The following is a 110,566-nucleotide window of genomic DNA, read 5'->3' on the forward strand; positions in this document are numbered from 1 at the left end:
GGCTACCTGTTCTACATCGGCGACCGCACGAAGACCGCGCTCGCCTACCGCGACGGCAGCGGCGCGACCGACGACTGGACGCGCGTGCGCGACGAAGCCGCGCTGACGCCCGAGGCCGTCGTGCGGCTGGCCGAGGCCGCGCATGCGCGCTACGGTTTCAACGACTTCAAGCTGAAGGGCGGCGTATTCGAAGGCGCGAGCGAGATCGAGGCCGTAACGGCGCTCGCCGAGCGCTTCCCCGACGCGCGCGTGACGCTCGACCCGAACGGCGCGTGGTCGCTCGACGAGGCCGTGCGGCTGTGCCGCGACCAGCATCACGTGCTCGCGTACGCGGAAGATCCGTGCGGCGCGGAGAACGGCTACTCGGGCCGCGAGGTGATGGCCGAATTCCGCCGCGCGACGGGGCTGCCGACCGCCACCAACATGATTGCGACCGACTGGCGGCAAATGGGTCACGCGGTGCAGTTGCAGGCCGTCGACATCCCGCTCGCCGACCCGCACTTCTGGACGATGCAGGGTTCGGTGCGCGTCGCGCAGATGTGCCGCGACTGGGGCCTCACGTGGGGTTCGCATTCGAACAACCACTTCGACGTGTCGCTCGCGATGTTCACGCACGTCGCGGCCGCGGCACCAGGCCAGGTCACCGCGATCGACACGCACTGGATCTGGCAGGACGGCGAGCGGCTGACGCGCGAACCGCTGAAGATCGAGAACGGACTGGTGGAAGTGCCGAAACGGCCGGGGCTCGGCATCGATATCGACATGGATGCCGTCGCGGTCGCACACGAGCTGTACAAGCAGCACGGGCTCGGCGCCCGCGATGACGCGGCGGCGATGCAGTATCTGATTCCGGGCTGGACCTTCAACAACAAGCGCCCCTGCCTCGTGCGCTGAGTGCGGGTGCGGCCGGGCGACAGGGTCGCCCGGTCGAGCCTGGGCCAGGCCTAGCCGGCCGCACCTACCCGGCCAGGCCTAGCCGGCCGCCCCAATCCCCCGCGCCATCCCCGACGCGGCGAACACGATGACGATCACCAGCACCGCCTGCCAATGGCCGATCCGCACATAGGTGCGCGCACGGCCGAGATCGGGCATCCGCTGCTGACGCGTTGCAATGCGCCACCGGATCAGCCCGAGCATCGGCACGACCTCGAGCAGCAGGATCACCACGAGCGCGGTCATCTTCAGGTGAAAGAGCGGTTCGTGCAGGTAGTACGCGGCGCCTTTCTCGAACCCGCCGAACGCGCGCATCAGGCCCGTCGCGATCAGCACGAGTGCCGATAGCCCCCACGCGGCATCCGCCTTGAATACGCCGGGCAAGTCGGCCGCCTGCGCCGACGCGATGAGCCGGCGCAACGCGCGGTTACGCCCCGCGATCGCGGCAAACGCGACGCCGAACGCACTCAGGTGAATGGCAGCCAGCAACCAGCGGACGATCATCACCCCTCCTTGTCGCCCGCATGCCGTGCGCGGGACTTGTCAGACGATCTGCTTGAGCGCCGCGTCGAGCGCGAGCACCGCGACGCGATCGCCTTCGGTCGCGAGCGGCGCACGCATGACGATCTGCCGGTTGTGGCCGACGGCCGCCGGCGAATCCCACAGCAGTTCGACCTTCGGCCGATTGAAGAAGCTGCCGCGGCGCGGCGGCACGACGGCCGGCTGCGCGTCCGCTGCACCCTCGGCTGCGGCGGGCGCCGCGCGGCCGGGCCAGCGCACCGACAGCTCGCGCGCATCGTACTGGCCGACCTTGCGGCTTTCCATCCACACGATCGCGGTGCGCGTCAGCACGTCGAGCGAAATCGCATAACGGCCGACCGCGAAGCGGCGGGCGGCCACGTTGGTCCGCCACAGCGGCCGCGGGCGGCAGATCCAGACGATCGCCGCATAAAGCGCCGGGGCGGCGACGAGCCAGCCGTTGGTCGCCGTCACCGCATGCAGCGCGAGGCGCCAGCCGTCCACCCAGACGAACATGCCGATCGACCAGACCGCGAACAGGAAACCGATCAGCGCGAAGACGCGTAGCGCCTGGCGCAGCCATTGCGGCAGCGGATGGAACGGCCGTTCGGCGCGCGCGACGGCGCCCGGCAATGCGAGCAGCAGGAAGATCAGCAGCAGGTAGATGAACGCCCAGGGCGACGACACCATCGCCGACAGCGACGAGCGATAGCCCATCTGGGACATCGAGAACAGCCAGCGCGCGAGCAGCACGAGACCGATCGCACGCAACGCGAAGATCACACCGGCGCCGGGGGCCGGCGCTGCGCGCGTGGATTTCGTTCTCGCCAAGACTGCTCTCCTCTGGATATTCGTGCGGGGCCGGATTTCACGGCACGGCCATTATAGGGACATTACCGTCTGGACAGACGGACGGATGCCCTGCCGGGCCGCTTCGGGGGCCGTTCGCGGCGTCGGGCGCGGCGAGAATACAACAGATCAGCGCCGTGGATGTGACAACGCCCCGCCGGGAACCCGGACGGGGCGTCGATGGCAAGCCGCGCGCCGCAGCGCGGCAGTGGCCCGCAATCAGCTTGCGTTGACTTCGCGAAGCACCGTGCGGCGCTTCTGGCGCAGCAACTCCTCGTAGCCCTTCACGTAGTTCTGCGCCATCACCTTCGACGAGAAGCGGGCTTCGAACGCAGCGCGGACCTTCTCGCGCGGCAGCGTATCGAGGCGCTTGAGCGCGGCAACGGCCGACAGCTCGTCTTCCACGACGAAGCCCGACACGCCGTTGTCGATCACTTCCGGCACCGAGCCGCGCTTGAACGCGATCACCGGCGTGCCGCAAGCCATCGCCTCGATCATCACCAGGCCGAAGGGCTCCGGCCAGTCGATCGGGAACAGCAGCGCGTGCGCGTTGCCGAGGAATTCGGTCTTTTCGGACTCGCTGATTTCGCCGATGTACTCGACGTGCGGCAGCGCGAACAGCGGCTTGATCTTCTCTTCGTAGTACGCGCGGTCAGCCTTGTCGAGCTTCGCGGCGATCTTGATCGGCAGGCCGGCCTGCTCGGCGATGCGGATCGCCGTGTCGACGCGCTTCTCCGGCGAGATGCGGCCCAGGAACGCGAGGTAGCTCGGCTTGACGTTCGGGATCGGCGTCAGCAGGTTTTCCGGCAGGCCGTGGTAGACGGTCGACAGCCAGTTCGCCTGCGGCAGCGGGATGCGCTGGTTGTCGGAGATCGACACGACCGGCACGTCGCTGAATGCGTTGAAGATCGGCTGCAGTTCCGGCAGGTCGAGACGGCCGTGCATCGTCGTCAGATGCGGGACCGGCTGGCGCGAGAACAGCGAGAACGGGTAGTAGTCGATGTGGCAGTGCAGGACATCGAACTCTTCCGCGCGGCGGCGCACCTGCTCGAGGAGCAGCATGTGCGGGGCCATCACGTCGCGGATCGTCGGGTCGAGGCGCAGCGCCTGCGGCCAGCAGGCTTCGAGCTTCGCGGAGGTTTGCGAATCGCCGCTCGCGAAGAGCGTGACGTCATGCCCCATCTCGACGAGTGCTTCGGTGAGGTAGGACACCACTCGCTCGGTACCACCGTACAGTTTCGGGGGCACCGCTTCGTGCAACGGAGCGATTTGGGCGATTCGCATGCGTAACTCCTAAAAAATCGGCTAAAAACCAGGTATGGGTCGGCAACCTGCCGGCGGTCCGGGCTGGATGCGTGTCGTCCGAAGATCGGACGAATCAGCCTGCCGGGGGCGTCAAACCCGCGCTGCTCAAGGAGCGTCGGCGACGCGACAGGCATAGAACGTTTGAAACGAAGACCCGTTGACAGGGGTTCGTAAAAACCTGGAATCGAACCCGGAGCCGATTATCTAGGGTTAATCCCGATACGGCGCACAACATTTCAAACACTTTACTTTGTTACAAAGGTGCAACACTTTGCAACCCGCGGACTCGGGTGTCCGTTCTAGAGTGGAAGGCCCTTTTGGCATTCCTTGACCCCGTGACCGCCGGCAGCGTGATTCCGGCACATGAGGCAGGACGGGATGCCGGATTTTATCTCAAAATCGACCGCGAGCCCCTGGCCAAGGCAAGATTCGCGCAGCGCGACACGCGGGCTTGTTTACAATGCCGGATTATTCAGTCCGGGCGAACGCCGGCCTGCGATCCAGCCGCCACGCTCACTCACCGAATCACCGCACGCATATTTTGGAATCTCTCACCCCTGCCCAGCGCAACGCCCACAACGCGAAGCTGTCGAGCTACGCGCATCGACCGATCGCGTTCCTGTTCCGTTACATCCGCCTGCATCCCGTCGCCCACCTGATCGTGCTCTTCAGCGTGCTGGCCGCCGTCGGCTGCGCGCTCGGCTCGCAATACGCGATCAAGCACCTGATCGACGTGCTGGCGACCGGGCGGCATCACCCCGGCCCGCTGTGGAGCGCGTTCGCGCTGCTCGTCGGGCTGATTGCGGCCGACAACCTGCTGTGGCGCGTCGGCGGCTGGTTCGCCGCGCACACGTTCGTCGCGGTCACCGGCGACCTGCGGCGCGACCTGTTCCAGTACCTGATCGGCCATTCGCCCACCTACTACGCCGAAAAGCAGCCCGGCACGCTGGCGAGCCGCATCACGGCCACGTCGAACGCCGTCTACACGTCGGAGAACACGATGGCGTGGAACGTGCTGCCGCCGTGCATCGCGGTGATGGGCGCGATCCTGATGATCATCGTCGTCAATCCGATGATGGCCGCCGGCCTGCTCGGCTGTTCGGCCGTGCTGTCCGTCATCCTGTTCAAGCTCGCCGGGCGCGGCTCGGCCCGCCACCACGCGTTCGCGGCGAAGGCTGCGGCGGTCGACGGCGAGCTCGTCGACGTGATCGGCAACATGGGCCTCGTGCGTGCGTTCGGGATGACGCTGCGCGAGCAGAAGCGCTTCGGCGCGACGGTCAAGGCCGAGATGGATGCGCGCCAGCAGAGCCTGCTCTATCTCGAGAAGCTGCGCCTGCTGCACGCGGTGATCACCGCGATGTTGTCCGCCGGCCTGCTCGGCTGGGCGCTGTGGCTGTGGGACCAGGGCCGCGCGACGTCGGGCGACATCGTGCTCGTCAGCTCGCTCGGCTTCACGATCCTGCACGGCACGCGCGATCTCGCGGTCGCGCTCGTCGACGTCACGCAGCACATCGCGCGCCTGTCCGAAGCCGTCAAGACACTGCTCGAGCCGCACGGGATGCCGGACCGCTCCGACGCGCAGCCGCTGTCGGCCAAGGGCGGCCGCGTCGATTTCGAGCGCGTGACGTTCGCGTATCCGCACCGCCGCGCGATCCTCGACCACTTCGATCTTCATATCGAGCCGGGCCAGCGCGTCGGCCTGATCGGCAAGTCGGGCGCCGGCAAGTCGACCGTGCTCGCGCTGCTGCAGCGCTTCTACGACACGCAGGACGGCGCCGTGCAGGTTGACGGCCAGGACGTGAAGACGATCACGCAGGACAGCCTGCGCCAGGCGATCGCGCTCGTGCCGCAGGACATCTCGCTGCTGCACCGGACGATCTACGACAACATCGCGTACGGCCGCCCCGACGCGACCCGCGACGAAGTGCTCGCCGCCGCGCGCGACGCGCGCTGCGCGGAATTCATCGAAGCGATGCCCGAAGGCTATGACACGATCGTCGGCGACCGCGGCGTCAAGCTGTCGGGCGGCCAGCGCCAGCGCATCGCGATCGCGCGCGCGATCCTGAAGGATGCGCCGATCCTGCTGCTCGACGAAGCGACGTCCGCGCTCGACAGCGCATCCGAGGAAGCGATCCAGAGCGCGCTCGACCGCCTGATGGTCGGCCGCACGGTGATCGCGATCGCTCACCGCCTGTCGACGCTGCGCAACTTCGACCGGATCATCGTGATGAACAACGGCAAGGTAATCGACGACGGCCCGCCCGACGTGCTGCGCAACCGCCCGGGCCTGTACCGCGACCTGCTCGCGAAACAGCACGGCCGCCATCACCCCGCACCGGACGGCAGCACGCCGACCGGCGAACGCGTGGCCTGACACCTCGGCTGCAGCCGACAAAAAAGCCGCAGTGCTTCACGCACTGCGGCTTTTTTATTGCTCGACGAACCGCCGTTTACGCGTGCTGCAGATCGCGCAGGAAGTTGTCGCGCCACACCGACACGTTGTTTTCGCGAAGCTGCGCGATCATGTCCGTATAACGCGCGCGCCGCTCGGCGAGCGGCATCGTCAGCGCCTGCGACAGCGCATCGGCCATCCCGTCGATATCGATCGGATTGACGATCAGCGCCCCCGTCAGCTCGCGTGCGGCGCCGGCGAAGCGCGACAGCACGAGCACGCCCGGGTCCTCCGGGTTCTGCGCGGATACGTATTCCTTCGCGACGAGGTTCATCCCGTCGCGCAGCGGCGTCACGTAGCCGACCCGCGCGAGCCGGTACAGCGCAGCGAGCAGCTGGCGGTCGTACTGGCGATGGATATAGAGGATCGGCGCCCAGTCGAGCTCGGCGAAGCGTCCGTTGATGCGCCCCGACTCCCCTTCGAGCTGCAGGCGGATGTCCTGGTACGCGCGCAGCTCCGCGCGCGTCGACGGCGCGATCTGCAGGAACGACACGCGATTGCGATGCGACGGCTCGTGCTCGAGCAGCTTCTCGAACGCGCGGAAGCGCTCGACGAGCCCCTTCGAGTAATCGAGCCGGTCGACGCTCATGATCAGCTTGCGGCCGCGCAGCGACGTCGCGAGCGTGCGCACCGCCTTGCCGTGCTCGCCGGCCTGCGCGAGCGACGCGATCTCGTCCGGATGCACGCCGATCGGATAGGCGGCCGCGCGCAGCGTCCGGCCGAATGCGCGCACCGTCGCCAGGTGGCCGTTGCGCTCGATCGCGCCGTCCGCTTCCGACTCGACGTAATCGCAGAACGCGCGCAGGTCGGGTTCGGTCTGGAAGCCGAGCAGGTCGAACGCGCACAGCGACTCGACGAGGTCGCGATGCGGCGGCACGCTGACGAGCACCTGCGCAGCCGGAAACGGGATGTGCAGGAAGAAGCCGATGCGGTTCTTCACGCCGGCCGCGCGCAGCGCGCGCGCGAACGGGATCAGGTGATAGTCGTGCACCCAGATCACGTCGTCGTCCTGCAGCAGCGGCACGAGCTGCTGGGCGAGCCATACGTTCACGCGGCCATAGCCTTCGAACTCGTGACGGTCGTACTGGATCAGGTCGGTGCGGTAGTGAAACGCGGGCCACAGCGTCGCGTTCGAGAAGCCGCGGTAATACTGGTCGTAGTCGCGCCGCGACAGGCCGATGGTCGCGAACGTCACCGGCCCGTGCTCCTCGACGCGGATCTGCGGTGCGCCGGACGCGACGACCTCGCCGCTCCAGCCGAACCACATGCCGCCCGTCTCCTTCAGCGCATCGTAGACACCGATCGCAAGACCGCCCGCCGCCGGTTCGCCTTCCGAAATCGGCGCGACGCGGTTTGAAACAATGATGAGGCGACTCATGCGTCCGGCTGCTCCGCACCGAGCCAGCGCGCGATCTGCTCATGCAGCGCGTCGACCGAATCGAGCCGCGTGCGGGCGGACGTCTCGCCCGCGCCGATCTTGATCGACAGCCCCCCGCGCGCGTTGACCACCGCGAAGCCCTTCTCGTCGGTCAGGTCGTCGCCCGCGAACACCGGCACACGGCCGGCAAACGGCGGCTCGTCGAGGAACGCAGCGAGCGCGCGCCCCTTGTCGACGCCTTTCGGCTTGATCTCGAACACCATCTTGCCCGGCTGCAGCACATACGCATCGGCATAGTCGGCGACGAGGCGCTCGGTGGCCGCGCGCGCCGTCGCCTCGCGCTCGGGCGCGTTGCGGTAGTGCAGCGCGACGGCCGCGCCCTTGATTTCGAGCAGCATGCCCGGATGACGGTCGACGACGGCCGCCAGCTCGCGCTCGATGCGCAGCAGGCGTTCGTCGTTGAAGCCGATGCGCTGCGTGTCGCCGTTCGCATCGCGGCGCTCCGCGCCGTGCAGGCCGGCGATCGGCATGCCGGGCATCTTCAGGAACGTGTCGATGTTGTCGATGCCGCGCCCGGACACGATCGCGACCGCGCCGTGCGAGCGGCGCTGCAACGCGTCGAGCAGCGTCAACAGCGACGGCGGAACATGAATGCTGTCGGGCGTCGGCGCCAGTTCGACGAGCGTGCCGTCGAAGTCGAAGAAGAACGCGGTGTCGGTCAGGGACAGGGAAGCCGGAACGGATTGCATCGATTCGATAGTATGAGGGCCGGCCGGCAAACGCCGGGCGGCCGCTGCGCGAATGGAATTGTGCGCATCTTACCGCGCCTGCGCATCGAGATGGGCGAAACGGGTGCGGCGCTGGCGTCACGCCGCCGCGCGCGTCAACTGCGACATATTGCCCCGCTCGTTCGCGGCGTACGGGTTTCGAAAGGACGCGGGCGCGCGAATTGCGCTACAGTCGCAACCGCCTGCCGCGCGACGCATGGCGCCGCGCCGGCCGGCCACCATTCCGTCCGATCGAGCCCCAGGATGTCGTCTGCCTGCACCACGCCGCACCGGCGCTTCTCCCGCCTCATCCGCACGGCCGCGGCCCTCGCCGCCGCCGTGGCGCTCGCCGCGTGCACGCACGACGAGCCGCGCTGGAACCTGACCAACGTTACCGGCCACCTGCCCGACCTGTCGTTCACGCTGACGGGCGGCGACGGCCACCCCGTCGACGCCGATGCGTTCCACGGCCAGGTCGCGCTCGTCTACTTCGGCTACACGCACTGCCCCGATGTCTGCCCCGAAACGATGGCGCGGCTGATGGAAGTGCTGGCGAAGCTCGGCCCGCAGGCCGACAACGTGCGCATCCTGTTCGTCTCGGTCGACCCTGCCCGCGACACGCCGCAGGCAATGCAATCGTATGTCGCCGCGTTCGACGCCGCGCATGCGCGCGGCCTGACCGGCACCGACCGCCAGATCGAATCGCTCGCGAAGCGCTATCGCGTCGCCTACCAGATGGAAAAACGCGATCCGTCCGGCGGCTACGAAGTCACGCACAGCTCGGCCGTCTACATCTTCGACGCGCGCGGCCGCGCCCGCCTGCTTGCGACCGACCGCGACTCGCCCGACGCCATCGCCGCCGATCTGCGCCGGATCATCGACACCGCCCCCACTACCTGAATGCATCCCGACATGAAAACGACAACGCCCCTCAAGACGCTCGCCCTCCTCGCCGCGCTGTGCGCAGGCGCCCATGCGTATGCCGCCGGCGCGATCACCGCGCAGAACGCCTGGGTGCGCTGGCTGCCGAACAAGCTGCCGGCCGGCGGCTACGTGACGCTCGTGAATACGAGCGACAAGCCGGTCGATCTCGTCGACGTCGACAGCCCCGACTACGGGATGGCGATGCTGCACCAGACCGTCTCGAACGGCTCGACGCAGAAAATGGAAATGGTCGACAAGCTGACGATCCCCGCGCGCGGCAAGGTCGACATCGCGCCGGGCGGCTACCACTTCATGCTCGAGGAGCCGAAGCACGCGATCAAGCCGGGCGACACCGTACACCTGCGCCTGAAGTTCTCCGACGGCGAAACGGTCGATGCGCCGTTCGCCGTGAAATCGCCGGCCCAGGCGAAGTGATGCGCGCGCGATGAACCTCCTGTACTGGCTCGATCCGTGGGAACCGTCGCCCACCGTGGTGATCGCGGTGCTGACCGCCGCCGTGCTGTTCGCACGCGGCGTGAAGAAGGCGAAGGTGTCGCCGCTGCGGCAGTTCTCGTTCTGGTTCGGGCTGACGGCGCTCTACATCGCGCTGCATACGCGGCTCGACTATTTCTTCGAGCACGAATTCTTCCTGCACCGCGCGCAGCATCTGGTGCTGCACCACCTCGGGCCGTTCTTCATCGCGCTGTCGTATCCGGGCGCCGCGATGCGCGCGGGCATTCCGTTCCGCTGGCGGCAGCGTTTCGTGCGCCCCGCGCTCGCGTGGGCGCCCGTGCGCGCGACGCTCGACGTGGTGTTCCATCCCGTCGTCGCGGTCGTGCTGTTCGTCGGGCTGATCTATTTCTGGCTGCTGTCGCCGATTCACTTCATCGCGATGCTCGACTGGCGTCTCTATCGCGTGATGAACTGGAGCATGGTGATCGACGGGCTGCTGTTCTGGTGGCTCGTCGTCGATCCGCGTCCGGCGCCGCCCGCGCGGTTGTCGCCGGGCCGCCGGATCCTGATCGTCGTCGCGGCGATTCCGCCGCAGATCGCGCTCGGCGCGCTGATCTTCTTCACGCCGCACGAGCTGTATCCGATCTATTCGATCTGCGGCCGCGCGTTCACGTGGCTGAGCCCGCTGCGTGACCAGCAGATCGGCGGCCTGCTGCTGTGGATTCCCGGCTCGATGATGAGCGTGATCGGCGCGCTGATCGCGCTGCGCCACTGGCTGCGGCTGTCCGCGCGCGGCCGACTGATCGATGAACGGGCCGCGGCACAGCGCGCAGCCCGGCCGCCGGTCGCGCACGCCGCGCACTGACTGCCGCGCGGCGCGGCGCATCGCGCATTACGCGCGTGCGCTGCTCATCCACACGTGCGGGATGCCGTCCTCGTCGTGCACGTCCGAACTCGGCGCGAAGCCGAATGCGCCATAAAAACGCTGCAAGTGGGCCTGCGCATGCAGGCTCACCGGCGTATCCGGCCACTGCGCACGGATATGCTCGAGCGCACGCGACAACAGCCCGTTGCCGAGGCCCGCGCCGCGAAACTCGGCGGTCGTCAACACGCGGCCGATGCGCACGTCGGTGTGCTGTGCATCGGGCAGCAGCACGCGCAGATAGCCGGCCAGGCGGCCTGCCGGATCGAAGGCGGCCAGGTGCCATGCGGCCTGATCCGCATCGTCGATGTCGCGATACACGCAGTTCTGCTCGACGACGAATACCGCGCTGCGCGCTTCGAGGATCGAATAGACTTCGCGCGCCGTCAGCGCGTCGAAGGACTTCCAGCGCCAGTCGAGATCGGCGGCGCTCGGGGATGCAGCGGATGCGTTCATGGTCGGTCCTGATTCGGGCGCGCCGGCCGGCGCGCGGCAATCGACGATTATGCCTCGAAGCGCACGCGCCGCGCGACCGACTGCCCGCGCACAAAAAAGGCCCCGCATTGCGCGGGGCCTGTCCGTCATGCCGGCATCTGGCCGAAGCGGCCGCTGTTGAAGTCGTCGATCGCGGTACGAATCTCCGCTTGCGAGTTCATCACGAACGGCCCGTAACCGACGACGGGTTCGTCGATCGGTTCGCCGCTCAGGATCAGCAGCTTCGCGTCGCCGTTCGCTTCGATCTCGACATCGCTGCCGTCGCGGCCGAGTTGCACGAACTGCGCTTCGCGGGCGACCGTCTCGCCGTTCACCTGCACGGTGCCGCTCAGCACGACCACCGCGAGCGTACGCCCGTCGGCGACCGGGAACCGCGCATGGCCGCCGGCCACGAGCCGCACGTCCCACACGTCGATCGGCGTATGCGTGCGGGCCGGCCCACGCCGCCCGTCGAGTTCACCCGCGATGATCCGCGCACGCCCCGCGCCGTCCGGCAGCTCGACCACGGGGATGTCGGCGTTCAGCAGCGTCTGGTAGCCGGGCGCGCCCATCTTGTCCGCGGCGGGCAGGTTCACCCACAGCTGCACCATCTCGAGCGGGCCGCCCCGCTGCGTGAACCCTTCCGAGTGGAATTCCTCATGCAGGATCCCGCTCGCGGCCGTCATCCACTGCACGTCGCCCGGGCCGATCACGCCGCCCGCGCCGGTCGAGTCGCGGTGCGCGACCTCGCCGTCATAGACGATCGTCACCGTCTCGAACCCGCGGTGCGGATGCTGGCCGACACCGCGCGGTGCCGAGGCCGAGCCCGGCTCGAACGTGGTCGGGCCGGCGTAATCGAGCAGCAGGAACGGGCTCAGGTGCGCACCGTGGGACTGGTAGCTGAACATCGAACGCACCGGGAAACCGTCGCCGACCCAATGGCCGCGCGGCGCACTGTACACACCCTGGATCTTCTTCATTGCCTTCTCCGAATTGCGGCGAAACACGTGTTTCGCATCCTGGGTAGAAATATAGTGATGGAACGATCGATCCGGTAGACTGCCAAAATCGCACGCAGCGTTCCATTTCATGAACGATAAAGCGCGGGATCTGAACGATCTCTATTACTTTGTACAGGTCGTCGAACACGGCGGCTTCGCACCGGCCGGGCGGGCGCTGGACATGCCGAAATCGAAGCTGAGCCGCCGCATCGCGCTGCTCGAGGCGCGGCTCGGGATGCGGCTGATCCAGCGCTCGACACGCCGCTTCACGGTCACCGACGTCGGCCAGACCTATTACGCGCATTGCCGCGCGATGCTCGTCGAGGCCGACGCCGCCGACGAGGCGATCGCGCTGCTGCACGAGGAGCCGCGCGGCATCGTGCGCGTCAGTTGCCCGATCGTGCTGCTCGATTCGCTGGTCGGCACGATGATCGCCGCGTTCATGGTCGCGTGCCCGCGCGTCGAGATTCATCTGGAAGCGACCAACCGGCGCGTCGATGTGGTCGGCGAAGGAATCGACGTCGCGATCCGCGTGCGCCCGCCCCCGCTCGAAGACAGCGATCTCGCGCTGCGCGTGCTGGCCGAGCGCGGCCAGTGCCTCGTCGCAAGCCCGGCGCTGCTGCGCGAGCATGGCGCCCCGGCCGTTCCCGCCGATCTCGCGCGCCTGCCGAGCCTCGATCACGGCGCCCCGCAGTCCGCGCACGTGTGGCGGCTGCGCGGGCCCGACGGCGCTCACGCGGAGATTCATCACCAGCCGCGCTTCGTGACGGGCGGCATGCTCGCGCTGCGCGCGGCGGCCGTCGCGGGCGTCGGCATCGTGCAGTTGCCGACGATGATGGTGCGCGATGAGCTCGCGCGCGGCGAGTTGGTAATCGTGCTGCCCGACTGGGCGCCACGCCGAGAAATCGTGCATGCGGTGTTCGCATCGCGCCGGGGATTGCTGCCCGCGGTGCGTGCCCTGCTGGACTTTCTCGCGGAGCGGTTTGCCGAACTCGAACCCGATTGAGCACGCCGCTTCACGCGCGACCGGGCGCTGCAAACCCTGCGCGCGTGCCGTAGACTGCGGTACGCGCATCGCGCATTCCACAACCCTGATTGCTTTCCCGCCATGTTCACGCTGTCCAACGACCCCAACGCCTCCAAGGCCGACCAATACGCGACGCTCGTCGAGCAGGCACGCGCGCTCGTCGAGTCCGAACGCGACCTGACCGCGAATGCGGCCAACTTCTCCGCGCTGGTCTACCACTCGCTCGACCGTCTCAACTGGGCCGGCTTCTACTTTTTCGACGGGACGGAACTCGTGGTCGGGCCGTTCCAGGGCAAGCCCGCCTGCGTGCGGATCGCGCTCGGCAAGGGCGTGTGCGGCACGGCGGCGCAGACGCGCGAGACGCAAGTCGTGCGCGACGTGCATGACTTCCCCGGCCATATCGCGTGCGACGCCGCCTCGGAATCGGAAATCGTCGTGCCGCTGGTGGCCGCCGACGGCACGCTGATCGGCGTGTGGGACGTCGACAGCCCGGTCGCCGCGCGCTTCGACGACGAGGACCGCAAGGGGATGGAAGCGCTGTGCCGCGTGTTCGTCGAATCCGCGTGGCAGAAGGCACGCGGTTGAGCCCAGGCCGGGCCGCGCTCCGCCACCGAGCAGCTGGTCCCCGCGTTCACGCGTAAATCGCGCCGCGCTTCGCGACCTCGAACGAAAACGAAACGGGCCCCGCAAAGGGGCCCGTTCCACTGTGCCACCGCACCACCGTTCGTGGCGCACTGCAGATATCAGGCGGCGTGCGTGCCCGACAACACCGGGAACGCCTGAGGCTTCGCGTCCTCGGTCAGCACGTCGAAGCCCGTTTCTGTCACCACGACCATGTGCTCCCATTGGGCCGACAGCGAATGGTCCTTCGTGACCACCGTCCAGCCGTCCGCCAGCATGCGCGTGTCGCGCTTGCCCGCGTTGAGCATCGGCTCGATCGTGAAGATCATCCCCGGCCGGAGCGGCACGCCGGTGCCCGGGCGACCGTAGTGCAGCACCTGCGGTTCGTCGTGATAGACATCGCCGATGCCGTGCCCGCAATATTCGCGAACCACGCTGAATCCTTCGCGATGCGCGACCTGCTGGATCGCATAGCCGACGTCGCCGAGCGTCGCACCCGGACGCACCGCGCGAATGCCCGCGTGCATCGCCTCATAGGTCGTCGCGACGAGGCGCCGCGCGAGTTCGTTCGGCTCGCCGACGAAATACATGCGGCTCGTATCGCCGAACCAGCCGTCCTTGATCACCGCGATGTCGAGGTTCACGATATCGCCGTCGCGCAGCGGCCGCGACGTCGGAATGCCGTGGCACACCACGTGATTGACCGATGCGCACACGGTTTTCGGATAGCCGTGATAGCCGATGTTCGCCGGGATCGCGCCGAGCACGTCGACGATGTAGTTGCGGCAGAGCACGTCCAGCTCGTCGGTGGTGACACCCGGCTTCACGTGCTCGGTGATCATCGTCAGCACCTGCGACGCAAGCTTCGCGGCTTCACGCGACTTGGCGATTTCCGCGGCGCCGCGGATCGGGATTTCTCGTTTCGCCATTACGCCACCTGCTCGATGCGGTGCTCGACCGGTTCCGCCGGCCCCGTCTCGCCGCCCCGTGCTTCGGCCTCGATCAGCATCCGGCAGATGTCGCCGTAGGACAGCGCCGGATTGAGTTCCGCCAGCATCCCGACGCGTAGCCAGTGTTCGGCCTGTGCATTGATCGAGCGGCTCAGCGCCGTGCTGGTCGAGCGCAGCCGCTCGTGCATGTGCTCGGAAATCTTGATGATGCCCATATATCCCCAATTAAGCGAAACGTAGTCGATTCGTATATTACGCCGCGCACGACCGCCGGGCAAGCCATTCGAATTCCGTCGAGCCGACTGAGGTCGATCCCGTTGACACCAAATTCCAGTTTGCTGGAAAATAAATCCATCATGAAAGAATCAGCGACCGCCGTTGCCGACGACACCGGCATCAACGAACGCATCGCCCGGCGTGTGCGCGACCTGCGCACCGTGCGAGGCTACACGCTCGATGTGCTGGCCGCGCGCTCCGGCGTCAGTCGTTCGATGATCTCGCTCATCGAACGCGCATCGGCCAGCCCGACGGCCGTCGTGCTCGACAAGCTCGCGGCCGGGCTCGGCGTGTCGCTGGCCGGCCTGTTCGGCGGCGACCCGGACGACACGCCCGCGCAGCCGCTGGCCCGCCGCGCGCAACAGGCCGAATGGCGAGATCCCGCGTCCGGCTATGTGCGACGCAACCTCTCCCCGGCCGGCTGGCCGTCGCCGATCCAGCTCGTCGAGGTGGATTTCCCGCCCGGTGCACGCGTCGCGTACGACAGCGGCGGACGTGAAAGCGCGCTGCATCAGCAGGTGTGGGTGATCAGTGGCCGCGTCGACGTCACGTTCGGCGACGCGCTTCACGAACTTCACGAAGGCGACTGCCTGGCCATGCGGCTCGACCAGCCGCTGATTTTCAGCAATCCGTCGTCGCATGCCGCGCGTTATGTCGTCGCGATCTGCGATGCGTCTGCCGCCGCCGGCGTGCGGAACCCCTGATGAGCGCGTCATCGCAGCAGCGATGCGCGCGCCCTATTTATTGCCTACAGGAGCCGGTATGAATTCCCCGAAACAGCGCGACGACGTGCGCCTGATCGATTGCAGCGAGGCCGAGCATGCGCCGGCCATCCTCGAGATCCTGAACGACGCGATCGCGAACTCGACCGCACTGTACGACTACAAGCCGCGTCCGCCGGAAGCGATGGTCGCGTGGTTCGCGGCGAAGCGCACGGGCGGCTTCCCGGTCATCGGCGCGGTCGACGCAGCGGGCACGCTGCTGGGCTTTGCGAGCTGGGGCACGTTCCGCGCGTTTCCCGCCTTCAAGTACACGGTCGAACACAGTGTGTACGTGCATCGCGACCAGCGCGGCCGCGGGCTGGGCGACGTGCTGCTGCGCGAAGTGGTCCGGCGCGCGCGTGAAGCGCAGGTACACGTGGTGGTCGGCTGTATCGATGCGACCAATGCGGGAAGCATCGCACTGCATACGAAGCTCGGATTCGTGCACTCGGGCACGATCACGCAGGCGGGATTCAAATTCGGCCGCTGGCTCGATGCGGCGTTCTATCAGCTGACGCTCGACACGCCGGCGCAGCCGGTGGATGGTTGAGCCGAATGAAGTCGCGCACAACCCGTGTGCGCGCCATGCCGCCGTTCGGCCGGACCGCCAGCGGCGTTCACTTCGTTCGCACGCTGCCGGATCGTGGCCCCGCTATTTCAGCAAGAGCGGCGCAACGACGCGCTCGAGACGATCGGCAGTCCACGACGGTTGCGGATCGTCCCAGCCATTGTCGACGAGGAGCCCGTTCCGGTCGATCGTGAAGTTCACCGGGATCCGCCACATGCGCCCGTAGCCTCCGGCATAGGCACTGCCCAACAACCCCACCGGAAAGCTCAGGCCGGCCGCCACCTGCCGCACCTCCGCGAGGTTGTCCGCCCCGTCCAGGCTGAAGCCGAGCACGCGCAGGCCGTCCGCCGCATGGCGCGCGGCATACGCGGACAACAGCGGCAGTTCGGTCCGGCAGGGCTCGCACCATGTGGCCCAGAAGGTCAGGATGACGACATAACCCCGCCAATCCTCGCTGGCGATGCTTTGTCCGTCGAGCGTATGCAGGACGAGGCCGGGCGCCGGACGGCCGACCGTCAGACTGGCGGCCTGCGCCGCCGGCAGCCATCCGCCGACGCCGGCACCCAGTGCAAGCCCTCCAGCCATGCGCAGCCAGTCGCGCCTCGCCCGCCGACGCCCGCTGCTTCCGCCAAAACCGTCAGAACGCATAGCTCGCCCCCACCGTGCCCGACCAGCGCGGAAACAGCTGGTAGCCGCTGAGCCTGCTGTACAGCGCCTTCTGGACGAACGCGTAGACGTTCAGGTTCTTCACGACGTTCACCGTCACGCCGGGCGACAGATAAACGACCGTGCCGGCCGTGTTGCCGGTGTCGGCGAGCGCCCCCTGGTCCGAACTCTTGCGCGTCACGTTGATCTGGAGCTGCGGCACGATCCTCGGGTTCTCCTCGTAACGCAGGCCGACGCTGACCGTCGCCTGGTTACCGGGTCGGAAGTCCTCGCCGAGGCCGCGAAGGTTCTCGACCACCGCAGCCTGGAATTGACCGTTGATGAACGCGTCGAAATTCTGGCTGATCGGCTGATAGTAGTACGCACCGACGATCAGATCGGTACTGCCCGTCCCGGGCTGCAGGCTCGTATCGAGGGCCTGGCCGTTCGCGCTGTTCGGGCCTGACGAGAAGAACACCGGGCTACGCCCGACGTTGGCGCCCGTCAGCACGTTCTGGCCGCCGTACTTTCCCGTCGGCAGCTTGACCCCCAGTTGCACGCCGAGATTGCGGGTCGGCAGGAAGCCCTGATAGCTGGCGATCAGCTTGATGTCGCCCAGCCCCTTGCTGGTGACGCCGCTCAGATTGTCGGATGTGAGCTGGTCCGGCGTGGCATTCCCGTACGTCGAGTGGCCCCGATCGACGAACGGCACGATCGCGCTGAAGTTCCACTTGGGGTTCGGGCTGTAGCTGATACCCAGGTTCCAGTAGCGGTTGATCGTCTGGTTCTCGACCTCCTGGCTGCCGCCTGCCGCATTGATCGCCGCCGGTACGACGTTCGAAACCGCATGCGTTCCGCTGCGCAACTGGTTCTGCGGGATGAAGGTGTAGTCCAGGCTGATACGCCAGCCCGGCATGGCCGAATACCCGGTCGCGGCATCCGTGCTTAGCGAGCAGCCACAGGTCGCGCAGGCGTGGGCGGCAACCGGCAGGGTCAAGCCCGTCAGACAGGCGAGCGCGGCCAGCGCCGCGTCGACGGTCTGCTTCGATTCGATTCGCATTTCGTTCCCCTCTCATGTCGTGTGCATGCACGCGCGTGATTCGCAACGTGACGGACGCGCGGTGCGAGATGACCCGATTGCCGGCTCGTGGCCGCGGGCGTTTCATGCGCCGCGGGAAAGCCTGCCCGGATCAACTGCTGGAGTGACTACGTCAGAGGTAGAACGGCGAATCGCGGGGCCGGCCCGCGCTGGGGATATCCCGAAGGACGAACGGGCGTGAAGCCGGTGGATGTGCGACGGCATAGCCGGGAACCGCCAGCCATTGCGGCAAGGACGGTGACGGTGCAGGCGCATGATGCACCAGCAGGTCGCAATAGCCGCAAGCCGCGAAATGGTCAGTTGCAAGGGCGTGATTGTCGGCGTCGGGCTGTCCGTCGGCCGAACAGATCGATGCGACTGGTGCATCCCGGTCATGGGAGACCAGGCCATGGCTCACGAGCGGCGCAATGACGACGAGCAGCATGGCAAACATGCCAAGCCACGCTGTCAGACGATTGCGGGAACGTGCGGTCATGATGAGCGGCATCGGAACGGTCGCTGGATCTTAGCCGAAGCCAGCCGTGGCAACCGGACAATCGTCGTCGGCACGATGCGGCCCTGCCCCGGACGGTTCTCGTGACGGCGCGCGTTCGAAACCGGCCGCCGGGATCCGGCAGCCGTTTGCGATGACGATCGTGCTGCGGATCGATACGCCCGCACTGTCCACTCGTCGATTTGACTTCATTGAACTGTCCCCCGCCCGGTCGATTGGCCAGGTGGCGCCGAAGTCGCATGGCGCGCATTGAGCCTTTCGATTTCTGAATTCGATAACGCAAACGGCGTGCCATGTGAAGCAGGCGCCCGCTGTCATTACACGTCAGGCGTATGCGAAAAAAACGCCTCCGTGTTGATCGCATGAAGTGTTTCAGACCTGCAACGCTACCGTCGACATCGTGACGAACGTGTCGGGCACGACGCGTCATGCGTACGTTCTTCCAAGCTGGCGTCGATCGGATACGGCCACTTGCCTGCTTCGCGCAAGGCACTCAATCGAGGTTGCGCAATACCATCGGTACGATGCGCACTGTCGCAGACAATCTCGCGTGCGACAGGGCATTCGTCACATCAACGAATGTTTCCGTTTCAGCCTCGTAACGCATACGTGAATTTCGTTCCAGACGACTCATGTTCAATCCGCGTGTCGAACGTCGGACGCTTGGCGATTGCAACGTCGGGGAAAGTGGCGCTGGGAGCAGAAAAAGAAAAGCCCCGCCGAAGCGGGGCTTTATCTGGAGGCGCGAGCCGGAGTCGAACCGGCCTAAACGGCTTTGCAGGCCGCTGCATAACCGCTTTGCTATCGCGCCAAAAGCGGACTGTGCGCATGCCGTGAGGCAAGCGACAGATTTTTTATTCGAGGACTGAAAGTCCATCAAATAAAAAGGGAAGCGTGGCTTCCCCATTACTTGGAGCGGGAGACGAGTCTCGAACTCGCGACCTCAACCTTGGCAAGGTTGCGCTCTACCAACTGAGCTACTCCCGCATTGTCCTGCATCTGCAGCGCTTCGCCGACCAACACGCTGCCAGAAAAATCTGGAGCGGGAGACGAGTCTCGAACTCGCGACCTCAACCTTGGCAAGGTTGCGCTCTACCAACTGAGCTACTCCCGCATGTGTCCTGCATCCGCAGCGCTTTGCCGACCAACACGCTGCCAGAAAAAATCTGGAGCGGGAGACGAGTCTCGAACTCGCGACCTCAACCTTGGCAAGGTTGCGCTCTACCAACTGAGCTACTCCCGCGTATTGCTACGCTACTGCTTCCCCGTCACACACTTACTTCGTCGTGCAGCGGAGAAGCGAGATTATGTCGAAGGCACATTCGTGTGTCAAGGGCTTTTCCAGCCCTTTTTACAAAAACCTGCTCGACCGGACGCATCATGCGCCGCCGCGCTCGCGAATCTGCGGCCAAGCGAGCTTCATGTAGTACAGCATCGACCAGATCGTCAGCACCGCGGCGAGATACATCAGCCATTCGCCCCACACGCGCGTGTCGATCGTCGCGACGCCGAGCGGCAGCGGTCCGTAGAACAGCAGCATCGGAATCGCGACCATCTGGCAGGCGGTCTTGAACTTGCCGAGCTGGTTCACCGCGACGCTCTTCGACGCGCCGATCTGCGCCATCCACTCGCGCAGCGCCGAAATCGCGATCTCACGGCCGACGATCACGAGTGCGATTGCCGCGTCGACCCGCGAAATCTGCACGAGGATCAGCAGCGCGGCCGTCACCATCAGCTTGTCCGCTACCGGATCGAGAAATGCACCGAACGACGACGTCTGGTTCCACTTGCGGGCCAGATAGCCGTCGAACCAGTCGGTCAGCGCCGCAAGAATGAAGATCGCCGCCGCCGCGAGATTGCGGTGCGCGCCGCCCATCACCGTGTCCGGCAGATAGAACACGCCGACGACGAGCGGAATCAGCACGATCCGTACCCACGTCAGGAAAATCGGGAAATTGAACGGCATGGCATGCGGGACAGTAAAGGATTCGCAATTGTGCCGTGTCGACCGGCCTGCCACAAGAACGCTGGCAAGGCGGCCGGCCGCACGGCCGCGTCAGTGAAGCTGCTTGTAGATCTGCTCGGCGAGCGCGTGCGAGATGCCCTCGACGCTCGCGAGTTCCTCGACGCTCGCGGCCACCACGCCGCGCAACCCGCCGAATCGCGCGAGCAGCCGCTGCCGGCGCTTCGCGCCGACGCCCTCGAGTTCCTCGAGCCGCGATGTCTGGCGCGCCTTCGCCCGCTTGGCACGCATGCCGGTGATCGCGAAGCGGTGCGCCTCGTCGCGGATCTGCGCGACGAGCATCAGCGCGGCGCTTTCCTTGCCGAGTTCGAGCGGCGTGCGGCCGTCCGCGAACACGAGCGTCTCGAGGCCGACCTTGCGCCCCTCGCCTTTCGCGACGCCGACCAGCATCGACGTGTCGAGACCGAGCTCGGTGAACACCTGGCGTGCGATTTCGACCTGACCCTTGCCGCCGTCGATCAGCACGATGTTCGGCAGCAGGCTCGACGCCTCGGCCTGGCGCGTGGACTCGCCGTCGATGCCGGCCGCATCGTCGGCGGCTGCCGCCTGTGCGGCCTGCTCGACCATCTTCTCGTAGCGGCGCGTGAGCACCTGCCGCATCGCCGCGTAGTCGTCGCCCGGCGTGATCCCGGTGATGTTGTAGCGACGGTATTCGCCCGACTGCATCTTGTGATGGTGGTAGACCACGCACGACGCCTGCGTTGCCTCGCCCATCGTGTGGCTGATGTCGAAGCATTCGATCCGCAGCGTCGCGAGATCGTCGCATTCGTAGCTGAGCGTCTCCGCGAGCGCACGCGTGCGCGCCTGCTGCGAGCCCTGCTCGGACAGCAGCCGCATGAGCGCGATCTGCGCATTCTGCTCGGCCATCGACAGCCACGCACGCCGCTGCCCCTGCGGCTGCCGCACCAGCGACACCTTGTGGCCGGCCTGCTCGGACAGCAACTCGAGCAAGCCGCGGCTCGCGGGCGCATGGCTCACGACCAGCACCGGCGGCACGCGGTTGCCGAGATAGTGCTGCGCGATGAACGCGTCGAGCACTTCGGCCTCGACCGACGCCACTGCGTCGCCGCGCGTGCGGCCGGGTTCTTCCGCGGGGAGGTCGGGCAATACATCGGCGGACACATCGGTCGCCTCCGCCAGCTCGGACTCGTCGCCGATCCCGCCCTCGGCGAGCGTCAGCGCGCTTTCGACGTGCGTCGGGAAATACGCCTTGTCGCCGAGATGCCGGCCGCCGCGCACCATCGCGAGGTTCACGCACACGCGGCCGCCTTGCGCGACGACGGCCAGGATGTCGACGTCGCTGTCGCTGCCGACCTCGATCGCCTGCTGGTGCAGCACCGTCGCGAGCGAGCTCATCTGGTTGCGCACGGCTGCTGCCTGCTCGAATTTCAGTTCGGCCGCGAACGCATGCATCTTCTGCTCGAGCTCCTTCATCACTTCGGACTGCCGGCCGAGCAGGAAACGCGCGGCGTTCGAGACGTCGATCGCGTAATCCTCGCCGGAGATCGCGCCGACGCACGGCGCCGTGCAGCGCCCGATCTGGTGCAGCAGGCACGGCCGCGTGCGGTTGTTGAAGACCGAATCCTCGCAGGTACGCAGCTGGAACACGCGCTGCAGGATCTGGATGCTCTCGCGCACGGCCCAGGCGCTCGGGAACGGCCCGAAATACTGGTTCTGCTTGTCGACCGAGCCGCGGTAGTAGGCCATCCGCGGAAAACGGTGCGCGGTGAGCTTCAGGTACGGATACGACTTGTCGTCGCGAAACAGGATGTTGTAGCGCGGCGCGAGCGCCTTGATCAGGTTGTTCTCGAGCAGCAGCGCCTCGGCCTCCGAGCGCGTGACGGTCGTCTCGATGCGCGCGATGCGCGTGACCATCATCGCGATGCGCGGCGACAGCTGCGTCTTCGTGAAATAGCTCGATACGCGCTTCTTCAGGTCGCGGGCCTTGCCGACATAGAGCACGGCGCCCGCCGTGTCGTAGTAGCGATAGACGCCCGGCATGTGCGGCAACTGCGCAAGGATCTTCTTCGGTTCGAACGGGGTATCGGAAGCTTCAGGGGATGTCATGCGTGATCCGGGCGCCTTGTAACGCGGAACGGGTCTATTAGAATCGCCAGTTTAGAGCATTCACCGGCCCGCTTCGATGCCCCGCACCACCGCTGCCCCCCTGCCCGCCGCGCCGCTCGCGCCGGGCGAACCGATCGCCTGCGACCTCTTCTGCACGGTGGTCGACAATTTCGGCGACATCGGCGTCTGCTGGCGCGTCGCGCGCCAGCTCGCGCACGAGCACGGCTGGCAGGTTCGCCTGTTCGTCGACGACCTGCGCACGTTCGCACGCCTGCTGCCCGGGGTCGATCCCGACGCGGGGCGGCAGACGGTCGACGCAATCGCGATCGAGCACTGGCATGCGGAAGCCGGCGACGCGCTGGAGATCGCCGATGTCGTGATCGAAGCGTTCGCGTGCGAGCTGCCCGGCGCGTATCTCGCGGCGATGGCGCGGCGCGAACGGCGCCCCGTGTGGATCAACCTCGAATACCTGAGCGCCGAGGACTGGGTCGCCGATTTCCATCTGCGGCCGTCGCCGCATCCGCGCTACCCGCTGCTGAAGACGTTTTTCTTCCCCGGCCTGTCGGCCGGCACCGGCGGCGTCCTGAAGGAACACGACCTCGATGCGCGCCGCACGGCCTTCGAAGCCGATGCGGCGGCGCGCGATGCCTGGTGGCAGCGCGCGACCGGCGGCGCGCCGCCGGCCCCCGGTACGACGGTCGTCAGCCTGTTCGCGTACGAGAATCCGGCCGTCGACACGCTGCTCGCGCAGTGGCGCGACGGCCCGACACCGGTCGTCGCACTCGTGCCGGCCGGCCGCGTGTCGCCTGCCGTTGCGCGTTTTTTCGGGGTCGAGTCGTTCGACGCGGGCACGCATGCGCGCAGCGGCAACCTGACTGCTCACGGGCTCGCGTTCGTCCCCCAGGCAGACTACGATCCGTTGCTGTGGGTAGCCGACCTCAATTTCGTGCGCGGCGAGGATTCGTTCGTCCGGGCGCAGTGGGCCCGCAAGCCGTTCGTGTGGCACATTTACCCACAGGCCGACGACGTCCACCTGCCGAAGCTCGACGCCGCGCTCGCGCACCTGTCGGCCGGCCTCGCCGCCGCGCCGCACGCGGCGCTCGAGCGGTTCTGGCACGCATGGAACGGCGTCGGCACACCCGACTGGGCCGATTTCTGGCAGCACCGCGCCGCACTGGACGCCAACGCGGCCCGCTGGGCCGATGCGCTCGCGGCCGTCGGCGATCTCGCCGGAAAGCTGGCGGAATACGCAAAATCTCAGTTAAAATAAGCGGTTATCCGACGGCTGACCAGGCAAGCGCTCGCTTTTGGCGTCCACCGGAACGCACCGCTTGCGCCGTCAGCCGTTGCGCAACGCTCAGGCACCTATTTATTTGATTTGATCAGGACAGTTTTTTATGAAAACCGCACAGGAACTCCGCGTAGGCAACGTCGTGCAGATCGGCAGCGACGCATGGGTCATCGCCAAGGCTGAATACAACAAGTCGGGCCGCAACTCCGCCGTCGTCAAGATGAAGATGAAGAACCTGCTGACGAACGCAGGCCAGGAAGCGGTCTACAAGGCGGACGACAAGTTCGACGTCGTCGTGCTCGACCGCAAGGAAGTGACGTACTCGTACTTCGCCGATCCGATGTACGTGTTCATGGACGCCGACTACAACCAGTTCGAAGTCGAAGCGGAAATGATGGGCGAAGCGCTGAACTACCTCGAAGACGGCATGGCTTGCGAAGTCGTGTTCTACAACGAGAAGGCGATCTCGGTCGAACTGCCGACGGTCCTGGTTCGCGAGATCACCTACACGGAACCGGCAGTCAAGGGTGACACGTCGTCGGGCAAGGTGCTGAAGAACGCGAAGCTCGCAACGGGCTTCGAACTGCAAGTGCCGCTGTTCTGCAACACCGGCGACAAGATCGAAATCGATACGCGTACGAACGAATACCGCAGCCGCGCGTAATCGCCAGCGATATCCGCATCGAACAAAGCGCCCTTCGGGGCGCTTTTTGTTTGTCCGGCGCCAACAACCGGCGAGAGTCAGGCTCATGTAAAGCACAAAAGCCACCGGTAAAGATATTCAATTTGTATCATCGGTAACTGTTTTATAGCGCCGGAGAAATATTGCTCGTTACGCGTTCAGCGGGGCATAAAATCAGTTTTTAATCTGACATGCGGCTGCGGCCACGATGACCGACAGCCCGCCTCTCTTGACTCGACTCGCGTCCACCATGCCACACGCCCTGATTGTCGAAGACGATCCCAACAGTCTGTCCGGCCTCACCGCGCTGCTCGCCGCGGACGGCTTCTCGGTCGACACGGCCACGTCGCTCGCGGAAGCGCGCACGGCGCTCGGCCGTTCGATTCCCGATGTCGTTCTGGTCGACCTGAACCTGCCGGACGGCAGCGGGTTTGACCTGCTCCAGCACCTGCCGCAGCAACAGCCGAACGGCTCGCTGCCTGTCATCGTGCTGACCGGCAATGCGACGGTCGAGAGCGCCATCGAGGGGCTGCGTCACGGCATCTGGGACTACCTGCTGAAGCCGATCAACATCCCGCGCCTGCGCAGCCTGCTCGCACGGATCCCGCGTCCGTACGAACTGATCGACGAAGTGCAGTCGTTGCGCGCCTCGCTGCGCCATCTCGGCCGCTTCGGCGCGCTGGTCGGCCGCAGCGACGCGATGCAGCACGTGTACGACATGATCGAGCACAACGCGCGCACCGAAACGGCGGTGCTGTTCTCGGGCGAAGCCGGTACCGGCAAGAAGCTGGCCGCGCGCACGCTGCACGACCTGAGCCGGCGCCGCAAGGGGCCGTTCGTGTCGTTCGACTGCCGGACGATCGCCCAGGCCGGCCGGCACGGTGCGTCGCTCGACAGCGTGCTGTTCGGCCATGAGCGCGGTGCGTTCGATGGCGCCGAGCGCCGCGAATCGGGCCTGTTCGAACAGGCCGGCGGCGGCACGCTGTTCCTCGACGAAATCACCGCACTGCCGCTCGTGCTGCAGGAGGCCCTGTTGCATGCGCTCGATTCGCAGAACTTCATGCGGATCGGCGGCACGAGCTCGATCACGAGCGATTTCCGGCTGATCGCGGCCACGCGCCGCCCGGCACGCGAAGCGGTCGCGAACGGCACACTGCGCGAGGATCTGTGGCTGCGGCTCGATGCGGCATCGATCACGATGCCGCCGCTGCGCGATCGCGACGGCGACGCGCTCGCGATCGCGGATGCGCTGATCGACGAACTGAACCGCGACGCACGCGCAACCGGCCGCAGCACGACCGACAAGCGCGCGGCGCCGGGCTTCGTCCGTGAATGCCTGTCCTACGAATGGCCGGGCAACGTGCGCGAGCTGCAGGAACGCGTGCGCTTCGCGTACGACGCATCGGGCGATTTCATCGAGACGCTGCGCGCGGGCGAGCCGAGCTTCTCGGCCGGCGCCGCACTGAACGGCAGCAGCGTGCAGATCAAGGTCGGCACCCCGCTGTCCGACGTCGAGGATCTGCTGATCCGCGCGACGCTCGACGCCGTCGGCGGCACGCGCCACCGTGCGGCAACGCTGCTCGGCATCAGTCCGAAGACGCTGTACAACAAGCTGCAGCGGATGAAGGTGAACTGAGCAGGCGGCGATGCCCGAAGGCACTGGCAGGGTTTGACCGTTAGTTGCACAAAAGCACACTGCGTCGACCTGCCTGACTCCCGGAGCTGCCAGGTTCGCACCGGCAGCAGCCCATAAAAAAGCCGCGCGATTGCGCGGCTTTCTGTTTCGGCAAACGGAACGGCGCGGGTCGCGCCATCCCCTCCCCGCTCAGGCCAGTGCGCTGCTCAACAGCGCCTGCGCCTGCAGATACTCGGGCTGCGCGATCAGCTTGTCCCACTTGAGCGCCTTGCCGCGCCCACGCATCCGCTTGATGCGTCGCACCGACTCGTCCGTGGCCCGCGCTTTCAGGCCGTTCAGCACGACCTCGGCCGCGTCCGGCTGGTTGCAGACGAGCACCATGTCGCAACCGGCCGCGAGCGCGGCGTCGGCCGCCTGCGTGAGCGTGCCACCCTCGCGCGCGGCTTCCATCGACAGGTCGTCGCTGAAGATCGCGCCCGTGAAGCCGAGCCGTCCGCGCAGGATGTCCTGCAGCCACACGCGCGAGAAACCGGCCGGCCGCTTGTCGACCTGCGTGTAGATCACGTGCGCGGGAATCACCGCGGACAGCGACAAACCGAGCCAGTCGTACGGTGCGACGTCCTGCTTGAGGATCGCGTCGAGCGTACGGTCGTCGGTCGGCAGCGCGACGTGTGAGTCGGCCTCCGCGAAGCCGTGCCCCGGGAAATGCTTGCCGCAGTTCGCCATCCCGGCGAGCGACAGCCCGTGGTTCAGGCTCTTCGCGAGCAGCGTCACGACGCGCGGATCACGATGGAACGCGCGATCGCCGATCACTTTCGAGTGCCCGTAGTCGAGGTCGAGCACGGGCGTGAAGCTCATGTCGATGCCGCATGCACGCAGCTCGGCGGCCAGGATGTAGCCGACGGCCGTGGCGACCTTCGTCGCGAGCAGCACGTCGCGATCCCACAGCTCGCCCAGGCGGCGCATCGCGGGCAGCACCGTGAAGCCGTCGGTGCGGAAACGCTGCACGCGCCCGCCTTCGTGATCGACGGCGATCAGGATGTCTTCACGCACCGCGCGGATCGAGTCGGTCAGCGCGGTCAGTTGCGCGCGGTTCTGGAAGTGCCGCGCGAACAGGATCACGCCGCCGGTATTCGGATGCGCGAGGCGCCGCGCATCGTCGCGCGACAGGGCCGTGCCGACGACGTCGAGCATGACCGGGCCGGGAGTCGTTTTCATCGAATCGGGAATTCCGTCAGGAGGAGGTTCGGGAAACAGGTGCAGGCGCGGCGTCGGTCTCGGCGACCACGAACGACACCGCATAGTCGCGTTCGTCGCTGACCGTCACGCGCGCCGTGATGCCGCGGGCCGCCAGCCAGTCAGCCAACTCGCCCGACGCGACCACGTACGGCTCGCCGCTCGGGTGGTTGAGGGTCTGCAGCGCACGCCACGTCATCGGCCAGTGCATGCCGAGCCCGATCGCCTTCGAGAACGCTTCCTTCGCGGAAAAGCGCGTCGCGAGGAACGCGATGCCGCGCGCCTCGGAGCGGGCACGGCGCGCATGGAACACGCGCAGCTCGTCGGGGCCCAGCACCTTCTCGGCAAACCGGCCGCCCGTGCGTTCGAGCACGGCCGCGATGCGGCTCACCTGGGCGATGTCGGTACCGATACCGTAGATCGCCATGTCAGTACGCGCCGGTACGACCCGGCCGGGCCGGGTCAGGCATGACGCGCGACGCGCGGCGGCATGCCATGTTCAGCGCGCGCCGCCATGCAGCGCGGCAACGCGTGCGGCGACCATGATCGCCTTCATTTCGCGCACCGCGTTGTCCCAGCCCGCGAAAATCGCATGCGCGACGATCGCGTGGCCGATGTTCAGTTCGACGATGCCGTCGATCGCGGCGATCTGCTGCACGTTGGTGTAGTGCAGGCCGTGGCCGGCATTGACCTTCAGGCCGAGCTGCGCGCCGGCCTGAACGCCCGCGACGATGCGCTCGTATTCGCGCTGCTGTTCGGCTTCGTCGTGCGCTTCGGCGTAACGGCCCGTATGCAGTTCGATCACCGGCGCGCCCGCTTCGTGCGCGGCACGGATCTGCGTCTCGTCCGGGTCGATGAACAGCGACACGCGCACACCCACGTCGGCAAGCTGCTTGCATGCCGCACGCACGGCCTCGAAGTGGCCGGCGACATCGAGACCGCCTTCGGTCGTCAGTTCCTCGCGCTTTTCGGGCACGAGGCACGCGTCGTGCGGACGCACTTCGCAGGCGATATCGAGCATCTCGGCCGTCACCGCGCATTCGAGGTTCATGCGCGTCTTCAGCAGCGGACGCAGCTTGCGCACATCCGCATCGACGATGTGGCGGCGATCCTCGCGCAGGTGCAGCGTGATCGCATCCGCACCGGCTTCTTCGGCGGCGAGCGCCGCGCGGATCGGATCGGGATAGGTCGTGCCGCGCACATTGCGCAGCGTCGCGACGTGGTCGATGTTGACGCCGAGGTCGATGGCGGTGGGCGTGGTCAGGAAGAAGCTCATAGGTTTTGCAGGTCGATCAGGATCTGACGCGTGGCAAGCGGCGTACCGCCGAGATAGGTGTTCAGCAGGAAGCGCATCAGCGTCTTGCTTTGCGCAACCGTCTGGGCTCGATGGTAATCGTCCTGCTCCATATCGAGCAACGTCTGTCCGGAAATGACCGGCCAGTGCGACGGGACTTCGTCGTCCGCATTGCGCACGCCACGCTCGGGATCGAACACGTAGCGACGATCAGGCTCGACCGCGCGGCGCGCGACCGTGCGGTTCAGCGCCATCGCGTAGCCGGTCTCGCGCAGCAGCACGCGCTCGAACGAGCGCAGCACCTGCACCGCGGGTTCGCCGTGCGCGAGGCGCGTGAGGGTCAGCACGTAATGATTGAAGAGCGGCGGCTGGGGATCCTCGCGTGCGCAGAATTTCACGAGCAGCTCGTTCGCGTAGAAGCCGCACAAGAGCCCGTCGCCGCCGAGCGGCAGCATCCCGCCTACCCACTCGGCGCCCGTCAGCGTGCGCACCTCGGATTTGCCGGACCAGGACAGCAGCAGCGGCTGGAAGGTCTGCAGTACGCCGCGCAGCGCGGAGTGCGGACGCTTCGCGCCCTTCGCGACCAGCGCGAGCCGGCCATGATCACGTGTCAGCACGTCGATGATCAGGCTCGTTTCCCGATACGGATAACTGTGCAGCACATACGCCGGTTGCTCGGCGACGCGGAAATCGGACGTGCGTGACGTCGCGCGCCGCGCCTTGCGCGGCGGTTCAGGCGGTGCCGGCAGCGGCGCGTCGTTCGCGCCGGCCGTCACCGCGTCTTCAGTCGACGTCAGCGCGTCATTCGTACCCATAGGCGCGCAGCCCTGCCTCGTTGTCGGCCCAGCCGCTCTTCACCTTCACGAAGGTCTCGAGGTACACGGGGCCGTCGAACAGCTTCTCCATGTCCATCCGCGCCTCGGTGCTGATCTGCTTGAGCTTCTCGCCCTTCTTGCCGATCACCATCGCCTTGTGCGAATCGCGCTCGACGAGGATCGTCGCGAAGATGCGCTTCAGGCGCCCTTCCTCCTCGAACTTGTCGATCAGCACGGTGCTCGTGTACGGCAGTTCGTCGCCGGTCCAGCGGAACACCTTCTCGCGCAGGATTTCGGCTGCGAGGAAACGCGAGCTGCGGTCGGTCAGCTCGTCCTCGCCGTAGATCGGCTCGCCTTCCGGCAGGTACGGCTTGATCGTGTCCAGCAGGCGTTTGATGTCTTCCGGTTTCTGCGCCGACAGCGGCACGAGCTCGGTGAATTCGCGCAGCTCGCTCACCTTCTGCATGAACGGGAACAGCGTCGCCTTGTCGTTCACGCGGTCGATCTTGTTCGCGATCAGCAGCGTCGGCATGCCGGGCGGAATCAGGTCGAGCACCTTCTGGTCGTCGGGGCCGAATCGGCCGGCCTCGATCACGAACAGGATCACGTCGACCGACGTGAGCGTCGACGTGACCGCGCGGTTCAGCGAACGGTTCAGCGCGGTGCTGTGGCGGGTCTGGAAACCTGGCGTGTCGACGAACACGAATTGCGCGTCGTCGAACGTATTGATGCCGGTGATGCGGTGGCGGGTCGTCTGCGCCTTGCGCGACGTGATGCTGATCTTCTGGCCGACGAGTGCGTTCATCAACGTCGACTTGCCGACGTTCGGGCGGCCCACGATCGCGATCATGCCGCAACGGAAACCGGTAGGAGCGGGAGTGTTCATATCGTTTGGGAGACAGGTTCGGAAACGGCCGCGCGGCGCGCGGCACGATCGATGGGCAATTCAGTGGTCGGCATCGGCCACGCGCGCCTGCGCGGCGGCGAGGCTCGCGCCGCCCGGCGGCGTCTCGGCATCCGGTGCCGCGGCGTCGCGTGTGCGCGCAGCCGCACGCGACGCGGGGTCGGTACCGGCGGAAGACTTGTCGGCGGACGACGATGCCGGATCGGCGGCCTGGCCAGCCGGCTTGTCGGCAGCGCGTGCGGCGGGCACGGCTTCCGCGGGCTTCTCCGTGGCCTTGTCGGCTCGCTCGGCCGGCTTGTCGACAGACTTGTCGGCCGCCGGCTTCGCCGCCCGTTCGCGTTCGCCCTTTTCCGCAGCCGCGTCGACATGCGCCGCGCGAATCGCGGCCATCGGCGCCGCGGCCGGCTCGGTACCGGAAGTAGCGGTTGCCGCAGGCGCCGCACCGGCCGCTCTCGCCTCGCGCGCCGCCGCGCGTTCCTTCCGCTCCGGCGAGCGCAGGTCGAGCGCTTCCTGCACGCCCTTCACGCCCGGCACGATTTCGGGTTCGACGTGTTTCGACCCGCGCGCGTTTTTCGAGCGCTTCGGCTTCGAGGCCAGCATCGGCGCGGCCGCCATCACTTCATCGAGCGCCTTCTTCGCGGCAGCCTGCTCGGCTGCGCGCCGGCTCGCACCGGAGCCCGACACCTTCACATCGAGCTTCGGTACCGTGCATTCGACTTCGAATTGCTGATTGTGCGCCGCACCATGCGTCGCGACCACCGTGTAGGTCGGCAGCGCGATCTTGTGCCCCTGCAGGTATTCCTGCAGCAGCGTCTTCGCGTCCTTGCCGAGCGTGCGCGGATCGATATGGTCGAGAATCGGGATATAGAGGCGCTTGATGACCCCTTGGGCGGCTTCGAAGCCGCCATCGAGGAACACGGCCCCGATGATGGCTTCGAACGCGTCCGCGAGGATCGACGGGCGGCGGAACCCGCCGCTGCGCAGCTCGCCCTCGCCGAGCCGCAGTCCGTCCGAGATATTCAGGGCCTGAGCAATTTCGTACAGCGACTGCTGTTTGACGAGGTTGGCGCGTACGCGCGACAGATCGCCTTCGTCCAGCTTGCCGAAACGCTGGAACAAAAGGGCGGCCACCGCGCAATTCAGAACGGAATCGCCGAGAAACTCGAGCCGTTCGTTGTGCGTGGCACTGTGACTGCGATGGGTCAAAGCCTGGCGCAACAATTCCGCATTGCGAAATTCGTAGCGCAGCCGGCTTTCCAACTGGGATGAGGGCATGTGCAGGAGTATAACGCGGGCGCCCGGTCGGGCCGAAACGGCACGGCCGGACGCGAAAAGGCGTGACGAGGCGGTGTTACCGCCGGTTCTTAAAGTAGTTCGGCAATACGCGACGCGGCCCGTGCGTCGCGTAGTGCGAGTGAGTCGATTGCGATCAGTTGAAGGAACCGATGCGCTTCAGGTCGCTGAAGTTCATCCAGATGAAGAACGCGCGGCCGACGATGTTCTGGTCCGGCACGAAACCCCAGTAGCGGCTGTCCGCACTGTTGTCGCGGTTGTCGCCCATCATGAAGTAGTGACCGGGCGGCACCTTGCAGATCACGCCGCGGCTGTTGTACGTGCAGTTGTCGCGAAACGGATAGTCGTATGCGCCCATCACGAACGGCGGCACGGCCGGGTTGTTGAGGATCGCGTTCTTCTTGTTGCCGATCGTTTCCTCGAACTGCTTCGCGTAATTCTGCCGCTCGTCGTCGAAGAAATCGGGCAGCGGCGTTTCGGGCACCGGCTGGCCGTTGATCGTGAGCTGCTTGTCCTGGTACGCGACGGTATCGCCCGGCAGGCCGATCACACGCTTGATGTAGTCGACCGACTCGTCCTTCGGATAACGGAACACGACGACGTCGCCGCGCGACAGCGGGCTGCCCTGCGTGATCTTCGTGTTCGTGACCGGCAGGCGCAACCCGTATTCGAACTTGTTGACGAGGATGAAATCGCCGACGAGCAGCGTCGGCACCATCGAGCCCGACGGAATCTTGAACGGCTCGACGACGAACGAACGCACGACGAACACCGCCAGGATCACCGGGAAGAAGCTCGCCGTGTACTCGAGCCACCACGGCTGGCGCAGCTTCTCGTCGCGCAGCTTCGAACGCGTCTGCGCCGCGTTTTCATCCGCGAAGCGCTTGTCGATGCGCGACTGCTGGCGATCGAACTCCTCGATCGCCGAGTCGGCCGCCTTGCGACGCTTCGGCAGGAACACCAGTTTGTCCAGCACCCACGCTACGCCCGTCAAGATGACGAGCACAAAAAGAATCAGCGCAAAATTCATAAAAGGATCAGTCCTGTTATTTGTCTTCGACGCGCAAGATCGCAAGGAACGCTTCCTGCGGGATCTCGACCGAGCCCACCTGCTTCATTCGTTTCTTGCCTTCCTTCTGCTTCTCGAGCAGCTTCTTCTTTCGCGTGATGTCGCCGCCGTAGCACTTCGCGAGCACGTTCTTGCGCAGCGCCTTGATGTTCTCGCGCGCGACGATGTGCGCGCCGATCGCCGCCTGGATCGCCACGTCGTACATCTGGCGCGGGATGATCTCGCGCATCTTCGCGGCCACTTCGCGGCCGCGATATTGCGACTGCGAACGGTGCACGATGATCGACAGCGCATCGACCTTATCGCCGTTGATCAGCATGTCGACCTTCACGACGTCCGACGAACGGTATTCCTTGAACTCGTAGTCCATCGACGCATAGCCACGCGACACCGACTTCAGGCGATCGAAGAAGTCGAGCACGATCTCGGCCATCGGGATCTCGTACGTGAGCTGCACCTGGCGGCCGTGATACTGCATGTTGATCTGCGAGCCGCGCTTCTGCTCGCACAGCGTGATCACCGAGCCCACGTAATCCTGCGGCATGTACAGGTTCACGGTGACGATCGGCTCGCGGACTTCGGCGATGCGGCCCGGCTCCGGCATCTTCGCCGGGTTCTCGACCATGATCGTCGAGCCGTCGCTCTGCACGACCTCGTAGACGACCGTCGGTGCGGTCGTGATGAGATCCATGTCGAACTCGCGCTCGAGCCGCTCCTGCACGATTTCCATGTGCAGCAGCCCGAGGAAGCCGCAACGGAAACCGAAACCGAGCGCCTGCGACACTTCCGGCTCGTACTGCAGCGATGCGTCGTTCAGCTTCAGCTTCTCGAGCGATTCGCGCAGCGCGTCGTACTGGTTCGCCTCGACCGGATACAGCCCCGCGAACACCTGCGGCTTCACTTCCTTGAAGCCCGGCAGCGGCTCGGCGGCGGCCTTGGTTGCGTGCGTGACGGTGTCGCCCACCTTCGCGGCCGTCAGCTCCTTGATGCCGGCGATGATGAAGCCCACCTGCCCTGCCGACAGCGATTCGAGATTGCGCGACTTCGGCGTGAACACGCCAACGTGCTCGACCGGGTACTGCGCGCCGGTCGCCATCATCTTGATTTTGTCCTTCGGGCGCAGCGTGCCGTTGACGATGCGCACCAGCATCACGACGCCGACGTAATTGTCGAACCACGAGTCGATGATGAGCGCCTGCAGCGGTGCGGCCGGGTCGCCCTTCGGCGGCGGCACCTTCGCGATCAGCGACTCGAGCACGTCCTCGACGCCGAGGCCCGTCTTCGCGCTGCAACGCGTCGCGTCGGTCGCGTCGATGCCGATCACGTCCTCGATCTCCTCGATCGCGTTCTCGGGGTTCGCGGCCGGCAGGTCGATCTTGTTCAGCACGGGAACGACCTCGACGCCGAGCTCGATCGCCGTATAGCAGTTCGCGACGGTTTGCGCCTCGACGCCCTGGCTCGCATCGACGACCAGCAGTGCGCCTTCGCACGCGGACAGCGAACGGCTGACTTCGTACGAGAAGTCGACGTGCCCCGGCGTGTCGATCAGGTTCAGGTTGTAGACCTTGCCGTCGCGCGCGCGATAGGACAGCGCGGCAGTCTGCGCCTTGATCGTGATGCCGCGCTCGCGCTCGATGTCCATCGAGTCGAGCACCTGCGCTTCCATTTCACGGTCGGCGAGGCCGCCGCATACCTGGATGATGCGATCCGCGAGCGTCGACTTGCCATGGTCGATGTGCGCGATGATCGAGAAATTGCGAATATGATCCATTCAGTGCCGATCAAGCGAAAAAGGCGCGCTCGACGACTGCAGAGCACGCCTTGTGTAAGTCGGTGAAAAAACAGCTTAGTTTAGCCGAAAAGGCCTTTGCCGGGCGGTATTTCCAACGCCGGGCCAAGCCCCGTGCGAAACGACGCCCGCCGGCGGCAGGTCAGGCTCGGCGCCGGGCCGCCAGCGCGTCGCGCACCCGCGCGTCGTCGAACCGGTGGCGGCATACCTCCGCCCCGTCCAGCAGCAGTACGGGCACATCCTCGTCGTAGCGGGCAACGAGTGTCGGATCCGTGTCGATGTCGACGTAATCGACCGCGATGCCGAATTCCGCCGCCACCGGCGCCAGTGCGTCGCGCAGGTCGTCGCACAGGTGGCACCAGCCGCGGCCGTAGAGCGTGAACATCGGCGCGTTACTTCTGGCGCGGCCGCACGGGCACGAACTGCGTGTTGTCGCCACGCCGCACCAGCACCGCGACCGCCTTTTGCGGATCGAGCTGAGCGGTCACGTCGGCGAACTGCTTCGCGTTCGCGATGTCGGTGTCGCCGACGCGCAGCACGATGTCGCCGCGCTGCAGCCCCGCCCGGGCGGCCGGGCCGTCGACGCCGTCGATCTGCACGCCGTTCTTCAGCTTCAGCGTCTTCATCTGCTCCGCCGTCAGGTCGCTGACCGTCAGACCGAGCGAATTGGTCTGGCGCGGCTTCTGCGGCGCATTCTTGCGCTGCTCGGCCTTTGCGGTCGTTTCGGCCGGCGTTTCCGCGATCGTGATCGGCAGATCGCGTGCCTGACCCTTGCGCCATACGCTGACCGTCGCCTTCGTGCCGGGCTTCGTGTCACCGACCATGCGCGGCAGATCCGACGCCGCATCGACCGAACGGCCATTGAACTTCAGGATGATGTCGCCCGGCTGGATGCCCGCCTTGTCGGCCGGGCCACCCGGCTCGACGCTGCTGACGAGCGCGCCCTCGGCCTTCGGCAACCCGATCGAATCGGCCACGTCCTTCGTCACCTCGCCGATCGCCACCGCGATCCGGCCGCGCGTGACCTTGCCCGTCGCCTTCAGCTGGTCGGCCACGCGCATCGCCTCGTCGATCGGAATCGCGAACGAGATGCCCATGAAGCCGCCGGTACGGCTGTAGATCTGCGAGTTGATGCCGATCACCTCGCCCTGCATGTTGATCAGCGGGCCGCCCGAGTTGCCGGGGTTCACGGCGACGTCGGTCTGGATGAACGGCAGGTAGTCACCCGTATTGCGGCTCTTCGAGCTGACGATGCCGGCCGTGACCGTGTTGTCGAGGCCGAACGGCGAACCGATCGCGACGACCCACTCGCCGACGCGCACCTTGTTCGAATCGCCGATCGCGACGACCGGCAGGTTCGACGCCTGGATCTTGACGACCGCGACGTCCGTGCGATCGTCGACGCCGATCAGCTTCGCCTTGAATTCGCGCTTGTCGGTCAGCGTCACGTAGATGGTGTCCGCATCGTCGACGACGTGCGCATTGGTCATCACGTAGCCGTCGGCCGACACGATGAAGCCCGAGCCGACGCCGCGATTCTGCTCGGTGTCGGGCGGATTGTCCGGCGTCGGCGCGTTCTTCGGATTGCCGCCGCCATTGCCGCTACCGTTGCCCGGCGCCTGCGGCAGCGGAATGCCGAAGAAGCGGCGGAAGAATTCCGACATGTCGCCGTTGTCGAAGCCCGGCGGGAGCATGCCGCGCGGGCCGCTGCTCGTCGGCACGTTGGCGGTGGTCCGGATGTTCACGACGGCCGGCCCGACCTTTTCGACCAGGTCGGCGAAGTCGGGCAGACTGGCAGCGGGAGCCGTCACCGCAAATGCGGTATGCGGCACGAGCGGCAGGCAGGCAGACAGCGCCGCCGCTGCGAGCCATTTGCGCAGCGTGAGTTTCATCATGTCGGAAGCCGTAGCGTTACTTGGAAGCCTTGTATTCTATGGCAGACGCGAACTGCTGCAACGTAGCCGGCGGCACTTCTCCGAGTACGGTGATCCAGTAGTCGCCACGGCGCTTCACGAGAACGTTCGTTGCACCGGTGCTGCCCGCGCCTTCCTTGCGCGTATTCTTTTCGGCCGGCTCGATGAAAACCGAGATCGTCGCGAGACCGTCGGTGAAGACGGCCTGATCGACCGGGATCGGCGGCTCGCCCGCGTCGCGCGCGGCCATCGGCCGGCGCACTTCGCGAATCTTCTGGAAACCCGCCACGCTCGGGGCGAGCTGCCAGCCCTGCGCTTCCATGTCGACCGTCGCGACCGGCGGCCGCACGACCGTCCAGCCGCTCAGGTTGCGCATGCCGGCCGCGATCGCGGCCTTGTCGCCGCTTGCACCGCCCGTCTGCAGTTGCGAGAACGCGATCTGCTCGAGCACATGATCGTTCGCATCGAGCGTCTGCGAGCGCAGCAGCAGCCCCGTGCGCGCGTCGGCCCACAGCTTGTACGTGAAGCGGTACGCATCCTTCGGCACGAGTTCGACGACCTGCGCATCGATCCCTGCCACGCGGTCCTTGCCGAGCAACTTCGCGTCGTAGACGGACATCACATGCTCGCCGCTCGCACCGAGCAGCGCGGGAAACGAGTCGCGCGTCTGACGGCGCTCGACCACGCACAGCTTGCGCTCGGGCACGAACGTGTACAGCTCGTCGTTATGTCGCAGCAGCTTGCGCGGCTTGCCGTCGAGCGTCTCGATGCGCTCGAACTCGCCGTCGCGGGACGCGACGTGCGCGATGCGCGACGACTGCACATACCCGCCGCGCTGGTAGACGAACGTGCCTTCGTAGCTCTGCTGCTGCGCCGCTTGCTGGACGCGGTCGAGCCAGTCGGCGGCACCCTTGCGGGTCGCGACGGGATCGTCCGGTTGCTGGGCGCTGGCAGGAAGGGATTGAACGGACAACAGGGCGGCTGCGCAAAGCAGGAGGGCCGGCAGCCGCTTCCATCCGGAGATGGCGTGATTCAACTGCAATGTCCGCATCGGGTTTATTGGCCTGGCGTGGTGGTCACGGCAGCGCGGATCAGCGGCATCGAACCCGTGACGACGGGCTGCTGCGCGAATTGCTGGTGCGCTTCAAGATATTGGTCGAGGCTGGCGTCGCGGATGATGTTGACGTCCTGCAGGCCCGGCTGGGCCGATGCCTGCGCAACCGTCACGCGCTGCAGGTTGCCGCCTTGCGGCGCACCGGCCGATGCGACCTGGACGGCGCCCGGGGCCCCGGCCGTCTGCATTTGCGGGACGACGATCCACGTCAGCGTGGCCGCCGCGGCAGCGACCGCGAACGCGGGCACGACGCGCCGGCGCAGCGACAGCAGCTTGCGCGCGACGGGTGCGGCCACCGGCGCGAGCAGGTGCGGCTCGCTTTCGAGCGCAGCCGACATGCGCGCAGTGAACGCAACGCTCAGCGCAGGCGACAGCGCAAGCTCGTCCGAGCGCAGCGCATCGCCGATCAGGTGGTAATGGGCCCACGCAGCGCGATCCGCGCGGTTGAGCTCAGCCAGAAACTGCCCGTTGTCCGGGCCCTCGAACATTTCGCCGTCGACCAGCGCGGAAAGGCGCTCGCCGCGCGAGCACGCCTGCGACTGCGTATTGACCGACCCCATGATGCTCCCCATCTTGCACACCCCGTCGTGACTTCACGACTCTAACCGTAACTAGACCCCGACCCGCGTCGCTCCGCCTGTCGCGCTTACCAGCGCTTGCCTTCGGGCGTATCGAGCAGCGGACGCAATTTGGCAGCGATTGCCTCGCGTGCGCGGAAGATCCGCGACCGGACCGTCCCGATCGGACAGCCCATCATTTCCGCGATCTCTTCGTAGCTCAGGCCCTCGATCTCGCGCAACGTAATTGCCTGGCGCAGTTCTTCGGGCAGCAGAGCCATGGCAGCGTTGACCGTCTCGGCAATCTGCTTGCTCATCAACATCGACTCAGGCGTGTTGATATCCCTTAGTTGGTCTGCGTCGGAGAAAGTTTCCGCTTCCTCCGCATCGGCCTCCGTCGAGGTCGGCGCCCGGCGGCCTTGCGTCGCAAGGTAGTTCTTCGCCGTGTTGACGGCAATTCGGTACAACCACGTATAGAACGCCGACTCGCCGCGGAATTGCGGCAGCGCACGGTACGCCTTGATGAACGCGTCCTGGGCCACATCCTCGACCTCGGCGGGATCCCGCACGAGGCGCGAAATCAGCCGAATGATCTTGCGGTGGTATTTGGAGACCAGGAGTTCGAACGCTGCCTTGTCGCCCTTCTGTACGCGCTCGACCAGAGCCTGATCGATTTCTTTTTCACTCACCTGACAAATCCGTTAACTAGGGATGCAACGCGGAGCGCTATTGTAGCGTTCCCGCGCCGGCCGCTGGTTACGGTAGGTAACCGTGCCGCCGTCAAACCCGCCCCGCCGCGCCCGCCGTTCTCGCCAGCACGGACAGCGCGCTGAACGATGCGGCGTCGAGCGCATCGGCCGGAATCAGCAGCGGTCGGGCCCGCCGGGCGCCCTGCCCGACCGACAGCACCAGCAGCAGGCTGCTCCAGTGCGCATGCCCCGTCACGCGGCCGCGAGCCAGCAGGCGCCCGGTGCGGCCAAACGCCGCGACTTCCCCGAATGCGTCGATCTGCAACTCGGCCGGCAGCCGGCGGCCACAGGCCCGCGCAGCGCACACGGCCAGCAGCGCGGCCGTCACGGCCGACACGCCTGCGCCGGCGGCCGCGCCCGCGCGCGGCGCCCAGAACAGGTAGGCCGACGCGGTAGCCGACGCGACGAACACGGCCAGCACGAAATACGACACGGCCGAGGCCCGCAACGCAAAGCGTTGCGGGCGCCCGGCCGGAGCGTCGAATGGACTCGTCAAGCGATTGCGGCGTCAGACGCGCTTGAACACCAGCGTGCCGTTGGTACCGCCGAAGCCGAAGTTGTTCTTCACGGCAACGTCGATCTTCATGTCACGCGCGGTGTTCGCGCAGTAGTCGAGATCGCACTCCGGGTCCTGGTTGAAGATGTTGATGGTCGGCGGCGACACGTTGTTGTGCAGCGCCAGCACCGTGAACACCGATTCGAGGCCGCCCGCGCCGCCCAGCAGGTGGCCCGTCATCGACTTCGTCGAGTTCACGACGATCTTGTACGCATGCTCGCCGAAGGCCGCCTTCACAGCGTCGGACTCGTTCTTGTCGCCCAGCGGCGTCGACGTGCCGTGCGCGTTCAGGTACTGGACCTCGTCCGCGTTCACGCCGGCGTCGCGCAGTGCCGCGACCATGCAGCGGCGCGGGCCGTCCATGTTCGGCGCGGTCATGTGATACGCGTCGCCCGTCATGCCGAAGCCCGAAACTTCCGCGTAGATCTTCGCGCCGCGCGCCTTCGCCGCTTCGTATTCCTCGAGCACCATCACGCCGGCACCCTCGCCCAGCACGAAGCCGTCGCGGTCCTTGTCCCACGGACGGGATGCGCTGGCCGGATCGTCGTTGCGGGTCGACAGCGCACGCGCTGCCGCGAAACCGCCGATGCCGAGCGGCGACACGGTCGATTCGGCGCCGCCCGCAACCATCACGTCGGCGTCGCCGGCCTGGATCAGGCGCGCTGCGAGGCCGATGCTGTGCAGGCCGGTCGTGCAGGCCGTCACGGCCGCGAGGTTCGGGCCCTTCAGGCCGAACATGATGCTCAGGTGGCCCGAGATCATGTTGATGATCGAACCCGGCACGAAGAACGGCGAAATCCGGCGCGCGCCGCGATCGACGTAGGTCTGGTGGGTATCTTCGATCATCGGCAGGCCGCCGATGCCGGAGCCGACCAGCACGCCGATGCGTTCCGCATTGGCTTCGTTCACTTCCAGCCCGCTGTCCTTGATGGCCTGGACGCCGGCGGCGATGCCGTAATGGATGAACGTATCCATGTTCCGGGCTTCCTTCGCCGGGATGTACTCCTCGGCGCTGAAACCCTTCACTTCGCCCGCGAAATGGCAGGCGAGGTTCGACGCATCGAACTTCGTGACGGTGGCGATACCGGACTTGCCGGCGACGAGATTGGCCCAGCCGTCGGCAACATTATTGCCAACAGGCGAAATCAGCCCCAGGCCTGTAACAACAACACGACGGCGGCTCACGGTAACCTCTTTTCCATTATTGGATGACAAAAACAAAAGCCACAGTGGCCACAGGAACCAGCCCTGCGAGCCCTGTGGCTGTTAGTCCGTCCGGCGCGAAGCCGGCAGGATGGCGCGTCAATCGCGAAGATCGCGGCGACGTGGCGGACAAGCGCGAAAGGCGCTTATGCCTTGACGTTTGCGCGAGCGTAGTCGATCGCTTGCTGAACGGTCGTGATCTTCTCTGCTTCTTCGTCCGGGATTTCCATGCCGAACTCGTCTTCCAGAGCCATCACCAGTTCGACCGTGTCGAGCGAGTCTGCGCCCAGGTCGTTCACGAACGAAGCTTCGTTCTTGATCTCGGCTTCCGCAACGCCCAGTTGTTCAGCGACGATCTTCTTGACACGTTGTTCGATGTTGTCCATTACCCCTCCGAGGGAAAGTTCAGATTTACAAGTGCGCGCATTTTATCAGGTTTGCTGACGCCAAAACGCGCGTTGGCTTGATGGTCGATCAAGCGCCGATCCGCCTGAAAAACGGGATACGGCGCGGATGGTAAACGAAAATCGTTACGACATGTACATGCCGCCGTTCACGTGCAGCGTCGTACCGGTGATGTAACCGGCTTGCGGCGATGCGAGGAACGCGACGGCATGGGCGATGTCTTCAGGGCTGCCGAGGCGGCCGAGCGGAATCTGGGTCTTGAGCGCGGCTTGCTGTTCTTCCGGCAGCGTCTTCGTCATGTCGGTGTCGATGAAGCCCGGCGCCACGCAGTTCACGGTGATGCCGCGGCTGCCGATTTCACGCGCAAGCGCACGCGTCATGCCCGCCACGCCGGCCTTCGCAGCCGCGTAGTTGACCTGACCCGGGTTGCCGGCCGAGCCGACCACCGACGTGATGTTGATGATGCGGCCGCCACGCGCCTTCATCATCGGGCGCAGCACGGCGCGCGACAGGCGGAACACCGACTTCAGGTTGGTGTCGATCACCGCGTCCCAGTCCTCGTCCTTCATGCGCATCGCGAGCTGGTCCTGCGTGATGCCCGCGTTGTTGACGAGCACGTTCAGCGCGCCGAATTCCTTCACGGTCGCGTCGATCAGCGCCTCGGCGGCTGCCGCGTCGTTGACGTTCAGCACCGCGCCGCGGCCCGTGACGCCCGCTTCCGCGAACGCCGCGGTAATCGCAGCGGCGCCCGATTCGCTCGTCGCCGTGCCGATCACCGTCGCACCCAGGCGCGCGAGCTCGAGCGCGATCGAACGGCCGATGCCGCGCGATGCGCCGGTGACGATCGCAACCTGTTTATCGAGAGTCTTGTCCATGAATCGAATATCCGTCTCTTGAGAAAAGGCGCCGCGTCAGGCGGTCACCAGCTTGAGCGCTTCGTCGAGCGAAGCCGGATCGAATACCGATGCGCCCGTCAGGTTGCCGTCGATGCGCTTCGTCAGGCCGGCGAGCACCTTGCCCGGACCGCATTCGATCACGTGCGTGACGCCCGTGCCGGCGACGTGCTGCACGCACTCGACCCAGCGCACCGGGCCCGCGGCCTGGCGCACCAGTGCATCCTTGATCGCAGCCGGATCGCTGACCACGGCGACGTCGATGTTGTTGACGACCGGAATCTGCGGCGCCTTGACGTCGACGTTCGCAAGATAGTCGCGCAGTTGATCCGATGCCGGCTTGAGCAGCGACGAATGGAACGGCGCCGACACCGGCAGCGGCAGTGCGCGCTTCGCGCCCTTCGCCTTCGCGATCTCGCAGGCCTTTTCGACCGCGGCCTTGTTGCCTGCGATAACGACCTGCGCGGGGGCATTGAAGTTCACCGCTTCGACGACGCCCGCTTCCGCGGCTTCGGCGCAGACTGCGCGCACCGTATCGTCATCGAGGCCGAGGATCGCGGCCATGCCGCCCTGGCCGACCGGCACGGCCGTCTGCATCGCCTGCGCACGGAAGCGCACGAGCGGCACCGCGTCCTTGAACGCGAGCGCGCCTGCAGCGACGAGCGCCGTGTATTCACCGAGGCTGTGGCCGGCGACGATCGACGGCGCCGGACCGCCTGCCTGCTGCCACGCGCGGTAGCACGCATAGGCTGCGGTCAGCATCACGGGCTGCGTGTTGGTGGTGAGGTTCAGCTCTTCGGCCGGGCCTTCGGCGATCAGCTTGCCGAGATCCTGATTGAGTGCATCGGACGCTTCCTGGAGCGTCTCGCGCACGACGGCCAGATCGGCGAATGCGTTGAGCATGCCGACCGCCTGCGAGCCCTGCCCCGGAAATACGAATGCAAATTTCATATCGTCCCCAATTGAATCGATTCGGACGACGCGCACGAATGGCGCGCCGATGGGATCCGCGCGCAGCCGTCGCGCGCCGCGGATCAGTAGCGGAAGACCGACGCGCCCCAGGTGAAGCCGCCGCCGACGCCTTCGATCAGCACGTGCTGGCCGCGCTGGATGCGACCGTCGCGCACCGCGGTATCGAGCGCCAGCGGGATCGACGCGGCCGACGTATTGCCGTGCTGGTCGACCGTCACGACCATGCGCTCCTGCGGCAGGCCGAGCTTGCGGCAGGTGCTGGTCATGATGCGGATGTTGGCCTGGTGCGGAATCAGCCAGTCGATCTGCTCGGGCGCGAGGTTCGCCTTCGCGAGCGCCTCGATCGCGACCTTCTCGAGCACGTTGACCGCGAGCTTGAACACGGCCTGCCCGTCCATGTACAGGAACGCGCTGCCTTCGATCACGCCGCGATTGACGTTGCCCGGCGTGCAGAGGATGTGCGAATAGCTGCCGTCCGCGTGCAGCGCGCTGCCGAGCACGCCCGGCTCTTCCGACGCGGACAGGATCACCGCGCCCGCGCCGTCGCCGAACAGCACGCAGGTCGTGCGGTCCTTGAAGTCGAGAATGCGCGAGAACGTCTCCGCGCCGACGACGAGCGCCGTGCGGTGCTGGCCGCTGCGGATGAAGCTGTCGGCCGTCGCCATCGCATACGCGAAGCCCGAACACACGGCCTGCACGTCGAATGCCGCGCCGCCGTTCTTGATGCCGAGCTTGTTCTGCAGCAGGCACGCGGTGCTCGGAAACACGAAATCGGGGGTCGAAGTCGCGACGATGATCAGGTCGATCGACTGCGGATCGATGCCGGCGGCTTCGATCGCGCGACGCGACGCCTCGAGCGCGAGATCGCTGGTCGTGACGTCGGGTGCGGCGAAATGGCGCGCATGGATACCCGTGCGCGCAACGATCCATTCATCGCTCGTCTCGATGCCTTCCTTCGCAAGGCGATCGGTCAACTGCTGGTTCGTGACGCGGTCAGGCGGCAGGTAGCTGCCCGTGCCGAGCACGCGGGAATAGAGAGTCGATTGGGCCATTTATGCTTTAGAGGATTGCGCAGCGGGAGGTTCGGCGTGATGGCCTGCGGCGGGGCTTGCATGGCCCGCACCGCCCGCGTCGTGCTCGCCTTCGCCGAGCGACACTGAATTATCCGCCATCGCGCGCGTGAGGCGCTCCAGCACGCCGTTTTTGACGGCATCATACCCGCGTTTGATCGCCCACTCAAACGCGTAGGCGTCGGCCGAACCGTGGCTCTTGATCACGAGGCTTTTCAGCCCCAGCAGCGCCGCGCCATTGTACTGGCGGTGGTCGACGCGCTTCTTGAAACGCATCAAGACAGGCAGTGCAAGCAGCGCCATCAGCTTCGACATCAGCGAACGACCGAACTCCTCGCGGATGATGTCCGACAGCATCTGCGCGAGCCCCTCGGACGTCTTCAGCGCGACGTTGCCGACGAAGCCGTCGCACACGATCACGTCGACCGTGCCCTTGTAGATGTCGTTGCCTTCGACGTTACCGCGGAAATTGAGCGTGCTGGCGCGCAGCAGTTCGCCTGCGCGCTTGATCGTCTCGTTGCCCTTGATCACCTCTTCGCCGATGTTCAGCAGGCCGATCGTCGGACGTTCCTTGCCTTCGAGCGCCGCCACGAGTGCGTGCCCCATTTCCGCGAACTGCAGCAGGTGCTGCGGCTCGCAGTCGACGTTCGCGCCGAGGTCCAGCATCATCGTGTAGCCGGTCGGGTTCGGCAGTGCGAACGCGATCGCGGGCCGCTCGATGCCGGGCAGCGTCTTGAGTACGTAACGGGAAACGGCCATCAGCGCGCCGGTATTGCCGGCGGAGATGCAGGCCTGCGCCGCGCCTTCCTTGACGTGGTTGAGTGCGACGCGCATCGAAGAATCCTTCTTCTTGCGCAGCGCCACTTCGACAGGGTCGTCCATCGCCACGACTTCGGTGGCGGGAACGATGGTCAGCGCGGGATCGTCGAGGGCTTTCAGCTTTTTCAGCTGAGCGCGGATCGCGCTTTCGATGCCGACGAGCATCAGGTGCGCATCGGGATGCGCGCGGACGAACTTGACTGCCGCGGGAACGGTCACGGACGGGCCGTGGTCGCCTCCCATGCAATCGATTGTGAGCTTTACGGTCATGGAATGCGACGAATTTCAGGCACAAAAAAGCGGCAGTTGAATGCCGCCTTTTTGTTGAGCCAGGAAAGTGTCAAGCGAACCAGTTGTCACGCGAACGGCAAGCGTAGCGCGCAACGCGTGACTTGACGCTTAGTCGTTCTTCGTCTTGACGACTTTCTTGCCGCGGTAGTAGCCGTTCGGGCTGACGTGGTGACGCAGATGCACTTCACCCGTGCTCGGCTCGACTGCCAGCGGCGCTGCCGTCAGGAAATCGTGCGAACGATGCATGCCGCGCTTCGACGGCGACTTCTTGTTTTGCTGGACTGCCATGACTAACTCCTAAATAATTTTCCGGATTCTAACACAGCCCGATCCGGCGCTTAACTACCCTGGCCCAAAGCCTTTACGCCTTCCCGCGCCACAACTGCTTAGTGTTTCTTGGTGCCGTCACCGTCCTTCTTCAGCACTTCCAGCGCTGCGAACGGATTCGGCCGTTTGCCTTCGTCCCCGGCTTCGTCGGACTCTTCGTCCGTCTCTTCCGCGGGACCGCTCGCACCCGACACGAGGCTTTCGTGAACTGCCGGGCAAACCTCGTGCTTGGGCACGAGCGGCAACGAAAGCAGCAATTCCTCTTCGATCAAGTCGACGAGATCGAACTGGCGTGAGCCCACGATCACATCGGCTTCATCGTCGTCGAGCGGAAATTCTTCAGCTTCTTCTTCGGTCGCGACGACCCGGTACGTCATGTCGACGTCGAACGCCTGGTCGTACGGGGTCATGCAGCGCTGGCACGTGAGCCACGCATCGCCGTGCACCGCAAGGCGCAGATACGGCTGCTGCCCATCGGCGCCGTCGTCCTGCAACTCCTTCTGGGTGAACCCTTCCGCCTGCCATGTGAAGACCGTGTCGCGATCTGGCGCGTCCGCGGGCACTTCGTTTAACATGCGCGGCAATTGCGAGAGGCGCACCGCACCCGCTGCCTGCCGCCCGCTGCGGGCGAACTCGAACAGGTCGATTGCATGCGGATCAAGCGCCGCAGCCGGTTTGCCAGAAGAAGTGTTCATATGCGCTCCTGCCTACAGGCTGACTTGCGAATCCGGCTTGGTACCGCTCGCGTACGGCTCATCCGCGGATGACGTACTTTACTTCCAAAGACCCGGCAGGCGCCACCACAACGGAAGCCTGCCGACGAAAAGCGGGAAAGCATACCTGTTTTACCTTTTGCGGTCAATCACTTAAGCTTGCGTCCGCGCAACGCCACACCACACCTGACGACTCACCGATCCAACCGACCATGCCGGATACCGTTTGCCGCCCGCCGCGGCTGATTCTTGCCTCCAGTTCACGCTACCGCCGCGCGCTCCTCGAGCGCCTCGGCCTCCCCTTCGACGTCGTGTCGCCCGACCTCGACGAAACCCCGCACGACGGCGAAACGCCGGCCGCGACCGCCCTGCGGCTCGCCGGCGCGAAAGCGCGCGCCGTCGCCGCGACGATCGACGCGCCCGACGGCGTGCTCGTGATCGGGTCGGATCAGGTCGCGACCTTCGACGGGCTCCAGATCGGCAAGCCCGGCACCCATGAGCGCGCGCTCGCGCAACTCGTGTCGATGCAGGGCCGCGAAGTCGAATTCCACAGCGCGCTGTGCCTGTACGACAGCCGGACCGGCGAAGCGCAGGTCGAGGACATCGTCACGCACGTGCGCTTCCGCTCGCTGCCCGAGGCCGAACTCGACGCGTACCTGCGCGCCGAAACGCCGTACGACGTCGCCGGCAGCGCGAAGTCCGAGGGGCTCGGCATCGCACTGCTCGACGCGATCGATTCGAATGACCCGACCGCGCTCGTCGGCCTGCCGCTGATCACGCTCACGCGCATGCTGCGCGCCGCCGACTATCCGTTGTTTGCAATCACCCGTGGAGACCGCGCATGACCGCCGGCACGCTTTACCTCGTCCCGAACACGCTCGGCGAAGGCGACGAATCGATGCTCGCGGCCGTCCTGCCCGCGGCCGTGCAGGCGCGCGCCGGCACGCTCGGCTATTACATCGGCGAGAACGCGAAGACGACGCGTGCATTTCTGAAGAAGATCGGCACGACGCGCCCGATCCAGGAAATCGAGATCAGCGAACTGAACGTCAACACGCCGGCCGGCGCCATCGATCGGCTGCTTGCGCCCATACTGGCCGGTGCGGACGCCGGCCTCGTGTCCGAAGCCGGCTGCCCGGCCGTCGCCGACCCCGGTGCGTTGCTGGTGCGCCGCGCGCACGAGCGCGGCGTGAAGGTGGTGCCGCTCGTCGGGCCGAGTTCGATCCTGCTTGCGCTGATGGCATCGGGCCTGAACGGCCAGAGCTTCGCGTTCAACGGCTACCTGCCGGTCGACGCGGCCGCGCGCGCCAAACGCCTGCGCGAACTCGAACAACTGTCACGCAAGGCGCGCCAGACGCAGATCTTCATCGAAACGCCGTACCGGAATCAGGCGATGCTCGACACGCTCGTCGCGACCTGCGCACCGTCGACGCAGATCTGCGTCGCGGCCGACCTGACCCTCCCGACCGAGACGATCGCGAGCCGTACCGTCGCGGACTGGAAAAAGGCGCCTGCGCCGAATCTGCACAAGCGCCCTGCGATCTTCCTGCTGCTGGCGAACTGAACGCGGCAGGCGATCCGCCAGAGCCAGATGAACGGCGGGCCATCGCGGCCCGCCCGCCTCCGGTCAGCGCAGGCTGACTGACGCGCCGCCGGCCGTCAGCGCCTTCATCGCGGCGCCGCCGACGGCCGCGCCGAACTTGCGCGCGACGCGGTTCGTCAGGCTTTCCTTCACCGTATAGTCGACGAGATCCGGCGCCTTCAGCACGTCGCGCGCGACCGTGTCGGTCGTGCCGTAACCATCCGCCAGCCCGAGCTCGACGCTCTTCTCTCCGGTCCAGAACAGCCCCGAGAACATGTCGGGCGTCTCGTGCAGCCGCTTGCCGCGGCCATCCTTCACGGCCTTGATGAACTGCGCGTGCACCTGGTCGAGCAACGCCTGCGCATGCGCGTCCATCTTCGGCGTTTCCGGCGAGAACGGGTCGTAGAAGCCCTTGTTTTCACCCGACGTATGCAGGCGCCGCTCGACGCCGAGCTTGCCCATCAGCCCGGTAAAGCCGAACCCGTCCATCAGCACGCCGATCGACCCGACGATGCTCGCCTTGTCGACGAAGATCTTGTCGGCCGCGGACGCGATGTAATAGCCGCCCGATGCGCACATGTCGGTCACGACGACATACAACGGTTTATCCGGATGCTTCGCGCGCAGCCGGCGGATCTCGTCGTAGACCATCCCGGCCTGCACCGGACTGCCGCCCGGGCTGTTGATCCGCAGCACGACACCGACCGTGCCGTCGTCGTCGAACGCGGCGTCGAGCGCCGTGTTGATGTCGTCGGCGTTTGCATTGACGCCGGCCGCGATCTCGCCGTCGATCGTCACGAGCGCCGTATGCCGCCCGCTCGACGAGAACTTCGAATCGCTCGAGAAATCGATCAGCGCGAACGCGAACAGCACGAATACGGCGAGGAACGCGAAGCGGAAGAAGATCTTCCAGCGCCGCGCCGCGCGCTGCTCCTTGACGGCCGCGAGCGCGATCCGCTCGAGCGCGGCACGCTCCCAGTTCGGTTCACGGCTATCGGGACGGGAGGAAGAATCCGGGGAATTCGGTTGGTCGGCCATGCAGGATTGTCGTTAGTCGGTCGTGGCGGGAACGGCGGGACGCAGGTCGGCGTCGGGCACCCAGAATACCGCACGCCCGTCGGACGTGTCGCGCTCGTCGACCTCGACCGGCCGCAGGCGGCCGCCGCGGCACGGGCCGCCGACGCACTTGCCGGTGTTCGGCTCGTAGATCGCGCCATGCGTCGCGCACATCAGGTAGAGGCCCGACGATTCGAAGAACTGCCCTTCGACCCAGTCGAGCTCCATCGGCACATGCGCGCAGCGATTCAGGTAGCCGTATGCCTGGCCCTCGTAGCGCACGAAGAACACGACGGCCTGCTCGCCGCGCAGCGTCGCATTGACGCGCACGCCGGCGCCGCCGTCTGCCAGCGCCTCCGATGCGCACACGCGCACGGCATCCGGCGCCGCGCTCATGCGTGCTCCCGCAGCCACGCGGCCAGCGCGCCGACGTCCGGCGCGACGAAGCGCGGCGCGAGCGCGGCCAGTGCGTCGGCCGTGTGCGCGCCATACGCGACGCCGACGCCGGCGGCCCCGGCACTCGCGGCCATCTGCAGGTCGTGGGTCGTGTCGCCGATCATCACGGTGCGCGCCAGGTCCTGCCCCAATTCCCGGGACAGTTCGTGCAGCATCGCCGGATGCGGTTTCGAGAAGGTTTCGTCGGCGCAGCGCGTCGCATCGAACAGGCTCGTCAGCTTCGACTGGTCGAGCACGCGGTTCAACCCGACCCGACCTTTGCCGGTTGCAACGGCGAGCAGATAGCCCGTGTCGCGCAGCTCGGCGAGCAACTCGCGCACCCCGGCGAACAATTCGATGCGCTGGTCGTCGAGCAGATAGTGATAACGGTAGCGCTCGGCGAGCCGCGAATAGTCGGACGGATCGAGGGTCGGAGCCGTAATCTGCAGCGCATCGCGCAAGCCGAGGCCGATCACGTAGCGTGACGCCTCGTCGGACGGCGTGGGCAAGCCGAGATCGCGGCATGCAGCCTGGATGCTGTGCGCGATGTGCGCAGTCGAATCCATCAGCGTGCCGTCCCAGTCGAAGACGATCAGGTCAAATTGCTGTCGAGCCATGCGGTTCAGGCGGTATCGCGCAGTGCGCTGAGTTGATCGAGGAAGCGCCGGCATTCGTCCGGCAGCGGCGCATCGAACTGCAGTGCCTCGCCGGTCAGCGGGTGGGCGAGCCGCAGCCGGTAAGCATGCAGGAACATCCGTTTCAACGACGGCTGCGCATTCGCGCGCGCCAGCGCCTTGTTCAGTGCGAAATCGCCATACTTGGCGTCGCCGGCGATCGGCAGGCCGAGATGCGCGAGGTGCACCCGGATCTGATGGGTCCGACCCGTTTTGAGTTCCGCTTCGAGAAGCGCGTACTCGGGCCACAGGTCGACGAGGTTGAACACCGTATGCGATGGCAGTCCGTCGTCCTGCACCCGCACGCGGCGTTCCCCTTCCGGGGTCGAATACTTGAACAGCGGCGCCTTCACCGCGCGGCGACGGCCCCAGTCCGACTGCCATTCACCATGGACGCACGCGAAATAGCGCTTGTCCATCTTGTTCTCGCGAATCTGTTCGTGCAGGCCCACCAGCGCCGTGCGCTTCTTCGCGAGCATCAGGATCCCGGACGTCTCGCGGTCGAGGCGGTGCACGAGTTCGAGGAATTTCGCGCGCGGGCGCGCCTGGCGCATCTGCTCGATCACGCCGAACGCGACGCCGCTGCCGCCGTGGACCGCCACCCCGGCCGGCTTGTTGATGACGAGCATCGCGTCGTCCTCGAACAGCACGTCGAAGTGCGCGGGCGGCACGATGGTGGCTTCGGCACGCGCGAGGTCGGCGGCGGCCACGCGCACGGGCGGCACGCGGACGATGTCGCCGAACGCGAGCCGGTACTGCGCATCGACCCGACCCTTGTTCACGCGCACTTCGCCGCTGCGCAGGATCCGGTAAATATGGCTTTTCGGCACGCCTTTACAGACGCGCAACAGGAAGTTGTCGATACGCTGACCGGCCGAGTTTTCGTCGATCTCGATCATCGATACCTGGCCGCTTGCGACCGAATTCTGGGATATTTTGCCTAACTCGTTCATACTGAATATAATTTTGCCCAGCCTGACGTTGCGGGCGGCCTCACCGGCCGGCCCGGACCAACCGGGCAAGGCGCAAGCGCAAACCGTTATTTTACTTGCGCCGGGGGTCTGCTGCTCGCCCCTAATCAAAGAGATGCAGCAAGTTGCACGCACGGCGCCGCCCGTCGGCAAGGATCGCGCCCACAGGCGGATTCGGTCGGCAAGGCGCCGCGGTAACGGAAAGTTGGTTGAAAAGAATTTGATCGGCAGCCCGACGGCGCGAAGTGCGTCCGCGCAGGCTGCCGGTTGCGAAAATTACGGCGTTGCGCCCGATTTGGCTCCGCGAAGCGTGCGGAGCCTGGCGACGTCAAACCAGGGAAGTACACCCCAGGCGGGAAAGTCGGGCTGGATTCGATACTCCCCGCTGCGGCCCGAGCCGCAGCATCTGCCGCCCGTTGGCACGCGCGTCGCACGACGACGCGCCCCGCGGCAGTGCCCGGCCTCAGGCTTAGCGCGCTTTGACAGCGTGCGGTGTGTGGACGCCGTGCTTTGAAGCCGTGTTCGCAGGTGCCCTATGGCCGCCGGCCCCGTCTTTCGGGCCCAAGCGCCTCTTCAGGCAATTCTCCCCGCCATCGTTCCCGCTCCAGCGTGCTCGTGACAACACAACAAGGCGCGGCCTGCCGTCGTTCCCGCCCTCGCGACTGACAACCGCGAGGCGCCGCCAGCAGAGCCGCCTGGAGTCGTTCATGAAACGCATGCTGTTCAATGCGACGCAGCAGGAGGAGCTGCGCGTCGCCATCGTCGATGGGCAGAAGCTCATCGACATCGACATCGAGACAGCCGGGCGCGAACAGCGCAAAGGCAATATCTACAAAGGTGTCATCACCCGTATCGAGCCGTCGCTCGAAGCGTGCTTCGTCAACTACGGCGAAGACCGCCACGGCTTCCTGCCGTTCAAGGAAGTCGCCCGCCAGTACTTCAAGGAAGGCATCGACATGCGCTCCGCGCGCATCCAGGATGCCCTGCGCGAAGGCCAGGAACTGATCGTCCAGGTCGAGAAGGAAGAGCGCGGCAACAAGGGCGCCGCCCTCACCACGTTCATCTCGCTCGCCGGCCGCTACCTGGTGCTGATGCCGAACAATCCGCGCGGCGGCGGCGTGTCGCGCCGGATCGAAGGCGACGAGCGTCAGGAACTGCGCGAGACGATGGCGCAACTGCAGATCCCGGACGGCATGAGCATGATCGCCCGTACCGCGGGCATCGGCCGCAGCGCCGAGGAACTGCAGTGGGACCTGAACTACCTGCTGCAACTGTGGCGCGCGATCGAAGCGGCGTCGCAAAGCGGCAACCCCGGCCAGCCGATGCTGATCTATCTGGAATCGAGCCTCGTGATCCGCGCGATCCGGGACTATTTCCAGCCCGACATCGGCGAAATCCTGATCGACACGAACGAAATCCACGATCAGGCCCGCGCATTCATGGACATCGTGATGCCGGACAACGTCGCGAAGGTGAAGCGCTACCACGACGACGTGCCGCTGTTCTCCCGCTTCCAGATCGAACACCAGATCGAAACCGCGTACTCGCGCACGGTGCCGCTGCCGTCGGGTGGCGCGATCGTGATCGACCACACCGAAGCGCTCGTCGCGATCGACGTGAACTCGGCGCGTGCGACCAAGGGCGCGGACATCGAGGAAACGGCGACCCGCACGAACCTCGAAGCGGCCGACGAAGTCGCCCGCCAGCTCCGCCTGCGCGACCTCGGCGGCCTGATCGTGATCGATTTCATCGACATGGAATCGGCGAAGAGCCAGCGCGAAGTCGAGCAGCGCCTGAAAGACGCGCTCAAGCATGACCGCGCGCGCGTCCAGATGGGCAAGATCTCCCGCTTCGGCCTGATGGAACTGTCGCGCCAGCGCCTGCGTCCGGCCCTGTCGGAAGGCAGCCACGTGACCTGCCCGCGTTGTAACGGCACCGGTCACATCCGCGATACCGAATCGTCCGCGCTGCAGGTCCTGCGGATCATTCAGGAAGAAGCGATGAAGGAAAACACCGCGGCGATCCACTGCCAGGTGCCGGTCGAGGTGACCGCCTTCCTGCTCAACGAAAAGCGTCAGGAAATCAACAAGATCGAGTCGCGCTTCAAGGTCGGCATCGTGCTGATCCCGAACAAGCACCTCGATACGCCGCACTACAAGCTCGAGCGCCTGCGCCACGACGATGCACGTCTCGACGACCCGCGCGCGTCCTGGAAGATGGCCGAGGAAGCCGCCCGCGAACTCGAGTCGGAAACCGGCTACAGCAAGCGCGCGGCGGAAGTGAAGCCGAAGCAGGAAGCCGCGGTCAAGGGCATCACGCCCGAGCGTCCGGCCCCGAGCCCGGCCCCGCAGCGCCCGGTCGAACCCGTTGCCGCGCCCGCGCCTGTCGCGCCGGCTACCGGCGGCTTCATCGGCTGGCTGAAGGGTCTGTTCGGCGTCTCGCCGGCGCCCGCACCCGCACCGGTTGCTCCGGCCCCGGCGAAGGAGCAGGCAGCCCGTCCGGCTCGCGGCGAACGCGCCGAGAAGTCCGAGCAACGCGGCGAACGCGGCGGCGATCGCAACCGCAACCGTCGCGGCGGCGCCCAGCAGGCACAAGGCGGCCGCGACCAGGTCGCGGCGGGCCGTGGCCAGTCGCAACGCCAGGAGCGCGAAGGCAAGGAAGTGCGCGAACCGCGTGAGGGTCGTGAGCCGCGTGAAGGCCGCGAACCGCGCGAGGGTCGTGAACCGCGTGAAGGTCGCGAGAACCGCGAAGGTCGCGAGGGCCGTAGCCCGCGCGAAGGCCGCGAGCCGCGTGAAAGCCGTGAGCCGCGTGAAAGCCGTGAGCCGCGTGAAAGCCGTGAGCCGCGTGAAAGCCGTGAGCCGCGCGAACCGCGTGAGAACCGCGAACCGCGCGAGCGTGTCGAGCAGCCGGAAGGCGTCGAAGCAGCCGGTCGTGGCGAACGCCAGGAACGTCGCGAGCGCGGCGAGCGCCGCAAGCCGACGCAGCATGCGGCCACGCTGGAAACCGTGACCCGTGGCGAAACCCATCCGGAACCGGAAGCCGACAAGGCCGTCGCGGAAGCCCTGCCCGGCGCCGAGCTGGCAGCCGATGCGGAAGCCGGCGCGCGTGATGGCGAGGAACGTCGCCGCCGCCGTCGCGGCCGCCGCGGCGGTCGTCGCGAGCGCGAGGAAGACGGTGCAGTCGTCGACCACGCCGAGCAAGGCGCAGAAGGCGAAGTGACGGTGCAAGCCGTGACGCCGGAAGCACCGGCTGCTGCCGAACCGGCCCACCCGGCCGCACCGGCAGTCGTCGTGGCAGCCGCCGCGGCAAGCGCAGTCGTCGCCGAAGCCGTGGTCGAGCACCATGCCGAACCGGCAGCACCGGCCGCTGTCGAGCCGCAGCCGGCACCGGTACACGTCGAAGCAGCGCCGGTCGAAGCAGCAGTGGCCGCCCAGGCAGCAGAACCGGCACCGGCCGTCGATACGGAAGCCGGTCCGGCTCCGGTCGCGGTCTCGCCGACCGACGCGTTCGAAGTGCCGGCAGCACCTGCCGCCGTCGAGGCGCCGCAGCCGGCCCCCGTCGAGCAAGCCGCACCGGCCGTGACGACCGAAGCCGCTCCGGTGGCTGCGGAGCCGGCCCATGTCGAAGCCGCGCCGGTCGAGGCCGTCGCCGCACCGGCACCGGCCCCGACTCCGGCCTCCGCCCAACCGGCAGCCGCGCCCGCTTCGGCGAGCCTGGATACCGTGCTGGAGCAGGCTGGTCTCGTCTGGGTGAACACGGACGCCGACAAGTTCGCCGCTGCGCAGGAAGCCGCGTCGCGCCTCCCGCGTCCGGCTCGCGTGCCGCGCGAACGCAAGGCGCTGCCGCCGGTCGATACGGCCCCGATGCAGCAGGTCGAAACGACGCAACACTGATCGACGCATCGTCCGACCAGGAAAAGCCCGCCTCCGGCGGGCTTTTTCATGTCCGCGCTGCGGGTTTCCGCCCACCGGACCCGTCCGCCGCTTACGGCTAAAATAGAGGTCTGGTTCGCACTTCTTTCAACATGTCCCGACGCATCATTCCTCTCGCCGACGTCAGCGGGATGCCGGACGTCTCCGGCGTCGCGCACGCCCCGGACGGCACGCTGGCCGACACGTTCGCCAGGCCGCTGCGCGACCTGCGCATTTCGGTGACGGATCGCTGCAACTTCCGCTGCGTGTACTGCATGCCGCGCGCCGTCTTCGACAAGGACTACCCGTTCCTGCCGCACAGCGCGCTGCTCACGCACGAGGAAATCGAACGCGTGGCGCGACTCTTTGTCGCACACGGTGTCGAGAAGATCCGCATCACGGGCGGCGAGCCGCTGCTGCGCAAGAATCTCGAATTCCTGATCGAGCGCCTCGCCCGCCTGACCACGCACGACGGCCGCCCGCTCGACCTGACGCTCACGACCAACGGTTCGCTGCTCGCCCGCAAGGCGCGCGCGCTGAAGGACGCCGGGCTCACGCGCGTGACGGTCAGCCTCGACGCGCTCGACGATACGTTGTTCAAGCGCATGAACGATGCCGAGTTCGCGAGCGCCGACGTGCTCGACGGCATCTTCGCAGCCCAGGCCGTGGGTCTCGCGCCGGTCAAGGTCAACATGGTCGTGAAGCGCGGCACCAACGACAGCGAGATCCTGCCGATGGCCGAGCGTTTCCGCGGCACCGGCGTCATCCTGCGCTTCATCGAATACATGGACGTCGGCACGTCGAACGGCTGGAACATGACCGAGGTGCTGCCATCGGCCGACGTCATCGCACGAATCGCCGAACACTTCCCGCTCGTGCCGCTCGATCCGCACACGGCGGCAGAAACCGCGCAGCGCTGGGGTTATGCGGACGGCGGCGGCGAGATCGGCGTGATTTCCAGCGTCACGCAGGCCTTCTGCGGCGACTGCACGCGCGCGCGGCTGTCGACCGAAGGCAAGCTGTACCTGTGCCTGTTCGCGTCGACCGGCCACGACCTGCGCGCGCTCGTGCGCGGCGGCGCGAACGATGCCGAGATCGCGACCGCGATCGCCCGCATCTGGCAGGCCCGCACCGACCGTTATTCGCAGCTGCGCGGCAGCGCGTCGGCCGACGCCGTGCCCGACGGCGCCGGCAAGCGGGTCGAGATGTCGTATATCGGCGGCTGACGCACGCTGCCCATCCCACCCGCTTACCATGCCCGCTTCCGCCTCTCCCTCGATCGCCGGCCTGCTGCTCGCAGGGGGACGTGCCATACGCATGGACGGCGTCGACAAGGGCCTGCAGTTGCTCGACGGTACGCCGCTCGCGCTGCACGTGCTGCGCCGGCTCTCGCCGCAGGTCGACGAGACGCTGATCAGCGCGAATCGCCATGCCGATCGCTACGCCGAACTCGGTGCGCCATTCGACGCGCTCATCGTCGCGGACGAAACACCCGACTTCCCCGGCCCGCTCGCGGGCCTGCTTGCCGGCATGCGGGCGGCACGCGCGCCGCTCGTCGCGTGCTCGCCATGCGATACACCCTATCTGCCGGCCGACCTCGTCGCACGGTTGCAGGCGGCGCTCGACGCGCGGCAGGCCGACATCGCCATGGCGGTGACCGTCGACGCACAACAAGTGCGCTCGCCGCAGCCGACGTTCGCGCTGCTGCGCACGTCGCTGGCCGACGATCTCGCCGCCCGGCTCGCCGCCGGCGACCGCAAGGTGCGTGCGTGGTACGCACGCCACACGACGGTCGAAGTCGAGTTTCACGACGAGCGTGCGTTTTACAATGCCAACTCCTGGCAGGAACTCGCCGCGCTGGCCCGCCGCTGACGGCACCCGCGCGGTTCCCGCCCGCCGCACGCGCAACCCGCGCCCAGGCACCCTCCTCGCGCCACCGGCCACGAACCCGATACGCCTTGCGGCGCAGTCCGACTGATGATCACGCAATCCTCGCCCGCCCCCCGAACCGCACCCGATTCCGATGCCCCGCTGTCGCTCGCCGACGCGCAGGCGCTCGCGTGCCGCTTCGCGGTGCCGGTCGACGCGTGTGACACGGTGACGCTGCGCGATGCACTCGACCGCGTGCTCGCGGCCGACGTGAACGCCCCGTTCGACATTCCCGCGTACGACAACTCGGCGATGGACGGCTATGCGTTCGACGGCAGTATGGGCACGCACGTATCGCCGCAAGCGGAGGTCACGCTGGCGGTCACCGGCACGGCGCTCGCCGGCCATCCGTTCGACGGCGCCGTGGCGGCCGGATCATGCGTGCGCATCATGACGGGCGCGCCGATGCCGGCCGGCTGCGACACGGTGATTCCGCAGGAACGCGTGCGCGTCGATGGCGACACGATCCACTTCGCCGCGCACGACATCGCGCGCGGCGCGAACTGCCGCAAGGCCGGCGAGGATCTCGCGCGCGGCGCGTGCGCGCTCGCCGCGGGCCGCATCCTGCGGCCGTCCGATCTCGGCCTGCTCGCGTCGTTTGGTGTCACCGAGGTTTCGGTGCGCCGGCGCGTGCGCGTCGCCGTGTTCTCCACCGGCGACGAACTGCGCGAGCCCGGCGAGCCGCTTAGCCCCGGCGCACTGTACGACAGCAACCGCGGGATGCTGATCGCGATGCTCGAAAGGCTGCATGTCGACGCGGTCGATCTCGGGATCGTCCGTGACGACCCGGCCGCGCTCGAAGCCGCCTTGCGCAGCGCGGTCGCCGCACAGGCCGACGCGGTGATCACGTCGGGTGGCGTATCGGTCGGCGAAGCCGACTTCACGCGCGACGTCATGGCACGGCTCGGCGACGTGACGTTCGCCAGCCTCGCGCTGCGCCCAGGCCGGCCGCTCGCATGCGGCACGCTCGCACGCGCCGCCGACGGCGCCGGTCACACGCTGTTCTTCGGGCTGCCCGGCAATCCGGTCGCGTCTGCCGTGACGTTCTACGCGATCGTGCGCCCCGCGCTGCTGACACTGGCCGGCGCGCAAGCGCAGCCGCCGGCGATGCATACCGCACTCAGCACGCAAGCGCTGAAGACCCGCCCGGGCCGCACCGACTACCTGCGCGGCATCGCGACGCGCGCCGCCGACGGCCGCTGGCACGTCACACCGGCCGGTTCGCAGAGTTCCGCGTCGCTGAGCGGTCTCTCGGCCGCCAACTGTTTCATCGTCCTGGGCCACGATACCGCGGCAGTCGACGCGGGCACCCCGGTCGACATCCTGCCGCTCGGCGGCCTGATCTGAATTCCACTATCGGTATATCTCTACGGGGGCAATCCGCACATGAAGAAACAAATTTCGTCGATCGCCGCGGGGCAGACCGCAAAAGCGCTGATCCTCGTCTACCTGACGTTCAGCGTCCCGATCGTGCTGCTTGGCATTCTCGTCGCCTACGTCCGCTACGGGATGGTCGAACTGAGCACGATCCTGAGCGCGCTGCTGCTGAACGCCATCCTCGGCTTCGTGCTGCTGTGGATCGCATGCCACGCGTACAACTGGGTCGCATCGCGCTTCGGCGGCATCGAGATCGTGCTGTCCGACCCGCCGGAAGAAGCGTGAGCGGCGCACCGCTGATCCGCGCGGCCCAGGCAGGCGACGTCGGCGCGATCCTCGCGCTGATGCGCGAACTGGCCGAGTTCGAGAAGCTCGCGCACCTGTTCGTCGCGACCGAGGCCGATCTCGCCGACGCGCTGTTCGGCGAGCACCCCGCCGCCGAGGCACGGGTGGCCGAGCACGACGGCGCGATCGTCGCGTATGCGCTGTTCTTCCACAATTACTCGACGTTCCTCGGCCGTCGCGGCCTCTATCTCGAGGACCTGTACGTGCAGCCGTCGCAGCGCGGCACGGGCCTCGGCACCGCGATGCTGCGCCACCTCGCCGCCCTGGCCGTCGAGCGCCGTTGCGGACGCTTCGAATGGTCGGTCCTCGACTGGAACCAGCCGGCGATCGATTTCTACGAAAAGATGGGCGCAACCGTGCTGCCCGACTGGCGCATCGTTCGCGTCACGGGCGACGCACTGGATACGCTTGCCGGGCATTGACCGCGAGCCGGCCACGCCGGCCATCGCGTCAAAAGAAAACGGGCGCCGCGGCGCCCGTTTTTGCTTTCCGGCCGATGTCGGCCATGTGCGTCATGCGTCGTCCGCATCGGCACCTTCGGCCCCTTCCGCACCCAGCAGCCCTGCCGCCGTATCGCCCGGCAGCGCTTCGACCTGCTTCAGCTTGCGGTTCATTACGCGCGTGCGCTGCTCGGCGGCCTCGATCGAGCGCGTGACCGTTTCGAGCTGCGACTTCGTGCGCGCGAGCACGTCGCCGAACTTGCCGAACTCCGTCTTCACCGCCCCGAGCACCTGCCACACCTCGCTCGACCGCTGCTCGATCGCGAGCGTACGGAAACCCATCTGCAGGCTGTTCAACAGTGCGGTGAGCGTCGTCGGGCCGGCAACCGTCACGCGATAGTCGCGCTGCAGCAGGTCGGTCAGCCCCGGGCGACGCAGGATCTCCGCATAGAGCCCCTCGGTCGGCAGGAACAGCAGCGCGAAATCGGTCGTGTGCGGCGGCGCCACATACTTCTCGGCGATCGTGCGCGCCTCCAGCCGCACGCGTGCCTCGAGCGCGCGGGCTGCTTCCTCGACCGCCACCGCATCCGCACGCTCCTGCGCGTCGATCAGCCGCTCGTAGTCCTCGCGCGGGAATTTCGCGTCGATCGGCAGCCACACGGGCGGCGCGTCACGCGTGCCGGCCTCGCGCCCCGGTAGCCGGATTGCGAACTCGACGCGTTCGCTGCTCTTCGGCACCGTCGCGACGTTCTTCGCGTACTGCTCGGGCGTCAGCATCTGTTCGAGCAGCGCCTCGAGCTGCACTTCGCCCCAGGTGCCGCGCGTCTTCACGTTGGTCAGCACCTTCTTCAGGTCGCCAACGCCTGCCGCGAGCGTCTGCATCTCGCCGAGCCCGCGATGCACCTGCTCGAGCCGGTCCGACACGAGCTTGAACGATTCGCCGAGCCGCTGCTCGAGCGTCGCGTGCAGTTTCTCGTCGACGGTGCGGCGCATCTCCTCGAGCTTCGCCGCGTTGTTCGTCTCGATTTCCTTCAGCCGCTGCTCGAGCGTCGCGCGCACCTCGCCGATCCGGCGGTCGTTCGCTTCGGTCAGTTGCGTGAGCTGCCGGTTCAACGTGTCGCCGAACAGCCTGAGCGCGCCCGTCTGCTCCTCGCGCGCCTGCTGCGCCTGGCGCTGCACGCTCTCGCGCATCGCGTCGAACTGCTGCGCATTGCCGGCGACGAGCTTGCCGAGCTGCTGGGCAAACCCCTCGATCTGGTTGTTCTGCACAGTGGCCACGCTCGTCAGTTGCGCGGCGAGCGTCTGCTGAAGCTGCGCGAAGCTGCCGGCCAGCTCGGTGCGCGAACCGCGCGCGTTCTCGACGATCTCGCCGCGCAATTCGCGTTCGAGCCGCTCGACTGCGCGCGCCTGCGCATGCGCGGCGTCCTCGATCTGGTCGCCGAGTATCGCCGCATCGTCGTGGCGGCCACCGTCACGCACGAGCGCGACGATCGCCACCGCAAGCGCGACGGCCAGCACGACGACCGCCGCAAGCAACAACGTCATCGTCATGCGCGCGGCTTCCCGATCACGTCAGGGTTGATCGGATTCGGCGGCTGCCCCGCGCGCGGCCCCTCGCCCAGCGCGGCGATCAGGTTGTCGGCGGCAAGGTTCGCCATCGCGCGGCGCGTCTTTTCGGTCGCGCTTGCGATATGCGGCGTCAGCACGACGTTCGGCACCTCGAGCAGTGCCGGATGGACCGTCGGCTCGCCCTCGTACACGTCGAGGCCGGCCGCGGCGATCGTCCCGTCGCGCAGCGCGACGGCCAGCGCCGCGTCGTCGACGATCCCGCCGCGCGCGATGTTGGTCAGCGTCGCGGTGGGCTTCATCTTCGCGAGCTCGGCCGCGCCGATCGTGTGATGGTTCTCCTTCGTGTACGGCAGCACGAGCACGACGTGATCGGCGCGGGCAAGCAGCGCGTCCTTCGACACGTATTCGGCATTGAGCTCGGCTTCGATCTCGGGTGCGACCCGCGACCGGTTGTGATAGATCACCTGCATCCCGAAGCCGCGCGCGCGGCGCGCGAGCGCCTGGCCGATGCGCCCCATCCCGATGACGCCGAGCGTCGAGCCGTAGATGTCGCTGCCGAGGAAACCGTCGTACGCCCACTTCTGCCAGTGGCCGGCGCGCAGCCAGTGCTCGGACTCGGCGATCCGGCGGGCCGCGGCCATCATCAGCGCCCAGCCGAAATCGGCGGTCGACTCGTTCAGCACATCGGGCGTGTTGGTGCCGAGCACGTTCGCCGCGTTGAACGCGGCCATGTCGAAATTGTTGTAGCCGACCGCCATGTTCGCCACGACGCGCAGGCGCGGCGCTGCCGCGAGCTCCGCCGCGCCGACCGGATCGCCGGCCGTCAGCGCGCCGTCCTTGTCGGCCAGACGCGCGGCAAGCGCGTCGGGCGCGAGTGCGTCGCCGTTGTTCCAGTCGACGTCGAAATACTGCTTGAGCCGCTCGATCACGTCCGGAAAGATCGGACGCGCGACCAGGATCTTCTGCATCGCCATCTCCGCATGCCACGGACGGATCGCCGCGCGCCATGCGCCGCCGGGACCGCCCGCTCTAGGTTGAAAATCGTCAGCTTACGCCGAGAAGAAGATCCACGACGTCAGCAGGAATACCGGTATCAGCACGACCAGCGCCCAGCCGAGATACGCGAAGAAGCTCGGCATCTTCACGCCGCGCGATTCGGCGATCGCCTTCACCATGAAGTTCGGCGCGTTGCCGATGTAGCTGTTCGCGCCCATGAATACCGCGCCCGCGGAAATCGCGGCCAGCGTCGACGCACCGGTCGTCATCAGCGACTGCGCATCGCCGCCCGCGAGGTTGAAGAACACGAGATAGGTCGGCGCATTGTCGAGGAACGACGACAGGATGCCGGTCGCCCAGAAGTACATCGCGTCGATCGGCTTGCCGTCCGGCCCCGTGACGAGATGGACGATCTGCGCGAATGCGCCGTCGGCACCGGCGCGCAGGATCACGATCACCGGCGCGATCGTCACGAAGATCCCGGCGAACAGCTTCGCGACTTCCTCGATCGGCGCCCAGTTGAACGCGTTGCCCTCGCGCGCGGAGCGCGGCGTCAGCGCGAGCGAGGCGAGCGTCACGCCTACGAGCGCGACGTCGCGCACGAGATTCTGCAGCGCGACGTGCGTGCCCCATACGTCGAACGTGACGCCGGGCTTCCACACGCCGCTCATCAGCACCAGGCCGATCACGGCCGCGAGCAGCACGAAATTGATCTTGCCGTCGATCGACAGCCGGTCGCTGTCGGGCGTCGGGTCGAGCGTGGCCGGCCGCTCCTCGCCGCCCTTCCGGTAGAAGTACGTATCGAGCACGAAGAACAGCGTCAGCAGCACCACGCAGATGAACAGCATCGGCAGTGCAAGGTGCGTGGTCGTCCAGAAGAAGCTCACGCCATTGAGGAAACCGAGGAACAGCGGCGGATCGCCGAGCGGCGACAGCGAGCCGCCCGCGTTCGCGACGAGGAAGATGAAGAAGATCACGACGTGCACGACATGCTTGCGGTTGTCGTTGGCGCGCAGCAGCGGCCGGATCAGCAGCATCGCGGCACCCGTCGTGCCCATCACGCTCGCGAGCAACGTGCCGAGCGCGAGGATCGCCGTGTTCAGCTTCGGCGTGCCGTGCAGGTTGCCGTTCACGCAGATGCCGCCCGCGACCGTATAGAGCGCGGTGAGCAGCACGATGAACGGGATGTATTCCTCGAGCAGCGCGTGCACGAGCGTGCCGAACGCGGTGCCCGCGCCGAACGCGAACGCGAACGGGACCAGGAACACGACCGCCCACCCGGCCGCGATCTTGCCGAAGTGGTGATGCCAGAACACGGGGGCGACGAGCGGGAACAGTGCGATGGACAGCAGGATCCCGGCGAACGGGATGCCCCAGAAAGCAGACAGCGTGGCACCGTCGAGCGTTGCGGCCGATGCAAGCGCAGGGACGGCGCCAAGCGCGATCCCCGACGCCATGCCCGCCCAGGCGGCATGTCGTTTCATGCAGAACTTCCTTGTTCGAGTGGTAGTGGATGCAGCGGGCGCGTCATGCGCCCCGTACGACGATCACATGAACGCGGTACGGGCCGTGCGCGCCGAGTACGATGGTTTGCTCGATATCGCCCGTGCGTGACGGGCCCGAGACGAAGTTGACCGCGCGCGGCAATTCGCCGCGCTCCGAGCGGATCAGCGCAAAGGCGTCTTCATGACCGGCGACGATCCGCGACGCGGGAACGATCGCGATGTGCGTTTCCGGCAACAGGCCGGCCGACGCGTAGGTGTCCGGGCCGGACAGCAGCACCAGCGAGCCCGTTTCCGCAGTCGCGCAAAAGCAGCCGGTAAGGCCGACCAGATCGCCGTCGCGCGGCTTGCGGCATTCGACCGACAGGCCTGCGCCCGCCCAGTCGAAATCGGCCAGCGTCCGCCACGCGACGGCCTGCGTCGGCAGGCCGTGAGCGCAAAGGTAGCGAGCCGCGGCGGCCGGTACGTCGGCAAGCGTCGCGACTTCGTCGACCGTCGTCGACAGGCGTGCCGCTTCGTCGACGAATGCCGCGACGAGATCGGCCGGCGCCGGCGGGCGCGGGCCCTCCGGATGACGGGCGAGATAATCGGCAATGCTGTCGCGCTCGGCCGCATCGGTTTCGGCCGCACGCCCCTGCGCCGCGCGAATGCGCGCGAGGATCTGGCGACGGGCAGCGGAAGTGTCCATGAACGGTCCTCGTGACGTTGGCGGGCGATACCGTCGGATTATACCGGCCGACCTCGCCGCCACGCAGTTTTGGCCGTTCGGCCGATGCTTACCTCGACGCGTCTTCGTCGACCGGCTGCGCGATGCCGAACACCTGGCGCAGGTAAGCCAGATACGCCTTGTCGTCGCACATGCTCTTGCCCGGCGAATCCGACAGCTTCGCGACCGGCTGGCCATTGCAGCGGACCATCTTGATCACGATCTGCAGCGGCACGTAGCCGAGATCGTTGGTAAGGTTCGTGCCGACGCCGAACGCGAGCTTGCAGCGGCCGCGGAAACGTTCGTACAACTGCATGACCTTCGGGATGTCGAGTGCGTCCGAGAACACGAGCACTTTGGTCCGCGGGTCGCAACGGTTCATCTCGTAATGACGCAGCATCCGCTCGCCCCATTCGAACGGATCGCCCGAATCGTGGCGCGCGCCGTCGAACAGCTTGCAGAAGTACATGTCGAAGTCGTTCAGGAATGCATCCATCCCGTAGACGTCCGACAGCGCGATCCCGAGGTCGCCGCGATATTCCTTCGCCCACATCTCGAAGCCGTAGATCTGCGAATCGCGCAGCCGCGGGCCGAGTGCCTGGCAGGCCTGAAGATACTCGTGCGCCATCGTGCCGAGCGGCGTGATGCCGTGCTTCATCGCATACAGCACGTTGCTGGTGCCCGCGAACTGCGGGCCGAGGCCGTCGCGCAGCGTAAGCGCGACCTCCTCGTGCCAGACCTTCGAGAAGCGCCGGCGCGTGCCGTAGTCGGCGATCTTGCAGTCGGCGAACTCGGGCTTCGCACCGAGCAGCTTGATCTTCTCGCGCAGCCGTTCGCGGCCTTCGCGATAGTCGGGCTCGCGCTGGGTATTGCGGAAATACACTTCGTTGACGATCGCGAGCACCGGGATCTCGAACAGGATCGTGTGCAGCCACGGCCCCGTGATCTCGATGTCGATTTCACCGTTGCCCTTCGGCGACGGCGTGATCGAAATGTACTTCTCGTTCAGGTGGAACAGCGCGAGGAAGTCGACGAAATCGCTCTTGATGAAGCGCATCCGCCGCAGGTAGTCGAGTTCGACGTCGGAAAAGCGCAGCGCGCACAGGCCGCGCACCTCGTCGCGAATCTCGTCGATGTACGGCACGAGATCGACGCCGGGCGTGCGGCACCGGAAACGGTATTCGACGCTTGCAGCGGGGAAGTGATGCAGGACGACCTGCATCATCGTGAACTTGTAGAGATCCGTGTCGAGCAGCGAAGTGATGATCATGATGACGGCAGCGCCAATATCGTGACCGGGCCCCGGCGCACCGCGCGCCGCCCGGTCTGCCGGCCATGTTACCCGAATGCGGGCCCGACCATCGTGAAACCGCCTGCCGCCCCGCTCCGGCCGCACTGCCCGTTCCGGCGTATCGGGCATGCACTGCCGCTGGGGCGTCCCTGCGGCGCCCGCTGGACGGTCCCATAAACTAATCACGAAACGATATAAGCCGGATAGCCGACCACGCCATGCGGGTTTTGCGCTTCAGTTACAATGCCGGTTTTGGCGCAAACGCCACCCCATATATACCGCCAAGCAGGAGCGTTTTAATGACTCACGTTGTGACCGAAGGCTGCATCAAGTGCAAATACACGGACTGCGTGGATGTGTGCCCGGTGGATTGCTTCCGTGAAGGTCCCAACTTTCTCGCCATCGATCCGGACGAGTGCATCGACTGCGCCGTGTGCGTCGCCGAGTGCCCGACCAATGCGATCTATGCCGAAGAAGACGTTCCGGGCGACCAGCAGCAGTTCACCGCGCTGAACGCCGAGCTGGCGAAGGACTGGCCGTCGATCACGAAGACCAAGCCGGCACCCGCCGACGCGGACGAGTGGAAGGACGTGCAGGACAAGCTGCACCTCCTCGAGCGCTGATCGCGCAGCGGCCGCAGAGATTTTTTTGTGCGCCGCGGCTCAAAAGTATTGACGACCTGATCAACGCTCCATATAATCTCATTTCTCTGCTGTTGTTGTTTGTTCCCCGATAGCTCAGTCGGTAGAGCGCCGGACTGTTAATCCGTAGGTCCCTGGTTCGAGCCCAGGTCGGGGAGCCAAAAACGCAAAGGCCCGTTGAAAGTGGACGGGCTTTTTGCTGGTAGACAAACACGCATGCAGATGTACCGATTTATTCCCCGATAGCTCAGTCGGTAGAGCGCCGGACTGTTAATCCGTAGGTCCCTGGTTCGAGCCCAGGTCGGGGAGCCAAATAGCGAAAGGCCCGTCATTCGACGGGCCTTTTGTTTTTCCGGCCCACCATTCGGCTTTCGTCGTCCGGTCGCGCGCGCATGCTAGAGTCTCTGTCCCGCATTCGCATCCGGTTCCGTCGATGAAGCACCGCCTCCTCCGCTCAGCCCCCTTCGCCCTCCTGCTTTCCGCGTTCGCCGCGGCGCCGCTCGCGCACGCGGAGGAAGTCGGCAGCGTCAACACCCATTTCCGCGTCACGGGCTCCGATCGCGTGGTCGTCGAGGCGTATGACGATCCGATCGTGAACGGCGTGACCTGCTACGTGTCGCGCGCCCGCACCGGCGGGATCAAGGGCACGCTCGGCGTCGCCGAGGATCCGAGCGAAGCGTCGATCGCATGCCGGCAGGTCGGCCTGATCAGCTTCAAGGAGCCGCTCAAGCAGCAGACCGACGTGTTCAGCGAGCGCATGTCGTTCATCTTCAAGACCCTGCACGTCGTGCGCGTGGTCGACACCAAGCGCAACACGATCGTCTACCTGACCTACAGCGACCGCATCGTCAGCGGCAGCCCGAAGAATGCCGTCACCGCGGTACCGATGCCGGCCGGCACGACGATTCCGGTCAAGTAAAGCCCGCGCCTGCCGGGCGCGCGAGCGATACACTGTCGATTCGACCGCTCCCGCGCCCGATCATGTCCGCCACCCGCCTTCCCGACTCCGCACGCTACTGGCGCACGCCGCTGCTGCCGGACGCGGACCTCCTCACGGCCACCTATCGCGATCATGCGTTCGCCCCCCACTGGCACGACGCGTACACGATCCCCGTGATTCTCGAAGGTGCGGAGCGCTACACGTATCGCGGCAGCGGCTATGTCGCCGAAACCGGCTCCGTGCCCGTCATCAATCCCGGCGAGGTGCATACGGGGTCGCGCGCGGCCGAGGAAGGCTGGTGCTATCGCGTCAGCTACATACCGGTCGAATTCATCCACGAACTCGCCAATGCGATCGCCGGCCGCCCGCAGGACCCGCCGTGGTTCGCGCCCGACGTGATTCGCGACGCCGATCTTGCGGCCAGGCTCACGCTGGCGCACCGGATGATGGAGGCCGGCAGCGAGCGCGCACTGACCTTGCAGACGCACGGGCAGCCGGCGCATGATCCGGCGAGCGGCGCACCGCGCGCCTACGATCCGCTCGCCGCCGAAACGGCGATGCTCGATGCGTTGTCGACGCTGATCGTGCGCCATGCCGACGCACAGCCGCGACCGGCGCCGCTCGCGGCGGACGAACCGCGCGTCGACGTCATGCGCGAGCGGCTCGCCGCCGACCTCGTGTGCACGGTGACGCTCGACGAAGTCGCGCAGGCGGTCGGCCTGTCCCCATTTCACGCGGCGCGCCTGTTCACCCGCACGACCGGCATGCCGCCGCATGCGTGGCGCAACCAGTTGCGCTTGCAGCGCGCGCTGGCGCCGCTGCGCGCGGGCGTGCCCGTCGCCGACGTCGCGGCGGCCAGCGGCTTCGTCGACCAAAGCCACTTCACCCGGCATTTCAAACGCATGTTCGGCGTGCCGCCCGGGCGCTGGCAGGCGAGCTGACGCGCAGCGTCCGGGACGCCATCGCGATACCGCCGTCCCGCAAGCGCAAGAACATACAAGCCGGCACACCCCTTGCCCGCTATCCTCCCGTTCATGGAGGAGCACCCTTTGAATCCGATACCCGCATCGCCTGCCCGCCGCCCATTGAACGAATGGCTCGACGGTGCGCGCGACACGATCCCGATGATGATCGGCGCCGCCCCGTTCGGCGTGATTTTCGGCACGCTCGTCGGCGGCGGCCCGCTCGCCGCATGGCATGGCGCACTGATGTCGCTCGCCGTGTTCGCGGGCTCCGCGCAGTTCATCGCGCTCGGCCTGATCGCGGGCAGCGCGAGCTTCGTCGTCGTGCTCGCGACCACACTGATCGTGAACCTGCGTCACCTGCTGTACAGCGCGACGCTTGCGCCCTATGTCGCCCACCTGCCGCTGCGCTGGCGTGCGACGCTCGGCGCACTGATGACCGACGAGGTGTTCGCGGTCGCCTACGCGCACTACCGGCATTTCCCGCCGGGCGCGATCGGCCCCCACTACTTCTTCGGCTCAGGGCTCGCGATGTACTTGAACTGGCAGGTCTGGACGCTCGCGGGCATCGGCTTCGGCGCGGCATTCCCGGGCCTGCAGTCGCTCGGCCTCGATTTCGCGATGGCGGCGACCTTCATCGCGATCGTCGTCCCGCAACTCGGCACGCCGCGCTATTTCGCGGCAGCCGTGACGGCCGGCACGCTCGCGTACTTCTGGCAGGGCTGGCCGTACAAGCTCGGGCTGCTCGGCGCGGTCGCCGCTGGCGTCGCGGTCGGCGTCGCGCTCACGTTGCGGCACGAACGCACGCGCGCCGGCTCGCGCACGGAGGCTGCATCGTGAGCTACGCGCTGCTGATCCTCGGGATGGCCGTCATCACGTACGCGATCCGCTCGACGCTGTTCCTGTTCGGCGAACGGCTGACCTTCCCGCCGCTCGTGCGGACCGCGCTCGGCTTCGTGCCCGTCACCGTGCTCACCGCGATCATCGTGCCGATGGTCGTCTCGCCGCACGGCGGCACCGCCGAGCTGACCTGGCGCAATCCACAGCTCGTCGGCGCGCTCGCCGCCGTGCTCGTGTCGGCCGCCACCCGCCGCCCGCTCGTGACGATCGCGGTGGGGCTCGCGGTATTCTTTTTCTGGCAAGGGGTCGTGCTGCCCCACTGGCTGCCCGCCTGAGCAAACGCTCGGTCGCGCGCGCTCAAGTTTCCGCCCGGCGCGCCGATATAGGGAATGAATACCCGCCACCGGCCTCGGCGCGCACCGGTCAGTCGACGCTGCGCCCGTCCCGGTGCGCCGTGCCGGCCGCCGGCTTGCACGGGCCGCCATCGAGACGATTCATGGGCCAGATCACCCTTTCCCTCAAGGACGACACACTCGAGTCGCTGCGCAAGGACTACGACGCGTTCGTCCGCGTATCGCTGAAACTCGATCCGCAGTTCGCGACGCCGTCGTTCGAGGATTTCCTGCGCGCCAAGCTGCTCGACAACATGGTGCCGCTGACCGAACACGCGGTGCAGCGGATGCTGCAGGGCGGCCAGTACGCGTGGGCAAAACGCACGCTCGACAAGGAATTTCCGGACGTCGTCGCGATCCTGATGCGACAGGCCGGCGAATTCGGCTTCGGCTTCGCATCGCGCTCCGAATGGACCCCCGACGAACTCGCGAAGGCATGCCGCGACTGGGCAAAAGCGATCGTCGCCGAAGCGCAGGCCGATCCGTCATTGGTCGATCCGCTCGCCTCGCAGATCAAGGGAGCGGCGCAAGACATCCAGACGCTCGAGGAATTGATGCAGACGCCTGCGTGGCGGCTCGCGGAATCGCTGCGACAACGGGTCTACGAGGCCAAGCTCGCATGCGAGATGAGCGTCGGCAGCACCGCGCGCGACAAGCTCGGCGAACTGCGCGGGCTGCTGCGGCTCGGGCTCGCGCACGGCTCGTTCCAGAAGCAGGAAGCGCAGCAGATCATGGAGTACCTGCGGCTGCTGAAGCCGGAGATCTTCGTCGAGGAACCGTACGACGTCTTCGCCCGGCTCGCCGCGTGGCTGCGCAGCGTATTCACCCCGGCTGCCGTGCGGCCGGCACCGGGTCAGCCGGGCCAAGGACAAAGCCAACGGCAGCGGTAACGGCGCGCCCGATCGCATCGACCCATGAAAGCAGCCCGGTCCGCGCAACGCGAACCGGGCCGCCGGACGGCCGCCGTCGCGACGCGCCGTCGAGGGCGAGCGTCGCGCGGCGCCTGCCACCGCTTACTGCGTGGCGCCCTGGGCCGATGCGCCGCCTTCCGCGCCGACCGACGCACCGCCTTCGGTTGCTTCGCCGGCCTTCGCCTTGGCCGAGCCGACATGGCTCTTGGCCGACTTCGCCGCGTGCTTCGTGTGCTTCTTGGCCGAGTGGACGGCCGACGACGTCGACTCCTTCGCGCCATCGGCTGCCGCGCCGACTGCATCGGTTGCACCGCCGGCGGCATTGCCCGACGCATTCGCGCCCGCACCGCCCTGCATGCCGGCACCGGCCGCCGGCGTCTGCGCCTGCACGCCGGCACCGGCTGCGCCCTGCACCGCCGTACCCGTCTGGGCAAATGCGGCCGAGGTGGCGAACGCCGTCAACGCGGCACCGATCAGCATCGTACGAATCTTGGACATGGCAATTCTCCTCAGGAAGTTGTTCGCCCGAACCGCAGCGATGCGGTCCGTTGCGTCCCCCGCCGCAACACGCAGCAGGTACGACAAAAGACCCGCAGCCCGCGCGGCCGGTTCTCGAATCTCTCAGACTGTTACCCACCGTTTCATTTGCTGACGAATGGCTCACACTCCCTAACAACTGCGGGCAGCAGCCGGCCGCGCTCGCGCGCCGGCCCGCGGTGCCGTATCATGCGAGGCGATTCCTCCCGCGCAATGCGCACCTCCCTCGTCATGCCCAATCTGGATTTCACGCTGACCGGCGAATACGTCGAGCTGCACAACCTCCTCAAGATCACCGGCCTCGCGGACAGCGGCGGCACCGCGAAGCTGATCGTCGCGTCCGGCGCGGTGAAAGTCGACGGCGCGGTCGAACTGCGCAAGACCTGCAAGATCCGCGCGGGCCAGGTCGTCCTGCTCGGCGACACGCGCATTGCCGTGCGCGAAGCCTAGGGCCGACGGTTCCCCCTGCCTGCGACATGGCCATCGGCGCGCGCGTTCGACACCGTTCGAATAAAGCCGTAAGCTAGCCGTCTCTCAAAATAAATACATATAGCGCGGGCCCGCACCCGCGCGAGCGCCCATTCCATGTCGCATTCCGGTCTTACGCGGACGGCCGCCGCGCCGCCGTCCCTGTCCAGTCATGCCGCCGATACCGCGCGCCTTGCTGCGCCGCTCGCGATCGCGCAGCTCTCGCAGATGGCGATGAGCGTCACCGACACGGTGCTGCTCGGCTCGCTCGGCCCCGATTCGCTCGCGGCGGGCGGGCTCGGCGCGAACTTCTTCTTCGTCATCGTGACCGTGCTGCAAGGCGTGCTGTCGTCGGTCAGCGTCAGCGTCGCGCATGCGCGCGGCGCCAAGGCCGACGAGCGCGTCCCGCACATCTACTGGACCGGCTTCGCGCTGTCCGTGCTGCTCGCGATTCCGGCCATCATCGCGCTGTCGCTGTCGGAACCGATCCTGCTGATGTTCCATGAGCCGCCGCTGCTCGCGCATCATGTCGGCGAATACACGGGCATCCTGCGCTTCGCCGCGCTCGGCAGCCTGATCGGCGTCGGGCTGATGCGCGCGTTCCTGCCCGCGATCGGCGCGGCGCGCCGGTTGCTGTGGGTGTCGATCGGCGGCGTCGGCGTGAACGGCGTGCTGAACTACGGGCTGATCCACGGCGCGTTCGGGCTGCCGCGCCTCGGCTTCCTCGGTTCGGCCGTCGCAACGACGATCACGATCTGGCTCACCGCATTCGCCCTGATCTGGCTGCTGCACGGCCGGCAGCGCTTCCGTCATTTCGTCACCGCCGCCCGCCCGAAGCTGCCGCTGATGGGCGAGTTGATCGGCATCGGCTGGCCCGTCGCGATCACGTACGGGGTCGAGTCGACACTGTTCCTCGCGACCGGCCTGACGGTCGGCGTGCTCGGCGCGACGTCGCTGGCCGCGCACCAGATCGCGCTGAACGTCGCGTCGGTGGCGTTCATGGTGCCGCTCGCGATCGGCCAGGCCGCCAACGTGCGGGTCGGTTACTGGGTCGGCGCAGGGGCGCCCCTCGCCGCGCGGCATGCCGGCTTCGTCGCACTCGGCCTCGGTGTCGCGTTCATGACGCTGTCGGGCATCGTGCTGATCGTCGCGCCGCATGCGATCGTCGGCCTGTACCTGGACCTCGACGATCCGGCCAACGCGGCCACCGTGTCGCTCGCCGCGTCGCTGCTCGGCATCGCCGCGGTGTTCCAGATCGTCGACGGCGCGCAGACCGTCGGGTCGGGTGCGCTGCGCGGCCTGAAGGACACGCGCATCCCGATGCTCGCGGCCACCCTCGGCTACTGGGGCATCGGCTTTCCGACCGGCTACTGGTTCGCGTTCCACGTGGGCCTCGGCGCCCGCGGCCTCTGGTGGGGCCTCGCGGCCGGACTCGCCAGCGTGGCCGTGCTGATGGCGTGGCGCTTCCATCTGAAGAGCGCGTCGCTCGTGACGTCGCCGCACTGAACGCGACAAGACGCGAAATCCGGGCCGGCGCTATGCTAGTCGGCTGAAGATCCCGAGACGCCGCGCAAGCGGCGCGACTGCCTCACGATACGTCTGATTACGTCTGATGCCGCGCGACCACGCGCGGCCTTTCCCCTTTTCTGGAGGAGTGGATCATGAACGAAGCAGTTCGGATGGAACGCGATACGTTCGGCGAGATCGCCGTGCCGGCCGACCGGCTCTGGGGCGCGCAGACCGAGCGCTCGCTGCAGAATTTCCGGATCTCGACCGAGAAGCAGTCGCCCGAGCTGATCCACGCGCTCGCGATCGTCAAGCGCGCCGCGGCGGCCGTGAACCAGTCGCTCGGCGTGCTGGCCGACGACAAGGCGCGCGCGATCATCGACGCGGCCGACGAGATCATCGCCGGCAAGCATCCGCGCGAATTCCCGCTCGCCGTATGGCAGACGGGCTCCGGCACGCAGACCAACATGAACCTCAACGAGGTGATCGCGAATCGGGCGAGCGAACTGATGGGCGGCGAGCGCGGCGAAGCGCGCAAGGTTCATCCGAACGACGACGTGAACCGCGGCCAGTCGTCGAACGACGTCTTCCCGACCGCGATGCACGTCGCGGCCGCGTACGCGATCGTCAACCACCTGCTGCCGGCGCTGCGCACGCTGCGCACGACGCTCGACGCGAAGTCGAAGGCGTTCGCCGACATCGTGAAGATCGGCCGCACGCACCTGCAGGACGCGACGCCGCTCACGCTCGGCCAGGAGTTTTCCGGTTACGTCGCGCAGCTCGACCAGGGCATCCGTCACGTCGAATCGGCATTGCCGCACCTGTACGAACTCGCGCTCGGCGGCACCGCGGTCGGCACGGGGCTGAACGCGCATCCGGAGTTCGCGGTGCGCGTCGCCGATGAAATCGGCCGGCTCGCGAAGCTGCCGTTCGTGACGGCGCCGAGCAAGTTCGAGGTGATGGCAGCGGCCGATGCGCTGGTGTTCGCACACGGCGCGCTGAAGACGGTCGCGGCCGGCCTGATGAAGATCGCGAACGATGTCCGCTGGCTCGCGAGCGGGCCGCGCTGCGGGCTCGGCGAACTGTCGATTCCTGAAAACGAGCCGGGCAGCTCGATCATGCCGGGCAAGGTGAACCCGACGCAGTCCGAAGCCGTAACGATGCTCTGCTGTCAGGTGTTCGGCAACGACGTCGCGGTCAACGTCGGTGGCGCAAGCGGCAATTTCGAGCTGAACGTGTTCCGGCCGATGATCGCGCACAACGTGCTGCAGTCGGTGCGGCTGCTCGCCGACGGCGCGCAAAGCTTCAACGACCATTGCGCGGTGGGCATCGAGCCGAACCGCTCGCGGATCGACCTGCTGCTGAACGAATCGCTGATGCTGGTGACGGCGCTCAATCCGCACATCGGCTACGACAAGTCGGCGCAGATCGCGAAGAAGGCGCACAAGGAAGGCACGACGCTGAAGGCGGCCGCGCTCGCGCTCGGCTACCTGACCGAGGCGGAATTCGATGCGTGGGTACGTCCCGAGCAGATGATCGGGTCGCAGTAACGGCAGTAACGGCAGGAAGAGGCAGGATGACGGGCGCGGCGCGATGCGCGGCGCCCGCTGCGGTCAGACCGCGCCCTTCGCGACCTCTTCCGGTTTCATCTCGACGATCTTGTCGAGCGCGGCCCGCACGTCGGCCGCATATTTCGCGAGCACTTTCTGCTCGTCGGTCTCGGGCACGAACGGCGGCACCGGCACCGGGTTGCCGTTCTCGTCGACCGCGACGAACACGACGAGGCAATCGGTCGTCTGGCGCAGCATGCCGCCCTTCGGATCGCCGGCATGCACGGACACATGGATGTGCATGCTGGTGCGGCCCGTCGCGACGACGCGCGCCTTCAGCTCGACCAGATTGCCGACCATGATCGGACGCTGGAAACGGATGTTGCCGACGCTGACCGTCACGCAATAGCGGCTCGACCAGACGGCCGCGCATGCATATGCGACCTCATCGATCCACTTCATCAGCGCGCCGCCGTGCACCTTGCCGCCGAAGTTCACGGACGACGGCTCGGCGAGGAAGCGGAATACGGTTTCGGTGCGGTCGAGGGCGGCCGGTACGGGGGACGGTTGGGACATCTTGTTGGCTCCAGGCGGCAGGGGCGCTGTAATCGGGCCATTATACGTTGCACTGCGGCAACGCGTCGCGGGGCGCCCCGTGTGGCGCGGCTTCCGGCGATATGCATATGCCCAGCGCGCGCACGGCCGCCTCGGTCAGCGGCGCACCGTGATGCCCTGATCGATCGTTCCGTACATCTCGATGCTGCCGCCGCGCTCGCCGGACGCGCCCGCACCGCCTTGCACACAGGCCGCGCAGACGAGCGCGGCCGCCAGCAAACAGAAAATCGTCTTCATCATTGCATCGTGTCACGTGCGGCCGCCCGCTGCGGCCGCTTTCGACCATTCTACGCGCGCGCCGCAAGCGGCCGCGGCCCGGTTCCGCCGCCTCGACGACGCCTGCGCCAGTGCATCCGACATTTCAGCCAAAAGCGAAACATCGAATGCGCACGCCCACTACACTGAAGATCATCCCGCCTGACGAGACACGACGATGACCGACCAAGACGACCACCACTTTCCGGGCCTGAGCCGCATCGGCTCGCTGATCGCCGACCCCGGGCGCGCCGCGATGCTGTGGGTGCTGATGGACGGCAGCGCGCGACCGGCAGGCGAGCTGACAATGATCGCGGGGCTGTCGCCGTCCGCTGCCAGCGCCCATCTCGCGCGCTTGACCGAGGGCGGCCTGCTCGCGCTCGACGTGCGTGGCCGGCACCGCTACTACCGGATCGCATCGGCCGACATCGCGGCATCGCTCGAGGCGCTTGCGAACGTCGCTCGCGCAGCCGCGCCGCATCGCCCGGTACCGGCGCCGTCCCGCACGGTCCCGGCCGAGTTGCGCTATGCGCGCACCTGCTACGACCACATGGCCGGCGAACTCGCGGTGCGCATCTTCGACGGGCTCACCGCGCGCGGCTGGCTGCTTGCCGACGGCGATGCGATCGAGACCACCGAACTCGGCACCCAGGCGCTCGCGCAATGGGGCATCGACGTCGCTCAACAGCGCACGCGCCGGCGGCGCTTCGCATGCGGCTGCCTCGACTGGAGCGAACGGCGCTCGCATCTCGGCGGCGCACTCGGTGCGGCGCTGCTCGAGCGCTTCTGCGCGCACGGCTGGATCGAGCGCGCCGCACGGCCGCGCGTGCTGCGCGTCACGGTGCCCGGACAGCAGGTTTTCGACGAGTGGCTTACGTCCGCTTGACGCCTGGATTGCGTCTGCACGACAACGGCGCGCGATGGACAGGTTTTGTTACACCGCGTGCCATTCGACTTACAAAACACCGAGCATTGAAACAGGCCGAACGGATATTGTGAACTCAGCGGCACGAATCGACGCGCCGCGACAATGACGAAGACGCTCACCATGGCCACCCTGTTCACGCTCAAGCGAACCGCCCGCTGCACGCTGGTCGCGTTCGTCGCGCTTGCGGCACTGCCCCCCGCATTCGCGCAATCGGCCAGCGCGCCGCCCTATGCGGCCGCGGCACGGCAACCGGGCGGCGATCCACCCAGCCGTGTCGCGCGGCTCAATTACCTGTCGGGCGCCGTGACGACCGAACCGGCCGGCACCGATACGTGGTCGTATGCTGCCGTGAACCGGCCGCTGACGACCGGCGACCAGCTCTGGAACGATGCCGGTGCGCGCTCGGAACTGCACATCGGCTCGACCGCGGTGCGGCTCGGCGAGTCGACGAGCCTGTCGGTGCTGAACCTCGACGACACGACGACCCAGCTGAAAGTGGGGCTCGGCACCGTATCGACGCACGTGCGCGATTTGCCGGCAGGCGGATCGTACGAAATCGACACGCCTAATCTCGCGCTCGGCATCACGGGCCCCGGCGACTATCGCGTCGACGTCGCGCCGAACGGTGCGAGCACGACGGTCACGGTGCGCAGCGGCAGCGCGACCGTCTACGGCAGCAACGGCCAGTACCCGCTGTCGCCCGGGCAGCAGGTCGTGTTCACGGGCACCGACCTCCAGGTCGCGCAGCAATCCGCGGCTCCGGGCCCCGATCCGCTCGACCAGTGGGCCGCCAGCCGCGACGCGGCCGAGGAGCGCTCGGTATCGGCCCGCTATGTGTCCCGCGACATCCCCGGCTACCAGGATCTCGACGCGAACGGCACGTGGCGCGAAACCCCGAACTACGGCCAGGTCTGGGTACCGAACGACACGCCTGCCGACTGGGCGCCGTATCACGACGGCCACTGGATCTGGCAAGCCCCATGGGGCTGGACATGGGTCGACGACGCGCCGTGGGGTTTCGCTCCGTATCACTACGGCCGCTGGGCATACGTGGACGATAGCTGGGCCTGGGTGCCGGGCCCGCTGGTCGTCAGCCAGCCGCCGGTCTATGCGCCGGCACTGGTCGCGTTCGTCGGCGGTGGCGGCGGGCCCGACTGGAGTGTCGCGCTCACGGTGGGCGGCGTCGCCGCGGCCGGCTGCGCGTGGTTCGCGCTCGGCCCGGGCGAACCGTGGCATCCCGGCTGGGGCGGCTGGAGCCCGCACTACTACGACCGCGTGAACCGCAACATCGTGGTGAACAACGTCAACGTGAACAAGACCGTGAACGTGACGAACATTACCAATGTCACCAATATCACCAACATCAACAAGACGTACGTGAACTTCCGCGCGCCGCACGCGATCACGGCCGTACCGGCCTCCGCGTTCGTGCACGGCCAGCCGGTCGCGCACTTCTCGCAGCACGTCGATCCGCAACAATGGCGCAACGCGCACGTCACGCCGGGGACACCGGGCATTGCACCGGTGCGCCAGAGCTTCACGGGCGGGCTGCGCAATGCGAGCTACCGCCCGCCTGCCGCGATTGCCCAGCACCCGTACGTCGCGACGCGCAATCCCGCCGTGCCGGCCGCGTATCGCGATCAGGCGGCGGCCCACCTCGCGCAGCACGGCGGGCGCGTACCGGGTGCCGGCGCACCTGTCGTGAAGACGAACGTGCCGGCCGACTATACGGCTCGCCCGGTCCGCATTCCGGGCAAGCCGGACGGCGGCGCATGGGCGATGCACAACGTACAGCTGGTGAATCCGCACGGCCCCGTCGTGCAACCGGCTCGCGCGCCTCGCGAAGGCCAGCCGGCCGCCGTGCAGGCCGGGCGTCCGGGCACACCGATGCCGGGCATGCCGAATGGCGCCCGGCCGGCGAACGGCGAAACCTCCAACGCAGCGCGTTTCGCCAACGGCGGCATGCCGCAGGCGCCCGGCAACCCGGTGCCACATCAGGCATTCGGGCCCGGTAGCGGCGTCCCGCATCCGCCGGTCGCGAACAACGCTCCGGCGGGCATCGGCAGTGCCCACGCGGCCGAAACGCCATCACCCGCATGGATGCAGCCGCACACCCCGATGGAGCGTCAACGCCCTGCGCCGCCGACCGCGCTTCACGCGGCGGGCCAGAATGCGCTGCCGCCCGTGCGAAGCGCGGCAGTGCCGCATCCGGAAGGCGTGCCGACGCCGCAGGGCGCGCAGCCCGGCAGCCGGAACGAAGCACCACGCGCCCTGCCGCAACCGCGGCTCGACAACACCGCGCAGATTCCGCAGCCGCGTCCACGCCCCGATTTCCAGTCGCCGGCCCAGCATGGGCAATCGCAACCGGAACGGGCCGCACCCGCGCCGCAACCGCACGCCGAATTCACACAAGCGGCGCCGCATCGCGAAGTCGCACCGCCCCGTGTGAACGAGTACCGTCCGCCGGCCCCCGCCGTGCACGACATGCCGCGCCCGCAACCGCAGGCGCCGCGCATGGAGCCTCGGCCTCAGCCTGCACCGCGCATGGAGCCGCGACCGCAGCCGGCGCCACGCATGGAACCGCGGCCGTCGATGCCCGCACCGCACATGGAACCGCGGCCGCAACCGGCGCCGCACGTCGAGGCGCCTCACCCGAGCAACCCGCCGCCACAAGGCGGTCACGAAGAGCGGCATCGCCAGTAAGCGCCGCAAACGTGAAACAAAAAGGCCCGACCGGGATCAACCGGTCGGGCCTTTCTTCTACGGGGCGCGGCTAGATGCAACCGCGCGGCCCAGGTTGCTCGATCAGACCGCCATCGGTGCGGTCAGCGGCTCATGGTGGCGGTAGCCGACGAGCGAGAAATCGGACGGCTCGATCTGTTCCAGCCACTCGGGCGCGTAGACGCCCGTCTTCGCGTATTCCGGCACGCGCTCGGCAATCTCGAGCCGCGGGCTCTCGTAAGGCTCGCGCGTGAGCTGGCGCTGCAGCATGTCGAGCTGGTTCTCGTAAATATGCGCGTCGCCGATGAAGTACGTGAACCAGCGCGGCGTGTAGCCCGTCAGCCGGCCGACGAGTTCCAGCAGCGCCGCCCCTTCCGTCAGGTTGAACGGCGTCCCGAGGCCGACGTCGTTGCTGCGGATGTACAGGCACAGCGAGATTTCGCGCTTCGTCGCATTCGGCAGGAACTGGTACAGCAGGTGGCACGCGGGTAGCGCGATCTGGTCGAGCACGGCCGGATTCCACGCGTGAAACAGGATGCGGCGGTCGGACGGATTCTCCATGATCGTGTCCAGGCACTGGCGCAACTGGTCGATCGCCTTGTACAGCAGCACCTTCGGCGCGCCGTCTTCGTCGAAACGCGTGACGATCCGGAAGCCGCGGCGCGTCGCATCGGCAATCTGCGCGTCGGCGCCCGCGTCGAGCACCTTGTAGCCCGGCCACTGGCGCCATTGCACGCCGTACACGTCACCGAGATCGTCGACGCCCTGGCGATACGGGTTCGCGAGCCATTGCGCGTTCTCGTTCGCGTTCGCATCCCACACCTTGCAGCCGAGCGCACGGAAATCGGCCGCGCTGCGCGTCGCGCGCAGGAAGCCGACCAGTTCGCCGATCGCGGACTTGAAGGCCAGCTTCTTGGTCGTCACGGCCGGGAAGCCTTGCTGCAGGTCGAAGCGCAGCATCGCGCCCGGCATGCTGATGGTGCGGATCCCCGTGCGGTTCTCCTGCCAGGTGCCGGTATCGAGAATGGTACGAACGAGATCGAGATACTGTTTCATGCGGGTTCCTTCGGCCGCGAGGGCGGCCGTACCCGCCAATTTTAGCAAGCGTGGTGAGGAAGCTCCGGCAACGGCGCCGAAAACCCTGCCAGCGTGTCGCCGCGATCGCGCATGCCGTGTGCGCACATCAGCCGGTAGAGCGTGACGCGCGACACGCCGAGTTCGCGTGCGGCATCCGCGAAGCGGCCGCGATGGCGCAACAGCGCCTGCTCGATCGCCTGCCGTTCGGCCGCCTCGCGCGCCTCCAGCAGCGACACGGGCGCGAGCGTCGCGAACTCGTTCAGCTCGAGATCGGCCGCGGTGATCATCCGGCCTTCCGACATGACGATCGCGCGGCGCACGCGATTGATCAGTTCGCGCACGTTACCCGGCCACGAATAGCCGTACAGCGACGCGACCGCATCAGGGGAAAAGCCGCGCAGGCGACGATGCGCGTCGCCCTTGAAACGCTCGAGCATGTGGCGCGCGAGCACCTCGATGTCCTTGCCGCGCGCGCGCAGCGGCGGCTCCTCGATCTTCAGCACGCACAGGCGATGGAACAGGTCCTCGCGGAACCGCCCTTCGCGCAGCGCCGCTTCCATGTCCACGTGCGTCGCGCAGATCACGCGCACGTCGACGGGCACCGACACATGGGCACCCAACCGCTCGATCTTGCCTTCCTGCAGGAAGCGCAGCAGGCTCGCCTGGCTTTCGAGCGGCAAGTCGCCGATTTCGTCGAGAAACAGCGTGCCGCCGTTGGCAGCCTCGACACGGCCGATCTTGCGCTGGTTCGCGCCGGTGAACGCGCCGCGCTCGTAGCCGAACAGTTCGGCCTGCAGCAGCGTCGACGGAATCGCACCGCAATTGATCGCGATGAAAGGCGCCTGCGCGCGCGACGAACGTTCATGAATCGCGACCGCCGTCAGTTCCTTGCCCGTACCCGATTCGCCGGAGATGAACACCGGCGCGTCGGTCGCCGCGACGCGGCGTATCGTCCTGAAGAGCCCGAGCATCGCATCGCAGGTCCCGACCATTTCGCCTTCGCTGCGTCCGGCGCCGACGGGCGGCGCAACGGTTTCGGTCAGCGCGATCATCCCGTGTGCATGGCCGACGGTCTCGACGATCCGCGCGGTCTCGTACGGCATCGTCACGTAGTCGAAACAGTAGTCGCGAATGAGATGGCGCAGCGTAGCGTCCTGCAACTGGCCGCGGCGCGTCGCCGCGATCCAGCCGATGTGCTGAATGCTCAGACAGGATTCGAGCTCGCGCAGGTCGGAAGGCTTGAAGCCCGGCGAAAAATCGAGCAGCCCGGCCGTTGCGACACCATGCTGCACGACGCGTCGAACGTCTCGCACGGTCTCCGCGAGATCGACACGCCAACCGCATTCGTCGAAATGGCCGCGCAACGCGTCGTTCGGTTCGCGCGAATAGTAGATCACGTGCCGCAGATCGGCGCCCATATGCTCACCCCGTTCATCAACCGTCTAACGATTGCCGTGCACGTCAGGTCACGTGCCAAAAGGATCGAATCGGGTCAGCCGAAGGCGGCTCGATTCGCCATGCCGATGCGTGGCGACGACAAAGCCTCGCATGATGGCGCTTATCTCGCGTCCAGTTATTTTGATCAAGACAGCTTAGTTATAGGCACTGAATACGACAATCCGATTTCAGCGCGGTGAGCGATGCGGCCGTATCGCTCAGGAAGTCGATGCATGTCAATCGTCTGCACATAGCCCCGGCGCAGCGATGCGCTCCGTCATCAACACTTGCGACGATTTTCATCCTTGAAGCGTATCGATTGAATCCGCAGTATTCCCGAGCCCCCTCGTTTCACGCCTGAAACATTTTCAGCGGTTTTTCGAGACAATTCGCAACGCTTGAGCACGAATCGCAGTCTCGACAACGGTCCCGGCGCGATGGCATGCATTTCGCTGAACATGAAAACCGTCGGAGACAGCGACCATGCGAAAACATCCTTTACTTTCTTTCGTGCCGATGGCCATTGCAGTCGCGGCCGCCGGCCCGCCCACCCCCGTACGCGCAGACGAAGGCACGAATCCGGCTCGCGTCATGCTGCTTGCGGAAAACGCACCGAGCATGCAGCACGGCAACGGGTTCGGCATCGTGACGGTGTCGTCACCGCAACCGCTGCCGGCCGGCCGGACGTCGGTGACCCTGTGGGACGAGATCCCGCCACCGCCTCAATTGCCGACGCCACGTCCGGCACCGCAGCCGGGCGATTTGCAGCACGCGATGGAAGGCACCACGCAAGGCAGTACCCATCAGTGATGCACGAGCCGATCCATTTAATCAGGATGACGTATTAATTTGAGCGCGACGACGCCGGCATCGTCACGCTTGCAACATGAAACGGTTCTTGTGCTCCGTCCCCCGGCGGGCACTCTTTTTATTCATTCCGTCGCCACGACGCCTTGCCTCGAGCGTCGCGGCGCGCAGTGCGGAAAGGCGGATGCGCGTACCCGGAACCGGCGCGTGCCGCCGTTCCGGTAGAATCGGCGCCATTCCGGTTTTCCTTTCCCCGACCTTCATGACGACGTTGACCCTGATCGTCGCGCGTGCCCGCAACGGCATCATCGGCCGCGACAACCAGTTGCCCTGGAAACTTCCCGAGGATCTCGCGTTCTTCAAGCGCACGACGATGGGTGCGCCGATCGTGATGGGCCGCAAGACCCACGAGTCGATCGGCCGGCCGCTGCCGGGCCGCCGCAATATCGTGGTCACGCGCGACGCGACGCGACGCTTCGACGGCTGCGACACGGTCACGTCGCTCGCCGATGCGCTGGCGCTCGCCGCACGCGACGGCGTGCCCGAGGCGTTCCTGATCGGCGGCGCGCAGCTCTACACCGAAGGGCTCGCACTCGCCGACAAGCTGGTCGTCACCGAGATCGATGCCGACTTCGACGGTGACGCCTCGTTCCCGGCGCCCGACGCCGCGCAGTGGCAGGAAGTGTCGCGCGATGCGCACCAGGCGGGCGCGCCGAATACGTTCGGCTATGCGTTCGTCGTCTACGAGCGCAAGCGCGGCTGACGCGTCACGCCCCATGAAAAAAGCCCGACCGGTTCACGCCGGTCGGGCTTTTTCGTTCGATGGCGGCCGCTGCCGCGCGCCGCTTACTGCCCGGCGATCGTCATCTGCTCGATCAGCACCGAGCCCGTTTCCTTCGTGCCGCGCACGATCGAATCGGCACCGATCGCGACGATATGCCGGAACATTTCCTGCAGCGTGCTCGCGACGGTGATTTCCTCGACCGGATACTGGATCACGCCGTTCTCGACCCAGAAGCCCGCCGCACCGCGCGAGTAGTCACCCGTCACGTAGTTCACGCCCTGCCCCATCAGCTCGGTCAGCAACAGGCCCGTGCCGAGCTTCTTCAGCATCGCATCGAAATCGTCGCCCGCCTGCGTGTTCGAGCTGCGCAGTGCGAGGTTGTGCGAGCCGCCCGCGTTGCCGGTGGTCTGCGTGCCGAGCTTGCGCGCCGAATAGGTCGACAGGAAGTAGCCTTCGACGACGCCGTCCTTCACGACGCTGCGTGCACGCGTGCGCACGCCTTCCTCGTCGAACGGCGCGCTGCCCATCGCGCGCGGCACGTGCGGATCCTCGACGACCTGGATGTGCGGCGCGAACACCGGCTTGCCGAGGCTGTCGACGAGGAACGACGTCTTGCGGTACAGCGCCCCGCCGCTCACCGCCTGCACGAATGCGCCGAGCAGGCCGGCCGCGAGCGGCGCCTCGAACAGTACGGGCACCTTGCGGGTATCGAGGCGGCGCGCGCCCATCCGGGCAAGCGCACGCTCGGCCGCGTAACGGCCCACCGCTTCGGGCGCCGCGAGGTCGATCGCGCTGCGCTTCGACGAATACCAGTCGTCGCGCTGCATGTGACGGCCGCTGCCCGCGATCGGCGCGCATGCGATGTAATGACGCGAGTACGGGTAGCCGGACAGGAAGCCGCGCGACGTGGCCAGCACGAACTGCGAATGCTGGGCCGACACGCTCGCGCCTTCCGAGTTGCGGATCTGCGGGCTGACCGCGAATGCGGCGTCTTCCGCGCGGCGGGCAAGCTCGACGGCCTCGTCGGCCGACAGCGCCCACGGATGGTAGAGGTCGAGGTCACGCGGGTCGGTTTCGAGCAGCTCGGCTTCGGCCAGGCCGGCCGCCTCGTCCTCGGCCGTGAAGCGCGCGATGTTGTACGCGGCGGCGACGGTATCCTTGATCGCGCCCGGCGAGAAATCCGACGTGCTCGCGTTGCCGCGCTTCTTGCCGATGAACACGGTCACGCCGACCATCTTGTCGCGGTTGTGCTCGATCGTTTCGACTTCGCCGCGGCGCACCGACACCGACAGGCCGTCGCCCTCGGAGATTTCGGTCGCGGCGTCGGTCGCGCCGAGCGCCTTCGCATGGCGAAGGATGTCCGAGGCGATTTCCTTGAGCTGGTCCTGCGTGTGCGGGAAATAGCGCGCTTGTACGTCGAGATTGGCTGCCATCGTCTTGATATCCGGTGGCGGGCGGGCGCCCGCATGTTCAAAATGTTGCGTATCCCGCGATCATAGCAAGGTCCGGGGCCGGACACCGACAAGCTTGGGGTGTCCGCGGCGCGATACAATGCCGTCCATGACACGCAAAACCCGAATCCAGCCGATCGAGCATGCCGCCGAAGACGACGACAATGGCTACGATCGCCCCAGCAAATCCCAGTTGAAGCGCGAGATGCACGAGCTGCAGGTGCTCGGCCAGGCACTCGTCGATCTGCCGAAAGACGCGCTGAAACGCATGCCGATGCCCGAAAGCCTCGGCGACGCCGTGCGCGAGGCGCGCCGGATCACCGATCACGAAGGCAAGCGCCGCCAGCTCCAGTACGTCGGCCGCGTGATGCGCTCGCTGACCGACGACGAGACGGCCGCGCTGCGCACCGCGCTCGACGCGCAGCGCGGCGTGAACAAGGCCGCGACGGCCCGCCTGCACTGGATCGAACGCACCCGCGAACAGTTGCTCGCGAGCGACGACGCGCTGACCGAATTCCTGCGCCAGCACCCGGAAGCCGACATCCAGGAAGGCCGCACGCTGATTCGCAACGCACGCAAGGAAGCGCAGCAAGGCAAGCCGCCGCGCTATTTCCGCGAGCTGTTCCAGTGGATCAAGACCGCCGGCGGCACGTCCCATGCGGACGACGAAGCGGCGGACGACGCCGGAGACGACCATGACGACGACGAAGCGTAACCACCCGGACGAGCTCGTCGTCGGCCTCGTGTCGATCAGCGACCGCGCAAGCACGGGGGTCTACGAAGACAAGGGCATTCCGGCGCTGCAGGAGTGGCTCGCCGGCGCGCTGGTGTCGCCGTGGCGCGCCGAAACGCGCCTGATCCAGGACGACGCGCCGACGATCTCCGCCACGCTCGCCGAACTCGTCGACGTCGCGGGGTGCGACCTCGTGCTGACGACGGGCGGTACGGGCCCGGCGCGCCGCGACGTGACGCCCGAGGCCACGCTGGCCGTGGCGACGAAGGAAATGCCGGGATTCGGCGAACAGATGCGGCAGATCAGCCTGAATTTCGTGCCGACCGCGATCCTGTCGCGGCAGGTCGCGGTGATCCGCGAGACGGCCGACCATGCGGCGCTGATCGTCAACCTGCCCGGCCAGCCGAAGTCGATCCGGGAAACGCTCGAAGGGCTCCGCGACGCCGACGGCAAGTCGACCGTGCCCGGCATCTTCGCCGCGGTGCCCTACTGCATCGACCTGATCGGCGGCCCGTACATCGAGACCGACGCCGCGGTGGTCGCGGCGTTCCGGCCGAAAAGCGCTCAGCGCGCACCGCGCTAGGCGCGTGCCGGCCCGCTCAGGCGGCCGGCGCGGACTCGCCTGCCGAAGCGGACGCGGCCGGAATCAGGAAATGCTCGCGGTAGTACTTCAGCTCGTCGATCGACTCGTGGATGTCCGCGAGCGCCGTGTGCATCGCCCGCTTCTGGAAGCCCTTGTAGATCGCGGGCTGCCAGCGGCGGCACAACTCCTTGAGCGTGCTGACGTCGAGGTTGCGGTAGTGGAAGAACCGCTCGAATTCGGGCATCCAGCGCGCCATGAAGCGGCGGTCCTGGCAGATCGAGTTGCCGCACATCGGCGACTTGCCGGGCGACACGTACTGCGCGAGGAAGGCCTGCAATTGCTCGGCGGCTTCCGCCTCGGTCACGGTCGACGCGCGCACGCGGTCGATCAGGCCCGAGCGGCCGTGCGTCGACTTGTTCCAGTCGTCCATCTTCGCGAGCGTTTCGTCGCTCTGGTGGATCGCGAACACGGGGCCTTCGACGGCGATGTCGAGCGTGGAATTGGTCACGACGACCGCGATCTCGATGATGCGGTCGTTATCCGGGTCGAGGCCCGTCATCTCCATGTCGAGCCAGACGAGGTTCAACTCGTTGCGCACGAGCGCGGGCTGGCTGGCGGAAGCGGCGGTATCGGTCATGAGTCATCCTGGAAAATGGCGGACGGCGCGCGGCGCCGCCCGGGCGGCCGGCATCGCATCAGCGGGGCCGGTCCGCAAGAACATATAATTCTCGCATAGAACCCTTTGGCGCCTTCGATGTCACCCTTTTCGTTCACCCTGCTGTTCGCGCTCGCCGTGCTCGCGATGGTCGTCACCAAGCTGTGGCTCGCGTCGCGGCAGATCCGCTTCGTTGCGGCGCACCGCAACAGCGTCCCCGCGCAGTTCAGCGCAACCATCCCGCTGACCGCCCACCAGCGCGCGGCCGACTATACGGTCGAGCGCACCCGGTTGACGATGCTCGAAATCGTCGTCAGCGCGGCCGTGCTGGTCGGCCTGACGCTGCTCGGCGGCGTTGGCGCACTCGACACGCTGCTCACCGGTTGGCTCGGCCGCGGCTACGGGCAGCAGGTCGCGCTCGTCGCGGCAGTACTCGTGATCACGAGCGTCATCGACGTCCCGTTCGAGTATTACCGCCAGTTCGGGATCGAACAGCGCTTCGGCTTCAACCGGATGACGAAGCGGCTGTTCTTCACCGACATGCTGAAAAACTCGCTGCTCGGCGCCGCGCTCGGCCTGCCGCTGCTGTTCGTCGTGCTGTGGCTGATGAACCAGGCCGGGAGCCTGTGGTGGCTGTGGACCTGGATCGTCTGGGTCGCGTTCCAGATGCTCGTGCTGCTGATCTACCCGACCTTCATCGCGCCGATCTTCAACAAGTTCGAACCGCTGAAGGACGACGCGCTGCGCGCGCGCATCGAGTCGCTGATGAAGCGCTGCGGCTTTGCGGCGAAGGGGCTGTTCGTGATGGACGGCAGCCGCCGCTCCGCGCACGGCAATGCGTACTTCACGGGCTTCGGCGCGTCGAAGCGGATCGTGTTCTTCGACACGCTGCTCGCGCGCCTGTCCGGCCAGGAAATCGAAGCCGTGCTCGCGCACGAACTCGGCCACTTCAAGCGCCGCCACGTGATGAAGCGGATGCTCGTGTCGTTCGTGCTGAGCCTCGTGCTGCTTGCGCTGCTCGGCTGGCTCGCGCAACGCACGTGGTTCTACACGGGGCTCGGCGTCACGCCGTCGCTCGACACGAGCAACGCGGGCGCCGCGCTCGTGCTGTTCTTCCTCGCGATTCCCGTGTTCCTGTTCTTCGCGACGCCGTTCGGCAGCCTCACGTCGCGCAAGCACGAATTCGAGGCCGACGCATTCGCGGCCAGCCAGACCGACGCGCAGGATCTCGTCAGCGCGCTCGTGAAGCTCTATGAGGACAACGCGTCGACGCTGACGCCCGACCCCGTCTACACGGCCTTCTACTACTCGCATCCGCCTGCATCGCAGCGGATCGACCGCCTGATGCAGCACGCATGAGCCGGCCGACCTCCCGCAAGCCGGCCCCGCGCGCGTCGGGCGCGCAACGTGCCGAAGGCCGCGTGATCGCGGCACACGGGCGCCACTACATCGTCGCGCCCGACGACGGCGGCCCGATGCTGCAGTGCTTCCCGCGCGGCAAGAAGAGCGAGATCGCGGTCGGCGACCGTGTCGCGTACGAACTCGCGTCGGCCGACCAGGGCGTCATCGTCGAGATCGGCGAACGGCGCAATCTGCTGTACCGCTCCGACCAGTTCAAGTCGAAGCTGTTCGCGGCCAACCTCGATCAATTGCTGATCGTGCTCGCGACCGAGCCCTACTTCAGCGAGGACCTGCTCGGCCGCGCGCTGATCGCCGCCGAGGCGAACGAGCTGAAGCCGCTCGTCGTGCTGAACAAGATCGACGTCGAAGCCGCGCTGCCGGTCGCGCGTGAACGTCTCGCGCCCTACCGCGCCCTGGGCTACGACGTGCTCGAGCTGTCGGTGAAGGGTTCGCCCGACGACGCGCGCGCGCAACTGATGCCGCACCTCACCGGGCATTCGACGATCCTGCTCGGCCAGTCCGGGATGGGCAAGTCGACGCTCGTGAACCTGCTCGTTCCGGATGCCGAAGCCGCCACGCGCGAGATTTCGGCCGCGCTCAACAGCGGGCGTCACACGACGACGTTCACGCGCCTGTACCCATTGGCAGGCGGCGGCGCGCTGATCGATTCGCCCGGCTTCCAGGAATTCGGCCTCTACCACCTGACGGAAGGCCGTCTTGAGCGCGCCTTTCCGGAGTTCCGGCCGCTGCTGGCCGACTGCCGTTTCTATAATTGCCATCATCTGCACGAACCCGGCTGCGCGATTCTCGACGCTGTCGCCGACGGCCGCATCGCCCCGTCGCGGCATGCGCTGTATGCGCAGCTCGTGCACGAGGCGAGCCAGATCGTCCGCTGACCGCGCGGCACGCGCGCGGCGGCCAGCCGGTGCCGTGCGGGCCGGCGTTCACCGACAGGAGCCGCGATGCGTTTCAAGGCACCCGATCTCGCGACGGCGCAGCATTGGGCCAACGTGCTTCAGGTAGCCGGCATCGGTTGCGAGCTGCATAACTGCTACGCGACCGGCGCGCTCGGCGGCCTGCCCGCCGACGCGTGCACGCCCGAACTGTGGCTCGACGACGAACGCGACGACGCGCTCGCGCGCAAGCTCCTCGATGCCGCGTCGCACGGCCCGGCGGCCGGCGCCGCGCCGTGGCGCTGCCGGCAGTGCGGTGAGGCGCTCGAAGCCCAGTTCACCGCGTGCTGGCAATGCGGCGCCGTGCGCGATCCGCTGGAAGACGACTGACCCACACAGCAAAAAGGCCGGCTTCAAGCCGGCCTTCTGTCTTTCATCGGGTACCGCACTGCCCCGTCACGACACCCAGACGGCGAGCGTCAGCATCAGCAGCAGAATCATCCACAGGATCACCGCACGCCAGACGAGGCCCACCGCGGATTGCAGCGTACGCGGCGTGCAATCGTCACCGACCGTCAACGGACCGCTGTCGCCGACGGCCAGCGCATCGAGGCTCGACGGTTCCGCGAGCGGCCCCGCGAGGCGTGCGCCGAGCGCGCCGCTGCCGGCTGCCAGCAGGACGCCATCGTTCGGATCGGGCCACTGGCGCGTGTGGTTGCGCCACGCATAGATCGCGTCCTCGAAATTACCGACGATCGCGAAGCCGAGCGCGGTCAATCGCGCGGGAATCCAGTCGATCACGAAGAACGCACGCTGCGCGAACGTCGAGAAGGCCGCCGTGCGGTCGTCGCCCGGCGTCGACCAGCTGCGTGCGAGGTATTCGGAAATCCGGTACAGCACGGCACCGGCCGGCCCGATCGGCAGCACGTACCAGAAGAACACGCCGAACACGTGGCGATGCGATGCGACCACGGCGTGAATCAGCGTATGGCGGACGATCTCGCCGACCGGCATATCGACCGTGTCGATGCCTGTCCACTCGTGCAGGATTTCGCGCGCGCGCGGCACGTCGTCGTTATTGAGCGCGAGGTGGATGTCGGTGAAGTAATGGCTGAACTGACGGAAGCCGAGCGTGAAATACACGACGACGACGTTCCAGATGAATGCGAGCACGAAGCTCACCTTGAACAGCAGGAAATAGATCAGCGCGACGATCAGCACCCACGGCAACACGACCGCGAGCCAGGCGAGGATGCCGTGCTTCTGCTTGCCCGCGTCGAGACCATGCGCGACGGTTTCCGCATGAAACTGGAACAGCGCGAACACCGGATTGTTCGGCGACAACGCGCGGACCTGTTCGATGATGAGAGCGAGGAGAACCGAAAAGAAAGTCATGCGTGGCGCCGTCTTCGGAGTTATGTCATTTTTTGCATAACGATAGCACAGCGTAAGCACCGGATGGCTGCCGGTGCAGTCGCCCGCCAGCCGGCCACGCACGCCGACAATCGTGCACGCCTAGCCGGCGGCCAAGAAGCGGTACAGATTGCGCAACATGCCGGCAGTTGCGCCCCAGATGAAGTAATGCCCGCCGGGTTCGCCATTCGGATAGGGCATCGCAAAAAAACGACGCTCGCCGCCTTCCCAGCGGAACACACGCACCTGATGGTTCGCGGGATTCATCAGGAACGCGAGCGGGACCTCGAAAATCTCGGCCACTTCGAACGTGTCGGCCTGCACGGTGAACGGCGGATGCACGAGGCCGACCACCGGTGTCACGCAAAAGCCCGTACCGGTCAGGTAGTCGGGCAGCGCGCCGAGGATCTCGACACGCTCGTCTGCCAGCCCGATCTCTTCCTTCGCCTCGCGCAACGCGGTGGCGGTTGCATCGCGATCGAACGGTTCGCGACGACCGCCGGGGAAGCTGATCTGCCCGGCATGGTCGTTCAGATGATCGGCGCGCTGGGTCAGCAGCATGGTGAGACCGGACTCACGGACGACGAGCGGCACCAGGACGGCCGCACTGCGTGGGTCGACGCCCTCCTGCAGCCTCGCCTCGCCGGGTTCGACGCTCCATTCGAGCGTGCGCGCGAAACGGTCGCGCAGGCCGGACGGCGTCATCAGGCGGGAATCGATGGCCGGCAGGCCGGCGCCGGTGCCTTCGACCGGCAGGACTTCGGGATCGATGATGGGGCGGCGATTCAATGGGGCTCTCGGGTTCGTGTCGTATCGAGCATATTCTCGCGCCAGTATGAAAAAAGCACCCGGTTGGGTGCTTTTTCCTTACAGCTCTTACTCTTGGGAAGCTGCTGCGGCGCGATCCTTCGACACCAGCTTTTCCTTGATACGAGCCGACTTGCCCGAACGCTCGCGCAGGTAGTACAGCTTCGCACGACGCACATCACCGCGGCGCTTCACGACGATGCTTGCCAGCAGCGGCGAGTACGTCTGGAACGTACGCTCGACGCCTTCGCCCGACGAGATCTTGCGGACGATGAAGTTCGAGTTCAGACCACGGTTGCGAATCGCGATCACGACGCCTTCGTAAGCCTGAACGCGCTTGCGGTTACCTTCAACCACGTTCACGTTCACGATCACCGTGTCGCCCGGGGCGAATTCGGGGATCGTCTTGCCGGCGAGCGCGCGCTCGATTTCTTCCTGCTCAAGTTTTGCGATCAGATTCATTACTGACTCCTTATGCCATCGTGTCGGCGTTCACACCCGCCTGCTTCCAGGCCTGGCCCCGATAGAGGATGGATTCACATCAGGCGCCGCACACGCATGTACGGCACCGCCAATTCCCGCTCGCGCAGCCGCCTCAGGAGGCGTCCTTCGCTTCGCGTGCGAGGTTCGCAAGCCACGCCTCGTCGGCGCGACTCAACAACTTCTCGCGGCGCGCCCGGACGATCAGATCCGGCCGCTTCCGCAACGTATTCCTCAATGCTTCCTGACGCCGCCACTTCTCGATCTCGGCATGATGCCCGCCGAGCAGCACGTCCGGCACGCGCACGCCGTCGTATTCCTCGGGGCGCGTGTAGTGCGGACAATCGAGCAGGCCATCAGCGAAGCTGTCCTGCACGGCCGACAGCGAATCGTTCAGCACGCCGGGCAGCAACCGCACGACCGCATCCATCATTGCCATCGCCGGCAATTCTCCGCCGGACAGGACGAAATCGCCGAGGCTGATTTCCTCGTCGACGCAACGATCGAGCAGGCGCTGGTCGATCGCTTCATAGCGGCCGCACAGCACGACGACACCAGGCTCCTGCGCCATCCGCACCGCACGATCGTGCGTGAGCGGTGCGCCCTGCGGCGACATCATCACGACACGCGTGCTCGCGATGCCCTGCTCCGCCTGCGCCGCTTTCGCGGCATCGATCGCGGCTTCGAGCGGCCTGGCCAGCATCACCATGCCCGGACCGCCACCGTACGGACGATCGTCGACCGTGCGGTAGTTGTCCGTCGTGAAATCACGCGGGTTCCAGGTGCGCAGCCCGAAGCGCCCTTGCTTGACGGCCCGGCTGGTGATCCCCCAGTCGGTCAGTGCACGGAACATCTCGGGAAAGAGCGTGACGACGTCGAACTGCACCGCGCTCTCGGTAACCTGGTTCATTTCAGTAATCGGCTTCCCAGTCGACGACGATACGACGCGCCGCCTGATCCACCGTTTTGACGTATGCGCCGACGAACGGAATCAACCGCTCGTCGGTGGTCGGCTGACCGTCTTTGCCGGTCGCCGGATACTCGACACGCATGATCGAATGCACGCCATTGTCGATCATCCCGCTCACCTTCCCGAGTGCCACCGATTGCTCGTTGACGACGTCGAGACCGATCAGGTCGACCCAATAGAATTCGTCCGCGGCCAATGCCGGGAAATCTTCCCGGCGCACGAACACGCGAAAGCCGCGCATCGCGTACGCGGCATCGCGGTCGCTGACGCCCGCGGGTTGCGCAACGACGGTGTCGCTGTGCGCCTTCGACTGCACGATGCGGACGGAAAGCCGCTCCGCTCCGCGTTCCAGCCACCAGTGGCGCGCCTTGAGCAGCGCATCGCCACCGCGGCCGGCGTCGGCATGCGTCGCCACCTTGACCCAACCCTTCAGGCCATAGGCGTCGACCACCGCCCCGACCTCGACGGCATCGTCGGGCCAGGCTTGCGCCACTTCGAGACTGCCTTGCTGCTCGGCAGCCTGACCGGCGTTCGCGACAGCGTCGCGCTCGACCGGCTTGCGGACGAATGCGCCAAACGACGCACGCCCGCGCCTTGCATTACCGGAATCGTGACCCGCCATCAATGCACCTCACAGCCGGCACGACCGGCACACCGTGCCATGTTAGGCAGCCGGTTGCGCCTTTTGCGCTTCCTTCACGAGACGCTGGACGGTCGGCGACAGTTGCGCGCCAACACCTTGCCAGTACGTCAGGCGATCCTGAGCGATACGCAGCGATTCGCCCTTCGTAGCGACCGGGTTGTAGAAGCCGACGCGCTCGATGAAGCGGCCGTCACGACGGTTGCGCGAATCGGTAGCAACGATGTTGTAGAACGGGCGCTTCTTCGAGCCGCCACGAGCCAGACGGATGATAACCATATGATGTCCTTCGGGAAAACCGGGTTCGAAACTACTGAAACACGCGATTATAGCCGGAAACCAGAGGTACAACAAACACTTACGCGTAAAAAATCGGGAGGCAGCCTGTCCGCCGGGCATACAATCGTCGTGTCCGCGACGTTCCACACCGTCATGCCGCCCCTTCGCGCCGCCTCGATGCGCCGCGCGCAGCACCGTTTCGCGGCGCTGCTTGCCGGCCTTGCCTGCCTCGCGTCCGCACTGGCGTTTGCCGCGCCGTTGCCGGTGGGCGAACTCGTCGTGCCACCCGGCTTCCACGTCGAAGTGCTGGTCGACGCGGTACCGACCGCGCGTGAAATGGCGTGGTCGCCGCGCGGCATCCTGTATGTCGGCACCCGGGAAGGCCGCGTTCACGCATTCGTCATGCACGAGGGCCGGATCAGTGCGCGCTACGTGGTAGCGTCCGGGCTCGACATGCCCGTCGGCGTCGCCTACCGTGGCGGCGCACTCTATATATCCGCCGTCTCACGCATTCTGCGTCTGGATCGTATCGACGACCGGCTGGCCACGCCGCCCGCACCTGCCGTCGTCACCGACGCGTTGCCGACCGAACACCATCACGGCTGGAAATTCATCGCGTTCGGCCCCGACGGCAAGCTGTATGTGCCGACCGGCGCACCGTGCAACGTCTGTCTCGCCGATCGCAACCGCTACGCGATCATCGCACGCATGAAGGCGGACGGCAGCGGGAACGAGGTCGTTGCCCGCGGCGTACGCAATACGGTCGGCTTCGCGTGGCACCCCGATTCTGGCGAGCTTTGGTTTACCGACAACGGGCGCGACATGATGGGCGACGACGTGCCCGACGACAAGCTGAACCGCGCACCGCGCGCCGGCCTCGACTTCGGCTTCCCGTACTGCCATGGCGGCGACACGCCCGACCCCGAATTCGGCAGCGCCGACGTATGCCGCCGCTATGTACCGCCCGTATTGAAACTCGGTGCGCACGTCGCGGCACTCGGCATGCGGTTCTATACAGGGTCGATGTTTCCGGCGTCGTATCGCAATAACGTCTTCATCGCCGAACACGGCTCGTGGAATCGCAGCACGAAGGTCGGCTACCGCGTGATGCGCGTCGTCGTCTCGGCGGATGGCAGCCAGGCGCGCCAGACCCCGTTCGTCACGGGCTGGCTGCGACCCGACGGCACGGTATGGGGGCGCCCCGCCGACGTACTGCCGCTACCGGACGGCTCGCTGCTCGTCAGCGACGACTACGCGGGCGCGATCTACCGCGTGACCTATGCGGCACCTTGACGCAGGACAGGGGTGACCGGGCCCGACCGGGCATCGTAGAATGCGTGCTGGGCCGCGCGCCCGCGCCGGCCCGCCGGCCGCCCATGCCAACGACAATACGCCGCCATCCATGTCCAGCAGCACCGCTCCGTCCCGCCGCTTTCGCTCCAAGACGCTCACCGCCGCCCTCGCGTTCCTGTTCGGATCGCTCGGCGCGCACCGCTTTTATCTGTATGGCTTTCGCGACGTGTTCGGCTGGGCGCATCTGCTCGCGACGATCGTCGGCATTCCGGGCTTCCTCCTGCTCGCCGCAACCCAGCGCAGCGCCGGCCTCGGTTGGTGGCTTGCCGTTCCCGGCGCGATCTCGCTGCTGGCGGCGCTCCTTGCCGCGCTCGTCTACGGGCTGCGCCCCGACGAAAAATGGGACGCGCAATTCAACGCGGAGACAGGCAAGCACAGCAAGTCGGGCTGGACCGTGATCTTCGTGGTGATCTTCTCGCTGCTGATCGGTGCCTTCCTGCTGATGACCGCACTCGCGCTGTCGTTCCAGACGTACTTCGAGTCGCAGGTCGAGGCGGCCAAGCAGATTTCACAGTAAGCGTAACGGCCGCTACGCACCGGCGCCCTGTGCCGGTTTGGCACACCGGTCAGAACAGGTTCAATTGCGAGTCGTCACGCGACTGCGTCGACCGCGCTGCGGCTGAACGAACAGCAACGCGCGGCGCCGCGGTGGCCGGCGCACCGCGAAACTGCGACAGATCGAGAATCCCGTTCGTGCGCTCGTTCAACCCGAGCCGCTTGACGGCCTGGCGAAAACGCTGCCGCAGCAGGTCGGCCCAGATCCCCTCGCCTTTCATCCGTTTCGAGAAATCGGAGTCGTAGTCCTTCCCGCCGCGCATGTCGCGCACGCGGTTCATCACGCGCTCCGCGCGATCGGGAAAATGCGCGGCAAGCCAGTTCTTGAACAGCGGCGCGACTTCCCACGGCAGCCTCAGGATGATGTAGCTCGCATGCGTCGCGCCGGCTTCCGCGCACGCCTCGAGCACACGCTCCATGTCGGGCTCTGTGACGAACGGGATCATCGGCGCAATGCTCACGCCGACCGGCACGCCCGCCTCGCTCAGCGCACGAATCGTACGCAACCGGCGCGCCGGTGTTGCCGCGCGCGGCTCGAGCGTGCGCGCGAGATCGGCATCGAGTGTCGTGATCGTGACCGCCGCCATCACCTGCCCGCGTTCGGCCATCGGTGCGAGCAGGTCGAGATCGCGCTCGATCAGCGACGACTTCGTGATCGCGGCGAACGGCAATCCGCGATCGTGCATCACCTGGATCACGCTGCGCGTGATGCGCAGGTCGCGCTCGACCGGCTGGTAGGCGTCGGTGTTGACACCAAGCGCGATCGGCTCCGGCACGTAGCGCTTGCGTGAAATCTCGCGCTCGAGCAGTTCGGCCGCATTGACCTTCGCATAGATGCGGCTTTCGAAATCGAGCCCCGGCGACAGGCCGAGATAACTGTGCGTCGGCCGCGCGAAGCAATAGATGCAACCGTGCTCGCAGCCGCGATACGGATTGAGCGATACGCTGAATGGAATGTCGGGCGACTGGTTGCGCGTCAGGATGCTCTTCGCACGCTCCTCGAAGACCTGCGTGCGCAGCGGCGCGGAGAAATCGGTATCGTCCGACTCGTGTGTCCAGCCGTCGTCGACCGCTTCGCGCTGCGCGATCTCGTATCGCCCTTGCAGGTTGTCGACCGCACCGCGCCCCTTGCGGGGCACGGGCGGCGCTATCGGAAATTCGTTGTCGGATCGATCGTCCATGTGCCCACCCATTCGCCTGCACCCAATACTGTACATTTATACAGTATTGGGTGCAGCATGCCAAGGGCGGGATAAAGGGCCTGACGGGCCGCCTCAGGCGCGTCAGTCACCCACCGCGATCGTCAGCGTCTCCTTGATTTCTTCCATCACGACATAGCTCTTCGACTGCACGGCGCCGGGCAACTGCAGCAGGATGTCGCCGAGCAGCTTCCGGTAGTCGGCCATCTCGCCGATCCGCGCCTTGATCAGATAGTCGAAATCACCGGATACGAGATGGCACTCGAGCACCTCGTCGATCTTCATCACTTCGCGGCGGAACTGCTCGAACATGTTGCCGCCCTTGTGGCCGAGCGTGATCTCGACGAACACCAGCAGCGCGGCATCCAGCTGGTGGGGGTCGACTCGTGCGTGATAACCGGTGATCACGCCATCGCGCTCCATGCGCCGCACACGCTCGATACACGGCGTGACGGTCAGTCCAACCTGTTCCGCAAGGTCTTTCATCGCCATCCGGCCGTCGTCCTGGAGCAGTTTCAGGATGCGTCGGTCGAGCTTGTCGAGCGAGCGTACGGGCTGACGTTGCGTTCTCATTTGTTTATGCTGAAAACCTGAAAAATACGATAACAAAACCTACACATTCGACAATACCATAGCGCAAAAAACTAGATCAGCTAGAGGTTACACGGAGACGCAGGTGCGCCCGGCCTCGATCTGGTCCCTTCCATCTGGAGCAGCTATGCGAGTCGTCATTCTGGGCAGCGGTGTGGTGGGCGTGGCAAGCGCGTATTACCTCGCGCGCGCCGGCCATGAAGTCACGGTGATCGACCGGGAAGCCGGCCCGGCGCTCGAGACGAGCTTCGCGAACGCAGGCCAGATCTCCCCCGGCTATGCCGCGCCGTGGGCCGCACCCGGCGTGCCGCTGAAGGCCGTCAAGTGGATGTTCGAAAAGCATGCGCCGCTCGCGATCCGCCTCGACGGCACGCGTTTCCAGCTCCAGTGGATGTATCAGATGCTGCGCAACTGCACGGCCGAGCGCTACGCGGTCAACAAGGGCCGCATGGTTCGCCTCGCCGAATACAGCCGCGACTGCCTGCAGGCATTGCGCGCCGATACCGGCATCCAGTACGAAGGCCGCACGGGCGGCACGCTGCAACTGTTCCGCACGCAGCAGCAACTCGACGGCGCGGCGAAGGACATCGCCGTCCTGCAGGAAGCGAACGTGCCGTTCGAACTGCTTTCCCCGGCCGACCTGAAGAAAGCCGAGCCGGCACTTGCCGCCGTCTCGCACAAGCTGACGGGCGGCCTGCGCCTGCCGGGCGACGAAACGGGCGACTGCCAGCTGTTCACGACGCGCCTCGCGGCGCTCGCCGAATCGCTTGGCGTGAAGTTCCGCTACAACACGTCGATCGATGCACTCGCGATCGCGGGCGGCAAGATCGCCGGCGTGCAGTGCGGCAGCGAGACGGTGCGCGCGGATGCGTACGTCGTCGCGCTCGGCTCGTACTCGACGAGCTTCATCTCGAACCTGATGAAGATCCCCGTCTATCCGCTGAAGGGCTATTCGATCACCGCGCCGATCGTCAACGAAGCGGCCGCGCCCGTGTCGACCGTGCTCGACGAGACCTACAAGATCGCGATCACGCGTTTCGACCAGCGCATCCGCGTCGGCGGCATGGCGGAAATCGTCGGCTTCGACAAGAAGCTGCGTGCCGCACGCCGTGAAACGCTCGAAATGTGCGTGAATGACCTGTTCCCGGGCGGCGGCGACACGTCGAAGGCAACGTTCTGGACGGGCCTGCGCCCGATGACGCCGGACGGCACGCCGATCGTCGGCCGCACGCCGGTGTCGAACCTGTTCCTGAACACCGGCCACGGCACGCTCGGCTGGACGATGTCGTGCGGCTCGGGCCAGCTGCTCGCGGACCTGATCTCGGGCAAGATGCCCGCGATCCAGGCCGACGACCTGTCGGTGCATCGTTATCTGAAGGACGTGGCCGGCCAGACGCGCCCGGCATACGCATAAGCCGACACGCCCGCGGCCGTGCGAACGGCCGGCATCAAAAAGAACGGCGCCCTTTCGGGGCGCCGTTTTCATTTCATCGAATCGCGTTGTCATGCCGGTCAGCGGCGTGATGGCTCACGAGGTGTCTCCCTATTACCCCGCCGTCGCCGGCGAAAAAAAGGGCGCTCGTCGCGCCCCTCTTCTCGTGTGCTTACCGCTGAAGCGTCACACTGCTTTAGCTGAGCTCGGCTACGAGCTCCGGCACGAGCGCGAACAGATCGCCGACGAGGCCGTAATCGGCCACGCTGAAGATCGGCGCTTCCGGATCCTTGTTGATCGCAACGATCACCTTCGAATCCTTCATGCCGGCCAGATGCTGAATTGCACCCGAGATACCGACCGCGATGTACAGCTGCGGTGCGACGATCTTGCCGGTCTGGCCGACCTGGTAGTCGTTCGGCACGTAGCCAGCGTCGACTGCCGCGCGCGAAGCGCCCAGTGCTGCCGACAGCTTGTCCGCCAGCGGCTCCAGCACCTTCGTGTAGTTTTCGCCGCTGCCCAGACCGCGGCCGCCCGACACGATGATGCTCGCCGACGTCAGTTCCGGACGGTCCAGCTTCGTCACTTCACGGCTCACGAACTGCGACTTGCCGGCATCGGCTGCCGCTTCGATCTTCTCGACCGACCCGCTGCCGCCTTCCGCTGCCACCGGATCGAAACCCGTCGCACGTACCGTGATGACCTTGATCGGATCGCTCGACTGCACCGTCGCGATCGCGTTGCCCGCGTAGATCGGGCGCTCGAACGTGTCGGCCGAATCGACCGCCGTGATGTCCGAGATCTGCGCGACGTCCAGCTTCGCGGCGATGCGCGGCGCGATGTTCTTGCCGTAGGCCGTCGCCGGCGCGAGGATGTGCGAGTAGTCCTTCGCGATGTTCAGCGCGGTCGCCTCGACGTTTTCCGCGAGACCCGCTTCGAGTTGCGGCGCGTCGGCCAGGAGGACCTTCGACACACCTGCGATCTTCGCTGCTGCGTCCGCAGCCGCTTGCGCGTTGTGGCCCGCGACCAGCACGTGAATGTCACCGCCAATCTTCGCTGCCGCCGCCACCGTGTTCAACGTCGCGGCCTTGATCGACGCGTTGTCGTGTTCTGCAATCACCAGAATCGTCATTTCTTTCCGCTCCCTCTTACAGCACCTTGGCTTCGGTCTTCAGCTTCTCGACCAGCGTCTTCACGTCCGGCACCTTCACGCCGGCTGCGCGCTTCGGCGGCTCGACCACCTTCAGCGTCTTCAGACGCGGCGTAACGTCGACGCCCAGGTCTTCCGGCTTCACGGTTTCGAGCGGCTTCTTCTTCGCCTTCATGATGTTCGGCAGCGTCACGTAGCGCGGCTCGTTCAGGCGCAGGTCGGTCGTGATGACGGCCGGCAGCGACAGCGACAGCGTTTCCGCGCCACCATCGACTTCGCGTGCGACCGTTGCTTTACCGTCGGCCACCGTGACCTTCGAGGCGAACGTCGCTTGCGGCAGGCCTGCCAGCGCGGCCAGCATCTGGCCCGTCTGGTTCGAATCGTCGTCGATTGCCTGCTTGCCGAGGATCACCAGTTGCGGCTGCTCCTTGTCGACCAGCGCCTTCAGGATCTTTGCGACGCCCAGCGGCTCGACGCCGTCGTTCGATTCGACGAGGATCGCGCGATCCGCGCCGATCGCCAGCGCCGTACGCAGCGTTTCCTGCGCCTGTGCGACACCGACCGACACGGCGATCACTTCGGTCGCCACGCCCGCTTCCTTCAGGCGCACGGCTTCTTCAACCGCGATTTCGTCGAACGGGTTCATCGACATCTTCACGTTCGCGATGTCGACACCCGTGTTGTCCGACTTCACGCGGACCTTCACGTTGTAATCGACCACTCTTTTCACTGGCACCAGGATTTTCATGCACACGCTCCAAAGTTACGAATACGACCAGAGGCCATTCTATAGCGAGGCCTCATGACTGCGCGGCCAAGCGGACCCAACCTTCGTGGTTGTCGAGGATACCGCTTCTTGGCGACGCGCCAATGATATCGAACGGTCGTTCTATTTTAAAAGAGAAAAAACCCGGACGCAAAGCCCGGGTTTTCGATCATCGACTCTAATCTCGCCGGGCGCCGCGTGCTTCACCTGTTACCAGGCGGCAATGACCGCGCCGCCGAACTTGCCTTCGATGAACTGCTTCACCTCGGCCGAATGATAGGCCGCGACCAGTTTCGCGACCCACGGCTTGTTCCGGTCCGCCTCGCGGATCGCGAGGATGTTCGCGTACGGGCCGTTCGGGCCCTCGATCGCGATCGCGTCCTGTTTCGGTTTCAACCCCGCTTCCATCGCGTAGTTGGTATTGATCGCAGCCGCGTCGACGTCACCGAGCGAGCGCGGAATCTGCGCCGCATCGAGTTCGACGATCTTCAGCTTGCGCGGATTGTCGACGATATCGAGCGGCGTCGCCTTCAGCCCCGTGTCCGCGCGCAGCTTCAGCAGGCCCTGCTTCTGCAGCAACAGCAGCGCACGGCCGCCATTGGTCGGATCGTTCGGGACCGCGATACGCGCGCCCGGCTTCAGTTCGGCCAGCGACTTCACGCGCTTCGAATAGATGCCCATCGGGAACGTGACGGTATCCGCGACCTTGACCAGCTTGTAGCCGCGATCCTTCACCTGCGCCTGCAGATACGGATCGTGCTGGTAGCTGTTCGCATCGAGGTCGCCCGACGCCAGCGCGGCGTTCGGCTGCACGTAATCGGAGAATTCGACGATGCGGATGTCGAGGCCGCTCTTCGCCGCGACCTTCTTCACCACTTCCATGATCTGCGCGTGCGGCCCGCCCGTCACGCCCACCTTGATGGTTTCGGCCTGCGCGTGTGCGCCCGCAAACAGCGCGGCCGCGCCCAGTGCCGCCGCGAATTTCAGCATGAAGCGTCGTTGCATCGAGTGTCCCCTGACGGATCAATCTTGTTTTACTTGTGGCTCAGCCGGCGGACGAGCCAGTCGCCGAACGACTGCACGATCTGCACGAACACGATCAGGATCGCGACCACCGTCCACATCACTTCGGGCAGATAGCGCTGGTAGCCGTAGCGGATCCCGAGATCGCCGAGGCCGCCACCGCCGATCGCGCCCGCCATCGCCGAATAGCCGACCAGCGACACGAACGTGATCGTCAGGCCCGCGACGACGCCCGGCAGCGATTCGGGCAGCAGCACCTTGAAGACGATCTGCGACGTGGTCGCGCCCATCGATTGCGCAGCCTCGATCAGCCCGCGGTCGACTTCGCGCAACGCCGTCTCGACGAGACGCGCGATGAACGGCGCGGCCGCGAGCGTCAACGGCACGACCGCCGCGGCCGTGCCGATCGACGAACCCGTGACGAGCCGCGTAAACGGAATCACCGCGACCAGCAGGATGATGAACGGCGTCGAGCGGACGGCATTCACGATGCCGCCGAGCACGCGATTCACCGCGAGGTTCTGCAGCACGCCCTGGCGGTCGGTCAGGTAGAGCAGCACGCCGAGCGGCAGGCCGACGAGCGCGCCGACCACCCCGGAGATGCCGACCATGATCAGCGTCTCCCAGAACGACTGCACGAACATATCGAACATCTCACTCAACATACGAAAGCTCCTCTACCACCACACCTTGCTCGCGCAGGAACGCGAGCGCCTGCCCGACCTTGCCCGGCTCGCCGCCCGCGAGCACCGCGAGCGAACCGAATGCCTGCCCCTGGATCTCGTCGATCTGGCCGTGCAGGATGTTGAAATCGAGTTCGTACCGGCGAATCGTCTCCGACAGGATCGGCTGGTCGACACCCGAGCCCGTGAACGCGAGCCGCAGCAAATGCCCGCTGCCCGTCTTCAGCCGCTCGGCCACGCGCGCCTTCAACGCGGGCGGCAACTCCTGCGCGATCACGTCGCCGATCAGCGCGCGCGTCACTTCGTGATGCGGCTGCAGGAACACGTCGATCACGCGGCCTTCCTCGACCACGCGCCCCGCATCGAGCACCGCGACGCGATCGCACACCTGCTTGATTACTTCCATCTGGTGCGTGATCAGCACGATCGTCAGGCCGAGTTCGCGGTTGATGCGCTTGAGCAGGTCGAGAATCGAACGCGTGGTCTCGGGATCGAGCGCGGACGTCGCTTCGTCCGACAGCAGCACCTTCGGCTGGCTCGCGAGCGCGCGGGCGATGCCGACGCGCTGCTTCTGCCCGCCGCTGATCTGCGACGGATAGCGATCCTTCTGCGCAGACAACCCGACAAGGTCGAGCAGCGGCAGCACGGCGGCCTCGATCTCGGCACGGCTGGCGCCGGCCAGTTCGAGCGGCAGCGCGACGTTGTCGAACACCGTGCGCGACGACAGCAGGTTGAAGTGCTGGAAGATCATGCCGATCTCGCGGCGCGCCTCGCGCAGCGCGCCAGCCGGCAGCAGCGTGAGATCGCGCCCGCCGACGACGACATTGCCTTCGGTCGGCCGCGTGAGCAGGTTGATGGTGCGCACGAGCGTGCTCTTGCCGGCGCCGCTTCGGCCGATGATGCCGAACACCTCACCCTGCGGAATCGTCAGGTTGATATTGCGCAGCGCCTCGACCCAGCCACCCGGCCCGGGAAATCGCTGCGAAAGATTGCGTAATTCGATCATGTAAACAAAACGGCGGCCCGGCTGGCGAGTTGGCCCGCCAGTCGGCCGCCGATGCATCTGGAATAGCCGTCGATTTTACCGCAAACCCCTCATTCCCCTTAATAATCGATTTCGATCTTTTCATAACCACACGAAATTAGAGGAGCCCCGCTGGCGCGCCGCGACGGTGCCGCGACTATGATCCGGAACACATATGCCAACCGACAGGGGACACGCCAGATGACCGCCACCACGACGCCGGCCGCCACGCCCGCCACCGCCGGACCGGCGCCTTCGTCGCCGCCCGCGCCGACCATGGGCCGGCTGCGTACCGCGGACGGGCTCGAACTGGCGTCGTACCGGTGGTCCGCCGGCGATGGCTCCACGCCGCCGCGCGCGACGATCGCGCTCGTTCACGGTCTTGCCGAACACGCGGGCCGCTATGCTGCGCTCGCCGGCCGGCTGAATGCGGCCGGCATCGACGTGCTCGCGATCGACCTGCGCGGGCACGGCCAGTCTCCCGGCAAGCGCGCGTGGGTCGAGCGCTTCGACGGCTACCTGAACGATGCGGATGCGCTTGTCGCCGAAGCCGCGCGCGGCCATTCGCCGCTGTTCCTGATGGGGCACAGCATGGGTGGCGCGGTCGCGGCGCTGTACGCGATCGAACGCGCGCCGACGCGCGGCCCCCTGCTGACGGGCCTCGTGCTGTCGAGCCCGGCGCTCGCGCCGGGGCGCGACGTGCCGCGCTGGATGCTCGCGGTGAGCCGCGTCATCAGCCGCGTCTGGCCGACCTTCCCTGCCATCAGGATCGATGCGGCACTGCTGTCGCGCGATCCGGCCATCGTCGCGGCCAATCGTGCCGATCCGCTCGTGCATCACGGCGCGGTGCCCGCGCGCACCGGCGCGGAGATTCTCGACGCGATGGCGCGCATCGAAAGCGGCCGCGGTGAGCTACGCGTTCCGGTGCTCGTCTATCACGGAACCGAGGACAAGCTGACCGAGCCCGACGGCAGCCGGGTGTTCGGCGCGCGCGTCGGCTCGCCCGATCGCACGCTGACGCTCTACGAAGGTGGCTATCACGAAACGATGAACGATCTCGAACGCGATCGCGTGATCGACGCGCTGATCGCGTGGATTCACGCGCGCGTGCCGGCGCGCTGAGCGCGCCCGGCCCGGCCGGTTAATCGGTAATCAGATCCCGGCCAGCACGCGCAGGTGCGCAACGACGCTGCGCCCGAGCGCGGACAGGTTGTAGCCGCCTTCGAGGCAGCTCACGATGCGGCCCTGCGCATGCCGGCGGGCCACGTCGACGATCTGCGCGGTCAGCCATTCGAAGTCGGCTTCGACGAGGCCGAGGTTGCCGATATCGTCCTCGCGATGCGCATCGAAACCCGCCGACACGAACAGCATCTGCGGCTTGAACGCATCGAGGCGCGGCAGCCAGAACATGTCGACGGCTTCGCGGATCGCCATCCCGTTGCTACGCGCCGGCATCGGCAGGTTGACCATGTTCGGCGCCTGGTGATCGACGCCCGAGAACGGGTACAGCGGATGCTGGAAGAAGCTGCACATCAGCACGCGCTCGTCATTCGCGAATGCGGCCTCGGTGCCGTTGCCGTGATGCACGTCGAAATCGATGATCGCCACGCGCTCCAGACCGTGTACGTCGAGCGCGTGCCGCGCGGCGATCGCGACGTTGTTGAAGAAGCAGAAACCCATCGCGCGCGCGGGCTCCGCGTGGTGGCCGGGCGGGCGCACGCCGCAGAACGCATTCGCATAGCGGCCTTCGATCACCGCGTCGGTCGCCGCGATCGCGGCACCGGCCGCGCGCAGCGCCGCACGCCACGTATCGCAGTTCATCAGCGTATCGGGATCGATCTCGACGTAGCCGTCGACCGGCGTCATGCTCCGGATGTAGTCGATGTGCGCCTGCGTATGCACCCGGCCCAGCGCGACTTCGCTCGCGAACGGCGCGGTTTCGTGCACGATCAGGTCGTCGATGCGGCTCGCGATCAGTTGATCCTGGATCGCCGACAGGCGGGCCGGGCATTCCGGATGCCATTCCCCCATCTCGTGCAGCATGCAGTCGGGGTGCGTATAGAAAGCGGTTGCCATAAGCTGTCATCCGCGGCGCACGGTGCACCGCAGGTCTCCATCAATGATGTCCATCGTCTGCCGCGAATTCGCCGCTAACTTACCACAACGGGGGCCCGCCACGCCCCGGCGCGCCGGATCCGTCGGGTATACTGCGCCGAACCCAATCGCCTTGTCCGCCCGCTTCGACATGAATTCCAGCAAGCCTGCCGCCCTTCTCTCCGCGCTGTTCCGTGCTCGCGTGCCGCTCGTTGCGGCCGCTATGGTCGCGGCCCTCGGCACCGCGCCTGCCGGCGCGCAGACGCAACCCGCGAAGTCCACGGGCAAGCTCGTCGCACAGGCCCAGCCGCAGCAGCCGACGCCGCCAGGCCAGACCTTCGAAGAGGAAATTGTTCCGCAGCGTTACGCGAACAACGCGAAGGTCGATGCGTTCATCGACGAGATGGTCAGCCGCAACGGCTTCGACTCCGCGAGCCTGCATGCGCTGTTCTCGCGCATCAGCTATTCGGCGACAGCGGTCAAGCTCGTGAAGCCGGCGCCGTCGCCGACGGTCAAGAACTGGCGCGTCTATCGCTCGCGCTTCATCGAGCCGATCCGGATCAACGCGGGCGTGAAATTCTGGAAGGCGAACCAGGCAACGCTGCAACGCGCATCCGAGCAGTTCGGCGTGCCGCCCGAAGTGATCGTCGGCATCATCGGCGTCGAGACGATCTACGGCCGCTACATGGGCAATTTCCGCGTGCTCGACGCGCTGACGACGCTCACGTTCGACTATCCCGACACGCCGAATCGCGACAGCCGCCAGGCGACGTTCCGCAAGAACCTCGAGGACTTCCTGGTCTGGACGCGCGACAACCAGCTCGACCCGACCACCGTGCTCGGCTCGTATACGGGCGCGATCGGGATTCCGCAGTTCCTGCCGAGCAGCATCCGCGAGTATGCGGTCGACTTCGACGGCACGGGCCATGTCGACCTGCGCAGCAGTCCTGTCGATGCGATCGGCAGCGTCGCGAACTACCTGAAGCAGCACGGCTGGGAAACCGACCGCCCGGTGGTCTGGCAGATCACGCCCGATACGGGCAGCCTGGGAATTGCCCAGGCCGCGGCCGACGGCCAGCCCGAACCGCACTGGGCGCTGTCGCAACTGCTGCGCGCAGGCATGACGCTGAACGAGCCGACGGTCAACATCACGACCGAAGGCGGTACCCCGGTGACGGTGGTCGACCTGCCGTCGCCGGGGCGTGCGACCGAGTACATGCTCGGCCTCAAGAATTTCTATGTGCTGACGCGCTACAACCGCAGCTTCTTCTATGCGCTCACCGTGTACCAGCTTGGCGAGGCGGTGAAGGCGCAGATGGAAGCGAACGGCGCACTTCAGCCGGCCACCGTCGACACCGAGTCGCAATAAGTACCAGCCGCTCAAAGAAAAAGCGCCGCACAAGCGGCGCTTTTTTTATCGCACGCGGGTTGCGCGCACCTGCCCGCGTTCAGGCAGGGAACACGCCCGTGGACAGGTAGCGGTCGCCGCGATCGCAGATGATGAACACGATCGTCGCATTCTCGACCTGACGCGCGATGCGCATCGCGACTTCACATGCGCCGCCCGACGAAATGCCCGCGAAGATGCCTTCGACCGACGCGAGCCGGCGCGCCATCGTTTCCGCCGCGGCCTGGCTCACGTTCTCGACGCGGTCGACCCGGCTGCGATCGAAGATGGTCGGCATGTACGCTTCCGGCCACTTGCGGATGCCGGGAATGCGCGAACCGTCTTCTGGCTGCGCACCGACGATCTCGATCGCCGGATTCTGTTCCTTCAGATAGTGCGACGTGCCCATGATCGTGCCCGTCGTGCCCATGGCCGACACGAAGTGCGTGATGCGCCCTTCGGTATCGCGCCAGATTTCCGGGCCGGTCGCTTCGTAGTGCGCAATCGGATTGTCGGGGTTCGCGAACTGGTCGAGGATCACGCCCTTGCCTTCGCGCTGCATCTGGTCCGCGAGATCGCGTGCCAGCTCCATCCCGCCCTTCACCGGCGTCAGGATGATTTCGGCGCCGTAGGCAGCCATGCTCTGGCGGCGCTCGACCGACAGGTCCTCCGGCATGATCAGCACCATCTTATAGCCGCGGATCGCCGCCGCCATCGCCAGTGCGATACCCGTATTGCCGCTCGTCGCCTCGATCAGCGTATCGCCCGGCTTGATGCGCCCGCGCGCCTCGGCCTTGCTGATCATCGACAGTGCCGGACGATCCTTCACGGAACCAGCCGGATTGTTGCCTTCGAGCTTCGCGAGCAGCACGTTGTTGCGCGCGCGAATTTCATCGTCCGGCAAGCGGACCAGTTGGACGAGCGGCGTATTGCCGATCGTGTCTTCGATAGTTTTGTAAGCCATGGATATACCGTGAGTACGAGGCCGATCAATCGATCGATTGTAAACCAGCACCGCTGCTCACGCCGGCAACCCCATTGCGACGATGGAATATGCGTGCCGTGCAACCCGCCACCGCAGACACCGCGCCCACGCAAAAAACCCGCGGCATGCCGCGGGAAGCCGTCGCAATGACGGCGACTGAAGGAGCTCGTTGTCGGTCGCGCGCGTCGCGTTACTTCTGTGCCGTGCGGGCAGGCGGTGCCGCGGGCTTGCCGAGCGGCTTGCCCGGTGCCGGCGGCGTGGCACCCGTGCCGGCCGCGCCGATCGTCAGGCCTTCCTGCTGAAGCCGCTCGACGGTATGGCCGCCCATGCCTTTCACGCGCGACGCGAGATCTTCCGCATTCTTGAACGGACCGCGTGCGCCGCGTTCGTCGAGAATCGCCTTCGCCCGAGCCGGGCCGATGCCCTTGATGCCGACGAGCGCATCCTCGTTCGCGGTGTTGACGTCAACGGCCGCCCAGGCCGACGCGATCGTGCCGAGCATTGCCGCTGCGGCCAACCATTTCCTGATCATGTGCTGGATCTCCGATGAAAAACGGCCGGCGGCTGCCGACCGTGAGACCCAGTCTATCGATGCAACGCTTCCGCTTAAACCTGGCCAGATAGCCAACGCACATAGCGGTCGACGCCTTCCTGCACGGTCAGGAACGGTGCGTCGTAACCGGCCGCGCGAAGCTTCGTCGGATCGGCCTGCGTGAAGCACTGGTACTTGCCGCGCAGTGCATCGGGGAACGGCACGTATTCGATCAGCCCTTGCTCGACCTGCTGCGCGAGCGTCAGCGGCGGCTGGTTGTCGAGCGCACGCAGCGTGTTCACGACCGTCGACGCGATATCGTTGAACGGCTGCGCACGGCCCGTGCCGAGGTTGAAGATGCCCGACTTCTCAGGATGATCGAAGAAGAACAGGTTCACCTTCGTCACGTCCTCGACCGACACGAAGTCGCGCGTCTGCTCGCCCGGTGCATAGCCGTTGTACTCGCCGAACAGCTTCACCTTGCCTTCCGCACGGAACTGGTTGAAGTTGTGGAACGCGACCGACGCCATGCGCCCCTTGTGCGTCTCGCGCGGGCCGTACACGTTGAAATAGCGGAAGCCGGCGATCTGGCTCTTCGCGGTCGGCAGCACGCGACGGATCACCTGGTCGAACAGGAACTTCGAATAGCCGTAGATGTTCAGCGGCGCCTCGACCTCGCGCTCCTCGACGAAGCGCGTCGATCCGCCGTAGGTCGCGGCCGACGAGGCGTACAGGAACTGCGTGCCCTGCGCGAGGCAGGCGTCGAGCACCGCGCGGCTGTAGCGGAAGTTGTTGTCCATCATGTAGCGGCCGTCGGTTTCCATCGTGTCCGAACAGGCGCCTTCGTGGAAAATCGCGCGTACCTTGCCGAAATCACCACGTGCGAAACGTTCGACGAATTCCGTCTTGTCCAGATAGTCGTCGATCTCGCAATCGACGAGATTCCGGAACTTGTCCGCACGCGTCAGGTTGTCGACTGCGATGATGCGCGTTTCGCCGCGCTCGTTGAGCGCCTTGACGATGTTCGCGCCGATAAAACCGGCTGCGCCGGTGACGATGAGGGTCATGATCGTCCTGCCTGAAAAGTGCGAGCCATGCGTGCGGCGCGCTCGTCGCGCCACCGCATGCGCTCAGTGAAACAGTTCGTCGTAGTCCACCGTGGCCGTGCCGAGCTTGCCGACCACGATGCCTGCCGCGCGATTCGCGAGCACGACGGCGTCGACGAGCGGCACGCCCGCGCCGAGCATCGTCGCGACCGTTGCAATCACGGTATCGCCCGCGCCCGACACGTCGAACACCTCGCGTGCGAGCGCCGGTGCGTGCAGTTCGCCGGTGGCGGAAAACAGCGTCATCCCTTCTTCCGAACGCGTGAGCAGCAGCGCGTCGATGCCGAGTTCCGCGCGCAGCTTCGCGACGCGCGCGCGCAGATCGTCTTCCGACTTCCACTGCCCGACCACTTCGCGCAGTTCAGCGCGATTCGGCGTGATCAGCGACGCGCCGCGATAGCGTGCCCAGTCGTCGCCCTTCGGGTCGACGAGGACGGACTTGCCGGCCGCCCGCGCCTTCTCGATCATCGTCGTGACGTGCGTCAGGCCGCCTTTCGCGTAATCCGACATCAGCACGACGTCGTGCTGCGGCAGCAGCGCATCGAAGCGCGCGAGCCCCGCGAGCAGCACCTCGTGCGTCGGCATGGCCTCGAAGTCGACGCGCAGCAGTTGCTGCTGGCGCGCGAGCACGCGCAGCTTGATCGTGGTCGGCAGCGCCGGGTCGCGCTCGAGATGCGGCGTCACGCCGCTGCTGCCGAGCAGTTCGACGATCCGCTCGCCGGGTTCGTCGCACCCGACGACGCACAGCAACCCGGCCTGGCCGCCGAGCGTCACGGCGTTGCGCGCGACGTTGGCCGCACCGCCGAGGCGCTCTTCCTGACGCTGCACGTGCACGACCGGCACCGGCGCTTCAGGCGAAATGCGATCGACGTTGCCGAACCAGTAACGGTCGAGCATCACGTCGCCGACGACAAGCACGCGCGAGCGCGCGAGCTGCTCGCGCGGCACCGGAACGACTTCGCGAAGAGTATTCATCGTGTGGTCAGCCACGGGTGGACGACTGGGGATCGACATACGGCCGGCCGATCGCGTAGTAGTCGATGCCCAGTTCGGCCATCGCATCCGGCTCATAGAGATTGCGACCGTCGAAGATCACCGGCGCCTTCAGTTCGGCCTTCAGGCGCGTGAAGTCGGGACTCCGGAATTCCTTCCATTCGGTCACGATCACGAGCGCGTCCGCCCCCGTCACGGCGATGTCCTGCGTCTCGACGAGATGCAGCCGCGCCAGCGCATCCGGATCGGCGCCGAAATCGAGCGCAAACACGCGCCGCGCCTCGTCGACCGCGACCGGATCGTACGCACGCACGGTCGCGCCGCGTTCGAGCAGCGCGGCGATCAGGCGACGGCTCGGCGCCTCGCGCATGTCGTCGGTGTTCGGCTTGAACGCCAGGCCCCAGACCGCGAACTCGCGGCCGCTCAGGTCGGCGCCGAAGCGCTGCTCGATCTTGCCGATCAGCACGTCCTTCTGCGCATAGTTGGCCGCCTCGACGGCCTCGAGGATACGCAGCGGCTGGCCGTTCTCACCGGCCGTGCGAATCAGCGCCTGGACGTCCTTCGGAAAGCACGAGCCGCCGTAGCCGACGCCGGCGTACAGGAAGTGATAGCCGATGCGCGGATCGGAGCCGATCCCGCGGCGCACGGCCTCGATGTCGGCGCCGACCTTGTCGGCCAGATTCGACATCTCGTTCATGAACGAGATGCGCGTGGCGAGCATCGCGTTCGCCGCATATTTCGCGAATTCGGCCGAACGCACGTCCATGTAGATCGTGCGCTCGTGGTTGCGATTGAACGGCGCGTAAAGCTTCTTCATCTTCTCGCGCGCGATCGTGCCCGTCTCGTCGTCGTCGACGCCGATGATGATCCGGTCCGGACGCATGAAGTCTTCGACCGCGGCGCCTTCCTTCAGGAATTCCGGGTTCGACACGACCGAGAAGCGATGCGCGACGCTGCCTGCCAGACCGCGGGCGGCGAGCGCCTCGTCGACCACGCCGCGCACGCGCTGTGCGGTGCCGACCGGCACCGTCGACTTGTCGACGATCACCTTGAAGCCCGTCATGTGGCGGCCGATGTTGCGTGCGGCTTCGAGCACGTACTGGAGGTCGGCCGAGCCGTCCTCGTCGGGCGGCGT

The 110,566-nt window shown here is 66.6% G+C and carries 116 protein-coding genes and 6 tRNA genes (2 of these 122 cut by a window edge); 46 read left to right on the plus strand and 76 right to left on the minus strand.

The window, feature by feature from the left end; genetic code table 11:
• A protein-coding gene (gudD, locus tag CFB34_RS18555; protein WP_089440371.1) for a glucarate dehydratase crosses the window boundary here: on the plus strand, positions 1-894 show its 3' portion. Its footprint begins 459 nt before the window's first position; 894 of the gene's 1,353 nt are visible here — the last part of the coding sequence; its start codon lies off the left edge, out of view; its stop codon occupies positions 892-894.
• A gap of 78 nt (positions 895-972) precedes the next feature.
• Here gudD and CFB34_RS18560 read toward each other — a convergent pair whose 3' ends face one another.
• The 3 genes from CFB34_RS18560 to CFB34_RS18570 all read right to left on the minus strand — a co-directional run bounded on the left by CFB34_RS18560 (position 973) and on the right by CFB34_RS18570 (position 3,585).
• The gene (locus CFB34_RS18560; protein WP_089439571.1) at positions 973-1,437 is read right to left on the minus strand and encodes a DUF2214 family protein; all 465 of its coding nucleotides are present in this window, start codon (positions 1,435-1,437) and stop codon (positions 973-975) included.
• A gap of 39 nt (positions 1,438-1,476) precedes the next feature.
• Complete coding sequence (locus CFB34_RS18565) at positions 1,477-2,283, minus strand: hypothetical protein (protein ID WP_089439570.1); 807 nt, start codon at positions 2,281-2,283, stop codon at positions 1,477-1,479.
• A gap of 237 nt (positions 2,284-2,520) precedes the next feature.
• Entirely contained in the window at positions 2,521-3,585 is a 1,065-nt protein-coding gene (locus tag CFB34_RS18570) for a glycosyltransferase family 4 protein (RefSeq protein WP_006476459.1), read from the minus strand.
• Between the two features lie 562 nt (positions 3,586-4,147).
• Between CFB34_RS18570 and CFB34_RS18575 the strand changes: the two genes are divergently transcribed.
• The gene (locus CFB34_RS18575; protein WP_089439569.1) at positions 4,148-5,980 is read left to right on the plus strand and encodes an ABC transporter ATP-binding protein; all 1,833 of its coding nucleotides are present in this window, start codon (positions 4,148-4,150) and stop codon (positions 5,978-5,980) included.
• Positions 5,981-6,056: 76 nt separating this feature from the next.
• Here the strand turns inward: CFB34_RS18575 and otsA are convergent, their stop codons facing one another.
• Together otsA and otsB are read right to left on the minus strand one after the other, a co-directional pair.
• Positions 6,057-7,436 (minus strand): alpha,alpha-trehalose-phosphate synthase (UDP-forming), encoded by a 1,380-nt coding sequence (gene otsA, locus CFB34_RS18580; protein ID WP_089439568.1) that lies wholly within the window; start codon positions 7,434-7,436, stop codon positions 6,057-6,059.
• A complete protein-coding gene (otsB, locus tag CFB34_RS18585) occupies positions 7,433-8,185 on the minus strand; it encodes a trehalose-phosphatase (RefSeq protein ID WP_089439567.1) in 753 nt (250 codons plus the stop codon). The genes otsA and otsB overlap by 4 nt, the downstream gene beginning before the upstream one ends.
• Positions 8,186-8,467: 282 nt before the next feature.
• Here otsB and CFB34_RS18590 point away from each other — a divergent pair, with 282 nt between their 5' ends.
• Genes CFB34_RS18590 through CFB34_RS18600 form a run of 3 tightly spaced genes read left to right on the plus strand, consistent with a single transcriptional unit; the run spans position 8,468 to position 10,445 of the window.
• Positions 8,468-9,103, plus strand: a complete 636-nt coding sequence (locus CFB34_RS18590; protein WP_089439566.1) for an SCO family protein — start codon at positions 8,468-8,470, stop codon at positions 9,101-9,103.
• Positions 9,104-9,115: 12 nt separating this feature from the next.
• Entirely contained in the window at positions 9,116-9,562 is a 447-nt protein-coding gene (locus CFB34_RS18595) for a copper chaperone PCu(A)C (RefSeq protein ID WP_089440370.1), read from the plus strand.
• A 10-nt stretch (positions 9,563-9,572) separates the two neighbouring features.
• The gene (locus CFB34_RS18600) at positions 9,573-10,445 is read left to right on the plus strand and encodes a cytochrome c oxidase assembly protein (RefSeq protein ID WP_089439565.1); all 873 of its coding nucleotides are present in this window, start codon (positions 9,573-9,575) and stop codon (positions 10,443-10,445) included.
• Positions 10,446-10,472: 27 nt separating this feature from the next.
• On the opposite strand, the gene CFB34_RS18605 is transcribed toward CFB34_RS18600, so the two are convergent.
• Both CFB34_RS18605 and CFB34_RS18610 read right to left on the minus strand, forming a co-directional pair.
• On the minus strand, positions 10,473-10,958 hold the full coding sequence (locus CFB34_RS18605) for a GNAT family N-acetyltransferase (RefSeq protein ID WP_089439564.1): 486 nt from the start codon (positions 10,956-10,958) through the stop codon (positions 10,473-10,475).
• A 125-nt stretch (positions 10,959-11,083) separates the two neighbouring features.
• Positions 11,084-11,956 carry a pirin family protein gene (locus tag CFB34_RS18610; RefSeq protein WP_089440369.1) on the minus strand — a complete coding sequence of 291 codons (873 nt, stop codon included), beginning with the start codon at positions 11,954-11,956 and terminating at the stop codon, positions 11,084-11,086.
• Positions 11,957-12,065: 109 nt separating this feature from the next.
• Between CFB34_RS18610 and CFB34_RS18615 the strand changes: the two genes are divergently transcribed.
• Positions 12,066-12,983: a LysR family transcriptional regulator gene (locus CFB34_RS18615; protein WP_089439563.1), complete on the plus strand. Its 918-nt coding sequence runs from the start codon at positions 12,066-12,068 to the stop codon at positions 12,981-12,983.
• Between the two features lie 102 nt (positions 12,984-13,085).
• Positions 13,086-13,589 (plus strand): GAF domain-containing protein, encoded by a 504-nt coding sequence (locus CFB34_RS18620; protein ID WP_011351430.1) that lies wholly within the window; start codon positions 13,086-13,088, stop codon positions 13,587-13,589.
• Between the two features lie 158 nt (positions 13,590-13,747).
• On the opposite strand, the gene map is transcribed toward CFB34_RS18620, so the two are convergent.
• Positions 13,748-14,554 (minus strand): type I methionyl aminopeptidase, encoded by an 807-nt coding sequence (map, locus tag CFB34_RS18625; protein WP_089439562.1) that lies wholly within the window; start codon positions 14,552-14,554, stop codon positions 13,748-13,750.
• A complete protein-coding gene (locus CFB34_RS18630) occupies positions 14,554-14,790 on the minus strand; it encodes a ParD-like family protein (RefSeq protein WP_089439561.1) in 237 nt (78 codons plus the stop codon). Before CFB34_RS18630 ends, map begins: the two co-directional genes overlap by 1 nt.
• 141 nt (positions 14,791-14,931) lie before the next feature.
• Here CFB34_RS18630 and CFB34_RS18635 point away from each other — a divergent pair, with 141 nt between their 5' ends.
• A complete protein-coding gene (locus CFB34_RS18635) occupies positions 14,932-15,555 on the plus strand; it encodes a helix-turn-helix domain-containing protein (RefSeq protein WP_089439560.1) in 624 nt (207 codons plus the stop codon).
• Positions 15,556-15,613: 58 nt separating this feature from the next.
• Positions 15,614-16,162 (plus strand): GNAT family N-acetyltransferase, encoded by a 549-nt coding sequence (locus CFB34_RS18640; RefSeq protein WP_089439559.1) that lies wholly within the window; start codon positions 15,614-15,616, stop codon positions 16,160-16,162.
• 102 nt (positions 16,163-16,264) lie between these two features.
• Here the strand turns inward: CFB34_RS18640 and CFB34_RS18645 are convergent, their stop codons facing one another.
• From CFB34_RS18645 to uvrC, 10 genes are all read right to left on the minus strand, one after another.
• Positions 16,265-16,828, minus strand: a complete 564-nt coding sequence (locus tag CFB34_RS18645) for a TlpA disulfide reductase family protein (RefSeq protein ID WP_089439558.1) — start codon at positions 16,826-16,828, stop codon at positions 16,265-16,267.
• Positions 16,818-17,885, minus strand: coding sequence for a hypothetical protein (locus CFB34_RS18650; protein ID WP_089439557.1), 1,068 nt, complete (start codon positions 17,883-17,885; stop codon positions 16,818-16,820). Before CFB34_RS18650 ends, CFB34_RS18645 begins: the two co-directional genes overlap by 11 nt.
• Before the next feature lie 151 nt (positions 17,886-18,036).
• Positions 18,037-18,399: a DUF2946 domain-containing protein gene (locus CFB34_RS18655; protein WP_143329423.1), complete on the minus strand. Its 363-nt coding sequence runs from the start codon at positions 18,397-18,399 to the stop codon at positions 18,037-18,039.
• Between the two features lie 511 nt (positions 18,400-18,910).
• The gene (locus CFB34_RS18660) at positions 18,911-19,051 is read right to left on the minus strand and encodes a hypothetical protein (RefSeq protein WP_179243621.1); all 141 of its coding nucleotides are present in this window, start codon (positions 19,049-19,051) and stop codon (positions 18,911-18,913) included.
• A gap of 103 nt (positions 19,052-19,154) precedes the next feature.
• Positions 19,155-19,228: transfer RNA gene (locus tag CFB34_RS18665), tRNA-Cys, on the minus strand.
• A 100-nt stretch (positions 19,229-19,328) separates the two neighbouring features.
• Positions 19,329-19,404 (minus strand) — tRNA-Gly (locus CFB34_RS18670).
• Between the two features lie 51 nt (positions 19,405-19,455).
• A tRNA-Gly gene (locus CFB34_RS18675) sits at positions 19,456-19,531 on the minus strand.
• 53 nt (positions 19,532-19,584) lie between these two features.
• Positions 19,585-19,660: transfer RNA gene (locus tag CFB34_RS18680), tRNA-Gly, on the minus strand.
• A 135-nt stretch (positions 19,661-19,795) separates the two neighbouring features.
• Positions 19,796-20,383 carry a CDP-diacylglycerol--glycerol-3-phosphate 3-phosphatidyltransferase gene (pgsA, locus tag CFB34_RS18685; protein ID WP_011351424.1) on the minus strand — a complete coding sequence of 196 codons (588 nt, stop codon included), beginning with the start codon at positions 20,381-20,383 and terminating at the stop codon, positions 19,796-19,798.
• 90 nt (positions 20,384-20,473) lie between these two features.
• Positions 20,474-22,507, minus strand: a complete 2,034-nt coding sequence (uvrC, locus tag CFB34_RS18690) for an excinuclease ABC subunit UvrC (RefSeq protein WP_089439556.1) — start codon at positions 22,505-22,507, stop codon at positions 20,474-20,476.
• A 76-nt stretch (positions 22,508-22,583) separates the two neighbouring features.
• Here uvrC and earP point away from each other — a divergent pair, with 76 nt between their 5' ends.
• The 3 genes from earP (at position 22,584) to CFB34_RS18705 (ending at position 26,116) form a co-directional block, all read left to right on the plus strand.
• Positions 22,584-23,777, plus strand: a complete 1,194-nt coding sequence (gene earP, locus CFB34_RS18695) for an elongation factor P maturation arginine rhamnosyltransferase EarP (protein WP_089439555.1) — start codon at positions 22,584-22,586, stop codon at positions 23,775-23,777.
• A 127-nt stretch (positions 23,778-23,904) separates the two neighbouring features.
• Positions 23,905-24,462 carry an elongation factor P gene (gene efp, locus CFB34_RS18700; RefSeq protein WP_011351421.1) on the plus strand — a complete coding sequence of 186 codons (558 nt, stop codon included), beginning with the start codon at positions 23,905-23,907 and terminating at the stop codon, positions 24,460-24,462.
• 268 nt (positions 24,463-24,730) lie between these two features.
• Positions 24,731-26,116 (plus strand): sigma-54 dependent transcriptional regulator, encoded by a 1,386-nt coding sequence (locus CFB34_RS18705; protein WP_089439554.1) that lies wholly within the window; start codon positions 24,731-24,733, stop codon positions 26,114-26,116.
• A gap of 189 nt (positions 26,117-26,305) precedes the next feature.
• On the opposite strand, the gene nagZ is transcribed toward CFB34_RS18705, so the two are convergent.
• The 22 genes from nagZ to CFB34_RS18815 all read right to left on the minus strand — a co-directional run bounded on the left by nagZ (position 26,306) and on the right by CFB34_RS18815 (position 46,080).
• Positions 26,306-27,334 carry a beta-N-acetylhexosaminidase gene (gene nagZ, locus CFB34_RS18710; RefSeq protein ID WP_089439553.1) on the minus strand — a complete coding sequence of 343 codons (1,029 nt, stop codon included), beginning with the start codon at positions 27,332-27,334 and terminating at the stop codon, positions 26,306-26,308.
• A 16-nt stretch (positions 27,335-27,350) separates the two neighbouring features.
• Positions 27,351-27,779 (minus strand): holo-ACP synthase, encoded by a 429-nt coding sequence (acpS, locus tag CFB34_RS18715; RefSeq protein ID WP_011351418.1) that lies wholly within the window; start codon positions 27,777-27,779, stop codon positions 27,351-27,353.
• 72 nt (positions 27,780-27,851) lie between these two features.
• Complete coding sequence (pdxJ, locus tag CFB34_RS18720) at positions 27,852-28,628, minus strand: pyridoxine 5'-phosphate synthase (protein ID WP_046545252.1); 777 nt, start codon at positions 28,626-28,628, stop codon at positions 27,852-27,854.
• A complete protein-coding gene (recO, locus tag CFB34_RS18725) occupies positions 28,625-29,461 on the minus strand; it encodes a DNA repair protein RecO (RefSeq protein ID WP_011351416.1) in 837 nt (278 codons plus the stop codon). Before recO ends, pdxJ begins: the two co-directional genes overlap by 4 nt.
• Positions 29,448-30,347: a GTPase Era gene (gene era / locus CFB34_RS18730; protein ID WP_006476493.1), complete on the minus strand. Its 900-nt coding sequence runs from the start codon at positions 30,345-30,347 to the stop codon at positions 29,448-29,450. Before era ends, recO begins: the two co-directional genes overlap by 14 nt.
• Before the next feature lie 60 nt (positions 30,348-30,407).
• The gene (gene rnc / locus CFB34_RS18735; protein ID WP_089439552.1) at positions 30,408-31,640 is read right to left on the minus strand and encodes a ribonuclease III; all 1,233 of its coding nucleotides are present in this window, start codon (positions 31,638-31,640) and stop codon (positions 30,408-30,410) included.
• Between the two features lie 154 nt (positions 31,641-31,794).
• Complete coding sequence (lepB, locus tag CFB34_RS18740) at positions 31,795-32,688, minus strand: signal peptidase I (protein WP_089439551.1); 894 nt, start codon at positions 32,686-32,688, stop codon at positions 31,795-31,797.
• 16 nt (positions 32,689-32,704) lie between these two features.
• Complete coding sequence (gene lepA / locus CFB34_RS18745; RefSeq protein WP_059501585.1) at positions 32,705-34,498, minus strand: translation elongation factor 4; 1,794 nt, start codon at positions 34,496-34,498, stop codon at positions 32,705-32,707.
• A gap of 160 nt (positions 34,499-34,658) precedes the next feature.
• The gene (locus CFB34_RS18750; protein ID WP_089439550.1) at positions 34,659-34,901 is read right to left on the minus strand and encodes a glutaredoxin family protein; all 243 of its coding nucleotides are present in this window, start codon (positions 34,899-34,901) and stop codon (positions 34,659-34,661) included.
• A 7-nt stretch (positions 34,902-34,908) separates the two neighbouring features.
• Positions 34,909-36,411, minus strand: coding sequence for a DegQ family serine endoprotease (locus tag CFB34_RS18755; RefSeq protein ID WP_089439549.1), 1,503 nt, complete (start codon positions 36,409-36,411; stop codon positions 34,909-34,911).
• Between the two features lie 16 nt (positions 36,412-36,427).
• Positions 36,428-37,480 carry a MucB/RseB C-terminal domain-containing protein gene (locus CFB34_RS18760; protein WP_089439548.1) on the minus strand — a complete coding sequence of 351 codons (1,053 nt, stop codon included), beginning with the start codon at positions 37,478-37,480 and terminating at the stop codon, positions 36,428-36,430.
• A 5-nt stretch (positions 37,481-37,485) separates the two neighbouring features.
• Entirely contained in the window at positions 37,486-38,103 is a 618-nt protein-coding gene (locus CFB34_RS18765; RefSeq protein ID WP_089439547.1) for a sigma-E factor negative regulatory protein, read from the minus strand.
• Between the two features lie 86 nt (positions 38,104-38,189).
• A complete protein-coding gene (rpoE, locus tag CFB34_RS18770; RefSeq protein ID WP_006490873.1) occupies positions 38,190-38,789 on the minus strand; it encodes an RNA polymerase sigma factor RpoE in 600 nt (199 codons plus the stop codon).
• A gap of 91 nt (positions 38,790-38,880) precedes the next feature.
• Positions 38,881-39,345, minus strand: coding sequence for a hypothetical protein (locus CFB34_RS18775; protein WP_089439546.1), 465 nt, complete (start codon positions 39,343-39,345; stop codon positions 38,881-38,883).
• Between the two features lie 12 nt (positions 39,346-39,357).
• Entirely contained in the window at positions 39,358-40,590 is a 1,233-nt protein-coding gene (gene fabF / locus CFB34_RS18780) for a beta-ketoacyl-ACP synthase II (protein ID WP_089439545.1), read from the minus strand.
• Positions 40,591-40,754: 164 nt separating this feature from the next.
• Positions 40,755-40,994: an acyl carrier protein gene (acpP, locus tag CFB34_RS18785; RefSeq protein ID WP_004197638.1), complete on the minus strand. Its 240-nt coding sequence runs from the start codon at positions 40,992-40,994 to the stop codon at positions 40,755-40,757.
• A 144-nt stretch (positions 40,995-41,138) separates the two neighbouring features.
• Positions 41,139-41,888 (minus strand): 3-oxoacyl-ACP reductase FabG, encoded by a 750-nt coding sequence (gene fabG / locus CFB34_RS18790; RefSeq protein WP_006476504.1) that lies wholly within the window; start codon positions 41,886-41,888, stop codon positions 41,139-41,141.
• A gap of 36 nt (positions 41,889-41,924) precedes the next feature.
• The gene (gene fabD, locus CFB34_RS18795; RefSeq protein WP_089439544.1) at positions 41,925-42,857 is read right to left on the minus strand and encodes an ACP S-malonyltransferase; all 933 of its coding nucleotides are present in this window, start codon (positions 42,855-42,857) and stop codon (positions 41,925-41,927) included.
• A gap of 83 nt (positions 42,858-42,940) precedes the next feature.
• The gene (locus CFB34_RS18800; RefSeq protein WP_027788011.1) at positions 42,941-43,930 is read right to left on the minus strand and encodes a beta-ketoacyl-ACP synthase III; all 990 of its coding nucleotides are present in this window, start codon (positions 43,928-43,930) and stop codon (positions 42,941-42,943) included.
• Positions 43,931-45,037 carry a phosphate acyltransferase PlsX gene (gene plsX, locus CFB34_RS18805; protein ID WP_089439543.1) on the minus strand — a complete coding sequence of 369 codons (1,107 nt, stop codon included), beginning with the start codon at positions 45,035-45,037 and terminating at the stop codon, positions 43,931-43,933.
• 129 nt (positions 45,038-45,166) lie between these two features.
• Positions 45,167-45,346, minus strand: a complete 180-nt coding sequence (gene rpmF, locus CFB34_RS18810; RefSeq protein WP_006051932.1) for a 50S ribosomal protein L32 — start codon at positions 45,344-45,346, stop codon at positions 45,167-45,169.
• Between the two features lie 98 nt (positions 45,347-45,444).
• Positions 45,445-46,080 (minus strand): DUF177 domain-containing protein, encoded by a 636-nt coding sequence (locus tag CFB34_RS18815; RefSeq protein WP_089439542.1) that lies wholly within the window; start codon positions 46,078-46,080, stop codon positions 45,445-45,447.
• A gap of 230 nt (positions 46,081-46,310) precedes the next feature.
• On the opposite strand from CFB34_RS18815, the gene CFB34_RS18820 reads away from it, so the two are divergent.
• Entirely contained in the window at positions 46,311-46,943 is a 633-nt protein-coding gene (locus tag CFB34_RS18820) for a Maf-like protein (protein WP_089439541.1), read from the plus strand.
• A complete protein-coding gene (locus CFB34_RS18825; protein WP_089439540.1) occupies positions 46,940-47,662 on the plus strand; it encodes an SAM-dependent methyltransferase in 723 nt (240 codons plus the stop codon). Before CFB34_RS18820 ends, CFB34_RS18825 begins: the two co-directional genes overlap by 4 nt.
• Before the next feature lie 63 nt (positions 47,663-47,725).
• Here the strand turns inward: CFB34_RS18825 and CFB34_RS18830 are convergent, their stop codons facing one another.
• The 4 genes from CFB34_RS18830 to CFB34_RS18845 are packed head-to-tail and all read right to left on the minus strand — an operon-like array spanning position 47,726 to position 50,798.
• Positions 47,726-48,718, minus strand: coding sequence for a S49 family peptidase (locus tag CFB34_RS18830; protein ID WP_089439539.1), 993 nt, complete (start codon positions 48,716-48,718; stop codon positions 47,726-47,728).
• Positions 48,719-48,730: 12 nt separating this feature from the next.
• Positions 48,731-49,132 carry a Rieske 2Fe-2S domain-containing protein gene (locus CFB34_RS18835; protein ID WP_089439538.1) on the minus strand — a complete coding sequence of 134 codons (402 nt, stop codon included), beginning with the start codon at positions 49,130-49,132 and terminating at the stop codon, positions 48,731-48,733.
• On the minus strand, positions 49,129-49,788 hold the full coding sequence (locus CFB34_RS18840) for an HAD-IA family hydrolase (protein ID WP_089439537.1): 660 nt from the start codon (positions 49,786-49,788) through the stop codon (positions 49,129-49,131). The genes CFB34_RS18835 and CFB34_RS18840 overlap by 4 nt, the downstream gene beginning before the upstream one ends.
• Before the next feature lie 5 nt (positions 49,789-49,793).
• The gene (locus tag CFB34_RS18845) at positions 49,794-50,798 is read right to left on the minus strand and encodes an RluA family pseudouridine synthase (RefSeq protein ID WP_039348433.1); all 1,005 of its coding nucleotides are present in this window, start codon (positions 50,796-50,798) and stop codon (positions 49,794-49,796) included.
• Between the two features lie 725 nt (positions 50,799-51,523).
• On the opposite strand from CFB34_RS18845, the gene CFB34_RS18850 reads away from it, so the two are divergent.
• The 6 genes from CFB34_RS18850 (at position 51,524) to CFB34_RS18875 (ending at position 58,800) form a co-directional block, all read left to right on the plus strand.
• Entirely contained in the window at positions 51,524-54,709 is a 3,186-nt protein-coding gene (locus CFB34_RS18850) for an Rne/Rng family ribonuclease (protein ID WP_089439536.1), read from the plus strand.
• A 131-nt stretch (positions 54,710-54,840) separates the two neighbouring features.
• Positions 54,841-55,953 carry a GTP 3',8-cyclase MoaA gene (gene moaA, locus CFB34_RS18855; RefSeq protein ID WP_089439535.1) on the plus strand — a complete coding sequence of 371 codons (1,113 nt, stop codon included), beginning with the start codon at positions 54,841-54,843 and terminating at the stop codon, positions 55,951-55,953.
• A 28-nt stretch (positions 55,954-55,981) separates the two neighbouring features.
• Positions 55,982-56,599: a molybdenum cofactor guanylyltransferase MobA gene (mobA, locus tag CFB34_RS18860; RefSeq protein WP_089439534.1), complete on the plus strand. Its 618-nt coding sequence runs from the start codon at positions 55,982-55,984 to the stop codon at positions 56,597-56,599.
• 105 nt (positions 56,600-56,704) lie between these two features.
• On the plus strand, positions 56,705-58,003 hold the full coding sequence (gene glp / locus CFB34_RS18865) for a gephyrin-like molybdotransferase Glp (protein WP_089439533.1): 1,299 nt from the start codon (positions 56,705-56,707) through the stop codon (positions 58,001-58,003).
• Positions 58,004-58,042: 39 nt separating this feature from the next.
• A complete protein-coding gene (locus CFB34_RS18870) occupies positions 58,043-58,318 on the plus strand; it encodes a hypothetical protein (protein WP_006401288.1) in 276 nt (91 codons plus the stop codon).
• Positions 58,315-58,800, plus strand: a complete 486-nt coding sequence (locus CFB34_RS18875; RefSeq protein WP_089439532.1) for a GNAT family N-acetyltransferase — start codon at positions 58,315-58,317, stop codon at positions 58,798-58,800. Before CFB34_RS18870 ends, CFB34_RS18875 begins: the two co-directional genes overlap by 4 nt.
• Positions 58,801-58,890: 90 nt before the next feature.
• Here the strand turns inward: CFB34_RS18875 and rmuC are convergent, their stop codons facing one another.
• The 5 genes from rmuC to pncB form a co-directional block, all read right to left on the minus strand.
• Complete coding sequence (rmuC, locus tag CFB34_RS18880) at positions 58,891-60,369, minus strand: DNA recombination protein RmuC (protein WP_089439531.1); 1,479 nt, start codon at positions 60,367-60,369, stop codon at positions 58,891-58,893.
• Entirely contained in the window at positions 60,366-61,355 is a 990-nt protein-coding gene (locus CFB34_RS18885) for a D-glycerate dehydrogenase (protein WP_043183100.1), read from the minus strand. The genes rmuC and CFB34_RS18885 overlap by 4 nt, the downstream gene beginning before the upstream one ends.
• Before the next feature lie 81 nt (positions 61,356-61,436).
• Positions 61,437-62,867 carry a sodium:proton antiporter gene (locus CFB34_RS18890; protein WP_089439530.1) on the minus strand — a complete coding sequence of 477 codons (1,431 nt, stop codon included), beginning with the start codon at positions 62,865-62,867 and terminating at the stop codon, positions 61,437-61,439.
• A 43-nt stretch (positions 62,868-62,910) separates the two neighbouring features.
• Positions 62,911-63,573 carry a lactate utilization protein C gene (locus tag CFB34_RS18895; protein WP_089439529.1) on the minus strand — a complete coding sequence of 221 codons (663 nt, stop codon included), beginning with the start codon at positions 63,571-63,573 and terminating at the stop codon, positions 62,911-62,913.
• A gap of 88 nt (positions 63,574-63,661) precedes the next feature.
• The gene (gene pncB, locus CFB34_RS18900) at positions 63,662-64,861 is read right to left on the minus strand and encodes a nicotinate phosphoribosyltransferase (RefSeq protein WP_089439528.1); all 1,200 of its coding nucleotides are present in this window, start codon (positions 64,859-64,861) and stop codon (positions 63,662-63,664) included.
• Between the two features lie 320 nt (positions 64,862-65,181).
• Between pncB and fdxA the strand changes: the two genes are divergently transcribed.
• From fdxA to CFB34_RS18940, 8 genes are all read left to right on the plus strand, one after another.
• A complete protein-coding gene (gene fdxA / locus CFB34_RS18905; protein WP_011351384.1) occupies positions 65,182-65,505 on the plus strand; it encodes a ferredoxin FdxA in 324 nt (107 codons plus the stop codon).
• Positions 65,506-65,608: 103 nt separating this feature from the next.
• A tRNA-Asn gene (locus CFB34_RS18910) sits at positions 65,609-65,684 on the plus strand.
• 75 nt (positions 65,685-65,759) lie between these two features.
• Positions 65,760-65,835, plus strand: a tRNA-Asn gene (locus tag CFB34_RS18915).
• 121 nt (positions 65,836-65,956) lie between these two features.
• The gene (locus tag CFB34_RS18920; RefSeq protein ID WP_089439526.1) at positions 65,957-66,442 is read left to right on the plus strand and encodes a CreA family protein; all 486 of its coding nucleotides are present in this window, start codon (positions 65,957-65,959) and stop codon (positions 66,440-66,442) included.
• Positions 66,443-66,504: 62 nt separating this feature from the next.
• Positions 66,505-67,404 (plus strand): AraC family transcriptional regulator, encoded by a 900-nt coding sequence (locus CFB34_RS18925; RefSeq protein WP_089439525.1) that lies wholly within the window; start codon positions 66,505-66,507, stop codon positions 67,402-67,404.
• 93 nt (positions 67,405-67,497) lie between these two features.
• On the plus strand, positions 67,498-68,265 hold the full coding sequence (locus tag CFB34_RS18930; protein WP_089439524.1) for an AzlC family ABC transporter permease: 768 nt from the start codon (positions 67,498-67,500) through the stop codon (positions 68,263-68,265).
• Positions 68,262-68,600, plus strand: a complete 339-nt coding sequence (locus tag CFB34_RS18935) for an AzlD domain-containing protein (RefSeq protein WP_089424828.1) — start codon at positions 68,262-68,264, stop codon at positions 68,598-68,600. Before CFB34_RS18930 ends, CFB34_RS18935 begins: the two co-directional genes overlap by 4 nt.
• A 161-nt stretch (positions 68,601-68,761) precedes the next feature.
• Entirely contained in the window at positions 68,762-69,547 is a 786-nt protein-coding gene (locus CFB34_RS18940) for a DUF4088 family protein (protein WP_089439523.1), read from the plus strand.
• 123 nt (positions 69,548-69,670) lie between these two features.
• Here CFB34_RS18940 and CFB34_RS18945 read toward each other — a convergent pair whose 3' ends face one another.
• Positions 69,671-70,066, minus strand: coding sequence for a hypothetical protein (locus tag CFB34_RS18945; RefSeq protein WP_089439522.1), 396 nt, complete (start codon positions 70,064-70,066; stop codon positions 69,671-69,673).
• A gap of 270 nt (positions 70,067-70,336) precedes the next feature.
• On the opposite strand from CFB34_RS18945, the gene CFB34_RS18950 reads away from it, so the two are divergent.
• The 3 genes from CFB34_RS18950 (at position 70,337) to fumC (ending at position 73,629) form a co-directional block, all read left to right on the plus strand.
• A complete protein-coding gene (locus tag CFB34_RS18950; protein WP_006486208.1) occupies positions 70,337-70,555 on the plus strand; it encodes an RNA-binding S4 domain-containing protein in 219 nt (72 codons plus the stop codon).
• A 135-nt stretch (positions 70,556-70,690) separates the two neighbouring features.
• On the plus strand, positions 70,691-72,079 hold the full coding sequence (norM, locus tag CFB34_RS18955) for a multidrug efflux MATE transporter NorM (RefSeq protein WP_089439521.1): 1,389 nt from the start codon (positions 70,691-70,693) through the stop codon (positions 72,077-72,079).
• 155 nt (positions 72,080-72,234) lie between these two features.
• Positions 72,235-73,629 (plus strand): class II fumarate hydratase, encoded by a 1,395-nt coding sequence (gene fumC, locus CFB34_RS18960; protein ID WP_047850516.1) that lies wholly within the window; start codon positions 72,235-72,237, stop codon positions 73,627-73,629.
• A 63-nt stretch (positions 73,630-73,692) separates the two neighbouring features.
• Here the strand turns inward: fumC and CFB34_RS18965 are convergent, their stop codons facing one another.
• Together CFB34_RS18965 and CFB34_RS18970 are read right to left on the minus strand one after the other, a co-directional pair.
• Positions 73,693-74,205, minus strand: coding sequence for an acyl-CoA thioesterase (locus tag CFB34_RS18965; protein ID WP_039370920.1), 513 nt, complete (start codon positions 74,203-74,205; stop codon positions 73,693-73,695).
• Positions 74,206-74,340: 135 nt separating this feature from the next.
• Positions 74,341-74,481: a hypothetical protein gene (locus tag CFB34_RS18970; RefSeq protein WP_179243620.1), complete on the minus strand. Its 141-nt coding sequence runs from the start codon at positions 74,479-74,481 to the stop codon at positions 74,341-74,343.
• 196 nt (positions 74,482-74,677) lie between these two features.
• Here CFB34_RS18970 and CFB34_RS18975 point away from each other — a divergent pair, with 196 nt between their 5' ends.
• A complete protein-coding gene (locus CFB34_RS18975; protein ID WP_089439520.1) occupies positions 74,678-75,385 on the plus strand; it encodes a helix-turn-helix transcriptional regulator in 708 nt (235 codons plus the stop codon).
• A 162-nt stretch (positions 75,386-75,547) separates the two neighbouring features.
• Entirely contained in the window at positions 75,548-78,130 is a 2,583-nt protein-coding gene (locus CFB34_RS18980) for a DUF6600 domain-containing protein (RefSeq protein ID WP_089440367.1), read from the plus strand.
• 102 nt (positions 78,131-78,232) lie between these two features.
• Here CFB34_RS18980 and CFB34_RS18985 read toward each other — a convergent pair whose 3' ends face one another.
• Both CFB34_RS18985 and CFB34_RS18990 read right to left on the minus strand, forming a co-directional pair.
• Positions 78,233-79,204 (minus strand): thymidylate synthase, encoded by a 972-nt coding sequence (locus CFB34_RS18985; RefSeq protein WP_089439519.1) that lies wholly within the window; start codon positions 79,202-79,204, stop codon positions 78,233-78,235.
• 41 nt (positions 79,205-79,245) lie between these two features.
• Positions 79,246-80,643 (minus strand): sigma-54 dependent transcriptional regulator, encoded by a 1,398-nt coding sequence (locus CFB34_RS18990; protein WP_089439518.1) that lies wholly within the window; start codon positions 80,641-80,643, stop codon positions 79,246-79,248.
• Between CFB34_RS18990 and CFB34_RS18995 the strand changes: the two genes are divergently transcribed.
• The 3 genes from CFB34_RS18995 to CFB34_RS19005 all read left to right on the plus strand — a co-directional run bounded on the left by CFB34_RS18995 (position 80,644) and on the right by CFB34_RS19005 (position 82,232).
• Positions 80,644-80,862 carry a hypothetical protein gene (locus CFB34_RS18995; protein WP_083417765.1) on the plus strand — a complete coding sequence of 73 codons (219 nt, stop codon included), beginning with the start codon at positions 80,644-80,646 and terminating at the stop codon, positions 80,860-80,862.
• 283 nt (positions 80,863-81,145) lie between these two features.
• Positions 81,146-81,472: a hypothetical protein gene (locus tag CFB34_RS19000; protein WP_089439517.1), complete on the plus strand. Its 327-nt coding sequence runs from the start codon at positions 81,146-81,148 to the stop codon at positions 81,470-81,472.
• Between the two features lie 259 nt (positions 81,473-81,731).
• A complete protein-coding gene (locus CFB34_RS19005) occupies positions 81,732-82,232 on the plus strand; it encodes a dihydrofolate reductase (protein ID WP_089439516.1) in 501 nt (166 codons plus the stop codon).
• A gap of 83 nt (positions 82,233-82,315) precedes the next feature.
• On the opposite strand, the gene pmbA is transcribed toward CFB34_RS19005, so the two are convergent.
• Positions 82,316-83,686, minus strand: a complete 1,371-nt coding sequence (gene pmbA, locus CFB34_RS19010; protein ID WP_039370934.1) for a metalloprotease PmbA — start codon at positions 83,684-83,686, stop codon at positions 82,316-82,318.
• Between the two features lie 127 nt (positions 83,687-83,813).
• Here pmbA and yjgA point away from each other — a divergent pair, with 127 nt between their 5' ends.
• Both yjgA and mog read left to right on the plus strand, forming a co-directional pair.
• Positions 83,814-84,419, plus strand: a complete 606-nt coding sequence (gene yjgA / locus CFB34_RS19015) for a ribosome biogenesis factor YjgA (RefSeq protein ID WP_272482667.1) — start codon at positions 83,814-83,816, stop codon at positions 84,417-84,419.
• Entirely contained in the window at positions 84,400-85,020 is a 621-nt protein-coding gene (gene mog / locus CFB34_RS19020) for a molybdopterin adenylyltransferase (RefSeq protein ID WP_011351366.1), read from the plus strand. Before yjgA ends, mog begins: the two co-directional genes overlap by 20 nt.
• A gap of 16 nt (positions 85,021-85,036) precedes the next feature.
• Here the strand turns inward: mog and orn are convergent, their stop codons facing one another.
• On the minus strand, positions 85,037-85,657 hold the full coding sequence (orn, locus tag CFB34_RS19025; protein WP_046545212.1) for an oligoribonuclease: 621 nt from the start codon (positions 85,655-85,657) through the stop codon (positions 85,037-85,039).
• A gap of 117 nt (positions 85,658-85,774) precedes the next feature.
• On the opposite strand from orn, the gene CFB34_RS19030 reads away from it, so the two are divergent.
• From CFB34_RS19030 to CFB34_RS19040, 3 genes are all read left to right on the plus strand, one after another.
• Positions 85,775-87,034, plus strand: a complete 1,260-nt coding sequence (locus tag CFB34_RS19030; RefSeq protein ID WP_089439515.1) for a M48 family metallopeptidase — start codon at positions 85,775-85,777, stop codon at positions 87,032-87,034.
• Positions 87,031-87,972: a ribosome small subunit-dependent GTPase A gene (gene rsgA / locus CFB34_RS19035; RefSeq protein WP_089439514.1), complete on the plus strand. Its 942-nt coding sequence runs from the start codon at positions 87,031-87,033 to the stop codon at positions 87,970-87,972. Before CFB34_RS19030 ends, rsgA begins: the two co-directional genes overlap by 4 nt.
• Before the next feature lie 66 nt (positions 87,973-88,038).
• A complete protein-coding gene (locus CFB34_RS19040) occupies positions 88,039-88,359 on the plus strand; it encodes a hypothetical protein (RefSeq protein ID WP_089439513.1) in 321 nt (106 codons plus the stop codon).
• A 66-nt stretch (positions 88,360-88,425) separates the two neighbouring features.
• On the opposite strand, the gene CFB34_RS19045 is transcribed toward CFB34_RS19040, so the two are convergent.
• The 6 genes from CFB34_RS19045 to rpsP form a co-directional block, all read right to left on the minus strand.
• Positions 88,426-89,364, minus strand: a complete 939-nt coding sequence (locus CFB34_RS19045) for a CobD/CbiB family protein (protein ID WP_011351361.1) — start codon at positions 89,362-89,364, stop codon at positions 88,426-88,428.
• Between the two features lie 120 nt (positions 89,365-89,484).
• Positions 89,485-90,171, minus strand: coding sequence for a CoA pyrophosphatase (locus CFB34_RS19050; RefSeq protein ID WP_069247448.1), 687 nt, complete (start codon positions 90,169-90,171; stop codon positions 89,485-89,487).
• An 87-nt stretch (positions 90,172-90,258) separates the two neighbouring features.
• Positions 90,259-90,651, minus strand: coding sequence for a 50S ribosomal protein L19 (rplS, locus tag CFB34_RS19055; protein WP_006753174.1), 393 nt, complete (start codon positions 90,649-90,651; stop codon positions 90,259-90,261).
• Between the two features lie 133 nt (positions 90,652-90,784).
• The gene (trmD, locus tag CFB34_RS19060) at positions 90,785-91,579 is read right to left on the minus strand and encodes a tRNA (guanosine(37)-N1)-methyltransferase TrmD (protein WP_006476548.1); all 795 of its coding nucleotides are present in this window, start codon (positions 91,577-91,579) and stop codon (positions 90,785-90,787) included.
• A 1-nt stretch (position 91,580) separates the two neighbouring features.
• The gene (rimM, locus tag CFB34_RS19065) at positions 91,581-92,261 is read right to left on the minus strand and encodes a ribosome maturation factor RimM (protein ID WP_089439512.1); all 681 of its coding nucleotides are present in this window, start codon (positions 92,259-92,261) and stop codon (positions 91,581-91,583) included.
• A 42-nt stretch (positions 92,262-92,303) separates the two neighbouring features.
• Positions 92,304-92,558 (minus strand): 30S ribosomal protein S16, encoded by a 255-nt coding sequence (rpsP, locus tag CFB34_RS19070; RefSeq protein ID WP_006476550.1) that lies wholly within the window; start codon positions 92,556-92,558, stop codon positions 92,304-92,306.
• A 153-nt stretch (positions 92,559-92,711) separates the two neighbouring features.
• Between rpsP and CFB34_RS19075 the strand changes: the two genes are divergently transcribed.
• Both CFB34_RS19075 and CFB34_RS19080 read left to right on the plus strand, forming a co-directional pair.
• The gene (locus tag CFB34_RS19075; RefSeq protein ID WP_089440366.1) at positions 92,712-93,851 is read left to right on the plus strand and encodes a sorbosone dehydrogenase family protein; all 1,140 of its coding nucleotides are present in this window, start codon (positions 92,712-92,714) and stop codon (positions 93,849-93,851) included.
• Between the two features lie 109 nt (positions 93,852-93,960).
• Positions 93,961-94,428, plus strand: coding sequence for a TM2 domain-containing protein (locus CFB34_RS19080; protein WP_089439511.1), 468 nt, complete (start codon positions 93,961-93,963; stop codon positions 94,426-94,428).
• Positions 94,429-94,477: 49 nt separating this feature from the next.
• Here CFB34_RS19080 and CFB34_RS19085 read toward each other — a convergent pair whose 3' ends face one another.
• A complete protein-coding gene (locus CFB34_RS19085; RefSeq protein WP_089439510.1) occupies positions 94,478-95,659 on the minus strand; it encodes a PA0069 family radical SAM protein in 1,182 nt (393 codons plus the stop codon).
• 90 nt (positions 95,660-95,749) lie between these two features.
• On the minus strand, positions 95,750-96,238 hold the full coding sequence (locus tag CFB34_RS19090) for an Lrp/AsnC ligand binding domain-containing protein (RefSeq protein WP_011351353.1): 489 nt from the start codon (positions 96,236-96,238) through the stop codon (positions 95,750-95,752).
• A 145-nt stretch (positions 96,239-96,383) separates the two neighbouring features.
• Here CFB34_RS19090 and CFB34_RS19095 point away from each other — a divergent pair, with 145 nt between their 5' ends.
• Entirely contained in the window at positions 96,384-97,670 is a 1,287-nt protein-coding gene (locus CFB34_RS19095; RefSeq protein ID WP_089439509.1) for a D-amino acid dehydrogenase, read from the plus strand.
• A 214-nt stretch (positions 97,671-97,884) separates the two neighbouring features.
• On the opposite strand, the gene CFB34_RS19100 is transcribed toward CFB34_RS19095, so the two are convergent.
• The 5 genes from CFB34_RS19100 to CFB34_RS19120 form a co-directional block, all read right to left on the minus strand.
• Positions 97,885-98,820, minus strand: a complete 936-nt coding sequence (locus tag CFB34_RS19100; RefSeq protein ID WP_089439508.1) for an electron transfer flavoprotein subunit alpha/FixB family protein — start codon at positions 98,818-98,820, stop codon at positions 97,885-97,887.
• Between the two features lie 16 nt (positions 98,821-98,836).
• On the minus strand, positions 98,837-99,586 hold the full coding sequence (locus CFB34_RS19105) for an electron transfer flavoprotein subunit beta/FixA family protein (RefSeq protein ID WP_089439507.1): 750 nt from the start codon (positions 99,584-99,586) through the stop codon (positions 98,837-98,839).
• Positions 99,587-99,814: 228 nt separating this feature from the next.
• Positions 99,815-100,609, minus strand: coding sequence for a MetQ/NlpA family ABC transporter substrate-binding protein (locus tag CFB34_RS19110; RefSeq protein WP_089439506.1), 795 nt, complete (start codon positions 100,607-100,609; stop codon positions 99,815-99,817).
• 29 nt (positions 100,610-100,638) lie between these two features.
• Complete coding sequence (locus CFB34_RS19115) at positions 100,639-101,292, minus strand: methionine ABC transporter permease (protein ID WP_011351347.1); 654 nt, start codon at positions 101,290-101,292, stop codon at positions 100,639-100,641.
• A complete protein-coding gene (locus CFB34_RS19120; protein WP_089439505.1) occupies positions 101,282-102,316 on the minus strand; it encodes a methionine ABC transporter ATP-binding protein in 1,035 nt (344 codons plus the stop codon). The genes CFB34_RS19115 and CFB34_RS19120 overlap by 11 nt, the downstream gene beginning before the upstream one ends.
• 219 nt (positions 102,317-102,535) lie before the next feature.
• On the opposite strand from CFB34_RS19120, the gene CFB34_RS19125 reads away from it, so the two are divergent.
• Complete coding sequence (locus CFB34_RS19125; protein WP_089439504.1) at positions 102,536-103,456, plus strand: alpha/beta hydrolase; 921 nt, start codon at positions 102,536-102,538, stop codon at positions 103,454-103,456.
• 30 nt (positions 103,457-103,486) lie between these two features.
• Here CFB34_RS19125 and CFB34_RS19130 read toward each other — a convergent pair whose 3' ends face one another.
• Positions 103,487-104,410, minus strand: coding sequence for a histone deacetylase family protein (locus CFB34_RS19130; RefSeq protein ID WP_089439503.1), 924 nt, complete (start codon positions 104,408-104,410; stop codon positions 103,487-103,489).
• A 43-nt stretch (positions 104,411-104,453) separates the two neighbouring features.
• Between CFB34_RS19130 and mltB the strand changes: the two genes are divergently transcribed.
• A complete protein-coding gene (mltB, locus tag CFB34_RS19135) occupies positions 104,454-105,797 on the plus strand; it encodes a lytic murein transglycosylase B (RefSeq protein ID WP_089439502.1) in 1,344 nt (447 codons plus the stop codon).
• Between the two features lie 79 nt (positions 105,798-105,876).
• On the opposite strand, the gene cysM is transcribed toward mltB, so the two are convergent.
• From cysM to CFB34_RS19160, 5 genes are all read right to left on the minus strand, one after another.
• On the minus strand, positions 105,877-106,779 hold the full coding sequence (cysM, locus tag CFB34_RS19140; RefSeq protein WP_089439501.1) for a cysteine synthase CysM: 903 nt from the start codon (positions 106,777-106,779) through the stop codon (positions 105,877-105,879).
• A gap of 211 nt (positions 106,780-106,990) precedes the next feature.
• A complete protein-coding gene (locus CFB34_RS19145) occupies positions 106,991-107,332 on the minus strand; it encodes a helix-hairpin-helix domain-containing protein (protein WP_089439500.1) in 342 nt (113 codons plus the stop codon).
• A gap of 74 nt (positions 107,333-107,406) precedes the next feature.
• Positions 107,407-108,399: an ADP-glyceromanno-heptose 6-epimerase gene (gene rfaD / locus CFB34_RS19150; protein WP_089439499.1), complete on the minus strand. Its 993-nt coding sequence runs from the start codon at positions 108,397-108,399 to the stop codon at positions 107,407-107,409.
• A 63-nt stretch (positions 108,400-108,462) separates the two neighbouring features.
• Complete coding sequence (rfaE1, locus tag CFB34_RS19155; RefSeq protein WP_011351339.1) at positions 108,463-109,413, minus strand: D-glycero-beta-D-manno-heptose-7-phosphate kinase; 951 nt, start codon at positions 109,411-109,413, stop codon at positions 108,463-108,465.
• A 7-nt stretch (positions 109,414-109,420) separates the two neighbouring features.
• On the minus strand, positions 109,421-110,566 hold the 3' portion of the coding sequence (locus CFB34_RS19160) for a UDP-glucose/GDP-mannose dehydrogenase family protein (RefSeq protein WP_089439498.1). The gene runs 255 nt beyond the window's last position; the window shows 1,146 of its 1,401 coding nt (coding positions 256-1,401); its start codon lies off the right edge, out of view; the stop codon is at positions 109,421-109,423.

This window comes from Burkholderia sp. HI4860 (assembly GCF_002223045.2).
Classification (GTDB): Bacteria; Pseudomonadota; Gammaproteobacteria; order Burkholderiales; family Burkholderiaceae; genus Burkholderia.

Excerpts from the sequence above, each read along its gene's own strand:
- CFB34_RS18980 (WP_089440367.1), top strand. The coding sequence starts at position 75,548 with ATGGCCACCCTGTTCACGCTCAAGCGAACCGCCCGCTGCACGCTGGTC.
- CFB34_RS19125 (WP_089439504.1), top strand. The coding sequence starts at position 102,536 with ATGACCGCCACCACGACGCCGGCCGCCACGCCCGCCACCGCCGGACCG.
- rmuC (WP_089439531.1), bottom strand. The coding sequence starts at position 60,369 with ATGACGATGACGTTGTTGCTTGCGGCGGTCGTCGTGCTGGCCGTCGCG.
- CFB34_RS19080 (WP_089439511.1), top strand. The coding sequence starts at position 93,961 with ATGTCCAGCAGCACCGCTCCGTCCCGCCGCTTTCGCTCCAAGACGCTC.
- CFB34_RS18830 (WP_089439539.1), bottom strand. The coding sequence starts at position 48,718 with ATGGCCGACCAACCGAATTCCCCGGATTCTTCCTCCCGTCCCGATAGC.
- CFB34_RS18940 (WP_089439523.1), top strand. The coding sequence starts at position 68,762 with ATGGGCCAGATCACCCTTTCCCTCAAGGACGACACACTCGAGTCGCTG.
- CFB34_RS18660 (WP_179243621.1), bottom strand. The coding sequence starts at position 19,051 with ATGAGTCGTCTGGAACGAAATTCACGTATGCGTTACGAGGCTGAAACG.
- CFB34_RS18965 (WP_039370920.1), bottom strand. The coding sequence starts at position 74,205 with ATGTCCCAACCGTCCCCCGTACCGGCCGCCCTCGACCGCACCGAAACC.
- CFB34_RS18975 (WP_089439520.1), top strand. The coding sequence starts at position 74,678 with ATGACCGACCAAGACGACCACCACTTTCCGGGCCTGAGCCGCATCGGC.
- CFB34_RS18630 (WP_089439561.1), bottom strand. The coding sequence starts at position 14,790 with ATGGGCATCATCAAGATTTCCGAGCACATGCACGAGCGGCTGCGCTCG.
- fabG (WP_006476504.1), bottom strand. The coding sequence starts at position 41,888 with ATGGACAAGACTCTCGATAAACAGGTTGCGATCGTCACCGGCGCATCG.
- mltB (WP_089439502.1), top strand. The coding sequence starts at position 104,454 with ATGATGTCCATCGTCTGCCGCGAATTCGCCGCTAACTTACCACAACGG.
- CFB34_RS18590 (WP_089439566.1), top strand. The coding sequence starts at position 8,468 with ATGTCGTCTGCCTGCACCACGCCGCACCGGCGCTTCTCCCGCCTCATC.
- CFB34_RS18920 (WP_089439526.1), top strand. The coding sequence starts at position 65,957 with ATGAAGCACCGCCTCCTCCGCTCAGCCCCCTTCGCCCTCCTGCTTTCC.
- CFB34_RS19040 (WP_089439513.1), top strand. The coding sequence starts at position 88,039 with ATGCGTTTCAAGGCACCCGATCTCGCGACGGCGCAGCATTGGGCCAAC.
- rfaD (WP_089439499.1), bottom strand. The coding sequence starts at position 108,399 with ATGACCCTCATCGTCACCGGCGCAGCCGGTTTTATCGGCGCGAACATC.
- mobA (WP_089439534.1), top strand. The coding sequence starts at position 55,982 with ATGCCCGCTTCCGCCTCTCCCTCGATCGCCGGCCTGCTGCTCGCAGGG.
- CFB34_RS18750 (WP_089439550.1), bottom strand. The coding sequence starts at position 34,901 with ATGTTCACGCTCTACGGCCGCGGCTGGTGCCACCTGTGCGACGACCTG.
- CFB34_RS18870 (WP_006401288.1), top strand. The coding sequence starts at position 58,043 with ATGAAGAAACAAATTTCGTCGATCGCCGCGGGGCAGACCGCAAAAGCG.
- mog (WP_011351366.1), top strand. The coding sequence starts at position 84,400 with ATGACGACGACGAAGCGTAACCACCCGGACGAGCTCGTCGTCGGCCTC.
- CFB34_RS19095 (WP_089439509.1), top strand. The coding sequence starts at position 96,384 with ATGCGAGTCGTCATTCTGGGCAGCGGTGTGGTGGGCGTGGCAAGCGCG.
- CFB34_RS18840 (WP_089439537.1), bottom strand. The coding sequence starts at position 49,788 with ATGGCTCGACAGCAATTTGACCTGATCGTCTTCGACTGGGACGGCACG.
- CFB34_RS19085 (WP_089439510.1), bottom strand. The coding sequence starts at position 95,659 with ATGGGTGGGCACATGGACGATCGATCCGACAACGAATTTCCGATAGCG.
- otsA (WP_089439568.1), bottom strand. The coding sequence starts at position 7,436 with ATGAGTCGCCTCATCATTGTTTCAAACCGCGTCGCGCCGATTTCGGAA.
- CFB34_RS18950 (WP_006486208.1), top strand. The coding sequence starts at position 70,337 with ATGCCCAATCTGGATTTCACGCTGACCGGCGAATACGTCGAGCTGCAC.
- CFB34_RS18890 (WP_089439530.1), bottom strand. The coding sequence starts at position 62,867 with ATGAAACGACATGCCGCCTGGGCGGGCATGGCGTCGGGGATCGCGCTT.
- CFB34_RS18930 (WP_089439524.1), top strand. The coding sequence starts at position 67,498 with ATGGAGGAGCACCCTTTGAATCCGATACCCGCATCGCCTGCCCGCCGC.
- CFB34_RS18610 (WP_089440369.1), bottom strand. The coding sequence starts at position 11,956 with ATGAAGAAGATCCAGGGTGTGTACAGTGCGCCGCGCGGCCATTGGGTC.
- CFB34_RS18765 (WP_089439547.1), bottom strand. The coding sequence starts at position 38,103 with ATGGGGTCGGTCAATACGCAGTCGCAGGCGTGCTCGCGCGGCGAGCGC.
- CFB34_RS18925 (WP_089439525.1), top strand. The coding sequence starts at position 66,505 with ATGTCCGCCACCCGCCTTCCCGACTCCGCACGCTACTGGCGCACGCCG.
- CFB34_RS18655 (WP_143329423.1), bottom strand. The coding sequence starts at position 18,399 with ATGACCGCACGTTCCCGCAATCGTCTGACAGCGTGGCTTGGCATGTTT.
- rnc (WP_089439552.1), bottom strand. The coding sequence starts at position 31,640 with ATGCCCTCATCCCAGTTGGAAAGCCGGCTGCGCTACGAATTTCGCAAT.
- rpmF (WP_006051932.1), bottom strand. The coding sequence starts at position 45,346 with ATGGCAGTCCAGCAAAACAAGAAGTCGCCGTCGAAGCGCGGCATGCAT.
- CFB34_RS19110 (WP_089439506.1), bottom strand. The coding sequence starts at position 100,609 with ATGCAACGACGCTTCATGCTGAAATTCGCGGCGGCACTGGGCGCGGCC.
- CFB34_RS18850 (WP_089439536.1), top strand. The coding sequence starts at position 51,524 with ATGAAACGCATGCTGTTCAATGCGACGCAGCAGGAGGAGCTGCGCGTC.
- CFB34_RS19130 (WP_089439503.1), bottom strand. The coding sequence starts at position 104,410 with ATGGCAACCGCTTTCTATACGCACCCCGACTGCATGCTGCACGAGATG.
- CFB34_RS18645 (WP_089439558.1), bottom strand. The coding sequence starts at position 16,828 with ATGCGTTCTGACGGTTTTGGCGGAAGCAGCGGGCGTCGGCGGGCGAGG.
- CFB34_RS18755 (WP_089439549.1), bottom strand. The coding sequence starts at position 36,411 with ATGATGAAACTCACGCTGCGCAAATGGCTCGCAGCGGCGGCGCTGTCT.
- rsgA (WP_089439514.1), top strand. The coding sequence starts at position 87,031 with ATGAGCCGGCCGACCTCCCGCAAGCCGGCCCCGCGCGCGTCGGGCGCG.
- acpP (WP_004197638.1), bottom strand. The coding sequence starts at position 40,994 with ATGGACAACATCGAACAACGTGTCAAGAAGATCGTCGCTGAACAACTG.
- CFB34_RS19000 (WP_089439517.1), top strand. The coding sequence starts at position 81,146 with ATGCGAAAACATCCTTTACTTTCTTTCGTGCCGATGGCCATTGCAGTC.
- era (WP_006476493.1), bottom strand. The coding sequence starts at position 30,347 with ATGAACACTCCCGCTCCTACCGGTTTCCGTTGCGGCATGATCGCGATC.
- rimM (WP_089439512.1), bottom strand. The coding sequence starts at position 92,261 with ATGGCGGGTCACGATTCCGGTAATGCAAGGCGCGGGCGTGCGTCGTTT.
- efp (WP_011351421.1), top strand. The coding sequence starts at position 23,905 with ATGAAAACCGCACAGGAACTCCGCGTAGGCAACGTCGTGCAGATCGGC.
- CFB34_RS18605 (WP_089439564.1), bottom strand. The coding sequence starts at position 10,958 with ATGAACGCATCCGCTGCATCCCCGAGCGCCGCCGATCTCGACTGGCGC.
- CFB34_RS18570 (WP_006476459.1), bottom strand. The coding sequence starts at position 3,585 with ATGCGAATCGCCCAAATCGCTCCGTTGCACGAAGCGGTGCCCCCGAAA.
- CFB34_RS19075 (WP_089440366.1), top strand. The coding sequence starts at position 92,712 with ATGCCGCCCCTTCGCGCCGCCTCGATGCGCCGCGCGCAGCACCGTTTC.
- CFB34_RS18705 (WP_089439554.1), top strand. The coding sequence starts at position 24,731 with ATGCCACACGCCCTGATTGTCGAAGACGATCCCAACAGTCTGTCCGGC.
- norM (WP_089439521.1), top strand. The coding sequence starts at position 70,691 with ATGTCGCATTCCGGTCTTACGCGGACGGCCGCCGCGCCGCCGTCCCTG.
- CFB34_RS19090 (WP_011351353.1), bottom strand. The coding sequence starts at position 96,238 with ATGAGAACGCAACGTCAGCCCGTACGCTCGCTCGACAAGCTCGACCGA.
- fumC (WP_047850516.1), top strand. The coding sequence starts at position 72,235 with ATGAACGAAGCAGTTCGGATGGAACGCGATACGTTCGGCGAGATCGCC.
- CFB34_RS18885 (WP_043183100.1), bottom strand. The coding sequence starts at position 61,355 with ATGCAGAAGATCCTGGTCGCGCGTCCGATCTTTCCGGACGTGATCGAG.
- lepA (WP_059501585.1), bottom strand. The coding sequence starts at position 34,498 with ATGGATCATATTCGCAATTTCTCGATCATCGCGCACATCGACCATGGC.
- CFB34_RS18990 (WP_089439518.1), bottom strand. The coding sequence starts at position 80,643 with ATGGGCGCCGATCTGCGGCACGTGATCTACTATTCGCGCGAACCGAAC.
- CFB34_RS18595 (WP_089440370.1), top strand. The coding sequence starts at position 9,116 with ATGAAAACGACAACGCCCCTCAAGACGCTCGCCCTCCTCGCCGCGCTG.
- CFB34_RS18825 (WP_089439540.1), top strand. The coding sequence starts at position 46,940 with ATGACCGCCGGCACGCTTTACCTCGTCCCGAACACGCTCGGCGAAGGC.
- CFB34_RS18845 (WP_039348433.1), bottom strand. The coding sequence starts at position 50,798 with ATGAACGAGTTAGGCAAAATATCCCAGAATTCGGTCGCAAGCGGCCAG.
- CFB34_RS18995 (WP_083417765.1), top strand. The coding sequence starts at position 80,644 with ATGCTCACCCCGTTCATCAACCGTCTAACGATTGCCGTGCACGTCAGG.
- uvrC (WP_089439556.1), bottom strand. The coding sequence starts at position 22,507 with ATGACATCCCCTGAAGCTTCCGATACCCCGTTCGAACCGAAGAAGATC.
- CFB34_RS18985 (WP_089439519.1), bottom strand. The coding sequence starts at position 79,204 with ATGAAACAGTATCTCGATCTCGTTCGTACCATTCTCGATACCGGCACC.
- CFB34_RS19030 (WP_089439515.1), top strand. The coding sequence starts at position 85,775 with ATGTCACCCTTTTCGTTCACCCTGCTGTTCGCGCTCGCCGTGCTCGCG.
- CFB34_RS18815 (WP_089439542.1), bottom strand. The coding sequence starts at position 46,080 with ATGAACACTTCTTCTGGCAAACCGGCTGCGGCGCTTGATCCGCATGCA.
- trmD (WP_006476548.1), bottom strand. The coding sequence starts at position 91,579 with ATGAACCAGGTTACCGAGAGCGCGGTGCAGTTCGACGTCGTCACGCTC.
- moaA (WP_089439535.1), top strand. The coding sequence starts at position 54,841 with ATGTCCCGACGCATCATTCCTCTCGCCGACGTCAGCGGGATGCCGGAC.
- CFB34_RS18760 (WP_089439548.1), bottom strand. The coding sequence starts at position 37,480 with ATGCGGACATTGCAGTTGAATCACGCCATCTCCGGATGGAAGCGGCTG.
- CFB34_RS19045 (WP_011351361.1), bottom strand. The coding sequence starts at position 89,364 with ATGACTTTCTTTTCGGTTCTCCTCGCTCTCATCATCGAACAGGTCCGC.
- plsX (WP_089439543.1), bottom strand. The coding sequence starts at position 45,037 with ATGACCGTAAAGCTCACAATCGATTGCATGGGAGGCGACCACGGCCCG.
- rpsP (WP_006476550.1), bottom strand. The coding sequence starts at position 92,558 with ATGGTTATCATCCGTCTGGCTCGTGGCGGCTCGAAGAAGCGCCCGTTC.
- CFB34_RS19005 (WP_089439516.1), top strand. The coding sequence starts at position 81,732 with ATGACGACGTTGACCCTGATCGTCGCGCGTGCCCGCAACGGCATCATC.
- CFB34_RS18620 (WP_011351430.1), top strand. The coding sequence starts at position 13,086 with ATGTTCACGCTGTCCAACGACCCCAACGCCTCCAAGGCCGACCAATAC.
- CFB34_RS19120 (WP_089439505.1), bottom strand. The coding sequence starts at position 102,316 with ATGATCGAATTACGCAATCTTTCGCAGCGATTTCCCGGGCCGGGTGGC.
- map (WP_089439562.1), bottom strand. The coding sequence starts at position 14,554 with ATGGCGAAACGAGAAATCCCGATCCGCGGCGCCGCGGAAATCGCCAAG.
- orn (WP_046545212.1), bottom strand. The coding sequence starts at position 85,657 with ATGACCGATACCGCCGCTTCCGCCAGCCAGCCCGCGCTCGTGCGCAAC.
- CFB34_RS18945 (WP_089439522.1), bottom strand. The coding sequence starts at position 70,066 with ATGTCCAAGATTCGTACGATGCTGATCGGTGCCGCGTTGACGGCGTTC.
- CFB34_RS18635 (WP_089439560.1), top strand. The coding sequence starts at position 14,932 with ATGAAAGAATCAGCGACCGCCGTTGCCGACGACACCGGCATCAACGAA.
- CFB34_RS18560 (WP_089439571.1), bottom strand. The coding sequence starts at position 1,437 with ATGATCGTCCGCTGGTTGCTGGCTGCCATTCACCTGAGTGCGTTCGGC.
- CFB34_RS18800 (WP_027788011.1), bottom strand. The coding sequence starts at position 43,930 with ATGGCCCAATCGACTCTCTATTCCCGCGTGCTCGGCACGGGCAGCTAC.
- fdxA (WP_011351384.1), top strand. The coding sequence starts at position 65,182 with ATGACTCACGTTGTGACCGAAGGCTGCATCAAGTGCAAATACACGGAC.
- lepB (WP_089439551.1), bottom strand. The coding sequence starts at position 32,688 with ATGAATTTTGCGCTGATTCTTTTTGTGCTCGTCATCTTGACGGGCGTA.
- glp (WP_089439533.1), top strand. The coding sequence starts at position 56,705 with ATGATCACGCAATCCTCGCCCGCCCCCCGAACCGCACCCGATTCCGAT.
- pmbA (WP_039370934.1), bottom strand. The coding sequence starts at position 83,686 with ATGGCAGCCAATCTCGACGTACAAGCGCGCTATTTCCCGCACACGCAG.
- acpS (WP_011351418.1), bottom strand. The coding sequence starts at position 27,779 with ATGGCGATCTACGGTATCGGTACCGACATCGCCCAGGTGAGCCGCATC.
- CFB34_RS18970 (WP_179243620.1), bottom strand. The coding sequence starts at position 74,481 with ATGAAGACGATTTTCTGTTTGCTGGCGGCCGCGCTCGTCTGCGCGGCC.
- earP (WP_089439555.1), top strand. The coding sequence starts at position 22,584 with ATGCCCCGCACCACCGCTGCCCCCCTGCCCGCCGCGCCGCTCGCGCCG.
- yjgA (WP_272482667.1), top strand. The coding sequence starts at position 83,814 with ATGACACGCAAAACCCGAATCCAGCCGATCGAGCATGCCGCCGAAGAC.
- CFB34_RS19115 (WP_011351347.1), bottom strand. The coding sequence starts at position 101,292 with ATGTTGAGTGAGATGTTCGATATGTTCGTGCAGTCGTTCTGGGAGACG.
- CFB34_RS18895 (WP_089439529.1), bottom strand. The coding sequence starts at position 63,573 with ATGGACACTTCCGCTGCCCGTCGCCAGATCCTCGCGCGCATTCGCGCG.
- CFB34_RS18835 (WP_089439538.1), bottom strand. The coding sequence starts at position 49,132 with ATGAGCGCGGCGCCGGATGCCGTGCGCGTGTGCGCATCGGAGGCGCTG.
- CFB34_RS18650 (WP_089439557.1), bottom strand. The coding sequence starts at position 17,885 with ATGCGAATCGAATCGAAGCAGACCGTCGACGCGGCGCTGGCCGCGCTC.
- CFB34_RS18640 (WP_089439559.1), top strand. The coding sequence starts at position 15,614 with ATGAATTCCCCGAAACAGCGCGACGACGTGCGCCTGATCGATTGCAGC.
- nagZ (WP_089439553.1), bottom strand. The coding sequence starts at position 27,334 with ATGAAAACGACTCCCGGCCCGGTCATGCTCGACGTCGTCGGCACGGCC.
- CFB34_RS19145 (WP_089439500.1), bottom strand. The coding sequence starts at position 107,332 with ATGATCAGGAAATGGTTGGCCGCAGCGGCAATGCTCGGCACGATCGCG.
- pgsA (WP_011351424.1), bottom strand. The coding sequence starts at position 20,383 with ATGCCGTTCAATTTCCCGATTTTCCTGACGTGGGTACGGATCGTGCTG.
- CFB34_RS18600 (WP_089439565.1), top strand. The coding sequence starts at position 9,573 with ATGAACCTCCTGTACTGGCTCGATCCGTGGGAACCGTCGCCCACCGTG.
- rplS (WP_006753174.1), bottom strand. The coding sequence starts at position 90,651 with ATGAATCTGATCGCAAAACTTGAGCAGGAAGAAATCGAGCGCGCGCTC.
- pdxJ (WP_046545252.1), bottom strand. The coding sequence starts at position 28,628 with ATGAGCTTCTTCCTGACCACGCCCACCGCCATCGACCTCGGCGTCAAC.
- CFB34_RS18820 (WP_089439541.1), top strand. The coding sequence starts at position 46,311 with ATGCCGGATACCGTTTGCCGCCCGCCGCGGCTGATTCTTGCCTCCAGT.
- CFB34_RS19100 (WP_089439508.1), bottom strand. The coding sequence starts at position 98,820 with ATGACGATTCTGGTGATTGCAGAACACGACAACGCGTCGATCAAGGCC.
- rfaE1 (WP_011351339.1), bottom strand. The coding sequence starts at position 109,413 with ATGAATACTCTTCGCGAAGTCGTTCCGGTGCCGCGCGAGCAGCTCGCG.
- cysM (WP_089439501.1), bottom strand. The coding sequence starts at position 106,779 with ATGGCTTACAAAACTATCGAAGACACGATCGGCAATACGCCGCTCGTC.
- CFB34_RS18615 (WP_089439563.1), top strand. The coding sequence starts at position 12,066 with ATGAACGATAAAGCGCGGGATCTGAACGATCTCTATTACTTTGTACAG.
- pncB (WP_089439528.1), bottom strand. The coding sequence starts at position 64,861 with ATGATCATCACTTCGCTGCTCGACACGGATCTCTACAAGTTCACGATG.
- CFB34_RS19105 (WP_089439507.1), bottom strand. The coding sequence starts at position 99,586 with ATGAAAATCCTGGTGCCAGTGAAAAGAGTGGTCGATTACAACGTGAAG.
- otsB (WP_089439567.1), bottom strand. The coding sequence starts at position 8,185 with ATGCAATCCGTTCCGGCTTCCCTGTCCCTGACCGACACCGCGTTCTTC.
- fabD (WP_089439544.1), bottom strand. The coding sequence starts at position 42,857 with ATGAAATTTGCATTCGTATTTCCGGGGCAGGGCTCGCAGGCGGTCGGC.
- recO (WP_011351416.1), bottom strand. The coding sequence starts at position 29,461 with ATGGGTACGAATGACGCGCTGACGTCGACTGAAGACGCGGTGACGGCC.